This window comes from Enterocloster clostridioformis, assembly GCF_020297485.1.
GTDB lineage: Bacteria > Bacillota > Clostridia > Lachnospirales > Lachnospiraceae > Enterocloster > Enterocloster clostridioformis.
Genome location: NZ_JAIWZC010000001.1, coordinates 5,187,051 through 5,302,393, shown reverse-complemented (window position 1 = coordinate 5,302,393; position 115,343 = coordinate 5,187,051). Strand labels below are relative to the sequence as shown.

The window sequence follows — 115,343 nt, the reverse complement described above, 5'->3', positions numbered from 1 at the left end:
CGTTAAGATTTTTTGGCGCCTTCTTAACACTTTCTTAATTATATAGCCAGGGGCTTTTATTTTGTACCGTAAAAGTTTGTCATACAGGAAGAAAATTTTGTCCTCCCCCATTTTTTTCTAGCTACCTTCGCACAAATGCACAAAAACCTTTCTTTATTTTTGTGCAGTCTCACTATCCCTATACTCGGATGGTATCATTCCCGTGATGCGCTTGAACACTTTTGCAAAATAATTGGAATCATAATACCCTACCTGCATACTCACATCCTTGACGCTGATACTCCTGTCCCTCAGCAGCTTCTTGGCCTCGTTGACCCTGAAACCGGTGAGGTAGGACGTAAAATTCTGGTCAAAGCACTGTTTGAACAGCTTGCAGAAATAAGCGTCTGAATAATTCATCATCCTGGCCGCATCCTGCATGGATATTTCCTTCATATAATTATTCCTTATATATTCCCGTATGGTTTCCGCCACCTGGGCCAGACGCCCGTCCCCGTCATCTCTGGACATGTCCTGCGCAGGTTCCCCCGCGCGGACGTCCGGGCCAGTGATATATGGGCCGGGGCTATCCGGGCCGGGGCTATCCGGGCCTGAGGCGTCCTGACCGGCCAGCCGTTTATCGGTCAGCCGCATGGCCTCCTCCATGACAGCCACCAGCTCTTCCTCCTCGCACGGCTTCAGCAGATAATCCAGGGCCCGGATGACAATGGCCCTCTTGGCATAGGAAAACTCATCATAGGCTGTCAGGAAAATGATAATACAGTCCTCATCCAGGCTGCGGATGTGTTCCGCCGCCTCCACTCCGTTCATCTCCGGCATGGATATATCCATGACCACGATCTGGCTTTTTTCTCTCCTGAATGTCTCCAGGGCCTCTGCCCCGTTCACTGCCTCGCTGATATCCAGGCTGCCGCCAAAATGCCTCTTAAGGCGCTTGGCCAGCGCCATCCGTTCAATCTGCTCGTCATCCGCCAGCAATACACGATACATATGCCTCATCCTTTCGTCCTGTCATCAGGGTGTAAAGGCCATCTGCACGACCGTCCCCCGTCCCTCACTGCTGTATATGAAAATCTCGCCGTCCTGGTACATTCCATGGACCCTGCGGTAAATATTGCCTACACCCACGCCAGTGGCCTTCTCTTCACCCCTTGCCAGGGCGCGGCGTATTTCCTCCAGCCGTTCCCGGGCCATTCCCCGCCCTGTATCAGCCACCGATATCCAGATCCGCCTTCCCTCCATCCAGGAACGGACATGTATCCTTCCCCCCTGCCCTTTGGGGGAAATACCGTGGATGATGGCATTTTCCACCAGGGGCTGCAGGGCAAAGGAGGGCACCAGCACCTCCAGGGTATCCTGGTTACAGTCAGTGTCATAGCGTATTCTCTGTCCGAACCGCATCTGCTGTAAATACATGTAGTCCTGCACCACCTTAAGCTCCCGCTCCAGGGGCATCACGGAGTCCGTGGATTTCAGGTTATAGCGGAACAGCCGGCTCAGGGCATGAATCATCTTCTCTGTGGTGGCCGCGTCCTCTATCTGGGCCGTGCTGGCAATCATATTCAGGGTATTAAACAGAAAATGGGGATTTATCTGGTTTTTCAGCATCTGAAGCCGCACCTCGTCCAGCTGCTTCTCCATCTTGTGCTTTTCCGTCAGGGCTTCAATATACCCCCTGGTGCTGGCTTTCATGGTGCAAAAAGCCCTGACCAGGCTGGCAATCTCATCACCGCCCTCCGCATGGGTGTCCGGGCCTGTGAAATCATTTTCCCCTATCCGTCTGGAGTCCTCCGCCAGCTCCACCATGGGGCGGACAATGTTTCTCTGTACCGACCGGTTCAGCCATCTTACCATCAAAAGGGCTGCCGCGCCCCACAGGATGCTGACCGCCGGCACAATAATGAACAGCGGCCGCTGCATCTCATACCGCTCATTGCCCGATTCCACGGTCATCTGTTCCAGACGGCCCGCATGGGTTGCCAGATATCCCTGGACCCGGTAAATGGTATAGAGGCGGTCCAGGTAATCCGGCGCCCCTTCCTCCATCTCCAGAAACGCATCCCTGGCAGCGGCGTAATTCTCATACATATTTAAAATGGACCAGGTGACCCCATAACGGTCCGCTCCGATTTCCTCATAGTCAAAGGGCAGGGACTTAAGTGCCGATCGGGTCCTGGCACAGGACATCTCATATTTCTCCCTGTTTTCAGGCGTCCTGTCCCCTGCGTAATACTGGAAGGAACTGCTCTCGGCGTCCATGGCCGACCAGAAGGCCAGGCTCCGCGAATTGCCCATGAGCAAATCCCCGAATCCCTTCATCCCATAGCCGGCAACCAGCATCACCGCTGTTATGGACAGGATGACCACGGCAGCCGTGGAAATGGTAATCCATCTGACCTTCCGCTCCAGGGAGCAGGACATCCAAATACCATGCAGTTTTCTTCCTTGCCTTCCTTCCATCCGGTCTACCTCCATCGTTCATAGCTTATTCTATAATAGATTTTACCATTTTGGAAGAGACAAACCAAAAACATGGCGGAACTTTGTATTTTTCCACAGCAAAAAACGCCTGCGGCCAGTAAGGCAATCTGCCATTTACTGACACAGGCGTTTTTCTGCGGCCGCCGGTCATAAGCCGCGGACCATCACAGCAGCTGGTCCTTTTCGGAAGGCACATACACTGCAATATCCTCAATATCGCAGTCCAGTATCCTGCAAAGATCGTTCACAGTCTTCATGGATATGTCCATGTTGTGTTTCAGCCTGTGAAGGGTACTGTCCGACACGCGGTGCTTCTTTGTAAGTGTGTACCAATTTTCCTCAGATTGCTCCAGTGTCTTCCAGAATGGTGAATAATCTATCATCTTTATCTCCTGTATACGCTCAAGCCGCCGAAGGGCTGGTTTCTTAGATAGATTAAGCATAAGTTAGATTTCACATCTTGAATATCTTCGTAATTGCGAATATACTATACATATGTAAATGCTGTTATTTACATAACTGAAAGGCAGGGCAAAACAAATGGATTATTTCACAAAAGAAGGCATGGAAAAGCTTCTGGAGGATGAAGAGGTAGTCCGCCGTTTGACGGAATTCATGGCCATGGATGGTGCGGCCTATTTCGAGGAGGTGCGCTCCCATCTGTCCCCTGAGGAGCTGGAAGAATATCTGGATGAGAATCCGGATGAGAGAATCTATCTGAAAAAGTAGGTATCCATCCGGTATATCCATCACGTAAAAGAGCGGCCTGTCAAATGACAAACCGCCCTTCTTCATCTTCTTCCTCAAAGTAATCCTTATAGTCCACCTCAATGGAACGGCGCATGCGCTTCATACTGTAATAGAGGTGTTCCTTCAAGGCTTCCTCCAGCCCTTTTTCATTTTTATCCACAATCATGCTGAATAAATCCTCATGTTCACCGATAATGCGCATGAAATCAGTTTCCGTGATGAAGTCCAGCATCCTGAACCTGGTATAGTGGAGCTGCTGTGCCTGGAGCATCTCCCACAGCTTCTGACGCCTGACGGCCGCAAACCAGATGGAGTGCATCTGAGCGTCCATACGGTAAAACTGCTCCGGCTCAAATCCCGGTTCCCTGATAACAGCCCTCTGCTGCGCAATGCTGTGGCGGATGTCCTCAATAACCATGGGGGTCTGGACTTCCAGGAAATCCCTGAGCACCATGGTCTCCACGGCCACGCGCATATATATCATCTGTTTGATGTTATCCAGGCTCAGAAGGGTCACATAGGTGCCGCGGTAGGGAATGGTTTCAGCAAACCCCTGCTCCTGCAAAAGCCGGAGTGCGTCACGCACCGGCGTCCTGGACACCCCAAAGCGCTCGCATATATCATTCTCACTAATCATCTGGCCTGGCTTAAGCCTTAAATCCAGAATTTCCTGCTTCAGTGTCTCATATACAAGCTCTCCCCGGTTCTTGAAGTTCATCTCTCCCATGGCTGGACCCCCTTATCAATACCCGCATACAGCACAGGCGTAAAATACGTTCTTCTTATCAAACAGTCCGGCCGCATCAAAAGCTGCCGGACTGTCAACTGGTCTATATTATAAATGATTCCCCCGGAAAATTCAAGCCGGATTATTTAGGCTGCTTGCCGATGTAAGCCAGGATTCCTCCGTCCACATACAGCACCAGTCCATTGACGAAATTGGATGCGTCGGAAGCCAGGAATACGGCAGGTCCGCCCAGGTCCTCGGCCTCGCCCCAGCGCCCTGCCGGAGTCTTGCTCACAATAAACTGGTCAAATGGGTGCCTGGATCCGTCAGGCTGAATCTCACGCAGCGGAGCGGTCTGAGGGGTAGCAATGTAGCCGGGCCCGATGCCGTTGCACTGGATGTTGTACTCGCCGTACTCGGAAGCAATGTTTTTGGTCAGCATCTTAAGTCCGCCCTTGGCTGCGGCATATGCGGATACGGTCTCACGGCCAAGCTCGCTCATCATAGAGCAGATGTTAATGATCTTTCCGTGGCCCTTCTTAATCATGCTGGGAATGACTGCCTTGGACACGATGAATGGCGCGTTCAGATCCACGTCAATGACCTGTCTGAACTCGGCAGCCGTCATATCGCACATGGGAATCCTCTTGATGATGCCGGCATTGTTCACCAGAATGTCTACCACGCCTACTTCCTTCTCAATCTTTCCGACCATCTCATTGACAGCGTCCTCATTGGTCACGTCGCATACATAGCCGTGTGCTTCAATTCCCTCTTCCTTGTAAGCTGCCAGTCCTTTGTCAACCAGCTCCTGCTTGATATCATTGAACACGATGGTGGCGCCCGCGCCCGCCATGGCCTTGGCAATGGCAAAGCCGATTCCGTAGGACGCGCCTGTAATCAGGGCTACCTTGCCCTCCAGTGAAAAGTTATTTAAATAATCTGCCATTTCTTTTTCCTCCTTGTTTTGCTTATTTCATCTGGTTGGGCATCATGGTGTCCATGTCGTCAAACTCCATGTTCTCTCCGCCCATGGCCCAGATAAATGTATAATTGGACGTGCCCGCGCCGCTGTGTATGCTCCAGGAAGGACTGATGACAGCTTCCTCGTTCTTCATCACAATATGTCTGGTCTCAGTGGGCTCTCCCATCATGTGGAATACCACGTTATCACCGGGCACCTCAAAGTACATATAAACCTCCATGCGGCGCTCATGGGTGTGGGCCGGCATGGTATTCCATACGCTTCCGTCCTCCAGCACAGTCATGCCCATGGACAGCTGGCAGGTTTTAAGTACATCCGGATGGATAAACTGGTTGATAACGCGCTTATTAGCTGTCTCAGATGCTCCGCAGGGCCTCTTGGCTGCCTTTGCAATGGGAATGTAGGTGGTGGTGTAGGAAGTATGAGCCGGCGCGCTTACCATGTAGAACTTAGCCGGTGCAGATGCGTCGTCACTGGAAAAATATACTTCCTTTGTTCCCTTCGTGATGTACAGGCAATCCTTATATCCCATCTGGAACTCCTGTCCGTCAGCCACAATCCTGCCGCTGCCGCCGATATTGAAAATGCCAATCTCACGGCGCTCCAGGAAATAGTGCGTGCCGAAATTCTTCCAGCAGTCAATTCCCTTATCTATGGAAACAGTCTCTGTGGTAGGCATACATCCCAATGTCACCATGCGGTCCACATGTGAATACACAGCCACTACCTCATTGGCCGCATACAGGTTCTGAATCAGGAACTCATCCCTCAGCTCCTGGGTGGTGTAACGCTTTACATCCCTCTGATTTGCAGAATAGCGAATATCCATTATCTTGCTTCCTCCTTTAAACTTGACTTTCTTTCATTTTAGTTTGTATTTGTTCTTTACTACTTGTATACAACTTTTTAAATCTGTATACAGATTAACACAGTCGTATATCTTTTTCAATGGGCATATTCTACAAAATTGCAGTGATTTTCTATGCATGTTCACAACAGTAAGGCTTGCGTTGTGTGTCTGTTTATTATATACTTGACCGTGTTTGACCATGAAACATTACAGCGAGGAGAATGATTATGAAAAAAAACATCCTGGTGGGCCAGTCCGGCGGCCCCACAGCCGTCATTAACGCCAGCTTATATGGAGTCATTGCAGAGGGCATGGCCCGGCCGGAAGAGGTAGACCATGTATACGGCATGGTAAACGGTATCGAAGGCTTTCTTTCAGGCCACGTCACGGACCTGTCTCTTCTTACCCGTGAGGACCTCAGCCTGCTTAAGCAGACTCCGGCCGCTTATCTTGGCTCCTGCCGGTTCAAGCTGCCTGAAAACCTGGATGCGCCGGTTTACAGCCTTTTATTTGAAAAATTCACAGCCATGAACATAGGCGCCTGTTTCTATATCGGCGGAAATGATTCCATGGACACGGTTGACAAGCTCTCCCGATACGCCCGGATCCGCCGCGAAACCATCTCCTTCATAGGAGTGCCAAAGACCATAGACAACGACCTGCCTGTTACAGACCATACCCCCGGATACGGAAGCGCCGCCAAGTATGTGGCCTCTACGGTCCGTGAAATTTCCCTGGACGCCTCCGTGTACCAGCAGCCGGCTGTCACCATCGTGGAGCTGATGGGGCGCCATGCAGGCTGGGTGACGGCTGCAAGCGCCCTGGCCAGAAAATATCCCGGCGACAATCCCCTTCTCATCTATATGCCGGAAGTGCCGTTCTCCATGGAACAGTTTTTTAAGGACGTGGAGCAGGCCCTGTCCCGCCAGCCCAATGTGGTAATCTGCGTATCCGAAGGCATACGCGACAAAAAAGGCCGTTTTATCTGCGAATACACCAACGATGCCCAGATTGACACCTTCGGCCACAAGATGCTCACCGGCTGCGCCAAGATACTGGAAAGCTACGTCCGCAACCGTTTCCGCGTAAAGGTCCGCTCTGTGGAGCTGAACGTAAACCAGCGCTGCAGCAGCCTTTTGGCCTCTGCCGCCGATGTGGAGGAAGCAGAGTGCTCCGGCAGAAGGGCAGCAGAAAAGGCCCTGCAGGGAGAAACCGGCAAAATGGTTACCTGTTCCCGCCTGTCAGGGCCCGGATATGAACTTGAGTATGGACTTACAGAGGTAGGCAATGTATGCAACCGCGAAAAATCCTTTCCCGTGGAATGGATCACGGCGGAAGGCTCCGACATCGGACCGGAATTCCTGGACTATGCCCTTCCCCTGATTCAGGGGCAGCCGGACCACATCATGGAGAACGGACTGCCAAAATATCTCTACAGGAAGTAACCGCCTCAGCCGTCACACCCCGGAATATGCCGAAAACCCGCCGTCCACCGGAAGTATGATTCCTGTGATGAAACCGGCAGCCTCATTGTTGAGCAGGAACATGAGGGCCCCGCCCAGCTCCTCAGGCTTACCGAACCGCCCCATGGGAGTAGCGGCCAGCACCTTGGCTGTCCTGGCCGCCGGTTTTCCGTCCTCATCATAGAGAAGCCCCTCATTCTGTCTGGTCACAAAGAAGCCCGGAGCAATGGCGTTGACCCGGATTCCGGCTTTTGCAAAATGCACGGCCAGCCACTGGGTAAAATTGCTGAGAGCAGCCACAGCCCCGCTGTATACAGGTATTCTGGTCAGGGGCCTGGCTGCGCTGGCAGAGGAGATGTTGATGATATTGCATCCCTCCCGTCCCACCATATCCTTGGCAAAGACCTGGCAGGTCAGAAACCCTCCTAAAAAATTCAGATCCAGCACGCCCTGTACGCCCTTATACTCCATATCAAAGAACGTAGCCACATCGGCTTCGATATCCCCCATCTCAAAATATTCCTTAGACGTATTGGCCCTGGCCTGATTGCCTCCCGCGCCGTTGATCAGGATGTCGCAGGGTCCCAACCGGGCCAGCACCCTGGCATGAACGCTCTCCAGCATTTCCTTATCCATCACATCCACTCCGTAGGCAGCAGCCGTACCCCCAGCCTCCCGTATGTCCCTGGCTGTCTCCTCAGCCGCCTCCAAATTAATATCCAGAAGGGCAACCGCCGCGCCGGCCCGGGCCAGCGTCCTGGCAAACATGCCGCAGAGGATTCCCCCCGCGCCGGTCACCACCGCCATCTTTCCCGTCAAATCCGTCCCCAATACCACCTTTTTCTTCCTCCTCTCATTCTCTTCCCATTCATCCTCGCCGGTGATGGACAAAAAGGGCCTGAGAAATTTCTTCCCGGCCCTTTCCTGATTCATTTTGTGTTTTGTCTGATTTTATGCTGTACGGACCTGCGGCCGGGGCATTATCTGCTCATTTTCTCCACAGCCTCAAACAGACCATTGAGGTAGGTAGCGCCTAAAGCTCTGTCATACAGGCCGTATCCGGCTCTTCCTGTCTCTCCCCAGATCATACGCCCGTGGTCAGGTCTTACATAGCCGTCAAAGCCATTCTCCACCAGGGCCTTTACGATGCCGAACATATCCAGGGAACCGCAGCAGGACAGATGAGCTCTTTCCTCAAAGCCATTGTCCAGCACAGCCACATTTCTCAGATGGGCGAAGTGGATTCTTCCCATGGCGGCGTACTTGCCGGCCAGTCTTACCACGTCGTTCTTGGCGGAGCAGCCCAGGGAACCTGTGCACAGTGTGATTCCGTTGTGCCTGTCATCCACCAGCTTTAAGAACTTATCCAGGTTCTCCTCGCAGGTAATGATTCTTGGAAGGCCGAAGATGCTCCAGCATGGGTCGTCCTCATGAATTGCCATATTCACGTCGCACTCAGCCGCAACCGGAATAATGCGCTCCAGAAAATATTTTAAGTTATCCCACAGATTCTCCTCTGTCAGGTTGTGGTATTCCTCCACTACAGCCTTAAGGCCGTCCTTGGTATAGCTGGAATCCCATCCCGGAAGTGTCAGGTCGCTGTCGCTGTTAAGCGGATTCACCGCATCCACCTGCTCCTGATAGTATACCAGGGAAGTGGAGCCGTCAGCCAGCTCATGGTCTAACTGGGTCCTGGTCCAGTCAAATACAGGCATGAAATTGTAGCAGATACATTTTACGCCTGCCTCCGCAACACGGCGGATGTTCTCACAGTAGTTTTCGATGTACTTGTCCCTGGAAGCCTTCCCCAGCTTTATATCCTCATGGACAGGAATGCTCTCAATGACGTCAAAGCCCAGGCCCGCATCCTCTACCTGCTTCTTAAGCTTTGCAATGCTCTCCCTGCTCCACACTTCGCCTACAGGAACATCGTATACAGCCGTAACGATGGACTGCATGCCCGGAATCTGGCGGATGTTTTCCAGTGTTACCTTGTCGTCTTCCCCGTACCATCTGAATGATAATTTCATGTGTAAACTCCTCCTAATAAGTGTTGTTTTACGTTCCCTAACCTATGGTTTTATTATAACAGAAACCCATTTTCCGTCCATAGTGATACTTGCCGTCCATATTGCAAATGTTGTTGTTTCATGCTAATATGGGGATAAAAGCATGACAAACCATGTTTCCCGAGAGGAGGGACTCCCGTGAAAAAACAGCTGTCCATGGACTTTAACACACGGCAATACATGCAGTCCGGAGACTTTGAACTCTTCTATTATAATGATACCGCGCTTAAATCCGTCGATGCCCATGAACATGACTACTGCGAGTTCTATTTTTTCCTGGAAGGCGATGTGGAATACCACATCGGTGATAAAAGCTATCAGCTGGAATACGGGGACTGTCTGCTGATTCCCCCTGATACCCCCCATTATCCCCGGTTCCATTCCTATGATAAACCCTACCGCAGGTTTGTATTCTGGCTGAATCAGGATTACCATAAGAAGCTGCGGCAGACCGACGAAGAACTGACATACTGCTTTGACTATGCCCAGAGCCACCAGACCTACCGGTTCCACACAGACACCATTACCACCCAGGAGATTCAGGGAAAGCTGACCGACCTGATGGAGGAGCTTGCGGGAGGGCGCTCCTTCCACCGGCTTGTCTCAGAGCTCATGGCGGTCTCCTTCCTGGTGTACGTGAACCGCCTTCTCTATGACAGCCTGCACCAAAAATCAGCTGTCTATGAAAATGTCCTGTACCTGAACATCTGTGACTACATCAACCGGCATCTGGAGGAGGATCTGAGCCTGGACAGCCTGTCGTCCTTTTTCTATGTGAGCAAATACCATATTTCCCACATATTCAAGGACAACATGGGCATTCCGCTCCACCAGTACATCCTGAAAAAGCGGCTTCACGCCAGCAAGAACGCCATATTGTCCGACCACCCCATCAGCCATGTGTATCTCCAGTACGGCTTCAAGGACTACACCAGCTTTTTCAGGGCATTCAAAAAGGAGTACGGTGTCTCCCCCAAGGAGTACCGGGAGCAGCACCGCCTGCCTGAACAGCAGGATTACACCATATAGGGGATTTAACTGACATGAATACACCTGATATCCTTTCCTTTGACACGTACAGAAACTGCAGCCTCTGCCCCAGGATGTGCAAAGCCGACCGCGGCCTCGCCACAGGCTTTTGCGGCTGCGGCGACGTCCTTACGGCTGCCAGAGCCGCCCTCCACCACTGGGAGGAGCCCTGCATCAGCGGAGCATCGGCCTCCGGCGGAAGCGGCACTGTATTCTTCTCCGGCTGTACCCTGGGCTGCTGCTTCTGCCAGAATCACCAAATCAGCAGCGGACATTTCGGCCGGGAGATGACAGCAAAGGAGCTGGGCCAGGCATTCCTCCGTCTCCAGGACCAGGGGGCATATAACATAAACCTGGTGACGCCCACCCAGTACCTGCCTCATATTATCTCCGCCCTGGACCAGGTACGCTTTAAGCTGACCATACCCGTAGTCTATAACTGCGGCGGCTATGAGCGAGTGGAGACGGTAAAGGCATTAAAGGATTATGTGGACATATGGCTGCCTGACTTCAAGTACTATGATAACCGTCTGGCCTGGAGATATTCCCGGGCAAAGGACTATTTTGAGACTGCCGCCGCCATCCGGCAGATGATTGACCAGACCGGCGCCCCGGTTTACCAGTCCGCGTCTCCCGGGCTGCTGGCAAAGGGCGTCATCATCCGTCACATGGTCCTGCCGGGACAACGCCATGACTCCATTGCCCTGTTGGAATGGATAAGCGGCAGTCTGCCCCGCGGCCGCTATATGATTAGCCTTATGAGCCAGTACACTCCCTACATCAGAAACCGGGAATTCCCGGAACTAAACCGCCGTATCACATCATACGAATACGGCAAGGTGGTGGATGCTGCCATCCGTCTGGGACTCACACAGGGCTTCATGCAGGAAAAAAGGTAAGTAGGTAATAATCAGTATCTGCAAATTTCCATCCACATTTGATAAGATAAGTTCAAATGATGGAGGTGATACCAATAAATACGAATGACAATGTAACCTCAAAGGCTGACCTTTGGGCAGACCGGTTCCATGCTTTTCAGGAAAGCGGTTTATCCCGCAAAGAATGGTGTCAGCAGAATGGAATCCCACAGTCTACACTGGGTTACTGGATCCGAAAGCTCCAGTCAGAAGCAGCTGAGACAGAAAGTGCTTCTGATCCGGTGTTTGCAAAGCTCCCTTCGGAACATGAACTCCATTTCAGTACAGCAGATACAGGAAAACCTCCTGTGATGCTCTGTCTCCCGGAAAATATCCGGATTGAAGTTGCTGCGGACTGTCCAGCCAGACTGTTGACTGCCCTGCTTCAGGCCTTAAAGAACTATGCTTGATTTTTACGGAAGTACTACAGTCTATCTGGCATGTGGCTGCACGGACCTCCGGAAGAGCTACACTGGTTTAGCGGCCATCATCAAACTGAAATTCCATCTCGATCCGTACTCCCGCTGTATGTTCGCGTTCTGCAATCGCAGGCGCACATTGCTCAAGATCCTTCAGTGGGACGGGTCAGGGTTTTGGATCCTGATGAAACGGCTGGACCGCGATTCCTTCCATTGGCCTGACACACCGGATGAACTGCAGAAAGTTACGCTGAAAGAGATCCATTGGCTGTGCGATGGTTTATCCCTGAACCCCAGCGGCGCATTTGAAGAACGTCACCCGAAGATCGTCATATGAGCCCGGATCCTGTCAATTCGCAAAAAGCCGAAAATCACTTTGTTTTGGGCGGATTTTCCTCCGTCCCGGAATGCAGTTTCCTATAGGAACGGAATGCTTTTTCTGGTATACTTTCTGGTAGAGATTTCAGAAAGTTGAGGCTGTGTTATGGATCCGCTTTTTACAGAGGAACAACTGAACAAGATGAGCAGGGAGGATATCATCTCCCTGATGAAAACCATGCGGGAGCATTATCAGAAACAGGAAACAAAGATCCAGATCCTCGAAGAAAAAACAAAGGAACTGGAATTCCTGAACGCGATGCTTTCTGACCGTCTGACTCTTGCGCAGCGGAAACAGTTTGGCCCATCCAGCGAAAAATATGCGGATGGCTATACGCAGCTGAACCTTTTTAACGAGGCAGAGCAGGAAGCAGAGCCTGATGCGCCGGAGCCGGAAATGGAGGAGATCCATCCGTCTTCCTATAAAAGAAAGAAACGTTCCGGCAAAAAGGAGGAAGATCTTTCCGCCTTTGAGACAACGGAAGTAATTGAGTATAAGCTGACCGGCGCGGACCGAAACTGTCCGGACTGCAATACCAAATATAAAGTCGTGACAAAAGAGACGGTGAAGCGCCTGAAGTTTGTGCCTGCACGGTTTGAAGTGGTGGAGGAGGTCACCTATGTTTACAGCTGCCCGAAATGCGGGGCGATGAAACGTCCGGAAAAGGCGCCTTCCCTTCTCAAAGGCAGTGTGGCAACACCATCCCTGGTGGCAGGCATCATGAACGCAAAGTATGTGGGCGGCATGCCCCTTGCGCGTCAGGAACGGGAATTCGCCCGTTACGACCTGAACCTTTCCACAAAGACCATGGCGAATTGGATCATCCAGTGTGCGGACCGGTATCTGCAGCCGCTTTATGAACTGATGAAGGAAGAATTCCTCCGGAGCCGGTACGCTCATGGGGATGAAACCCGTGTTCAGGTAATCGATGAGCCGGAACAGAAAGGTTCCACCCAGAACTGGATGTGGGTCTATCTCACTGATGAATACAGCGGCGCACCCCGGATGGTCCTCTTCCAATACGAAAGAACCCGGGCGGGATATCATCCGGTGGAATTCCTTGGGGATCAGTACCAGGGATATTTCACCTGCGATGGATACCAGGCATACCACAGCCTTCCGGAAAGGATCACCGTGACAGGATGCATGGCCCATGCGAGGCGCAGATTTGATGAATCCCTGACCGTTTTGAAAAAGGACTTTACCAAAGAGCAGCTGAAGGAAACAACCGCATATCAGGCAATGGCACGGATCGGGATGTTCTATAAGATCGAAGAGATGATCCGTGACAAGTCACCGGAAGAAAGGTATGAAGAGCGTCAAAAGCAGGCAAAGCCGCTTTTAGAGGCTTTTTTCGAGTGGCTTCATACCCTGGAGGATGCTGTGGACAGATCTTCTAAGATCGGAGAGGCGGTCCTGTATACGCTGAACCAGGAAACCTATCTGAAAAGGTATCTGGAAGATGGCCATCTGAGTATTGACAATCTAGCTGCAGAGCGGGCACTGAAAAATTTTGCCATAGGGAGACGCAACTGGCTGTTTGCCAAAAGCATCCGCGGGGCACAGGCCAGTGCGACTGTGTACAGCATCACAGAAACTGCGCTTCTGAATGGACTGAAGCCATACAACTATCTCACATATGTGATGGAAAAGATGAAAGAACTCGGTGCGTTTCCGGCAAAGGAAGAAATGCTGGAGCTTCTCCCATGGTCCTCCAATCTGCCTGATGATTGCCGCAGCAAACTTAAAAAGTAAAAGACAGATCTTCCCCCGGTAAGTGCTGGGGGATTTCTTATTTTGTCAAGATACGGATTATTACTTACTTACGAAAAAAGCAGTGCCAGGGAAGAATACACTCCTCCCTTTGATTTGGAGGGACTTTAAGGTATGAGGGAGGGAAAGCGGGTTTCAGGACAAAAAAAGCGCCTGCCTCATCTGGCTGCGCCATTCCGTCTTGCTCTCCCCAAAACTCCCCATAGCCTTTCATGAATCCGGATAAAAACATGAAGACGGATATCGAATCTTTGACTAACCACGTTCGCAGATTACGATATCCGTCTTCTAACTATTTCGTCCATTGGACTAAACCTCTCTTTTCCAAAACAATTCTTTTAATTATTTCTGGCTTTTCTATATTAAGTTGTTACACCATTCTACGTTCTGTTACTTCGCTCCTACTTCTGCATTTCTTCACTTATGTCTGATTCATTTCTTTTATTGCTTTTTCTTTACTATCCGGTATCATCCTTCGTTCTAATAATACTTTCTCGTCATACCATTAAACCGAATTTAATTTTTCTGATACTCTTGAGATAGTGTTACAAATTCAATCATTCACTTGTTTATAAATGCTTCACTCAACAGTCTGTATCTTTAATTCATATCTTTAAATAACCGCAATTGCTCTTAAAACATTCAATCTATATAACTTGTATTTCGTTTATTAAATTATCTGTCTGTGAACTTACCCATTCACATATATCTTTAACTCATGAAAACCTGCTACTTCTTGAATTTTTTACCAACCGATTGGATTCTTGTTTCTTTAAATCAACTTCTTAAAATTACTTATCTGTTTGAGCGTTTCACTTTAGCAGATTGGTTTTTCCTGGTCTCATTTATAATTAAATTTCTTTAAGTTATAAATGAAACAAAATTTAAGTCTTTGGCGGTCCGTACCTCCTTTGCTTGGATTTTATTACTTGTGAACTGATTGTCTACAGTTCCTTGAAATCTTTTGTTCTCTGTTCTTTTGTTGTCTTCATTATAGTAAATGCCCCCGAATTTGTCAATACTTTTTTGATTATTTTAATATTTTTTTAGTTTATTAATACTTGAATCCACTTTATTACAATTGTTTCCATTTTAACGCACACCTTAACCTTTTATTTGTGTTAATTGTTTAAATATTCTGATTTTTTCTAAAAAAAGATACCTATTCCCACCGGATACAGGTATCTTTTTTCCTGTTTTTCCATTCATTTGGATTCTTTATTCTTCCGGCACCATCTTCCCCACATCCTGGGGAATCCGGGTCAGGTCCCGCTCCACAATCAGATATACCACTGCATCCGGAGGGTTCTCCTCCAGAAGCGACCGGTCAAAGGCCTGCCAGTGATAAAAGTCCACATTGGCAAAATACCTGGGAAGGAAATCCATGAGGGCTGTCCCAAAGGAATCCCGTATTACGGCAATCCGGCGCTTATCCGGCGCCCCGGGTGTACTTGTATGGACAATATTCTTATCACCGTTCACATCCTGCACCGTGGCCTCAAGGTCTTCGTGATACCCGCTTACAAGGGCAATCTGGTCATCGCAGTATTTCTCAGGCAGGTGGAACAGATTTGCCAGGTCCCCGGGGGCTCCTTTGATATAATCCACCTGCACATCCTCTATGGGCACAGGCGTCCCTCCCAATGCCTCTATGAGCATCTGCCCTGCCGCATATCCTCCCGCGCTGTTCCAGTACGTATCCGTCTTATAATACCACACATAATCCCGGTTCGTGTTAAAGTACTCCCTGGGGTCCAGAACCGCCACATCCGAGTGCTCCCGTATGTAATCCTCCAGCTGCCCGGGCCGGTTTCCATCCCAGATCCGCTTATATGCATCCGGCATATATTCCCTGTAGATTCCCTCCTTGTTGGGAGCAATCATCATGAGGAAGGGTATGCCCTGGCTCTCATAATATCCGGCCGCCTTTATGATCTGGCCGCCAATCCAGGCAGCGTCGTCCGGATAAAAGGGCTGGGTTCCCAGGGCGTCATACAGGCTCATGCCCCCTGCGAAAAAGTACCAGCCATCCTTTCCCACAATCACGTCCTGGGAATCCGCATAGCCGAACAGCTTTAAGTTAATCATGGAATTCATGCTCAGAAACAGGTTTCTGAATGCCGCATGGTCATTGATATAACTGTTGACCGCAGCCGGATACGCCTCGTATGTATCCGGTGAAAACACGGGAAACTCTGCCAGATTCCTGTTTTCCCCGGTGCCTGTCTGGCTGCTTCCCTTCACAAAGGGAAACAGCAGATTTGGTATCAGAAGCAGGGCCCAGAACCCCGCAATCATAATCTTTTTCATCATAGGTACTGCTCACTTTCCATATGGACTAAAATCTGAAATAAATAAAAGCCTGATAGGTGCTGCTGACCATGAGAAGTGTCCCCAGCAGTAAAAGCGCTGCCATCACAGCCACATCCGCTGCGGTGATGTTCTCCTCGTCGAACAGACGCGCCTTGAGACGGGGCATAAGCTGCTGGATGGGCCCGCAGAATACCACTGCCAGCACCAGCAGAAACAGTATGCGGTTATCCGCGAAAATCCGCGGATTCCACAGTCCCCTGCCGGGAATCAGCATTGCCTTTAACAGTATTTTCCCATTGTGCAGGGTATCCACCCGAAACAGCAGCCAGCCCACTGCCACTGCACCCAGGGTATACAGATGATTCAGGAATTTCAGAGGATTTTTTTCCAGAATCCTTCCAAGCCACAACCGTTCCGCCACAATAAGAATGCCGTAATACGCGCCCCAGCATATGAAGTTCATGCTGGCCCCGTGCCACAGTCCCGTTGCCAGGAATACCAGGAAAAGATTCACGCAGGTACGCGCCAGTCCCTTCCTGTTTCCTCCCAGGGGAATGTACAGATACTGTCTGAACCAGGTGGAAAGGGAGATATGCCAGCGCCTCCAGAACTCGCTGACAGAAGCCGACAGATACGGATAATTGAAGTTCTCCTTGTAGGTAAAGCCGAACATCCTGCCCAGGCCGATGGCCATGTCGGAATAACCGGAGAAATCATAGTAAATCTGAAAGCTGTACAGAATCACAGCCAGCCATACCGTAGCCGTGCCCAGCTGTTCCAAGGGCAGGTCAAACATACGGTCCACCACCTGGCCGAACATATTGGCAAATACCATTTTCTTCACCAGTCCGTACACAAAACGCTTGATGCCGTAGGCATGCATGGACAGGCTCTCCTGCCGGTCCCCTATCTGCGGTTCCAGCTCATGATACTTGACAATGGGACCGGAAAGTATCTGGGGAAACAAAGAGATATACAGCGCCAGACGAAACACATTTCTCTGGGCGGGATTCTCTCCCCGGAAGGTATCCGCCAGGTAGGAGATGGACTGGAAGGTGTAAAATGATATGCCTATGGGCAGCGCGATATCCCTTGGCGTAAAGCCCTGGCGCCCCAGAAGGGACATGGCCAGTTCCAGGAAGAAGTTGAAATATTTAAAATACCCCAAAAGCCCCAAATCAGCCAGGATGCTCAGGACAAATACCGCCTTCTTAAGACCTCTCCTTTCCCCGCAGCCATCCAGTGCCAGGCCAAACCCATAGTTGAGCAGGATGGACAGAATCACCAGGACCACATACCGCGGCTCGCCCCAGCTGTAAAACACCAGGCTGGCTATGAGCAGAACCCCATTCTTAAGCTTCCTCCCCGGCGATATATAGTATATCAGAGCCAGGGCCGGAAGGAAAAACCATACAAACGTAAGTGAACTAAACAGCATATTTAGGAAAATTCCCTTTCTATCAATGTTTATCAATCTTGTATCACAGAAGTGCAGGCTACATGGAGGCAGCGTCCTGCCTCGGGAGCTTGCGCCGTATCTTATGGAATGTCACCATATGGGCAAGGGCTGTTATGGCCCAGGAGACAGGATAGGACAGGTACAGCACGTCCAGGGAACGGTACGCCGCAAATACAGTGAATACCCAGAGCACCCTGAATCCGCATGCCCCAGTGAGGGATACAAACATGGGGATGATGGAATACCCCAGCCCTCTCAGGCTTCCCACCATGCAGTCCATGATTCCGCACAGAAAATAGGTTCCGCAGATGATCTCCAGCCTCAGCATCCCGTAGTGCAGAACCTCAGGATCTGAGGAATAGATATGCAAAAGCCCGTCTCCCGCGGCCACGGCCGTGAATCCCAGGATCACGCCCACAGCCGTCACCACTCCCAGGCATATGTACATTATTTTATTAATCCTGCTGTACTTCCTGCCGCCCAGATTCTGGCTGGTAAAGCTTAAGTTGGTCTGGTACACCGCGTTCATAGCCGTATAGACAAAACCCTCGATGTTGGAGGAGGCTGTGTTCCCGGCCATGGCAATGGAGCCGAAGGAGTTAACCGAGGATTGAATCAGTACATTGGAAATGGAAAATATGGCTCCCTGCATGCCTGCGGGAAGTCCGATTTTTACGATTCGTTTCAGCTTCCTGGTGTGAATCCGAAGCTGCTTCAAATCCAGCTTCAGGGCTCCCGGAGCCCCCATCAGGCTCTTCAGGACCAGAAAGGCGGAGATGTGCTCTGATATGACCGTGGCCCAGGCCACGCCGTCCACCCCCATTCCCAGCACCACCACAAAGAACAGATTCAGGCACACATTCACCACGCCGGATGCAAAGAGGAAATACAGGGGCCTTCTGGTATCCCCGATGGCCCTCAGGATGGCCGCGCCGAAATTGTAGACCATAAGTACCGGCATGCCCAGGAAGTATATCCTCATATAGAGGACCGACTGGCCCAGAACGTCCTCAGGGGTTCCCATAAGGCGCAGCAGCGGGTTTGCCAGAAGGATTCCCAGCACCACCAGAATAAGGCCGCTCACAATGCTGGTGGTCACCGCCGTGTGGACGGTCTCACTGACATCCCTGTCATTCTGGGCCCCGTAATACCGGGCCACCAGCACATTGACACCAACTGAGAGTCCCACGAATACATTAATTAATAGGTTGATGAGCGAAGATGTGGAGCCCACCGCCGCCAGAGCCCCGCTGCCGGCAAAACGGCCCACCACGATGATGTCCGCTGCATTAAACAGCAGCTGCAATATGCCCGACAGCATCAAAGGAATGGAAAATAAAAGGATTTTGCCCAGAAGCGGGCCGCTTGTCATGTCAATCTCATAAGACTTTTTCATCTTCTGTTAACTCCCTGTGTCATTCTTTCTCCATGCCAAATCCATGGAATACGTTCTTATCAGTTATATCACAGGGCTGTGCTTTTTACAATGGGTTAAAAGGCCATGAAAGCCCGCGAATATTCTTGACATTTCCAGTCCCGTCCTTTAAAATGGAGCAAGTGATAAGGGAGTAATTGGCATGCCCCGCCCTGCCGGGCATGTAATAAGGTCAACATACTGATAGTTTCTATCTGGCTTTATTTGAAACAATGAGACTTATCTACAGCATTCCAAGGCTGTAGGTGGGTCTTTTTTTATACCACAATCCATATATTAAAACATCACCAGGGAGGAATCATTATGTCATTAGCTGAACTGTTTGTCATCGCCGTGGGGCTGTCCATGGACGCGTTTGCGGTATCTGTCTGTAAGGGCCTGGCCATGCCTAAAATGAACTGGAAGGGCGCCCTTTTGGTAGGGCTGTACTTCGGCGGTTTCCAGGCCGCCATGCCCCTTTTCGGATATTTCCTGGGCTCCAGCTTCAGCCTGGCCATACGGGCTTACGACCACTGGGTGGCCTTCATCCTGCTGTCTGTTATCGGCGCAAACATGGTAAAAGAATCCTTCAGCAAGGAAGATGAATGTCCCGACGCGGACCTGGATATTAAAAACATGGTGCTTCTGGCCATTGCCACCAGCATTGATGCCCTGGCAGTGGGCGTGACCTTTGCCTTCCTGAATGTTGACATTCTCCCCGCTGTATTCTTTATCGGAAGCGTCACCTTCCTTCTGTCCGTGGCAGGCGTAAAGGCCGGCAACGCATTTGGATGCCGCTATAAATCCAGAGCCGAGCTGGCAGGCGGTGCCATCCTCATCCTTATGGGATTCAAGATACTGCTGGAACACCTGGGAATTTTGTTCCGGTAAGGCATAAATAAGAATACGGAAATCCCCTCTCATCCCCTCATAAAGACAGCGGGACAGCGCTCTCTGAACACGCTGCCCCACCGTCTTTTATTTTATCATTTTCCTGTCTGAAATCCTGCTTCCGGGCTCAGAAACGTAAATCTTCCCGGTCTCAGATTCTGACGCCGCTGCTGTCCAGCTGGTAACCGTCAATGATGCGGTTTGTCTGCATCACTCCGTTTTCAGGGTCCATATAATACCACTGTCCCTTGTATTCCAGCCAGCCGGTCTTCATATAACCGTTCGTTCCGAAAAAATACCACTTGTCATTAATCATGGCCCAGGATGTAAGGTATTCATCCTGATACAGGTACCTCCAGCCGCCCATGTCCTTGTTCCACTTGCCCAGCAGGATGTTCCGGTAGTTGCCCATGTCCTCCTCGGGAAGGAGCATGTAATACCTGCTTTCCTTTTTATCCTGATAGCAGAACTCTACAATATAACATTGATCCAGGTAGTTGTAATCCCCCGCAACGGACCGTTCTTTTTCAACGGTCTCCGGCCGGATTACAGGGTAATGGGTTCCTTCCTTTAAGCCGTACACCGTACATTCCAGATACTTCTGGGTCTCGCCCCTATAGGTGACAAGATAATAATTCAGTGTCACTTCATTCAGGTCCACATCACTTTTGTCCTTTGTAACTGTGAACGTATCGTATTCCGATACCCTGTACCCAAGCAGATAGGACGAATATCCATCGTAAATCGTGGTCCTTCTGCTGTTAACATCCAAATGCAGGGTAACAGGCACCTCAGCCTTAAACGAAGCCGCTGCCTCTGAGACAAACGCAGCCGACACACTGAGCACTGCCGCCAGGACCAGCGCGCCTAACCGCTTAACAGACATATACCGTCTCATCCAGTACCCTCCTCTCAAACCTTTGGACTACTCATGATGACATCCAGGGTGAATTCCCGGCGCATCCGACAACCATTATTTTAATACAATCTTCTTGAAATTCTTCTTGCCGCGCTTAACGATCATGCCATCTCCAAACTGTTCCCTGGAGTATACGGCCTTGATATCCTTTACAGGATTTCCGTCCACGGACACACCGCCCTGTTCCACGTTCCTTCTGGCCTCAGAACGGGACGCTGCCAGGCCGGACTTGTTAAGGATGCTTAAAATATCAATGGTTCCCTCTGAGAAGTCCTCTTCTGTCAGTTCAAAAGCAGGCATATTTTCGGTGCTTGCCCCTGCTGCAAACAGAGCCCTGGCGCCTTCCTGCGCCTTTGATGCCTCTTCCTCGCCGTGCACCAGCTTTGTAAGCTCGAATGCCAGTATCTCCTTTGCCTGGTTTAACTGGCTGCCTTCCCACTTATCCATCTCGTCAATCTGCTCCAGAGGAAGGAAGGTAAGCATGCGCAGGCACTTAAGCACATCCGAATCCCCTACATTTCTCCAGTACTGGTAGAAATCAAAGGGGGATGTCTTCTCAGGATCCAGCCACACGGCGCCGGACTGTGTCTTGCCCATCTTCTTGCCCTCGGAGTTAAGGAGCAGGGTAATGGTCATTGCATGGGCATCCTTGCCCAGCTTACGGCGGATCAGTTCCGTTCCGCCCAGCATGTTGCTCCACTGGTCGTCACCGCCAAACTGCATGTTGCAGCCGTACCGTTTAAACAGCTCATAGAAGTCATAGCTCTGCATAATCATGTAGTTGAATTCCAGGAAGCTTAAGCCCTTCTCCATCCTCTGCTTGTAGCACTCTGCCCGCAGCATGTTGTTAACGGAAAAATGAGGTCCCACTTCCCTGAGGAATTCAATATAGTTAAGGCCCATGAGCCACTCCGCATTGTTGACCATCATGGCCTTTCCCTCTGAGAAATCAATGAAACGGCTCATCTGCTTTTTGAAGCAGTCACAGTTATGCCGGATGATTTCAGGGGTCATCATGGTGCGCATATCAGAACGTCCGGATGGGTCGCCAATCATACCCGTGCCTCCGCCAATCAGGGCAATAGGCTTGTTGCCTGCCATCTGAAGGCGCTTCATCAGACAGAGCGCCATGAAGTGGCCTACATGGAGGCTGTCAGCTGTGGGATCGAAGCCGATATAGAATACGGCCTTTCCCTCGTTGACCATTTTCTTAATTTCTTCTTCGTTGGTCACCTGGGCAATAAGGCCCCTGGCAACCAGTTCTTCGTAAATCTGCATGGTGATTCTCTCCTCTTCTTACTTTCTTTATTTTACCATACTTCTGCTTTCATGCAAGGGCTTGATTCTTACATTTTTAATACAGAGGCAGCAGAGGCGCAGGGCGTACCGCAGCCGCGGATTCCCCTTAACGAACTAAAAAAAGCCCCGCCCTTATCCAAAAGGACGAAGCCCTTAAGCCCCGTGTTACCACCTGATGTTCACAGACAGCTCGCGCTGCCCGCCTCTTCGAGTACCGCGTCAGGCTCTAAAGCCAACGCCCATATACTCTAGCACGATAACGGATGCAGGACCCGTCGCAGCCTACTAAGGCTGTTGTCTGCAACAGCGCCGTTGGGTGCGAAGCTCAGGGATGTATTCATGGCCTGCATTCCACGCGCCTCTCATCATCCGGCTGCTTTCTGTCTGTTCCTGCAGGCTACTACTTGTTCCCGTCATAGCCAATTCATGAAATTATGACCATTATAGACAGACTCTCCCGGTTTGTCAAGAGTCAATCCCGGAAACCTATACAATCCCGGGAATCGGACTTTTAGGAATCTTTTAGGAATCCGCGGAGAAATCGGCTCCTTTTGCCGTTTCCCCTCCCGGGCGGTGTGCAAAGGTAAGCACAAACACGGCTCCCAGTATCAGGGCAAATCCCAGAAAATCAGGCAGCGTAAACCGGGTTCCCAGCCAGAACACGGATATGACCACCGCGGATACCGGCTCCACGCTTCCCATGATGCTTCCCTTTAAGGGTCCAATCATGCTGACGCCCTGAAGGTACAGGCCAAATGCAATGGCAGTGCCCACCACCACCACGCCTGCCAGGGCTCCCACTATGCCCGCGTCCCATGCCACCCCATAGTTCCACGGCCGCACCACAGCTCCCATGGCAATCCCGCCAAAAAACATGCCGAATCCCAGCACCTGGTATATATCATACTTAAGTATCAGTCCTCCCGGTATGATGGTATAAATCATGGAGCTCACAGCTGCCAATAGACCCCAGAACAGGGCCTCCCCTGTGATGTGGAAGGAGTGAATGTCCCCGTGGGTGCCAATAACAAAGGTGCCAAACAGAGACAGACCAATGGCTGCCAGCTCAAGCCCCTTTGGAAGGCGCAGCTCCCGCATGCACACCACTGCCAGAATCAGGATGGGCGACAGGTACTGGAGCACGGTTGCCGTTCCCGCGTTGGATGCCTGGATTGCCATAAAATAGGTAAACTGGCAGAAGGTTATGCCGAAAATAGCAAATGCCAGCAAATGGATGGTATCACTCTTCTTCCGGAACACCCTCAGGTTATCCCTGCCGTGAAGCTTAAACCCGGCCAGAACCAGTATAATACCCGCAAAAAACAGCCTCACAGCCACCAGCCACGGGGCCTCGATTCCCTTCTGTTCAAATAAATACTGCCCGCAGCAGCCTGAAAATCCCCAGCAGGTTCCGCCTGCCAGGGCCATTATGGTTCCTGCTGTCTGTCTCTTATCATTCTTCATCTCACACGTTAATCTCCCGCACCAGTCATGTCTCTATTTATACTTGGAAAATGCCTTATTGTCAATATTTTCGTGGGATTCACTATTTACGAATCCGGTTTTCTATACTATAATGAAGCATTGAAATGTATCTTACACCGCAGTCCGGTGTTTACATAATGGGAGGACGAAGAAATGGGATTCACATTCATCAATAAGCTGCCTACGCCGGCAGAAATCCGGGAACAATTCCCGCTGGCCCCTGATCTGGCGGAAATCAAACATGCACGGGACGAGGAAATAAAAAAGGTATTTACCGGTGAGAGCGGCAAGTTTGTTGTCATCATCGGCCCCTGCTCAGCTGACAACGAGGAATCTGTATGTGATTACGCCGGACGCCTTGTGAAAGTCCAGGAAAAGACAAAGGACAAGCTAATCATCATTCCCCGGGTCTACACCAACAAGCCCAGAACCACCGGCGAGGGATATATGGGAATGATTCATCAGCCCGATCCTGAGAAACGGCCTGATATGTCCGAGGGAATACTGGCCATCCGCCATATGCACATGAGGGTGCTGCGGGAGACAGGTTTTTCCACCGCAGATGAAATGCTCTATCCTGAAAACATGAACTATCTCTCCGACATGATGTCCTATGTGGCGGTAGGCGCCCGTTCCGTGGAAAATCAGTTCCACCGGCTGGTGGCCAGCGGCTGCGATGTGCCCGTAGGCATGAAGAACCCCACCAGCGGAGACCTGACCGTTATGCTGAATTCCGTGGTGGCTGCACAGCTTCCCCACGACTTCATCTTCCGCGGCTTTGAAGTACAGTGCCCCGGCAATCCGCTGACCCACACCATCCTGCGCGGAGCCGTGAACAAGAGGGGCCAGTGCACCCCCAACTACCACTACGAAGACTTGAAGCTTTTATTTGACCTGTATAACAAGCGGGGACTGCAGAATCCGGCCTGTATCGTGGACACAAACCACGCCAACTCTAACAAGCAGTATCAGGAACAAATTCGCATTGCCAAAGAAGTGCTCCACAGCCGCCGTCACTCCGGAGATATAAGGAATCTGGTAAAGGGCCTCATGATTGAGAGCTATATTGAGCCCGGCAGCCAGAAAATCGGGGAACACTGCTACGGCAAATCCATCACCGATCCCTGTCTGGGATGGGATGATACGGAGCGGCTGCTGTACGAGATTGCGGATAATCTGGATTAGCACAATAACATGATTCAAACAAACAAAAACGAACAGCAAAAAGGGCTCTGCCATGCACAATCCGTCAGCATGGCAGAGCCCTTTTCTATTCCGTATTTCTGTTCTGGCAATCACTCTTTTATTTATGATTAAGCTTCAGGCTTTCGTTCCTAGCTGGCCAGCGCCGTAATCCCAAAATATGCCAGCACAATCACGCCCAGGATAATTCTGTAGTATCCAAAGAACTTAAAATCATGCTTGCGCACATAGCTCATAAGAAACCGGATGGAATAAATGGAGACCACAAAGGCAATCAGCATTCCCAGTATGGTGTAGAAAATCTGCGGTCCTGTAAATGCATTCCCCGCCAGGAAATACTTTACGATTTTCAACAAACTGGCTCCAAACATAACCGGAATTCCCAGGAAAAATGAAAACTCTGCCGCGGCAGCCCTGGAACAGCCCAAGACCATGGCGCCCAGAATGGTGGAACCGGAGCGGGAGGTTCCCGGTATCAAAGCCAGAAGCTGTACCATGCCAATGAGGAACGCTGTCTTGGCTGAAATCTGTCCCGCCTTGTTAAACCTGGGATTGGTGCACACGCTGCTGTTCTCAAGTACAATAAAAAGTACGCCGTACACAATCAGAGCCGCTGCCACCACATAGGCATTGAACAGATGGGCCTCCATCCAGTCATCCAGCAAAAGCCCCAGAATGGCTGCCGGAACACAGGCAATGATAATTTTAATCCACAGAGCCCAGGTGGCATCCTTCTGCCGGCTGGTCTTGGTGGGGCTGAAGGGATTCAGCTTATGAAAATACATAACCACCACGGCCAGGATGGCCCCTAACTGGATCACCACCAGGAATACGTCCTTAAACGCATCCGGCTGGTTCAGACGTATGATTTCATCCACCAGAATCATATGGCCCGTGCTGCTGATGGGAAGCCACTCCGTGAATCCCTCCACAATTCCCAGTACAATGATCTTTAACACTTCAACTAAACTCATAAATTCTCCTTACCGCAGACAGGCTCCATTCCCTGACGCCCTCGGCATCCCGCCCGTGCAGCCATCCTGCTGCAAGGGCCCCTGCCTGCTGTACATTTTATGTATTCTTATCTATCCCTATACCTGTTTTATACATTCTCAATCTGCCAGTCAACAGGCGTAAGGCCGTGCTCTGCTAAAAATGCATTGGTCTTGCTGAAAGGCCTGCTGCCGAAAAATCCCCTGGACGCTGACAAGGGACTTGGGTGGGGCGCCTCCAGGATTAAATGCCTGGGATTATTCAGCATTGCCTTCTTAGCCTGGGCCGGACGTCCCCATAAAATAAACACCATGGGCCTGTCCTGCTGGTTAAGAATGCTTATGGCTGCATCCGTAAACTTCTCCCACCCAATGTCCCGGTGGGAATTAGCCTGGTGGGCTCTCACCGTGAGCACTGTATTTAACAGCATGACACCCTGGTCAGCCCATTTTTTCAGGTAACCGTTATTCGGTATATAACACCCCAAATCGTCGTGAAGCTCCTGGTAAATATTCACCAATGAGGGAGGAATATCCACGTCCGGCTTTACCGAAAAACACAGGCCATGGGCCTGGCCATAATTGTGGTAAGGGTCCTGCCCCAGAATCACTGCCTTCACGTCTGCCAGCGGTGTAAAGGCAAACGCGTTGAAGATATCATCGGGTTCGGGAAACACCCTTTTGGTCTCATATTCATGCTTTACTGTCTTGTACAGTTCTTTATAATAGGGCTTCTTAAACTCGCTGCTCATGGGCCCCAGCCAGTCATTGGTAATAGCGGCCATATCCTGCTTCTCCTTTTCTTTCACGATATAAATTCACATTTTCATATTTTAGCATAGGAAACCGCAGGAAACAACGGATATCGACAAAATAATTAAGAAAGAGGGCCGGGAGCGCAGCCTGGTGAGGATGGATATAGGAGGGCAACGGTATCGAGATATGGGACAGAGGGCATGAGACAGGAGGATGGAGGAATGGAGGATGGGGCTTGCTGCTGTAACCTGCGGACGGGGCTTGCGGATGGGGGCTTTCGGATGGGGGCTTTCGGATGGGGGCTTTCGGCTTCATACGTCAGCCGGATCGCCCCATATGTCTCCACCCATGAAAAACAGGCACATGTTTCACTCTATTTACCATGCTACCCGTTCTGCTTCCGCCGTCAAAGCCTCCGGCCCCCGCGTTCCAGCCCTTCCGCTATATCCTTACGGCAATCCCTCTCTCCGACAGGTACTCCTTAAGGTCCCTTATTTCCAGTTCCTTATAATGAAACAAAGATGCGGCCAGGACAGCGTCCGCGCCGCCCTTTGTCAGCGCATCATAGAAATGTTCCTTATTCCCGGCGCCTCCCGAGGCAATGACAGGCACGGATACGTGGGAGGCTATGAGAGAAGTCAGTTCGTTGTCATATCCGTTCCTGGTTCCGTCGCAGTCCATGCTGGTGAGCAGTATCTCACCCGCTCCCAGACGGTCTGCCTCCATGGCCCACTCCAGGGCATCTATACCCACATCCACGCGCCCGCCGTGCTTATAGATGTTCCAGCCTTTTCCATCAGCCCTGTGCCTGGCATCTATGGCTACCACCACACATTGGCGGCCGAACTTGTCCGCCGCGTCGCTGATAAGACGCGGATTGTCGATGGCTGAGGAATTAATGGATATCTTATCCGCGCCCTCCCGGAGAAGCATGCGGAAATCTTCCACCGTGCGTATGCCGCCGCCCACAGTAAACGGGATGAAAACAGTCTCCGCCACCTTGCGCACCATATCCACCACAGTGCGGCGGTTGTCTGAGGATGCCGTGATATCCAGAAATACCAGTTCATCTGCCCCTGCCTTGTCATAAGCCGCGGCTATCTCCACCGGGTCCCCTGCGTCCCGCAGGTTCACAAAATTTACGCCTTTTACCACGCGTCCGTTGTTCACGTCCAGACATGGCATGATTCTTTTGGTAAACATATCGCCTCTCCTATCTCTTGTTTTAAATGGCATGGCGCTGTCCTGGCAACATTTTTTCAGACAGCGCGGGACTTTTACAGTCCGATAAAATTCTTAAGAATGGCAAGGCCCACCTTCCCGCTTTTCTCCGGGTGGAACTGGCATGCAAACACATTTCCCCGTTCAACAGAAGCGTGGATTATGGTGCTGTACTCTGTGGAAGCCGCCACAACGGACTCGTCCTCTGCTTTCAAATAATAGGAATGGACAAAGTAAACATAGGCTCCGTCTTCAATCCCATGAAACAGCTTTGCCTCCGGCCTTATCTTCAGTGAATTCCAGCCCATATGCGGAATTTTAAGTCCGGGATGTTCCGGTATCTTAAGTATCTTTCCCGGAAGAATGCCCAGACCGGCAGCCCCATGGCGCTCCTCACTGCCGGCAAATAAAAGCTGCAGCCCCAGGCATATACCCAGAAATGGAGTTCCCTGGTCCACTGTCTCGCAAATCACATCCACAAGATCATACTGCTTCAGCTTTCCCATGGCATCGCCAAAGGATCCCACCCCGGGCAGAATGACCTTGTCCGCTTTGAGTATCGTTTTCCTGTCCCTGGTTATGACAGGCGTTTCTCCCAGTGAAAGCAGGGCTTTTTCCACACTGCGCAGGTTTCCTGCGTCATAATCAATAATAGCAATCATACATTCAACCTCGTTCCTATGATTTAATATTTTAGCATTGTAACGTGATAAAGGCAACTTTTTTTTATAATCGCTTGAATATCAGATGATTGCCAACGGGACCTCTTGGAATGTAATTGACCGGCTGATATTAACAAGGCATGGTAGTGATAAAGTAATTCTGATATTCTTCTCAGTCCTCTGCCAGGCCGCGGATAAAGGCAACGGAATCTGCCTGGATTCCCGCGGCCCGCTCTCCCATTTCTTTGGGCATTTGGTAAAACGTTTCATGTATCCTGTAAAACACGGATTTCTGATTGAAAAAACCAATCTTCTCAAATGGCCAGCGCATGACGGTAGGCGTCTTAAACCCCTCTCCCAGTTCCAGGATAACCAGTCTGCGGTTCAGAGTCCCTGTCTGCCATTTCTTGTATGCCTCCCACCTGGGCAGGTAGCCTTCCTCTATATAAGTCTCTGCATCAACCGTATTGCCTGTCAGGGGAGCCTTGCAGTGAGGGCAGATATCATCCGGCACCTCCCCCTCTTCCCATATATCCTTGGTACAGGCCTTGGAACACTGCCTCCAATGAATATTTCCGCAGGGAGCGACCACCCGCCCGCTGTCAAAATCCGTGTCATAGACAGCTCCATCCGTCACAGTGGTAACCACGTAATAATCCTTGTCCCTGACCAGACTCCACAGGGCCGCGTAAGCTTCCCGAAGCTCCTCCTGAGCCTGGTCTCCCAGACAGCGCTGGCGCACATCTCTACCGTCGTCCCTTAATTTCCATTCCCCTCCGATGCCTATAAGTACCTTTTCCGCGCCGGACAGCGCCTCTGACAACTCCTTCTTCTGCTGGTCCATATCCGCTCTTCACTCCTGTCTTTCGTAAGGCTGCCCATGAACCCAAGTGTCTCTGACATTCCACTTCGGGCCCGGCGCCGTCTTATGCTATCATACCATAAAACATGGCTTGCTTCAACGCTGCCTAATCCCGGATGGCCGGATGATGCCTTGACCGCCATATGTCCTCCCGGCAGACTGCTCTTCCCGGTTGCATTTTCGCCGGACCTGCTATAAAATATAGAAAGCAAATACAGAAAAAGGAGCCTGCCAAACGGCAGACCGGACCTGGACTCCGGCCTGGCAGCGCAGGCGAAGAGGTGAAGCATCATCATGAAATCAGCACAAGACCTGAGAAGATTACTGGAATCCATTGACCGGAAGGGGTATCCGGCCTATAAAGATACGCGGGGTTCCTATGACTTTACGGATTATGTACTTTCCATCGACCATGTACAGGGGGACCCCTTTGCATCCCCTTCCAAATTAAGTGTATTTATTCCGCTTCAGAGGGCCGCCTACCCCAGCGGATATTTTGACGCCCCCCACAAGCAGACTGCCCTGGAAGATTATCTGGTCAGGCAGTTCTGCCAGGAAATCGCCAAGTACAATTTTAAAGCAAAAGGTTCCGGCAAAAGCGGCCTGATTGCCACCAGCAATCCTGGGCCTGAGATTCTGAGCCGGACAGCCTGCGAATGCAGCACTAAGGGTATAACGGCACGCTTTGAGGCAGGTTTTCCTGCCAATGGCAGGACCATTAATTCCGGCGAACTGATTAAGATCCTGTTTGACTTCCTGCCGCGGTGTGTCAAAACCGTATTCTATTATAAAAACAGGCCTGCCCGGGAGGTAAAGGCCGTGTCAGACCTGGCGGAAGACCAGCATTTTATCCGATGTGAACTGGAACGCCTGGGACTGGTCTCCTTTGTGGCAGACGGCGCCATCCTTCCCAGGGAAAGCGGCATTTCCAGCCGGCCCATGAAAGGCAGCGTGCCCTTCCAGTCACCGGATTCCCTCAAAATGGAATTAAACCTTCCCCATCACGGCAGAATCACCGGCATGGGACTTCACCGGGGCATTACCCTAATTGTGGGCGGCGGATATCATGGCAAATCCACCCTGTTAAAGGCACTGGAGTCCGGCGTCTACAACCATGTGGCCGGAGATGGGCGGGAATATGTTATTACTGATTCCACTGCCATGAAGCTGCGGGCAGAGGACGGCAGAAGCGTTCAGAATGTAGACATTTCCCTGTTTATCAACGACCTGCCCAACAAAAAAGACACTCACTGCTTCTCCACTGAGGATGCCAGCGGCAGCACCTCCCAGGCAGCCGCTGTCATCGAAGGGATTGAGGCCGGAAGCCGTGTCTTTCTGATTGACGAGGATACCTCCGCCACCAACTTCATGGTCAGGGATGATCTGATGCAGAAAATCATCAGCCGGGCCCAGGAGCCCATTACCCCATTCATTGAGAGGGCCAGGGATTTGTATGAAAAATCAGGCATTTCAACTGTTATGGTGGCAGGAAGTTCAGGCGCTTATTTCTATATTGCAGATACCATCCTCCAGATGGACTGCTATGAACCGCTGGACATCACGGATAAGACCAAGACCTTCTGTTCCGCCTACGGCGTTGAGCCCATCACCTCTGCCCCCGGCTTTCTTCTTCCGTCCGGGGAACGCAGGCTGATAAGCAATAAAGTCGGTTCCCAGGCTGTATCGGGAAATTTTGCTGCCGCAAACAGGGGTAATTACAGAGGCAGGGGGACCCTCGGCGGAGGCCGTGACGAACGCATTAAGGTTAAGGTATATGGAAAAGATTCCCTGCAAATCGGCAAATCCCCTGTGGACCTGCGGTTCGTGGAGCAGCTCATTGACGCTGAACAGACCAGCACTCTGGCACAGATGCTGCGCTACTGTGTGGAACACCAGCTGCTTGAACGGTATACGGTAAGGGATACGGTCTCCATGCTGCTTAAGGAGATACAGAAGGGCGGGCTGGCCGCCGTGGGCGACAGCTCCTACACAGCCTGCGGCCTCTCTATGCCGAGGATCCAGGAGATATACGCCTGCATCAACCGCTACCGCAATTAATCCCCGGAAAAATCAATACCTTGGTTTTATTAAAAACAGCGCTTCCTCTGCCTGTAATGGCAGCGGGCGCTGTTTCCTTTCCTTCGCTACTGTTTCTATTTTCTTCGTCTGTTTCCTCTAATATTCCTTTCCATTCAGAATCTCCAGATAGTCCTTCAGGTTCTTCTCCAACAGTGAGGGCGTGTCCAGGTTATATGGACATTTTCCCTTGCACTGGTTGCAGTGGAGGCACTGTTCAATCTTCTTCATTTTCTCCTGCGCGTCCGGCGTCAGCCAGGCCGCGGAAGGAGCCCTGCGTATCATAAGGGACATCCTGGCACAGTTATTGATTTCAATGCCCACGGGACATGGCATACAGTATCCGCAGCCTCTGCAGAATTCTCCCAGGAGTTCTTTCCTGTCCTTATCAATCAGCGCCCTTATCTCATCTGTCATCTCAGGCGGATTTCCCACATAAGACAGGAATTCATCCAGCTCCCGTTCTCTCTGAACACCCCAGATTGGAAGCACATTGTCAAACTGGGCTAAATATGCGTAGGCTGCCCGTGAATTATTGATAAGACCGCCGGATAATGCCTTCATGGCAATGAACCCCATGCCTGCTTCCCTGCACTGTTCCACCAGTTCCAGGTCCTTATCCGTGGCCAGATAACAGAATGGAAACTGCAGCGTCTCATAAATGCCTGAATCAATTGCCTCCATGGCCACTGACAGCCTGTGGTTGGTGATTCCTATGTGGCGTACCTTGCCCTGCTCCTTAGCCTCCAGCACGGCTTCATACAGTCCTGTGCCGTCTCCTGGCTTTGGACAGAAGGAAGGATTATGGAATTGATAGAGGTCCACATGGTCTGTCCTCAGGTTTTTCAGGGAAATCTCCAGGTCCTCCCGGAATTTCTCTGCTGTCTTTGCTGCTGTCTTGGTTGCGATGAACACCTTATCACGTATTCCCTCAAGCGCGGCTCCCAACTTTTCCTCGCTGTCCGTATAGTTCCTGGCTGTGTCAAAAAATGTGATACCGCCTTCATACGCCTTTTTTATCAGATATACCGCATCCTCCACCGGTATCCTCTGGATAGGAAGGGCCCCAAACCCATTCTTGTTCACAGTTATACCTGTTTTCCCCAAAGTGACTTCCGCCATCTTATGTACCTCCTTCAAGCCTGCTGTTTTTTATCATTCTACCATAAAACAGCTGCCATCTACAACATGAGGACTCAAACAAGCATAAAAACTAAGAAAAAAATAAGAACGCGTATTTTACAGGCGTTCTTATCTTTGCATGGAATTACCGTGTATACAGGATTACGTGTCTCATGCACTGAGAGTCACGTCCCCTCCTGCCAGCATTTCTTTTAAATCATCCATGGTCATGTCACGTTCCTTTAACATATCGCTGACCACCTTAAATTCCTCCAGCTGGATATGTTCCATAAGTACCTTTTCCTTTTCTCTCATGGTTTCCAGACAGCTTTCATACTGTGCTATGGATGCTTGTACATCCGCCAGCTCTCCCTGCAGTTTTTCAACCGGTGACTTTCTTACTCCCCGTGCCATATCATGCGCTCCTTTTCTTTTTGATAAAATCTGGTCTGAATCTGCTTCCGGGTATCAGATCGGAGGACAGGTCCATTTATTACCAGTATATGTAACCAAATTTCAAAATATACATAAGCTGTTTAAATTCCTCAGTGGGATCAAGCCAGCCGGCCCGTGGCAGGGGCAGGTAAGACTCTGGGTAAGACTCTGCTTCCAACTACTCGTCTTTTGGAAATATTTGTGGTATAATAGCTCCATGTGCCGCTATACTGCCGGAAAGGAAGTTACTACCAGCCGATACCAGGGATATGACAGATGAGGGATTCGCATTATGGTATCAGGACCAGATGGATTTAAAATAAAACCAGTAAATAGCACCAGGAGGTCACTATGTTTAAAGACTACGAACATCACGCACAGTATTACGAGACAGACCAGATGGGCTGTGTGCACCATTCCAACTACATCCGCTGGATGGAGGAAGCAAGGGTAAACCTTATGGAACAAATGGGCTGCGGATATAAGGCCATGGAAGCATCCGGCATCATGAGCCCGGTTCTGGAGGTACACTGCCAGTACAGGTCCATGGTACGTTTTGATGACCATGTGAAAATACATGTATGGGTAAAGGAATATAACGCCATACGCATGACCCTTGCGTATGAGATGCGCGATACGGCCACCGGTGAACTCAAAACCACAGGTGAGAGCAGGCATTGTTTCCTGGATACGGAAGGCAGACCCGTATCCCTAAAACGTTCCTACCCCCAGTGGGACACCGCATTCCGCAATGCGGTCCGGGCACAGAATGCCCGGCAATGATAACAACCATAAACACTGCGGTTATGTGAACGGATGATCCCCATCTGAATATATGATTATTACAAAGACAGGAAGGCTGACTAGTTTATGACAAAACCAAATAATATCCGAATATTGGTAATATCCATTTTATGTGCAATATCTCTTTTGCTGGGAGGATGCGCGGATTCATCCCCCTCTCCTTCACCTGACAAGGATTTCTCCGTAACGATGCCATCCGGGTCCGGACTGGCTGTGCATTTTATTGATGTGGGCCAGGGCGATAGTATACTGGCCGAATCAGACGGACACTACATGCTTATTGACGCAGGTGAAAATGACCAGGCCGGCACCGTAGTCTCTTATCTAAAAGCAGAGGGAGTGACAAAACTGGATTATGTGATTGGCACCCATCCTCATTCCGACCATATCGGCGGCCTGGACAAGATTATTGATACCTTTCCCGTGGACAAGGTCCTCCTGCCCCCTGTGGAACATACCACCAGGACCTTTGAGGACGTACTGGACTCCATTGCCTCCAGAGGACTTAAAATCACCAAACCCGCTCCCGGAGATTCCTATGATTTGGGAAACGCGTCCTTCACCATACTTTCCCCGGTAAAAGACTACGGCAACGACCTGAACAACTGGTCCGTGGGAATCCGCCTTACCTATGGCGATAATAGCTTTGTCATGTGCGGTGACGCGGAGAACCAGGCTGAAGAAGATATTGTAAACAGCGGCGCCGTGCTGAAAGCAGATGTTCTGAAGGCAGGTCATCACGGCAGCAGCACCTCCACCAGTGACGCATTTCTGAAAAAAGTGTCTCCCTCCTGGGTGGTAATCCAGTGCGGGAAAGGCAACTCTTACGGCCATCCCCATAAGGAAACCATGGAAAAGCTTAAGAAGGCGGGCTGCCAGATACTGCGCACGGATGAGGAGGGGACCATTACCGCATTCAGTGACGGCAAGACAATTACATGGAGCACCGGCAGCGGAACGTTCAGCGGCAGCAATAATGCCGGCAATAGCTCCGCTCTCTCAAGCTATGTTATTAATACAAACACAGGCAGGTTCCACCGCCCCGACTGTGCCTCTGCCACCCAGATGAAGCCTGAGAACCGAAAGGATGTAACAGCATCCAGGGATGAACTGGTGCAGGAGGGATATGAACCCTGTAAACAGTGCAAACCTTAAACCAAACGCAATATGAGACATTCTGTAAATACTGTCTCTTACCCCACCCCCACAGAAAGGATTCCCTATATGAAATATATCATCGACCGGCTGGAAGAGGGTCTGGCCATATGTGAAACCGAATTAAGGAAACGCATCTCCGTTCCCGTCAGCCATCTTCCAAAGGGTATTAAGGAAGGCGACGTGTTAAGAGAAGAGGAAGGCAGGTTTTCCCTGGATTCTGAAGAAACAGATAAAAGACGGCGTGAAATGAAGAAGAAGCTTATGGATTTATTTGAGTAAAATCAAAAAATGATAAACGGCTGCGGACCCGCGTTGACTGTGCCAATGCGGATCCGCTTTTCCTGTCATTTTTCCTGTCATACTTCTGCCGGTTCATCCTGCCCTTACCTGTTATCCGGCTATATCATCTTCCCGTCCTGGTCAAACTGATATTCCTTTCCATCGATTACGCAGGTCCCGACGGCCATCTTCCCGTCTGTTCCCAGATAGTAGAGAGAACCATTTTCCCCATACCATCCGGTCCGCATGTTTCCGTCACCGTCAAAACAGTACCATACGCCGTCAATCTGCTTCCAGCATCCAATCAGCCGGGTTCCGTCCTCACAGATATAGTTCCACTGTGCCCCATTCCGGCACCAGCCCGAAGTGCCGGAAGCTTCCCCTGCCCCGGAAATTTCCCGGATTGCAGCCTGAGCCTGTGTCTGGTCCTGTGTTTGAGCCTGTGTCTGTGTTTTGGTCTGTGTCTGAGTCTTGGTCCGGGTACTTTCCCCGCCTCCTGCATAGGGACACACTCCATTGGGATGCAGGTGTGCCGGATAACCTCCGCAGTGGTAATGATAGCTTCCCAGCCCGCTGGCATTCTTATTATCCCGGTGGCCTCCGCTGGCATCTGTTCTGCCTGAATGGGCCTGGGCCTCCATTACCCACGGGGCCTGTCCCGTCATTCCGGCGCCTCCGGCCAGAAGCACTCCACTCATGACCACTGCAAGCCATACCCTCACTGTCCGTTTCATCTCATTACCTCCCGATTTCAATTTTAACTCTATTTTACCATGTTTCCGTCTGTGTGTAACATCATATTTCAGCATCTTTCCAGAGGATTTTCTCATTTTCAGTCCGTTTCCGGCATAAAAAAGTGATGGAAGCACTTGCACGTTTTTCCCAATGATGATACCATAAGAAACATATGTAATGAATTCAAATAGTTTGGAGGTTTTTAAGATGGAACTAATCATACCTAAGGATTACGATCCCCATCTCTCCATACGGGAGACGCAGGACGCAATCAAATACATACGCGACACCTTCCAGAAGGAAATGGGCAGGGAGATGCACCTTGAACGTATCTCCGCTCCCCTGTTCGTGGAAAAGAGCAGCGGACTTAATGATAACTTGAACGGCACCGAACGCCCTGTTTCCTTTGACATGCCGGGGCTTCCCGGTGAAACCCTGGAGGTGGTGCACTCACTGGCAAAATGGAAACGTATGGCCTTAAAGGAATACGGCTTTAAACCCGGCGAGGGCCTCTACACCAACATGAACGCCATCCGCAGGGATGAGCAACTGGATAACCTTCACTCCTGTTATGTGGACCAGTGGGACTGGGAGCGTGTCATTACTAAGGAACAGCGCAGCCTGGACACCTTAAAGGATACGGTGCGGGAGATCTTCAAGATCATCAAGCACATGCAGCATGAGGTGTGGTATAAATACCCGGAGGCTGTTAAACACCTGCCAAAGGATATCTACTTTATCACCAGCCAGGAGCTGGAGGACCTGTATCCTGATAATACTCCTAAGGAAAGGGAAAACCTGATTACCAGGGAGCACGGCTGCGTGTTCCTGATGCAGATAGGCGACAAACTGGCCAGCGGCAGGCCTCATGACGGACGTGCGCCCGACTATGACGACTGGAAGCTGAACGGCGATATCCTGTTCTGGTTTGAGCATTTGCAGTGCGCCCTGGAAATCTCCAGCATGGGTATCCGTGTGGATGAGGCTGCCCTGGAAGACCAGCTGAAGAAGGCAGGATGTGAAGACCGCCGCAGCCTGCCCTATCATAAAATGCTTTTAAACGGTGAACTTCCCTACACCATTGGCGGCGGTATCGGACAGTCACGTCTGTGCATGCTGCTTTTGGACCGCGCCCATATCGGTGAAGTACAGGCCAGTATCTGGCCCGGAAAAATGCGCGATATCTGCGCAGAAAACAAGATTTATCTGCTGTAGCCATTGGCTGGGAGCGTATTATGGAATCGAATATCTCAATCTTTTTTATCATCGAAATAATCGGTACCGTGGCCTTTGCGTCATCCGGTGCCCTGGTAGCCATCAAACAGCGGCTGGATTTGTTGGGAGTGGTGGTCCTTGGCGTCACCACTGCCGTTGGCGGCGGAATGCTTCGTGACATCATACTGGGGATCGTACCGCCCAGCCTGTTCATGAACCCGGTTTACGTGTACACGGCCTTTCTCACGGCCATGGTGCTCTTTATCCTGGTCTGGCTGAACCAGCAGATACTGGAAAGCCGGTATATCTCGGCCTATGAGAAGATGATGAACCTGTTTGATGCGGTCGGACTGGGAGCATTCACAGTGACAGGCATCAACACCGCGGGGACAGCAGGTTACGGGGAATATCATTTCCTTTCCATCTTTCTGGGCGTCCTTACAGGCGTGGGCGGCGGTATCCTGCGGGATATACTGGCAGGCCAGTCCCCTTATATCCTGCGCAAGCATGTATACGCTTCTGCCTCCATTGCCGGGGCCGTGTGCTATGTCTGCCTTAACGGCTGGCTCTCCAGGGACGCCTCCATGATATTAAGCGCAATTCTGGTGGTGCTCATCCGCCTTCTGGCGACGAAGTACAACTGGAACCTTCCCACAGCATACCATACCAGAAACAAATAAATGAAAAAGGCCCAGGCCCAATCATTGTACGAACCAATGTACGGATGATTACGGCCTGGACTCTTTTGTCACGCGCTTGTGCGGCTCACCTCTGCTGCTGTAAATACTTCGTAATGCTTCTTTGGAATATCTTCATGCTGCTGTCCACATTCCTGTTTTCCATGAGTATCTTTGATACTTCCCCGTCCGCCAGGCTCATGACCTGCTCATACTGCTGGAATTTGGGCTCTATGACTCCATTTTCAATTACATTGTAAAGCAGGCTGCTGTTGATGACCTGCTCTCCCTCATCCATGTCCTCCTGTATGATGGCAGCCGCCCGGGCGGAGCCGGTAACGCTTTTGAGCACAGACACCCCCTGGGAATACCGGAATATATCCATCTGCATCTCCTCATTTCCGGTCAGCTGTTTCAGAAACTCCCATGCCAGCTTTTCATGCTTTGTATTGCTGTTGATTCCCATGAGAAGGGAATCGACCCTGGAACGGTTCTCCCCTTCCTTGCCCGCGGGAAATGTGATGCAGTCCCACTGGAACTTGGTGTATTTCTTAATTCTGTAAGGATATGTCTTATAGGTCCTGTACTCCGCAAAGGTCAGCGGCATGAAAGCCACGTTCCCCTTGTTGAAATCCTCCTGAGTCACACTCTGTCCCTGATTAAGGTCGTTGAGGCGCTTCATGTATTTGATGGCATCCAGGACATGGGAGTCTGTAAAGGGCAGTTGCTGCTGGTCCCCGTCATAAAATCTTCCCCCGCTGGTGTAAACCGCGTTTCTCCAGCTGTAATTATAGGTCCCGAACTGGTCCAGCAGTCCATCTCCGTTTACATCCTTTGTTATCTTCCGGCAGATTTCATACATGTCGTCCCAGGTCCAGTCCTCCCCCGGCACCTCAATCTGCTCTTTGGCCAGAAGAGACTTATTGACAAACAAAAGAACGGGAACTGTTTCATACGGAAGGGCGCACTGGTGTCCTTCGTACTTTCCCGCATCCAGGGCAGTGGTGAAAAAATCATTCCGGTCAACCCCGGCGTCATGCTCAATGAGCTCGTCCAGGTTTTTCAGGACTCCCAGGGACGAATACAGGTTGAAATCCGAATCAGGCACCATAAACACGTCCGGCATCTTTCCCTCTAAAAGCTTTCTGGCGCACCACTCCGAGTAATCCTCCTTGCTGATTCCGCTGTAGTAATGTATCTTCACCCCGGGATGCTCCTCCTCGAACCTTGCGATAGCCTTGTCCATGATGACAAAGCTGCTGGCGCTGGCCACATCCCAGTTGCTTCCCGTAAACATGCCGAATTCCAGGACAATCTCCTTCTCATGGTACTTATATACACATCCAAGTAAGCCCACAAGAAGGAGCACGAAAGCTCCCGCCCCCAGTGTCCATTTCCATCCTTTCATCCCAATTTCATCCTTCCTTCTGCCAACATCTTGTCATCCCCCTGCCCGCGTACTTCGGCACGGTCAAATCTCAGGTGCCCAGCCGCTTTCTTACGTTGGTCTGGACAGCCCAGATTGCCAGCTGGGTGCGGTCCCTCAAATCCAGCTTGTTCAGTATGGTGCTGAGATAATTGCGCACCGTTCCCTCTGACAGCTTAAGGGCTTCCGCTATCTCCCTGTTGCTGGCCCCCTTTTCCACCTGGGCTATGATTTTCCATTCTGTCTTTGTGAGCTCGTCCACATTCTTATCACCCACAAGTATGGTGTAATCCGCCTGGGCCATCTGCGAAAACAGCCTCAGCACCTTGGTGGCAATATCCGGGTTGATCATAGCCCATCCATTGTACACCGTGGTGATGGCATTGGCCAGTTCATCCATGGACACACCCTTTAACAGATATCCGCTGGCGCCATATTTCAGGGCATTGTAGACGTACTCGTCATCGTCAAACGTGGTAAGTATAATAATTTTAATCTGAGGATAATTTTCCTTGATAATTTTCGTGCACTGCACGCCGTCCAGCTTTGGCATCCGTATGTCCATCAGTATGACATCGGGTTTGTTCTTCCTCACACTGCGGATGACCTCCTGCCCGTTGGAGGCCACATCCGTAACCATTATATCCGGCCTGCTGTTGAGCACAATCTGCAGGCTCTGGCGAATCAATTCCTGATCGTCGGCAATCAATACTTTAATCATAAGTCTCCCCCCACCGGATTGGTATTCTTGCATTTACAGTAAATCCGTCGCTTCCGTCAAATGTAACAACGCCGCTCAGCATCTTAATCCTCTCCTTCATATGCTTTGTTCCGAATCCGCTCTTTATCTCCTTACATCCGATTCCGTTGTCCCTTATCTGCAGAAGGATGTCCGTATCCTCCTTCTTTATGGTAATCCAGATCTGACTGGCATGGCCATGGCGCAGGGCGTTTGTGATTCCCTCCTGAATCACCCGGTAAATGGCGTTTTCCTCGTCCTCGTCAAATTTCAGGTTCTTTACCTGGCAGTCAAAATACACCCTTGCGCCGGACACAGCGTTCATGTCCGATACCATCTTGCTGATGGCGTATTCCAGGCTGAATCGCTCCAGGGCGTCCGGGCGCAGCTGGCTGACCGATCGCCGTATCTCCTTAATGCCGTCCCTTGTGACCTTGGAAATAAGCTCCAGCTGGTCCTTTGTCTGCTGGGGCGATGTGCCTATGGTGGCCAGACAGGCGTCTATACCCGCGGCGATTCCGGTCAGGGTATGGCCCAGGGTATCATGAATTTCCCTGGCCAGACGGTTCCTCTCCCGTGTCTCTGCCATCTTCTCCGCCATCACGGAATACTCCTGAAGCTGCTCATTCACGTCCTGAAGCTGCTCGTTGAGGGCGTGTATCTCGTCCAGATTTCCCTGCTGCTGGTTGATGATGTTCACACAGTACACCACGAACATGATTACATTCAGGGATACCAGGATATTATAGCAGCTGAGCAGATACTGCTGGGTGGATGCATTGTAAAATGAGATATAATCCTGTATGGAATACAGGCGGTAGGAAATGGAAAGCAGTTCGTAATCAGCCAGGATGAAGCTGCCGATTGCCACTGCCGCCAGAAAATACCTGGATTTCCCGTTCTTGGCATAGAGAATTACATTGGAAAACACCAGCAGCAGAATTCCGTTGTAATTAAAATTCAAAAGTATGATGATGGCAAAACAAATGGCAAAATCAGCCACAAGGCTAAAAAGAATCACCTTGCTGTTGTCCGGAAACAGCCGGTCCCGCACAAACATGCTGCCTGCCAAAAGAGCCAGAAGAAGGGCGCAGATCCAGATGTTCCGGTAAGGGTACCAGACAATGGCCTGGATGCCGCTTAAAAACTCCCTGGCAACATAGCTGCGCCGTATATTTTCAATTGTGGCATATATAAATATGCTGAGTCCCATTACGGATACCACATTAAGCGCCAGAATTCCCAGCTGCAGGATGCGTACCCGCCTGTTATCCATATTCGTATCCATCTACTCACTGCCACCCGTCTATCTCAAACTCATGGAGATTGTCCCTCGTAATCATGGTGCTGGGCAGGCTTATGTATTTCTCCACCGGATCCCCGTCCAGGTATCGGTACGCGGTCTCAGCCGCCTTCCTGCCTATGGACCTTGGGCTCTGGGCGCTGGTTCCTGTCACATAGCCCACATCCAGAATTGCCTTGAAATCCGGAGAGCCGTCAATTCCGTAAATCAGGACGCCCTCCTCCCTCCTGGCCTGCTGCAGGGCTGCCAGAGCGCCCAGGGCCGTGGGGTCATTGCCTCCCAAAATCACGTCAAAGCTGATGTCCCGGCGCAGGAGGTCGGCCATCACATGGGAGGACACCTCAATCTCGCCTGCCGCAGCTTCCCTGTATACCACCTGGTAATTGTCATTGTCCGCTATGGTGTCCAGAAAGCCCTGTTCCCTATTGGTAATGGAGGTCTGTATGGGATTGTTGAGGATGACGATTTTAGCCTTGTCCTTTCGTTTCATCATATCCAGGGCGCAGAGCTGGCCTGCCTGGTAGTTATCCGTCTCAATAATGGAAATCACGGAATCCCTGTCCTTCACCACCGTATCCACATTGATGATGCCGACTCCTGCCTCTCTGCATGCATCCAGGGCCGGCTGTACCTTTTCCCAGTCCACGGGATTTAAAAACAGCATCTGGATGCCCTCGTCTATCATCTCCTGAATCTGCTCGTTCTGCTTTTCCTGGTCCTGAAGGGGGTCCCGGGTGAGAAGGATATCGCCGTTGGCTTCCACCACCTCTTCAATCCCCTCATTGAGTACATCAAAATACGGATTATTCCTGGTCATATAGGTGGCCCCGAACAGCCTGGCCTCATGCTGGCGCCCGCTCCCGTCCGCATGGCCGCAGCCCTCCAGCAGGAGCATAATGCCCGCTGTCAGGATTAACAAACCTGTCCCTATCTTCATCTGGTTCCCGCCTCTCTATCCTTGCCTTCATTTCCTTGCCTTCATTTCCTTGCCTTCATTTCCTTGCCTTCATTTCCCGGCTGCCTGGTCATATCCCCGGCCCGGTCCTTTCCCATTATACCGCAAACAGGCGCATCTGTAATATTTCATAGGAACTTTTTGCAAAACTTTGACTTCGACAAAAAGCGCCCCACTGCCGTGAAACGCTTTTGCCGTAAACCAGGCTTTATTCCGCCTTTTTGTTTCTTAGGTAATCCACAAAAACAGCCAGGAGAATAACGGTTCCCTTTACAACGTACTGCCAGAAGGAATTGACATTCAGCAGATTCAGGCCGTTGTTCAGCACGCCGATAATCAGGCCGCCTATGATGGTGCCGCCGATTTTGCCGGAGCCGCCTGCCATGGAGGTACCGCCCACCACAACGGCCGCAATGGCGTCCATTTCGGCTCCGTCTCCTGCCGTGGGCTGGCCGGAATACATACGGGATGCCAGCACCACGCCCGCAAGTCCTGCCATGATTCCCGAATAGGTATGTACCAGGAATTTTACCTTTGCCGTACTGATGCCTGAGAATCTGGCTGCCTGGGAATTGCCGCCCACCGCGTAGATATGGCGCCCCAGCTTTGTCTTATTCATGATAATGGCCGTGATAATCAGCACCACTGCCAGAAGTATGACTGGAGTGGGGACTCCGCCCACGTACCCGGCTCCTAAAAACTGCCATTCCTTTGTTACCACCCGCACGGGTGAGCCGCCTGTATATACATAGGCCAGTCCCTTTGCGACATTCATGGTGGCCAGGGTCACGATAAACGGCGGTATGGTTGTCTTTGATATGACCACGCCGTTAATCATGCCCACCACGGTGCCCACCAGTACGCCGCCCAGAACGCCCACTGCTATGGGAAGGCCGTAACGCGACACGCAGCCGGCTGCAAAGCAGCCTGAAAGGGCGATGATGGATCCCACGGACAAATCAATTCCCCCCAGGATGATGACCATGGTCATGCCGCAGGCCAGGAACAGGTTGGACGATATCTGTCTCAGTACGTTGAATATATTTTTCTGGGTCAGAAAGGAGCCGCTGGTTTTTGGGAACACGGATAAGAAAATACACAAAATAAGCAGGGCCCCGATGATGCCGATATTATCCTTGAAATATTGTTTTACATTTTTCTGCAATCTGGTTGTCATTTGACTTTCCCCCTTTTCTTACTTTGCTGCCAGCTTCATGATTTGTTCCTGGGTGACGCATTCCTCATGGCTGAAGCACCCGGTTATCCGGCCGTCGCACATGACATAAACCCGGTCGCTCATGTTGAGAATTTCAGGCAGTTCTGACGATATCATGATGATGGACACGCCTTTCTTCACCAGCTCATTCATAATTGCGTATATCTCAGATTTGGCGCCCACGTCCACGCCTCTGGTGGGCTCGTCCAGAATCAGTATCTTAGGGGCCGTGGCCAGCCATCTTCCAATCATTACCTTCTGCTGGTTGCCGCCGGACAGATTCCCGATAAGCTGTTCCTGGGAGGGAGTCTTGGTATCCATCATCTCGATATACTGCCTGGTAATCTCCTCCTCCTTGTCTGCATCCACCCATATGCCCTTTATAAAGCTTTTCAGCACCTCGATGGTGGAGTTGAACCGGACGCTCTGAACCTTATACAGTCCCTCCTGCTTCCGGTCCTCAGGCACCAGGGCAATACCGAACTTCATGGCATCAATGGGCGATTTAATAGCCGCCTTCTTTCCTTCCACACTGATGTCGCCCGTGCAGCCGGACGTCAGTCCGAAGATACACTTCATGGTCTCGCTTCTTCCGGCGCCTACCAGCCCCGCAAAACCAATGATTTCCCCTTCACGCAGTTCAAAGCTGGCACCTTTGACCATCTTTCCGTCTGCAATGTTTTCACATTTTAAAACAACCCTGCCGGGCTCCATGTAATCCCTGGTGTAATACTTGGTCAGCTCCCGGCCCACCATCATGGCAATGAGATGGTCCCTTGTGGTATCCTTTACCCTCTCGGTTCCCACATAGGTTCCGTCTCTCAGCACGGTTACCCGGTCGCAGATCTGCTCCAGCTCGTCCATCTTATGGGATATATATATGATTCCCACGCCCTTTTTTGTGAGCTCCCGCATGGTGCTGAACAGAAATTCCACTTCCTTGTCGGATATGGATGAAGTGGGCTCGTCCATCACGAGAATCCTGGAATGATAGGAAATAGCCTTGACGATTTCCACCATCTGCTGCTGGGCAATGGTAAGGTCCTTGACCAGCGCCCCCGCGTCAATGCTCATGTGATATGTGTCCAGAAGCTGCTGGGCTTCCTTTTCCATGGTCTCATGGCTGACCCAAAGCCCCTTTGACGGCTCCCTGCCAAGAAAGATATTTTCCGCCACAGTCATGTGAGGCACCAGTACCAATTCCTGATGGATAATGGAAATTCCGTTGCTGTGAGATGCATTTACCCCGTCAATGGTTACCTTTTTTCCGTCAATAAAAATCTCGCCCTCTTCTGCGGTGTAGATGCCGCCCAGAACCTTAATCAGCGTGGATTTACCTGCCCCGTTTTCACCGAGCAATGCGTGGACCTCGCCGGCCCTCAGTTCCAGGTCCACCCCCTGAAGCGCCTTGACTCCCGGAAATGATTTGTGGATGTTCTTCATTTGAAGCAGAACTGTTTCACTCATAATCTCACCTGCCTGTTCTTCTATTCATATGGTTCCTGACAGAGTTTCCTGCCGTACTTTTCTGTTTTTGTCCTGCCAGATAAAAAGTGCCTGGCCCCCGCAGGGGCCCAGCACTTTTTCAGACTAATCTCTTACTGCCATCCATCTGTGCCATACTTATCTACATTTTCTGATGTAATAAGGAAGGTTTCTACCGGATATCTTGATTCGACCTTATCGCCGTTTAAGTATGTATACATAATATTCACCGCGGACTGTGCAATCTTAACGGGAGACTGTGCGCCGCTTCCTTCAATCAGGGATTCCCCGGAAGCCATCTCTGCCTTGATGTCAGGAGAGCCGTCCACACCGTAAATCATACAGTCTGTAAGACCGGCCGCGTTGGCTGCTGCCAGTGCTCCCAGTGCGGTGGGGTCATTGCCGCCGAAAATAGCGACCACATCGCCGTGAGCCTGCAGCAGATCCTCCGCAATACCCATGGATACTTCCAGATTGCCTTTGGCATCCTGCTGTGCAACGATATTAAAGCCTTTTCCTTCAATTGCGTCTAAAAATCCGTTGGTTCTGTCCGTAACGGAATTCATGGTAGGAGAATCCAGTACAATGATGTCCCCGCCGTCCGGGCATTTCTTTACAAGGTCCTCGCCGCAAACCTTGCCTGCGTTATAGTTATCGGATCCGGTATAGGAAATCAGGTAGGACATATCCGCCACCTCCGTGTCAAATCCAACGATGGGGATTCCTGCTTCCTTAAGCTGGTCCAGGGCCGGAAGGATTCCTTCCGCCTCCGCCGGATTCATGAACATGGCATCAATGTTCTGGGAAATCAGGTCCTCTACCTGGGTAATCTGAAGCGTAACATCATTGGCAGGATCCACCGCAATCAGCTCATCGCCGTTGGCCTCAGCCATTTCCCTCATTCTTTTCTCAATGGTGACAAAGAACGGGTTGGTTCCGTCCATACAGGTATAGCCGAATTTGTAATGCTTGTCCGGGTCCTTCTTCTTCACATCAGCAGACGCCATATCGGCCGCTGCCGGCGCTGCCGCCTCTGTGCCTTCCTTGCTCTCCTCTGCCTTCTCAGGTTCAGCGGCCGCCTCCTTGGCTTCCTCTGTGGTCTGGGCCTGGGTTGGCGCCTCTGCGGCGGCGGCCGTTGTCTGGGAGTCCCCGCTGCTGCACCCTGCCAGGGCAGAACCTGCCATTGCCGCGCACATCATGACTGCCAACAGCTTCTTAGTACTTTTTTTCATAAGTTACCTCCTTTTACAAAATGTTTTGTTGTTTTTGCCGTAATCAAATCTTACCATTCTTTTCTTTTTAACACATGTGCACAATGTAATCATTTTTATATGACATTTGTCATATCTTTCATCATCACTTTTGCTGTTTTCCATTCTGACGCCGTAAATTTTCATCGTTTTGCACAACTGTCCGCGGGGGGATACTCATTGCACAGCAAACGGATAGGCGGCTCATCCTCCTCTATGACCGGAAAACGGCCTGCCGGCAGATAGAACCGGTTGTCCCGGTTATCGTCATTGCACATGGATACCTCTCCCAACAGCACGGGCCCCGTGCCCGGCTCCAAATGGAAATCGTGATACAAGTAGGGCTGGATGGTAATGCTCTCCCCGGGGCGCAGACGTATCTGCGTTCCCGCGGGAACCGTATACTCCCGTCCGTCACTGTGTATCAGCACATCCGTATCGGCCAGACCTTCCTCTTTGCCGGCATTATATACGCCTATGAGCACATTTCCCCCTCCCCTGTTGATGATGTCCTCCATCTTATTCCAGTGGAAATGCATGGCGGCAGACTGCCCTTCCTTCATGTACAGCAGCTTTTCCGCATAGGGTTTTGTGTACTTATCCATGGACACATTGCCGTTTCTCAGGGTGATAAGGGAGAAGCCCACCCTGTCAAAATCCCCCATTCCAAAATCCGTGATATCCCACCCCAGCATGTTATCCCGGACCTCATCGTATTCGCGTCCCTTCTCCTTCCACTCTTCCGGTGTAAAATAGCAGAATGGGGGCAGTTTAAAGGAGCATCTGTCAATCATTTTTTCCATGTCCCTCAGTGCCCTGTTGATTTCCGAACGTTTCATGGCCTTTCCTCCTTTGCCGCCTTACTCCAGATGCGAGAACACCTTGATTGTGTGGAGCACATCCTCCTTCATGGCCTGGACCGCCCACTGGGTCACATCGTGGAAAAATACATATTCCCCCGCATCCGCGCATTTTTCTTTTACATACATGCCGCCCGCCTTGGCCAGGTAGGTGTAGTAATTGATTTTCCTGACCCCGTTGGCAATGCATTTCTTAAAATCTTCGTCGCTGACCCCGGAGCCGCCGTGCATCACAATGGGAATACCAATGCTTTCCCGAATCCTGTGTATCCTGTCAAAATCCAGCTTGGGAGTGGTCAGATACAGCCCGTGCACGGTGCCGAATGAGCAGGCCAGGGCATCTATCCCGGTAAGCGCGGTAAAAGCCCGGGCCTGTTCCGGGTCCGTATAGCAGCTCTCCACAGCCTCCCCCTCTTCGCCTTCTCCCACGCTTGAGAATTCCTGCCTTCCCATGGCTCCAATCTCAGCCTCCACGGAAGCGCCCCAGTTTCCGGCCATTTCCACCGCAATCTTTGTGTTTGCCGCATTTTCCTCAAATGGCAGAACGGAACCGTCGTACATCACTGAGGTAAATCCCATTTCCAGAGCTTCCTGTAGGATTTCCAGCTTATCGCCGTGGTCCAGATGGACGCATACGGGCACAGAGGATTTCTCTGCCATCATCACCATCACGGGCCCGATGACCTTAAGAGGGATAACGGACTCGTGGACCGGCGCAAACTGCAGGATGACCGGCTGGCCCAGCTCCTCGGCCGCCCCTAATACGGCCTGAATTCCCTCCAGGGATGTGATGTTGAAGGCGCCCACTGCTATCTTTTTTGCATCTGCCAGGTCTAAGACCGCTTTCATTGAAACTAACATATTATATATTCTCCTTTCCTCCGGCCTGCGCCGGGACATACGTGGTTTTACTGTCTCTTACGGAAGCATCCTTGGCTTTGCCCTGGTGAACATTCCCTTTTTCGTCACAGAGGCGTTATTTTCTATGTCACGGACGGATGATGCTCTGCTTCTCCCATCCCGCCTCCATCTTCTGCCTCAGCTCCTCAAAGGGCAGCAGGCCGCTCAGGGCGTCGTAGGCCGTGACGCAGGAGGCTCCCGTGGCAGCTGCCAGCCGCGCGCATTCAAGTGGCTCACAGCCGTCCAGCATGGCCTTTATGAAGGCGGCTATACTGGTATCCCCTGCTCCAGTCCCCGACAGGATGCAGTCCGGCACATAGCTGTCCTCAAAATGGCTGATGTCATTCCATCCTGTAAATCCCGGCAGGACCTCCTTCCACACCGGCTCAGGTGCTGTCTTCAGGTACATGCCCGCTGCCCCGCATTTCAGAAGAACGCACCGGGTCCCCATGGACAGCGCTCTGGCAGCCAACGGCTTCACATCCTCCTTAAAGGACAATATGCCCGTGACATCCCCGTCTCCTGCCGTCTCCTGCCATTTACAGTACAAAGGGCGGTCCAGCATGTATCCCAGCTCCTCAATACTCGGCGCAAAGAAATCCACATAGGGCAGCACCCGTTCCAGTATCTTTGCCCAGTCCATGTCCGCTGCTTCGGAATCCGGGTCCACCGCCACCAGGTCCAGGGATGTGGTAAGCCCCATGGATTTTACCTTCTTAAAAAGCCTTACCAGTTCCTCCCCGTCATCCAGATAGAACCTGCGCATGATTGGAGGATAACCAAAATGAAAATGCGCCGCTTCCCCCACTTTCCCAAAGTCCACGTCTGCGTAGCCAAAGGTATCATTGCAGCCCGGATCGTGAAGAAAAAACCGGTCCAGTCCCTTAGGCGCCAGAACAATGGTATAGGACGTATTCTCTCCCGGAACCTGGCTGATGCAGGACTCACAGCCGTGTGCGCTTATCATGTCCTTCAGAGCATTTCCGAAATAATCATCGCCTATTTTGGCCATCAGGACCACGTCCGCTCCCAGACGTTTGAGCCCCAGACCAGTGTTGGAAACAGCGCCTCCTGTACACATCATGGCCTTTCCCACTTTAAGCAGCTTTCCCGGCTGAAACAGTTCAGAGAGCTTCTGCCTCCCGCTGTTTTGGAAAACCGGCGTAATGTCCAGGGAAATATGCCCGGCCACTGCTATCTTTTTATTTCCTTCTCCCATCTTACTTCCCCCTTCCGCACCCAATCATAGCAGTTTTTAAAAATAAATCCAATGGTTTGTGTGCAATTATTACATAGGTAATATTTAATGTGACATTTGTCATGTACATATTGCACAACACAAAAAAGGCCCTGAGGGCCGTGATATTCACAGCGCCCCCAGGGCCTGGTAAACCATTTATTTAACCGGTACATACATATTCAAATGGTACATGCGGATTCCATGCTTCAATCACACAGCTCACGCGATTGCCGCCGCTGTCTGTCCCCTGTCCCCGGACCACTCTATGGCATCATATGCCTGGGCGATGTTCAGCATATGGTCGCCGATTCGCTCGTAGTCAGTCAGCATTTCCGAATACAGGATGGAGGACTCCACGTTGCAGTTTCCCTCCCGCATGCGGTCAATCTGGTTCTGACGGAACTTACGGGTTATATCGTCAATCCGCTGTTCAATCTCAGCCACCTTAAGTAAGGGAGACTGGGTGTCCCCGGCAGCTGCCGCCATCAGAAGCTCCATGCCTTCCCGGCAGGTTTCCTCCATAACAGCGAATTCCTTCTTTGCGTAATTGGAAAACTTAAGTCCTTTTTCCTCTATGGTTTCGGCATACTCCGCCAGGTTCATGGCATGGTCACCGATTCGCTCAATATTCCCCAGAATGGTATACATCCTGTTCAGAGTGTCAATATCCTTGGGCGTCTGGTCCAGCACAAGGATCTTGGAAATCTTCCGGGACAGCCTCATATTGCTTAAATCAATCTCCTCTTCCCGGTCTGCTATGGCCTGGATTCCCTCCGAAGCACCATCCTCCACTGCCTTGAAGCTCTGGGATACGTTCTCTGCCGCTGTTGCCAGCATCCCCTTAATCTCATCATGAATCTGGTTAATAGCGATGGTGGAGATACCAAGGTGGTGCTTGGAGGCCATAAGTCCCTCAAACCACTGGTCCGCATCCATTACAGGCACTGCCTTATCCGGAAGAATTGCAATGGCAATCTTCTCCAGAAGCGCTCCAAAGGGCAGGAGAATGATGGTCGTGCTGATATTGAAAATGGTATGGACATTTGCAATCTGCGCCACCGGATTATCCGGAGTCAGGCTTACCACGAAGTCCGTAAACGGAGTCAGGATGCACAGGGTCACAAACAGCGCCGTACCAATCACGTTGAACATCAGGTGAATCAGCGTGGTGCGCTTTGCATTGCGGCTGGTTCCCACGGAAGCCAGAAGCGCCGTGATACAGGTGCCGATATTCTGGCCGAACAGCACGAACACCGCACTGTGAAGGTTGATGACGCCGCCCATGGCCAGGGCCTGAAGAATACCCACAGACGCGGACGAGGACTGGATGATGGCTGTGAATACCGCTCCCACCAGGATTCCCAGAAGAGGATTGGAAAATTTGGTCACCATATGGATGAAGGTCTCAGAATCCCTCAGTGGAACCATGGCATCGCTCATCATGCCCATGCCGATGAACAGGACACCGATACCGGCGATAATACCTCCCACATGCTGTACCTTTTTATTTTTCGAGAAAATCAGGGACATGACGCCCACAAAGGCGATGAGCGGGGCCAGGACTCCTATGTCCAGGGCAATAAGCTGTCCCGTAATGGTGGTGCCCACATTGGCACCCATGATAATCCATACAGCCTGCTTAAGTGTCATTAGACCTGAGTTGACAAATCCAACGGTCATGACGGTTGTTGCTGAAGACGACTGAATCAGGGCCGTTATTCCGGCGCCAACCAGCACTCCCAGAAAACGGTTTGCCGTAAGGCGCTCCAGTATCTGCTTCATACGGTTTCCAGCCACAGCCTCCAGATTGGTGCTCATCATCTGCATGCCGTACATGAACAGGGCCAGGCCCCCCAGCAGGCTTAAAACCAATTCTACTCCCATGTGTTTTCTCCTTTTGTCCGAGGAAATAAGCTCTTACCATATTATCACTTTATGGATAATCCCGTGTGTCCCGTAATGATTCCGGGTAAAAATGGGCAAAAATATGGCATAGCCCGCCATCCCAAACAAACGATCGCAGGTTATGCCTCCTTTATCATATTCTTGCGGCATCCGTCACACAGGGCGTTTCCCATGATATCTATAGCCTCTTTTCCTGATTATTTACGATTTTTTTACAACTTCTTTACACATACTCATTATACGGGATATTTCATATGTCGTCAATATTCTTTCCCGCCAGTAATGTAAAGTCTATGTAAATTATGTGTAAAATCTCTCCCGGAAATACATATATTTACAAATATCTCCGGGACGGAACCGCAATATTATCCAATTATTGAGCATATATTTTTCCTGTTATTATACAATGCCCGCACATCCCATGACCCGGCCGCACTTTAAAGCGCGGACTCATGCTCGCGGCCGTAGACCTCGATCTGTGTCAGAGCGGGGAAAGGAGAAGGGTCGTCTGCCTTGATAAGCTGCCCGAAGGTAAGCCATGTGATACCCCTGCGCTCCAGACGGATGATATGGGGTTCAACGCTCTTTTCAAGCTCCACTGTCTCAGAGGTTCCGTCGGAAAAAGTAAATGTCACCTTTTTCCACCAGTTGTCGTGAGGGAAGTCAGCCCTAAAGACTTGGGATTATAGGATGTCTTGCCCTCCCCAAAGGGGACCTCATAGACCAGCACATCCCCGGCCCCATAGATGAACGCCTCATCCATGGTATCATCCACCCGTATGATATAGAAGCGGTTCTTTTCCGGAAAGGAAAATATAATCTTATCCCCCTCCTCATATTCGCCCTTCCATGCCAGTACGGCCTGTTCCCTGCCCGCGGCCTCTGCCTTTACCGCATCGTTTTTATCCTTCACTGTAATCTGCATTTCCATATATATTACACACTCCTCCTTTTTACATCAATACTTTTGGGTTCTTTCATTCTACCATGGAGTCCCTGGGAATACCATATACAAAAAAGATTAAATTTTATACTATTTTAAGTATTTTAAAGCATTACCGAATATTCTAATATTTACAAAACTTTTACTTTTTATTCATCAGCGGCTGCTGTTCCTGATGTTATAATAGAAAAAAATGAATGAAGGGGATGATTAGATGAATTGGAATGAAACACTGAGAAACAACATAACACGCGCCGAGGAACTGAGAACGTATATGAGACTTACCAGCCAGGAGGAGGAACACATGACCCGGATCCTGGAACGGTTTCCCATGACAGTCACCAAATACTATCTGTCCCTCATTGACTGGGACAATCCGGAACAGGACCCTGTGTTCAGGATGTCCATACCCTCTGTTCGTGAAACCGACCTGTCAGGCGACTTTGATACCAGCGGAGAAGCGGACAACACCGTGCTTCCCGGCCTGCAGCACAAATACGCCCAGACAGCACTCATCCTGTCCACCCACCGGTGCGCCATGTATTGCAGGCACTGTTTCAGAAAACGGCTGGTGGGAATCTCCGATGACGAGACAGCCGGAAATGTGGACGAGATGACTGCCTACATCGGTTCCCACCCTGAAATCACCAATGTGCTCATATCCGGCGGGGATTCCTTTCTGAACAGCAACCAAACCATACGCCGGTATCTGGAAGCATTCAGCTCCATCAGCCATCTGGATTTAATCCGTTTCGGCACCCGCACCCCTGTGGTGCTCCCCATGCGGATTTATGATGACCCGGAACTTCTGGATATATTGGCCTCCTATACAAAAATCAAACAAATCTACGTGGTGACCCAGTTCAACCATTCCAAAGAACTGACTCCGGAAGCAGTAAGAGCTATCCGGTGCCTGATTGACGCAGGTGTCATTGTAAAGAACCAGACTGTGCTGTTAAAGGGAATCAACGATGACATCCCTATACTCGGAACCCTGTTAAAGGATCTGACCAGATACGGCGTCATTCCCTATTACATTTTTCAGTGCCGCCCCGTATCCGGGGTAAAGGGCCAGTTCCAGATTCCTCTGACAGAGGGCTGCCGCATCGTGGAAGGGGCTAAGAACATGCAGAACGGCCAGGGCAAATGCATCCGCTACGCCATGTCCCATGTCACCGGCAAAATAGAAATACTGGGCCCTGTGTCCGGCGGAAAAATGCTTTTTAAATATCATCAGGCAAAATACGAAAAGGATCTGGGACGCATATTCAGTGAGGCATTGGCACCGGGACAGGCGTGGCTGTAGAGCGGGATTGACCATACCTCAGACAAATTTCAAGCCGCGGGACACTCCCCTGATAAGGGCATGTCCTGCGGCTTTTCTTCTGCCATGGGCAGCTGTCTATGTAATTACATCAGTGACAGATACAGGTTCTTGATATCCTCAAAGGATGGGTCCTTTGGATTGCCCGGGCGGCAGGCATCATCCATAGCGGACTGTGACAGGAAATCCACGTCCTCAGGCTTTACGATTTCCTTTAAGTCGGCCGGGATACCTACGTCAGCGGACAGCTTCTTTACCGCGTCCACTGCTGCCTTACGGTACTCCTCCTGTGTCATGTTCTCAACACCCTCCACGCCCATGGCAGCAGCAATGTCCTTGAACTTGGTTCCTGTGCAGGGTGCATTGTATTCCATGACGGTTGGAAGGATAATGGCATTGGCAACGCCGTGTGGGGTATCATATAATGCGCCCAGGCCGTGAGCCATGGAGTGTACAATGCCCAGACCGCAGTTGGAGAATCCCATTCCTGTCAGATACTGGCCCAGAGCCATGCCTTCCCTGCCCTCAGGCTTGTTCTCCACCGCATCCCTCAGGCTGCGGGCAATGACTTCAATGGCTTTTAAGTTAAACATGTCGGTCATCTCCCAGGCGCCCTTTGTGGTATATCCCTCGATTGCATGGGTCAGGGCATCCATGCCGGTGGCTGCTGTCAGTCCCTTAGGCATGGAGGACATCATCTCCGGATCAACCACTGCCACTGCCGGGATATCATGGGTATCCACGCATACGAATTTACGCTTTTTCTCCACATCCGTGATAACATAGTTGATGGTAACTTCCGCAGCGGTGCCTGCCGTGGTGGGAACTGCAATAATCGGCACACACGGATTTTTGGTAGGAGCAACGCCTTCCAGACTTCTCACATCCTCGAATTCAGGGTTGGTAATGATAACGCCGATTGCCTTGGAGGTATCCATGGAGGAACCGCCGCCAATGGCGATGATATAGTCAGCTCCGGATGCCTTGAAAGCCGCAACTCCGGTCTGCACGTTCTCGATGGTTGGGTTAGGCTTGATATCGGAATAAATCTCGTAGGCCAGTCCCGCATCCTCCAGTACCTTTATCACCCTGCAGGTTACATTGAACTTAATCAGGTCAGGGTCGGAACATACAAAAGCCTTCTTAAACCCCCTTGCCTTTGCCTCATTTGCAATCTCCTGGATTGCGCCTGCGCCGTGATAGGATGTCTCGTTTAATACGATTCTGTTTGCCATGATTCTCTTCTCCTTTACTTTGACTGTACGCCGCCGGACCCATCTTAACTGTCCGTGGATTTGCTTGGTTGCTTTTACTTGGTTGCTTTTGCTCAGTTGCTTTTGTTAATATTATAACAACTCCTGTTTTAAAATAAAAGTGACAAACATCCCTGTCTGTCACTTTCTTTTAAGGTTTGTGCAGTTTCACCATTTATAATTATGCATAATCACCATTTTCAGTCTCTGCTGCGGCTGCAGGTATCCGGAACTTTTAGAGAAGCTTCAGTTTACCGAACACCTCTGCCAGCTTTGGCGGCATGGCTTCCACCAGCTTATCAGACATTTCACGGGGCGAGTCCTTCATGCCTCCCAGAACCCACTTCACAGTCATGTATACGGATCCCTGGCAGTACATCTCCAAAAGGAACTGGAGCTCCTGGCCCAAAGGCTGGCTGGTCTTTCTTGCAATCAGGTCCGTATAAAACTGGAGAATCAGTTCAAAGTCATGTTCCTTCAATGAATTCCTGTCATCGGACCGGAACGCCTCTGTAAAAAACACCTTTTCATTGAGGATGAACTCAAACTTCCGGGTCAGGCTCTCCCCCACCGTGTGCCCCATGCCAATCTGTTCAAAGGACTGAAGCACCAGCTTGTCAAAATACCAGTTTATCAGGTCGTATTTGTCCAGAAAATTCCTGTAAAAGGTCTGCCGGGTCACGCCGCACCCCTCCACAATATTTTTGACCGTAATCTTATCCACCGGCGCTGCCTTCATGCACTCCTTGACGGATTCCGCCAGCCTGTATTTTGTTTTCTCCTGCTTTCCTGTAACGGCCATGGTATTCCTCCTGCGGCAGGTACTGGATAAAAACGCCCCGGTACCTGTGTCATTTTGTAACTTATCCCCACACGGCGGCAGGCAGTGCAGCCATGGTCGCGCCGCACTGCCCGCTGCTTCTATGGACAGTATATCAAATTTTCAGTCCCGCTTCTACCTGTTTTTGAAAATGCTTACCATTGCCTTCCACATCTGCACCAGAACATTCCACATCCGCTTTAAGGGGCTTTCCTTGGCCTTGGCCACTTCCGCATCCGCGGTCTTGGCCGTGTCGTCATCCACGCTGATCTCATCGGTACGCATGACAATCTGCAATGTCTTAGGCGGCTTGTTCCGGTCCGAGGTAAAGGATACCTTGTCTGCGGACGGATCCATAAACAGGAAGCGGTTATCCGTATCAAACTTATCCAGCTCATTGTCAATGGTATCCTTCATTGTACGTCCGGCCTGGCGCATGGCAGTAGTGCTGTCCAGGATATTCAGGCTTTTATCCAGAAGCTCCATGCTGCCGCGCAGGCTGTCTCTGGCTGCTGCGTCAAAATCGTCACTGCTGTCTTTCAGGGTGTTCTGGATAATGGTCAGTGTACTGATTCCATTGTTGAGGGCATCTGTGGTGCGCCGCACCAGCTCCCGGGAGTCATCCAGGGCAGTCTGGAGGTCCGGATAATATACATCCAGAGAATCATTGAGAGCCTTTAAATCCTCAATCAGATAATCCATATTGTCAACTATCTCGGCGCTGTATTTCGCGGAATCAGACGTATCATCCATCAGGTTCGACATCCTGTCTGTCAGGGATTTGCTCTGTGCAGACAGATCCTGAAGGACTGCCACCTTTTCATACAGAGCCTGTTCAATGGCTTTTGCGGCTCCCTGCGGATCGGGACTGCTTACCAGAGGAATATTTTTCCTTTCTATGGATGCGGTTACCGAGATTCCTGCCAGGCCGGTGTTTCCAGTATTTCCTGCATTTTTCGCAGAACTAATGACAGTGCCGGTATCCGGGGTGCTGCTGCCGGTATCTCCGCTGGCAGTGCTGTTTTCAGCAGGGCTTCCGCCGGTATTTCCTTCTCCGGCTGTGCTTCCGCTTTCACTTCCGTTCCCGGTCCCGCTTCCGCTGACGCCTCCGCCTCCGGCTATGCTTCCGCTTCCGTTCCCGGTTTCGCTTCCGCTGGCGCCTCCGGTCCCGCTTCCACTTTCACTTCCGTTCCCGGTCCCGCTTCCGCTGGCGCCTCCGCCTCCGGCTGTGCTTCCGCTTCCGTTTCCGCTCCCGGTTTCGCTTCCGCTGACGCCACCGCTTCCGTCCGTACTTCCGCTCCCGGTCCCGCTTCCGGTCCCGCTGGTGCCTCCGCTTCCGTCTGTACTTCCGCCTCCGCTGCCTTCTTCGGTTCCGCTTCCGCCGGCACCCCCATCCGGATTATCTTTTCCATCCGTACTGCTGCCGGAATTTCCGCTTTCCTGGTCATTTCCCTGATTATTATTCTGGGTATTTTCCTGGCTGCCGCTTCCGCCGGAAGATGAGTGGCTTCCGCCATTTGATACCCCGTAATCCACATCCTCCATGTCCTCCAGCTCTTCCTCATCCAGTTCCTCGTCGTAGAGCCTTCTGGCCTTGGCGCTGGAACTCTTATACAAGCTGAGATACGTAAGCAGTGTGTCCTGGGATGCCTGAAGCTGGGTGTCCAGCGCAATAATGGATTCCATGGTCTTCTTAAGCTCCGGCAAATCGCTGCTGATACCGCCTGCGCTGTTTTCAATGTTCTTAAGTCTGGTCTGCAGTTTTCTTAATGGGTCCTGCATGTCTCCCAGTGTGCTGACAATGTCATTCATGCTGCTGTGAACCACCTCAGCACAGTCCTTGGCTGTCTGAAGATGAGGAATCATAGTATCCATCTGCTGAGACACCGATGTAAGTGCTGCCAGCGTCTGGTCATTTCCCGCCAGTATGCTGTCCTTGGAATTACTCCACTTCTGTCTGGCGCTCTCCGCTGAATCCATGCCCTGGCGGACCTGATTCACGCCCTGCCTCATGTTCTCCACAGACTTTGCCATCTGTTCCAGGCTGTCGTAAAGCTCATCTCCCGCGTCCTGCCATGTATCCTTGGCTTCCTTCAGGTCCTTGATATGTTCCAGATCCTCGACCGTTCCCGGCACCATGGCCATAATCACGCCTATGGTCTCAAAGCTGTCCGTGCCGATGCGCACTGTATAATCTCCATCCTCCCCCGGAAGGGCGGTAAATACCACTGCCGTGGTATCCCCCAGGTTCTGGGTCTGGGAACCCTCCGCCTCCACACTGTAGCACTTGCTCATATCCACAGGCACAGCCACCATAAGCATCATGTTGTTGCGGTAATACGCTCCGGCATTGTCATTGGGCTCTGCCTTCACATTGATTTCAATCAGGCCCGAAGCCCCTGCCAGCTTATCGGCGTCCGTGGGTACACCGTTCAGCTTATAAGATACGTCAAAGTCCCAGGGCAGTACCATTATGTCTTTATCCACAGCGCATTTATAATAAAATCTTCCCCTCTGGGCCTGTGGAAGCTGCCATGTAACCGTCCCGTCCCCCAGCACAGGTTCAATGCTGTTAGACATGTTAATCACATTTTCATAGGTCCCGTAATCCGTAAACTCGGTCCGGCCATTGAGCCCCACTCCCTTTACCACATTAATCTTATCTACCCTGCCATAATAATCCAGGTTCACATACATGGTTTCATCCACGTCCACGGAGGCCTCCGCTCCGTACGCGGGTAAGCTGCCAGTGCCGGTGCAAAGCATGACAAAGACCATTCCCGCTGCCATGATTCTATTATATTTCATTTTCATCACTTTCCACCTCCGCTGGTTCTAAATCAGTCCGCTTTAATGCGGACGCCTTGTTGACAATGGCGCCTAAACCTGCCTTTATCAGGGCTTTGCGCTTTTCATGGCGCTGTTTCAGATATTTCTGCAGGCGGTCCCACTCATTGCTGGTAATGATGCGGTCAAACAGCACCAGAAGGGCCGGCAGCACGGTCAGCACCAGAATCACGCTGAACAGCGCCCCCCGTCCAATCAGGTGGCCCAGGTCCCCTATGGCTGCTGTCGTTGATATGAAATGTATGATATATCCCGCCAATATGATAATGGTTCCCGAAGTAAAAATAGAAGGACAGGAGAGCATTAAAGCCTGGATACATGCTTCCTTCTTCTCCAGGGACTTTCTGCATGACACATAATTATTGGTCAGCAGGATGGAATAATCCACTGTGGCTCCCAACTGTATGCTGCTCACTATGATATATCCCATAAACACCATGGTATCCCCTGCCAGGTACGGCATGGCCATATTGAGAAAAATTGCAGCCTCAATGGGCACCATTACAATCATGGGTATGGCAAAGGACCGGAAACTGAACATTACCACCAGGAACACGCCCAGCATGGACAATAAATTTACCCTGGAATTATCCGCCGTGATAGTGGTCTTGATATCCTGTGTTGAGGGTGTTTCCCCCACCAGATAGGAATTCTCCGGATAATACCGCTCCAGAATATCCCGGATTTCATCCGCGCCCTTAAATGCCTGTTCGCTCTCTGTCTTGGTCCGTATGTAAATGAGCATCCTGCAGTAATCCTTTGTGTGGAGCTCGCTGGTAATGGAATACGGCAGGAATTCCTCAGGTATTCCCTCCGGAAGGGTATTGGACATGGACGTCACACTTTTTACATAGGGAAGATCCTCTATCTCATCTGACATCGCTTTCTCCGTTACGGCTGAAGTATTGGGATACATGGCCAGCATCATATTGCTTCTTCCAAATTCCTGGGAGATTACCTGGTCGTCCCTATAGACCTGAGTTCCCTCGCTGGCTCCCACCGCGCTGTTGCCGTACAGGAAATCATTCATTCCCTGGGCCACATAAGCGGGCGGCGCCAGAAACAGCATAATGATAAGGGAGGCATAACGCACCCTGTAGACCCATTCGCTGAATTTCCGAAAGGAGGGCAGGAAGGGGCGGTGCCTGGTCTTATCATTCCACTTGGAAAATTTGAGAATCATGGCCGGCATAAAAAACAGCACGGTTATAAGGCTGAACACAATTCCCTTTGCCAGCACCAGTCCCATATCAAACCCGATGGTGAACTTCATGGATACCAGGGCCAGAAAGCCTACCACCGTAGTCAGGCTGCTGGCAAATATGGAATTGATGGCAGCTTCAATGGCATTGATCATGGCCTGTTCTTCTGAAAGACCCTTCTGCTTTTCCCTGGAAAATGCATCCAGCAGGAAAATGGAGTAGTCCATGGAGGTTGCCAGCTGCAGCACCATAGCCACATTATTGGTCAGGAACGAGACTGTCCCGATAAAAATATTCGTGCCCCTGTTCAGCAAAATAGCCACTCCCATAACCAGCAGGAAAAGGAACGGTTCGGACCAGGCGGCGGTACTGATGCAAAGCACCGCAAATATCATGATGACGGCAACCGTGAGGATGAGGTTCATCTCGCTCTCCACATTTTCCGTCAGGGATTTATTCTGTACCGCCATTCCCACATAGTATCCCTTATCCCCTGTAATGGCCTTCATCTCGTCAATGGCCTGGGATGTCTTCTTTGCCGTATCCCCCTGGTCAAAGGTGATATCCATTACAGCGCAGCCGTCCTTGTAGTAATCCTTAATATCCTCCTGGCGTATAAAATCCTCGCCCGAATAGATATTCACCGTACTGTCGCACCATAGAATCTGATCCACCCCATCCACGGCTTCCAGCTTATCCTTATACTGCTTTGCCTCATACAGGCTCACATCCTTGATCATAAGCCTGGCAGTGCCCGGGTAGCCGAATTCATCCTCCATCAGGTCCAGTCCGATACAGGACCTGGCCGATGCAGGCAGGTACTCCGTCAGGTCATAATTCACATTTACAAAGAGCATCGCTATCAGGGAGAAAACACACCCTGCCGCAAAGACACTCTCAATCCATCCTTTTTTATGTATGATAAACCTGGCCATGCGGAAGGAAAACTTATCCCCCTCCTGCATCTCCTGTCCTTTTACCCTGTGCATTCTGTCCTTTATCCTGCCAAACAGCTTCTGTCCCATACTCCATGCTCCTTATGTTTCCGCCCCACGGCGGCCATGCCCTGCGGGCCTTATGCCCCGTGCCGCGCATTTCCGCTCCGGCATTCTGCTTCCGCATTCCGCTTCCGCATTCCGCTGCAAAGTCCTTACGCTTACCGCATCAGAATCACCATAAAATACTGTTTTCCGTCCTTTTCCCTGTGAGCCATCCCCAGGCGGCGGTAATATTCCAGGGAATACTTCCGGTCTGTCTTTGACTGGAAACGCTTATCCAGCTTTTCCTTTATTTTGTCAAATGCCTCTGACGCGTCATCACAGTCCCTCACGTACAGCTCCAGACAGGAAGCACTCCTTCTGTAGTTGATAACGGACAGGTAATCATTAACAGTACCTTCGCCGGGAATCCTGTCATCCGCATATCCCCCTGCCATGGCTCCGTCCAGTCTGTGGCCCGCCGCCTTGTTGAGTGTCATATCCATTTGGAAGCCCGCATACCGGTCATAGACACGGTGCATATCGCCGTCATACTCATCCTCACGGTCCGGGTATTCCTCAAAGTATAAATCCTTCTTTTCCTCATTCAGCTGATCAAATAAATCCTGGGCCATATCGTCGTAGCATCCCGCATCATAGGCACCTCCGCCCGTATTCTCCACCCAGCCGGCAGAAACCAGGGCTCCCTGCGATGAAAACTCATATTTCCCGTTATCCAGTATCAGCTCTCCCAGGTTCATGCCTCCATCCCCGTGGAAGTAGTACCATTCGCCGTCCACTTCCCTCCAGCCCGTAACCATGGCCCCGTTTTCATCCATATAATAGGACCTTCCCTCTGTCCGGAGCCATCCCCTATGTAAATTTCCGTCCTGTTCCAGCCAATACCATCTTCCCTCTGCCTGGTTCCAGCCAGGAATAAATGAGGCGGTCATCACCTGTGCCTGCTCATCCGCCAGAGCCGTCACAGGTCCGGCCCCCTCAAGGGCCCATAGAGCTCCCGCCATAGCCAGAATGACCGCACATCTTCTATATCTCATACCCTTTGCCCCCGTTCCTTATATATATCTATTATACATCTTTTATATCGTTAAACAACTTCCGTTTTGTTAATTGACTTTTGTTTATTTATTGACTATAATGGATTATAATAAATTATGGCAAAAATACAATGATTAATTTTCTTAGTTTTGACGGTTAATCAACACTTTTTCCATTTTTGTGCAGAATGCAATTGTTAAATATTTGTAAATACACGCAAACCTATATAACCAAAAGGAGGAACAGATGATGGGCATTGAACCTGTGGACCGCCGGGTACGTAAAACCCGCAGACAGCTTCGTGAATGTCTTATAACATTGCTCAAGGAGAAAAAGGTCCAGGATATCACGGTCCGGGAGCTGACCGACATGGCGGACTTAAACCGGGGCACCTTTTATCTCCACTATAAGGATGTGTTTGATCTTCTGGAAAAGACAGAAGCAGAGCTCCAGGAAGATTTCAACCAATTGGTCCGTAAGCATGACGCTGTGGATCTGAAACAGCGCCCTTCTGTCATATTCAATGAAATATATTACTTAGTATATGATAACGCGGACCTGATTGAGATTCTTCTGGGTGAAAACGGGGATTTGAGTTTTGTGAACCGTCTGAAGCAGCTCATACGTGAGAAATGCCTGAAGGACTGGATGGAGGTGTTCCGATCCGGCAATGCGGCTGCTTTTGACGCTTTCTTTTCCTTCATTGTGTCAGGATGCATCGGCCTGGTACAGTACTGGCTCCAGACAGGCCTCAAGGAAACGCCGGAACAAATGGCAAAGCTGACAGAACACATCATCACCAAGGGAATCGGTGTCCTGGAAATCGACCCCTACGTATAATATCGTCTGAACGGTTTCCATTTCCTATATTAATGTCATGTATGCGTAGTGTCATGTATATCCATAAACCGGATGAATTTTTCTCCATGTTATGATATGATGGGAAATAAACCACAACAGAAAACAGGAGAATACGATGGAAACACGAAATGAATACAGCCCAAAGGCAATTGTCCGCATCCGAAAAGGACAGGGACGTTCCCTAAAGGCCGGAGGCGCATGGATTTACGATAATGAGATAGAGAGTATCAATGGAGCCTTTGAAAACGGCGACATGGTGACCGTGGAGGACTTTGACGGATATCCCCTTGGTACCGGCTACATCAATACCCGGTCCAGGCTGACGGTCCGCATGATGTCCCGCAGGAAGGATACGGTCATTGACAGCGATTTTCTGGAAATGCGGGTACGCAATGCCTGGGATTACAGGAAAGCGGTGACAGACACCTCCAGCTGCCGCGTCATATTCGGGGAAGCCGACTTTCTGCCCGGTATTGTCATAGACAAATTTTCAGATGTGCTGGTGGTGGAATCCCTGGCTCTGGGAATCGACCGTCTGAAGCCGGTCATTGTGGACAAGCTCAGAAAGGTCATGGCGGAGGACGGAATTGCCATCCGGGGCGTATATGAGCGCAGCGATGCCAAGGTCCGTCTGCAGGAGGGAATGGAGCGCCATAAGGGATTCATAGGAGATGCCTTTGACACCAAGGTGGAAATCCTGGAAAATGGGGTCCGTTATATGGTGGATGTGGAGGACGGTCAGAAAACAGGCTTCTTCCTGGACCAGAAGTACAACAGGCTGGCTGTTCAGAATCTCTGCCGCCGCATCAAACCGGAACAGGTGCTGGACTGCTTTACCCACACCGGTTCCTTTGCCCTCAACGCCGGTCTGGCAGGGTCCGCACATGTGCTGGGCGTGGATGCCTCGGAGCTGGCGGTAAACCAGGCCAGGGAAAACGCTGCCCTCAACGGCCTGACGGAACAGGTACAGTTTGAGTGTGCCGATGTTTTCGACCTTCTTCCCAGGCTGGAGCAGGAAGGCCGTAAATACGATGTGGTCATCCTGGACCCGCCGGCGTTTACGAAGTCCAGAAATTCCATTAAAAACGCGGTCAAGGGCTACCGCGAAATCAACCTGAGAGGCATGAAGCTGGTAAAGGACGGGGGCTATCTGGCCACCTGCTCCTGCTCCCATTTCATGGACCCGGAACTGTTTACCAAAACCATACGTGAAGCCGCCGGCAATGTACACAAACGGCTCAGACAGGTGGAGTACAGGACCCAGGCGGCGGACCATCCCATTTTGTGGGCAGCGGATGAGTCTTATTATTTGAAATTTTATATTTTCCAGGTGTGTGACGAGAAATAGGTCTAAAAATAAAAAAAGCCCTGAATACCGGTATGAGATGCAATGTACGCCATTGTCGGTATCTCGGGGATTTTTTTCTTTTATTTTCCATGAACAAACGGCAGGATAAACGGATAAGCTATAAGTGAGATGATATGATAAAAGGATGCGTCACTGTATGTATGCGGCTGAAGATTTACGGCTGTAGGTTTATGGCTGTAGGTTTATAACGGCAAATTTATGGCTGCACACTTATAGCTGTGCATTTCACAGAAAGGAGCGGACATGATTATACTCATTATATTTCTGATACTGACTGTTCTATCCATCCTGGTCTGCTGTTTTGTGGCAGGCTCAACGCCCTATGACAGGGAGGCCGACGATGAAGCGCAGCTGGAATTTCTGCGCAAATACAGGGAATCAAAAAACAGGTGAACAGAATCCCTTCTATCTTCAAACCACTTTCCCTTTTCCCAGCCAGCCGCATACTTTCCCGCGGATTCTCTCGTGGAACATGTCGATTACCGGACCCAGTCCAAAGGTGCACACGATGGTTCCAATGCCAATCTCCCCGCCTAAAAAAAACGCCAGAACCACGCACACCGCATCCAGGGACACCTTGGCGGTTCCCAGCCTCATCCCCCTTTCATGGAGAGCCACCACCAGGTCATCGGTGGGATTGGTGGGGAATACGCTGATGATATAGCAGGCCACTGCAAATGCAACCGCCGCCGCGCCTGCCGCCATAATGAGCAGGGAAGCTGCCAGCCCTGTACCCTGTACAGGCGCCAGAATTGTCTTCCACATATCCGTAAATATTCCCAGAAAAAAGGACGAAATAAATGTCTCCAGTCTCGGATATCCCTTTCTGATAAAAGCAGCCAGAAGCACCACCAGAAAGGCGGTGGCATAAATGGCAAGGGATGTATTGATATGGAGCCGTTCTGCCAGGGCAAAGTTCAGGGCGTCGTAGCCGCCGGCGCCCAGGTGGGCGTTGATGGTCAACACCACGCCCATGGGCATGATTCCCACGCCGATGGCATAAAGCGCCAGATTGCAGGCCCATTCTCCGGGTGTCATGAATTTCCACTTTCTCAGATTCATGATTCGTCCTGCCTTATCACAACATTCTCCAGACTGCTGCGGGCCGCCTGTCCCCTGAAATTCTTAAGCGTCATATCCCGGCATTCTTCCGCATACAAAGCATGGCTGAAATCATTTTTCTCCTCCCCCTCGAATTTCACCTGGCAGTTCCGCAGGATAACATGGTCGGCTCTGCGCATATAAAATCCGGAGGTCTTGATCTCCTCGATCCTCTGTCCGTATCCCGGACGCAAATCGTACATTCCTTTTGGCCATTTGCTCTTGGCTCTGACAACCACACGCACATTCTCAAAAAGAATATCCTCAATATGGTTTCCCCGGCTTCCTGACAGGAATACGCCGTTTTCAGAGTCGCAGGTTATGTTGGAAAACCGCACATTGGATATGTGTCCGGATTTGGTGTGTTCATCCCTGTCATGGGTGGATATGGTAATTGGTTCCGCGCATCCCCACCAGCATTCCGCAAACCGCCTTGTCTCTATGATAATATTTGAAAATGAAACATTCCTCACATTTCCCCCGTCCCGGATCTGGATGGATATACCGCGGTTGCTGTCACTGATGATGCAGTTATCCACAACCACATTCTCGAAATCCCCTGCTCCCTCTGTGCCGATTTTCAATGCAGCGGAGGTGGACGTGAGGGTACAGCCTGAGATAATTACATTTTTAAGAGGCCCGTATTCCATATTTCCGGAAGAGCTCTTCAGACATATACAGTCATCCGCGCATGTGACGTGGCAGCCAATGATGCGCACATTGGTAGAATGGTCCGGGTCAATGCCGTCAGAATTAGCCACATTCAAATCATTTAAAATCCGAAGGCCCGATATGAGCACATCGTCACAGCCAGCCGGATGCAGGGTCCAGAAGGGGGCATTTCTCATAATTACATCCTTAAATGAGATGTGATTGCAATGCTCCACATAGACCAGAGTAGGGCGCGGATAAAAGTCGCCCGTCACATAATATGGGCTCACCTGCCGCACAAAAGCATAGGCATTTCCGTCGATGGCTCCTTCTCCGGAAATGGCTATGTTGTCCGCATCCTTTGCGTAAATAAACACATAGGTAGGTTTCAGGGTCACCGGAGTTCCCACCCGTTCCACGCCGTCGTCTCTTTGTCCGGCGTTGGGATGGAAGTAATGCTCCAGATCCTTATGGGCCTGTAATACTGCCCCCCGTTCCAGGTGCAGATCCACGTTTTCCTTTAAGATAATGGAGCCGGAATAAAAATGCTTTCCGCCCTCCAGAACCACCCTTCCGCCTCCGGCCTTACTGCAGGCGTCAATCGCTGCCTGGATAGCAGGCGCGTCATCTGTGACGCGGTCCGCCTTTGCGCCAAAATCAAGCACATTAAAAGTCATAGTCAAACACTCCTTTCCTCTGTCCTACACAGCGCCGACCAGGGTCGGAATCACCATGGAGAACCAGGGCACATAGGCCACCAGCATCAGTGCGGCAAAGATAGCCCCATAAAATGGTAAAATAGGCTTTATCATATCCTCCATGTCAATGCCAGCCACGGAACAGCCGGAAAAGAGGGCAGAACCCACCGGCGGGGTAATATTGCCGATACCCAGGTTCATGATCATCATGATACCAAAATGAATGGGATGCATGCCAAAACTCTTTACCACCGGCAGGAAAATAGGCGCGAAAATCAGCACGGCCGGAGTAATATCCATAAAGGTGCCCACAACCAGGAAGATAATATTAATCATCAGAAGCACCACGTACGGATTGGATGAAATGCTTAGCATGGCTTTGCCGATGGCTGCCGGCAGTCCTGTAAAGGACATGACAAAGGACATGATGGAGGAAGCTGCAATAAGGAACATGATAACAGCAGTCGTCTCACATGCATCGCACAAAATGGCCGGCAGGTCCTTTATCTTAATGGTGCGGTAGCACACGATGGACAGGAACAGGGTGTAGGCCACTGCCACCGCGGCAGATTCCGTGGCCGTAAATATACCGGAACATACGCCGCCTACTATAATTACAATCAGCAGAAGGCTGGGCACCGCATCAATAAACGTATGTATGAATACCCTGGCCGGAACAGCCTTGGTAGTCGGATACTTATTCTTCTTTGCAATAACAAAGGCCACCATCATACAGGCAATACACCACATAAATCCGGGAATATATCCGCTCATAATCATTCCCACCACGGAACAGCCCGAAAGCACCGCGTAGATAATAAGGATTCCTGAGGGTGGGATAATGAGTCCGGTAGGAGCAGAAGCAATATTGGCCGCCGCCGCGAACTTGCGGTCATATCCCTCCTTTTCCTCCAGGGGAATCATTACGCCTCCCACTGCAATGGAGGCTGCCACAGAGGAGCCTGATATGGATCCGAACAGTGTGCTGCCCAGGATATTGGTGTGGGCAAGGCCGCCTGGAATAAAGCCCACGAACAGCTTGGCAAAATTAATCAGCTTTTGGGCAATACCGCCTGAGTTCATAAGGACGCCGCATAAAATAAAGAAAGGAACGGCAATTAAAGAAAAACTGTCCACGCCCGTAATCATTTTCTGGCTCGCCACAAAAGTAGCCAAATCCAGGTCCATGACACAGGCCGTTGTCAGGACAGACGAAACAATAAGACTTATGGATACGGGAACACTGAGGGCCAGCAGCAGAAAAAATGTCCCGATTAAAATTAAACCAACTTGTACCACAGACATTGTCATGATATATCGTTCCTCCCATTCTCATTTTTTGGGGTATCCGCCAGGTGTGATGAGTTTTTTTGTTCCGCAATAGGATGTTCTGCTGTGAATTGCCCCCGGTTATCCCTCAGTTCCTTCACATCCTCCCCGATAAAAATAAGGGCATAGAAGATAAAGAGTACCGCACCCACCAGCAGGCAGCTGTAGATATAAGGCATGGGAATCCCCAGAGCCGCGGAAGACTGATCCGCGGCAGTGGCGCAAAGTCTGAGACCTCCCATTACCATTACCACGATGCAGAAGACAATGACGAGGCACTGCACGCCTATATCCACGATTTTCTGCATGGACGGACTGACTTTTTTCAAAAGTATATTAATGGAAAGGTGCTTCCTCTTTCCGTAGGCATAGGCTGCTCCCACCATGGTGGTCCACACCAGAAGATAGCGGAGAGCCTCCTCTGTCACTGTACTTGGATTATTTAAAATATACCGGGTGATGACCTGCCAGCATACAGCCGCTGCCATGATGCCCATGATGGCTGTGCACAGAACCCGGATGATACTGTCAACTACATTTCTCATTTCCTTACCCCCTATTCAGCATAGCTCAGAAAATCCGCCAGATATCTGGCATTGTCCCCACTCTCAGCGCAGAATGCATCATGCTGGGACTTTACCGCCTGGATAAACGGCGTCTTATGGATTTCATAAAATTGGACCCCGAGTTCCTTTGCCCCCTGGATATTGCGCTCCACAATTTCCTGCCATTTCTCCTCATGTTTCCAGAAACTCTCATCCATGGCCCTGAGCAGCGCCTCCTGGTCCTGCTCTGACATAGATTCCCAGGTCTTAGTGGAAATGATGACGATATCCGGCGTGTACTGATGCTGGGTGTAGGTATAGGACTTTGCCACCTCCCCATGCCCGTCGTCCACCAGCACTGTCTCATTATTCTCAGCGCCATCGATAATCCCCTGCTGGAGGGAGGTATAAACTTCTCCGGATGACATGGGCGTGGCCGCCCCTCCCATATTGCGTATCATTTCAATGGAAGTAGGGCTGTCCTGGGTTCTGATTTTAAGTCCCTTCAGATCCGCCGGACTCTCCACCGGCCCCTCCTTGGTTGTATAGACGGAACGGGCTCCTGAATCATACCATCCAACGGCAAAAAATCCCTGGTCATATGTGGATTTGAAAATTTCCTGTACTGCCCGGCTCTCCTCCATCACCTTAAAATAGTGTTCCGTGGACTGAAATACATAAGGCAGTGAAAATATGGAATAGGCCGGGTTAAACTGTTCCAATGAGCTGGCGCTGACCTTGGCAACATCCAGTACGCCGGCTTTCACCATCTGAATCATATCACTGTTGCCGCCCAGCTGGCCGTTGGGATATATGGAAAATGTATACCCCGTATTCTTTTCCATCTCATCCTTCATATAAGTCAGCCCCACATGGACGGGGTGGTTTTCGTTGTGGGAATGGGCCACCAGCAGATGGGTTCCGCTGCCCCCTTTACTGCAGCCGGTCAACGAGACCAGCATGGATGCCGCCAAAAGGCAGTATAGAATTCCTCTCCTCTTTTTCATGTTCCTGTCTCCTGTTATTTACTGGAATTAACATAGAGCCTGCTCTGGTGCGCGTCTGGGACGCACTCTGGTACGGTACCGTATGAAGTGTTTACATTTTTCACTTCCCATGTTATAGTTCTATTATAATTGCAAACTCTTTCAAAGAAAATTGAGTTATTTGGTAAAAACATTGCAAATCTTGGAAGATTGAAATTGAAAATCGAAAGGCTTTGTGCGGATGTGCTAAATTAGCCAGATGCATTTTATGCAATGCGCCGAAGAATAGTTGAGATAAGATATTGAATTGAGAGGCAGGAGACTTATGGTTACATCATCCAACCGCGAAAAAATGCTGAAGCATTATATGCGCAGCAGTGATTTTGAGCTGGACCACCACCGGGACGTCACCTATCCCGCGGTAGAACCCCATTATCATGAATTTTATGAACTGCTGTACTTTATAAGCGGCCACGTGGATTACATTATAGGAGATGAGATTTACCATCTGCAAAACGATGACCTGCTAATCATACCGCCCAATATCATGCATAATCCCATCTTTGCAGATTTCCGCGTACCATACGAGCGGTACGTCCTGTGGATATCGCTGCCGGCCCTGCGGCAGCTGGCTTCCATCGATGAGGACCTGAACTACTTTCTTATCGCAAAGGGGATGAAAAACTATCTTCTCAGACGCCACACCACTGCCTGGGGCAACTTCCGCACCATCTTCACCTCATTAGAAGAGGCCCTTGGAGAACAGAAGCCTCTGAGACATGCACAGGTCAAGGCATTCATCCTGCACCTGCTGGTAGAATATAACCTGGCCCTCATGGAAGATTCCGGCACGGCCCAAAGCGGGGTAAAAGATAACCCGCTGACAGATATCCTGCACTATATACAGAACCATCTCACGGAGGATTTGTCCATGGACACCATTTCAGATGCCTTCATCATGGATAAATACAACCTGTCCCATATGTTTAAGGATAAAATGGGAATCTCTTACTACCAATATGTGATTCAGCAGCGGCTTTTGACTGGCAAGAATCTGATTCTGGAGGGCATGCCTGCCAATAAGGCTTGTTTCGCCTGCGGGTTTAATGACTACTCCAGCTTTTTCAGGGCGTTTAAGAAGGAGTATGAGGTGTCGCCGGCGGCGTTTAGGAGGATTCATGAGGGGATGATTGGGTGAAGTGGGGGCCCTGTTGTTCGTATATTTACCGCCGGAAACGCGTACAGATACAAGTGTTCATCCTGTGTACCAGGCAAAAGGTATCAATGCTGCCCGGGCAGAAGCAATAGCAGCTATACGCCACAGTGCACTTGATGTTTTTGTATATTCTGGTAAAATAATAAGGGAGGGGAGCAGTCGGCCGATATATAAAAACAAAATGTGAGGTATGTCAATGTCAGAAACCAATGATGAAATAGAGATCTGCATCCCGGACCTGCTGCATTCCATCTGGGAGCTTCGCTGGATTGTATTATTCCTTATTATGCTGGGAGGTATAGCCGGCGCTATTCTGTCCTGGGACAGCAGCCCCTCTTACGAAGCAAGAGCTTCGATGATAGTAAATGCCAGAAATATTAATGACCTTTATCAAAATGGGTCGGATATTCCCAGAAATGAAGATATCCAAACAGCGAAAAATCTTGTAAAAACAGTGCAGCTTTTAGCAACAAGCAATCGTGTTCTGGAGTTGGTATTGGATACGGATGAATACAGCAGTATTCCTCTGGAGGAAATAAAACAGGACATTTCTGTAACAGCTGAAGATGACACTGCATTTAGATGGAGAAAAACGCAATGAGCCCCGCATAGGTGAAAATCTAAGACAGCAAGTGGAACAGATGTATAATGGTATTTACACCATACAGGGGTTCTCTCAAAAAAAATATCTTTCAGGTTGATAATCAGATTTTTCCAGCCATTCAATCCATGAAAGATACATATAACTATATTCTGATTGATACGCCTCCAATAGGTACTCTGTCTGATGTGCAGCTGATGCGCGGGCTAATGGACAGTGTTGTTTTAGTTGTTCGTCCTGGTTGGGTATTACGCAGCGCCGTGGAGGAATCTCTGGCATTCCTGAAGAAATCCGGAATCCCGTTAACTGGCGGTATTGTAAATGGCAAAATACCGTTGATTGGAAATACCTTAAAACGCAATATTCAAGCGAGAAAGTCTTAAATCCCTGACGGTCAGCCCCTGGCCTGAACCTCGGAGATTTTATTTCCCCGTAGGCAAAGGAGCGGAAAATATCCTATCAATACCCACCCGCTTGCAGCAGCCCAGCCTGCCACAACAAACGCACATATTCAGGCATAAAACTGTCTGCATTTTAACATTATAAATGAATACATACGAAAAATAAGAGCCCCTATTAGCGTTCCTAACGTATTAGTTACAATATCATCAATCTGGAAATGACCTCATTCTGTAATCAACTGTATCATTTCAATGATACAGCTCAGACAGAATCCCAGAAAGGAGCATACAAACGGATTCCTCAACTGTTTCCATTTTAGTGGAATAAAGATTCCAAAAGGGATAAAAAGAAGTACATTCTCAATCACATATGCATTTGCTCTGGGTCCTCCTAATGCCTCAAAGAATTTAAGACTTATTCCCGTACGCGACCCTGGTTCACGCTCAAATATGGTTATGATAAAAAGCATTATAAAGTAGCTAGTATAACTCGATTTAAATAAGTTTACAATTTAAGCATTGGTAGTAATCTGATTTCTTGGCTTACGTGTCCGTGCTTTGGGCGCACGTTTCCCTTGGTTTTCAGGATAATAATGTAAACTTATTAAAATCGAGTTATACTAGTGAATAGGGTGATGCATATAGGCTTTTTGTGACGGCGTAAACATATGATGGTTATCAGATATAACAGAATACCCAATAAAAAAGCTAAGGGAAGGTATTGTATTTCTTTAAGTATATCCTGCAAGATGTATTGAATGGTTTTGGAAAATGGCGAATTCAAGTGGTCGGCTCCTTTTAGGCATGGTCTGGGGAATTTTGGAAGATATGTTCCTTTGCCTTTATATAAATATATTTTATCACATTATTACAGAAGTGTATTCTTTATATCGGTGAAATTTTGGACTTGTAACTGTCAAGTAATCGTCGGCAATTTTTTTCATATCAGATTTGCCCATGCTTTTTTAGCTCCTTACGTCAACCGGGAGCGGTCATTCCAAACGCAAACTCGCTCCCGCTCCGGGGACGCGTCTGGTATACCGCTTCCCTACGGTCAAGATTTTTATGTGCGTGAAGAATCCTTATCTCAACTAAAAGAAGGAAAGTATAAAATACAGTTTTGGATTAATAACGAAAAGGTGCAAAAAGACTTTTTTACGATTACATACAAATAGCTGAAAAACCTTTCAAGAGACAGGGGCAGGAAAACGCAAATTGTTTTTCTTTCCCTGTCTCTTGATATGCGATTGTTTATAATGTTTTATTTTTTAATTTCGTTTTTCAGCATACGCTTGATTTTATCACTCATGGTTTCGGTGCTGGCCTTGCTGAAATGGACACGCACCTTATAAGTGGTCTTGCCGATTTTCTTCACCAGCGTGGGGGCGTCCTCCGGCGCTCTGGCCGATGTGGTGGCTGCGGTCTGCATGGCACGGGTGTCTTCGCTCATGGCGCTCCTTTCTCCGGGCGGGGCGGGGCCGCCCGCTCAATCATTCTTACGGTTCACAAGGTCTTTGGCCGCAGCTTTGGCGGCATCGGCGTTTTCCTCCCGGAAGTTCTTCCCGGCAAAGAGGATGGGGCGCACCGTTCCAATATGCGGTCATAGATACGGGCATGGGCCAGAGCGGGCGGTTTTTTCAACTCGGACAGTTTCAGGTTGGTGGTGATTATCATGGGCCTGCGGCTGTGGTAGCGGCTGTCAATGACGAAAAACATCTGCTCCATCGCGTAGTCGGTGCTGCGCTCCACGCCTAAATCGTCAATGATAAGCAGGTCATATTCGTCCAGACTGGCGATAAAAGCGGCCCTGTCCTCGGAGAACATCCCCGTCAGTCGGTTCAGGATAGTGGGAAAGTTCGTCATCAGCACCGGCACATCTCGGTCAAGCAGGGCATTGGCAATACATCCGGCGAAAAAAGACTTGCCGGTTCCCACATCCCCGAACAGCAGCGGGCCGGTGTTGTTCCCGTATGCCTCCTTCCAGTTCTCCACATAGGCGCGGGCCTTATCCATCAGCGGGTTTTGTCCGTTATCATTGGCAAATGTGTAGTCACACAAATAGCGGTCTTGTAGGCCCTGCGCCTTCCGCCGCTTGATACGCTCCATGCGGCGCTGCCGTTCCTCGGCCTCCCTCTGGCACTGGCAGATACAGCGTGGCATGAAATAGCCGGGTTTCCCGAAATTTGGCACAATGGTCTGGCGCTGGCCCTTGCACTTCTTACAGTGGATAAGGCCGTCTGCCGGGTCTATGTATTCATTCCCGGCCAGCTCCGCGCCGGCGGCGGCCTTATCAATCAGCGCCCGGATTTCTGCGGTAATCTCAATCATACGGTTTCGTCCTCCTTTACGCTGTAATCCCGCTCGCGTGTGGGCGTGGCCGTTTTTTCGCATCCTCGCTGGCCCATCGCCGGATGGGAGAAGTTTCTGGCGCTGTAAACGCATACGCTCTTTCTTTTTCCGTTCCCCCCTCGGTAGAGGACTGACCGATCAGCAGTTGAATATCGGCCATGTAGTAGTACTACAGCGAACTTTTTAAAAGTTTGGTTTTTCTGTGTGATAGATAGGCATTATGGTTCCTGCGTATATGGTAACTTACTATTTTTTTCATATCAGTTACTGTATATACAATTATCCCATGCATGAGTTTGATTACCATCTGCATTGTCAACGGGATTGCTTTTTTTTAAAGATTTCCCGTATCTGGGTGGCAAACAGATGGGTTATCATTACAAACAGCATATGGCGGTTCCAGCCTTGGTAGCTGCGGCACTCATAATCCCCCATCCCCAGATTGCTCTTGCATTCCTCAAAGCATTGTTCAATCGGCCACCTTAACGTTGCTGCCCTGTCCAGTTCCCCTACCGGGAGGTCCGCGGGGGCGTTACTGACGAAATATTTTATTTCATCACCTGCATATTTCCTCAGATAAAGCCATATTTCATCCCCTGGCTTCACATAATTCCGGCTTCCGTCTGCACGGCAGGAAAAACAACGCAGGAATTTCCGTTCTGCAATGATTGGGCCTTTTGTCCCTTCTGCCAGCACCACCGTTTCCCATGGCAGGGATGGATCCTCTGCAATATCACGCACGGATGTCGGGCCATTAGATAGTACCGGGTGCTTACGGGGACGGCCCCTTTTCGTTTCGGGGAAGGACTGCTGCGGATACTCCAGGAATACCTGCTCTTTTGCATTGGTTGCCGCAAAATACCATACACCTTCCGGCAGCTTCAATCCGTCCAGGAAACCGTGGTCATTTCCATAGGCTGCATCACACCCCACCCACTGGACCTGGAACCGGCCGCTCTTAATTACCTGGTTGAGCATGCGCTGGGCTATCTGGTTTTTGGTGGCAAATGTCTTTTCTTCCGGGATATGGCATTCCTCACGCAGCTTGGAATAATCCCCGCTGAACCATTCCTTTGGGATGTACAGTTCATAATCCACAAGCCCATATCCTTTGTCCCCGGCGTAGGCAAGGAACACCCCGGACTGGCAGCTTTCCGTTTTCCCCAGGCAGCCACAGTACTGCCGTTTTACCCCGGCGGAATGCTTCCCTTTTTTTACAAAGCTTGTGTCATCCACGGACAACATGCCGCAGCCTGCCCCAATCTGCCTGGACAGGAGCTCCTGGTAGGTATCCAGAAGGGGCTGCTCATCAAAAGGGGAACGGGTAAAGAACTGCTGCAAGGGTCTGACATACTTTTCACCGGAAAAGTGAAGGGCAATTGGCTCAATCGATTTGCGTTCCAACGGGCTCAAAAGCCCTTGTATAAAAGTTTGGAACAACCTTCGTTGTGGCTGCTGGGAAAAACAGGAAAAATAATTTTGAAGATAGTGTTCCAGTTCCGTTTGGAGTAAGGAATCATTATTTTCATCGGAATACCAAGCATCTAATGCAATCGGATCGAACATCGCAGGATTCATCATAGTATCAGCCCCTTTTTCTTTATTATACCAAAGAAAGGGGAAACACGCCACTCAGGGAGTTCGCTGTAGTACTAAGGAATACTCACTTTATTGTCTAGACGAAGGGCTAGTTGAGTATTCAATTGGAGATGACTCGATAAGCGGAAACCCAGAAAAATTATATGAGACATGCATTTTAATCATGAACAAGCATCCTGAATTGGTGAGACAATATCCTGAGATGGGACGGTTAATGGCTCATAGTTTGTTAGTTTCCGGGAACAAGGTAAAAATGAATCGATCTGGTGATTACGAAAAGTATATACAATTGTCTAGAAAATGCCATAGGGACATTAAATTGATCATTAAATCAGACCCTAAAATCCCGTCCAAATTATACACATATTTAGGGGGTCAACCCATATAGCTCATAAATGTCTTTTTGAAATGGGGTAAGCTCAGTGGTGTATTTTTTTCGTGTTCCATTTATACTAACACTGCGGACAGTTTTCATTTCGCTTATTACTTTTTGAAGGTCATGATTTTTAAACCATCCAGCCGCATTCATCACCTGCTTTAACCGGGTTGTGATCAGGAGTGCTATAAACTGTATGAAAATCCTGCCTTCCATGGCTGCCGCCGAATGGATACGTAAACGCTTCATGTCAAGATCATTTTTGAGGTCATAGAAACATTTTTCAACAGCATCCTTGTCGCGATACACCTCAAGAGCTTTCGTCTTATCCTTGATGTGATTGCTTACAAGCACGAACCAGCCGATATGGTTCCTTTTATGCCTGCTGATGGCTTCCTCGTTGTAATCCACCCTGATGCCCCTTACAGGTGTTTTGTGAACCTGAAAAAACTTATCGTAATACGAGGCATGCTCCTTTACGTGTCTGCCAGCCATAAGTTCTTCATAACAGCAGTGCAGGATATGGTCAAAATTCCGTTCGTCTGTCGCCGCCTTAAAACTATCATGGTAGACGTGGATATAGAATCGTTGCCCTTTCCACGTGGAAGATTCCGTGACCGCATACAGTTCGTCCCCAAAAACTGCACAGTAATTGTGATGTGAACGGATGCTATCCCTGTAGCGTTCTACTGCCTTGCAAGCGAAACCGACCGTAAAAGGCACTCCGACCAGGAACTTCTTATGACTGGCATACATTGCGTCAAGGTTCGGTTCACTATAAAAGCCTTTATCCATGACAAAATGACAGGCCGGACTGTCCAAAACGGATATATTCGCTATGCTGTCCTCCAGGGTGTTCACATCCTTTATGCTGCCGGGAATAATCCTGTAATACAGCGGCATATGGGAAGTGACGCCGGTGAGCATAAGGAGGTTGATCTGGGGCAGTTTTTCCCCATCACGGTTGTATCCCCAACGGACAAAGTCAATCAATTCGCTGTAGGAGGATACACTGGTGATGTCCATTGCATAGACATCTTTCTGGCGGTTTACATCAATCCACCTGCTGAAAAAGTTCTGCTGCAGCGCAGGCGTGATCCTTACAAGGAGTTCACTCACCCGCCGGCTTGCAAGCAGAGAACGGCATGGTGGCGGATACATCCGCTGCCACTGTTCAATATGACATAATGCCCCGCCTTCGCTGACAAGGTAATACGCGCACGTCAATATGCGTTTCCAGTCGTCTGGAAAACCTGCGGTGAGCGGTACTGTCAGTCCTATGTCTGAAACAGCTTTATCCAAAAGGGACTGTATGCCGGTGTTTTCAACAACACAGCGGCCAGCAGGTTCTTTCGTTTCAGCCTTTTTGCGGGCAATATCGCCTTTCCTGCGGTTGGGAACCACTTCGCCTGTTGCCGGATCCAGATGCCCGATGCTCTTGCGAATATGTTTGACCTTTTTGGTTTCCTTATCATAAACAGAAACGTTGCTATATACATAGATTTTACCATTTGGATTTTTGACATAAACCAATGACGACATGGCGCGGCTCCTTCAAATATGTGTATAATATTTCTTCTTATATTATATAATTTATACACATATTTGTAAAGAGAGAATGCTTAAAAACCTAGTATTTTCAATGGATTCACAACATCAGGGAGCTGGTTGTGTATAATTTTTTCGGGAGATTAGGATAAAACAAAGCCCTCTGTGAGAAACATAGGTCAAACCTATCTTTACACAGAGGGCTAAAATTCTCTTATTTTGCCAAGCTCACAGTGCCAGCCACCCACTGCTGTACAATGTTCACACCTACTTCTAACAATTCAGCAATAGTATTATCCGAGTAACCTTTTTTCTTCATGTTGATGGCAGTCTCCTTAGCCTTCTTCATCTCGCCCTGTGCAATGCCATCTCTCTGCGCTTCACTTAGCTCATCATGCATTAATATTTTCATCGCTTCACACATCTCAGGATACCTCCTTTTCAATTCTTCATACAGCTTATAGTTTGCCGATAAACTCACCTGCAAAACCGCATCCATATTTGCGCGTTCTCCCTCCTCTGTGAGCTTTTGCGCGTCCTCGACAAAACCAAGGACATCTTCTTCCAATGGATTTCTGGAAAGTACCTTTAACCACAGATGCTTTCCGCTTTCAAGTTCCCTCGTCACCACAACCTGCGCCGGGATCAGAAGCCCTTCTACATAATATACGCCGTCAAATTCCTTTTTAACCGCAAGCCCATATCTCTCCAAGCTGCTAAACAGTTCTTCCGGATAGCCTTCCCGGAACAACGAAACCGTCAACTGGTCAATAGGAATCTGGTCAACCGTCTCTCCAAGACCCTTGTAGATACAGGCGTATCCGACCGTCTTAAAGAAATCATCTATCGTCATCCCATCACCGGGCGACTTATACTCAATCACGTTATACCGCCTGAAAATGCGCCCGATTTCATTCTGGATGCTCACTTCATCCAGCTTCTCAACCACAAGCAGGTCAATCTGCAAAGGCTTCTTGCTTAAATTATACTCACGCTGGAAATCCAGTTCCGCACGGTTTGCCGAAAGTTCAAGCTCTGCCGCAGCGCAAAACGCCGGATGCCACTGTATATTAATATCCGAAAGAGTTACATTTACACTCGCCACCGGCAACCGCCTCCCTTCCGCCGTCTTAGCTAAGTTAAATCTTTTTCCGCAACTGTGGAAATCTCCCACAGCAGATATTCTTATCCGGGAAAGTGCTGCCTCACAGCTATCCTTCTCTCCCATCTTCATCTTACCATCAAAACAAGCAGATTGCAAGGCTACCGGAGGGGAGTTCACAAAAAATTTTGAAATGAGACTGGGTCCTCTGTAAAGCAAGATATACACATATTTAGGGGGTCAACCCATATAGCTCATAAATGTCTTTTTGAAATGGGGTAAGCTCAGTGGTGTATTTTTTTCGTGTTCCATTTATACTAACACTGCGGACAGTTTTCATTTCGCTTATTACTTTTTGAAGGTCATGATTTTTAAACCATCCAGCCGCATTCATCACCTGCTTTAACCGGGTTGTGATCAGGAGTGCTATAAACTGTATGAAAATCCTGCCTTCCATGGCTGCCGCCGAATGGATACGTAAACGCTTCATGTCAAGATCATTTTTGAGGTCATAGAAACATTTTTCAACAGCATCCTTGTCGCGATACACCTCAAGAGCTTTCGTCTTATCCTTGATGTGATTGCTTACAAGCACGAACCAGCCGATATGGTTCCTTTTATGCCTGCTGATGGCTTCCTCGTTGTAATCCACCCTGATGCCCCTTACAGGTGTTTTGTGAACCTGAAAAAACTTATCGTAATACGAGGCATGCTCCTTTACGTGTCTGCCAGCCATAAGTTCTTCATAACAGCAGTGCAGGATATGGTCAAAATTCCGTTCGTCTGTCGCCGCCTTGAAACTATCATGGTAGACGTGGATATAGAATCGTTGCCCTTTCCACGTGGAAGATTCCGTGACCGCATACAGTTCGTCCCCAAAGACTGCACAGTAATTGTGATGTGAACGGATGCTATCCCTGTAGCGTTCTACTGCCTTGCAAGCGAAACCGACCGTAAAAGGCACTCCGACCAGGAACTTCTTATGACTGGCATACATTGCGTCAAGGTTCGGTTCACTATAAAAGCCTTTATCCATGATAAAATGACAGGCCGGACTGTCCAAAACGGATATATTCGCTATGCTGTCCTCCAGGGTGTTCACATCCTTTATGCTGCCGGGAATAATCCTGTAATACAGCGGCATATGGGAAGTGACGCCGGTGAGCATAAGGAGGTTGATCTGGGGCAGTTTTTCCCCATCACGGTTGTATCCCCAACGGACAAAGTCAATCAATTCGCTGTAGGAGGATACACTGGTGATGTCCATTGCATAGACATCTTTCTGGCGGTTTACATCAATCCACCTGCTGAAAAAGTTCTGCTGCAGCGCAGGCGTGATCCTTACAAGGAGTTCACTCACCCGCCGGCTTGCAAGCAGAGAACGGCATGGTGGCGGATACATCCGCTGCCACTGTTCAATATGACATAATGCCCCGCCTTCGCTGACAAGGTAATACGCGCACGTCAATATGCGTTTCCAGTCGTCTGGAAAACCTGCGGTGAGCGGTACTGTCAGTCCTATGTCTGAAACAGCTTTATCCAAAAGGGACTGTATGCCGGTGTTTTCAACAACACAGCGGCCAGCAGGTTCTTTCGTTTCAGCCTTTTTGCGGGCAATATCGCCTTTCCTGCGGTTGGGAACCACTTCGCCTGTTGCCGGATCCAGATGCCCAATGCTCTTGCGAATATGTTTGACCTTTTTGGTTTCCTTATCATAAACAGAAACGTTGCTATATACATAGATTTTACTATTTGGATTTTTGACATAAACCAATGACGACATGGCGCGGCTCCTTCAAATATGTGTATAATATTTCTTCTTATATTATATAATTTATACACATATTTGTAAAGAGAGATTGCCTAAAAACCTAGTATTTTCAATGGATTCACAACATCAGGGAGCTGGTAGTGTATAATTTTTTCGGGAGATTAGGTTTTAATAATCTATAGTCTTTGGGTTTCAGCTTTCCAATCTTTTCCTTGTACATAACGCATGGAGAATGCGATGTTAATATGTAAGTAGGTAATAATCAGTATCTGCAAATTTCCATCCACATTTGATAAGATAAGTTCAAATGATGGAGGTGATACCAATAAATACGAATGACAATGTAACCTCAAAGGCTGACCTTTGGGCAGACCGGTTCCATGCTTTCCAGGAAAGCGGTTTATCCCGCAAAGAATGGTGTCAGCAGAATGGAATCCCACAGTCTACACTGGGTTACTGGATCCGAAAGCTCCAGTCAGAAGCAGCTGAGACAGAAAGTGCTTCTGATCCGGTGTTTGCAAAGCTCCCTTCGGAACATGAACTCCATTTCAGTACAGCAGGTACAGGAAAACCTCCTGTGATGCTCTGTCTCCCGGAAAATATCCGGATTGAAGTTGCTGCGGACTGTCCAGCCAGACTGTTGACTGCCCTGCTTCAGGCCTTAAAGAACTATGCTTGATTTTTACGGAAGTACTACAGTCTATCTGGCATGTGGCTGCACGGACCTCCGGAAGAGCTACACTGGTTTAGCGGCCATCATCAAACTGAAATTCCATCTCGATCCGTACTCCCGCTGTATGTTCGCGTTCTGCAATCGCAGGCGCACATTGCTCAAGATCCTTCAGTGGGACGGGTCAGGGTTTTGGATCCTGATGAAACGGCTGGACCGCGATTCCTTCCATTGGCCTGACACACCGGATGAACTGCAGAAAGTTACGCTGAAAGAGATCCATTGGCTGTGCGATGGTTTATCCCTGAACCCCAGCGGCGCATTTGAAGAACGTCACCCGAAGATCGTCATATGAGCCCGGATCCTGTCAATTCGCAAAAAGCCGAAAATCACTTTGTTTTGGGCGGATTTTCCTCCGTCCCGGAATGCAGTTTCCTATAGGAACGGAATGCTTTTTCTGGTATACTTTCTGGTAGAGATTTCAGAAAGTTGAGGCTGTGTTATGGATCCGCTTTTTACAGAGGAACAACTGAACAAGATGAGCAGGGAGGATATCATCTCCCTGATGAAAACCATGCGGGAGCATTATCAGAAACAGGAAACAAAGATCCAGATCCTCGAAGAAAAAACAAAGGAACTGGAATTCCTGAATGCGATGCTTTCTGACCGTCTGACTCTTGCGCAGCGGAAACAGTTTGGCCCATCCAGCGAAAAATATGCGGATGGCTATACGCAGCTGAACCTTTTTAACGAGGCAGAGCAGGAAGCAGAGCCTGATGCGCCGGAGCCGGAAATGGAGGAGATCCATCCGTCTTCCTATAAAAGAAAGAAACGTTCCGGCAAAAAGGAGGAAGATCTTTCCGCCTTTGAGACAACGGAAGTAATTGAGTATAAGCTGACCGGCGCGGACCGAAACTGTCCGGACTGCAATACCAAATATAAAGTCGTGACAAAAGAGACGGTGAAGCGCCTGAAGTTTGTCCCTGCACGGTTTGAAGTGGTGGAGGAGGTCACCTATGTTTACAGCTGCCCAAAATGCGGGGCGATGAAACGTCCGGAAAAGGCGCCTTCCCTTCTCAAAGGCAGTGTGGCAACACCATCCCTGGTGGCAGGCATCATGAACGCAAAGTATGTGGGCGGCATGCCCCTTGCGCGTCAGGAACGGGAATTCGCCCGTTACGGCCTGAACCTTTCCACAAAGACCATGGCGAATTGGATCATCCAGTGTGCGGACCGGTATCTGCAGCCGCTTTATGAACTGATGAAGGAAGAATTCCTCCGGAGCCGATACGCTCATGGGGATGAAACCCGTGTTCAGGTGATCGATGAGCCGGAACAGAAAGGTTCCACCCAGAACTGGATGTGGGTCTATCTCACTGATGAATACAGCGGCTCACCCCGGATGGTCCTCTTCCAATACGAAAGAACCCGGGCGGGATATCATCCGGTGGAATTCCTTGGGGATCAGTACCAGGGATATTTCACCTGCGATGGATACCAGGCATATCACAGCCTTCCGGAAAGGATCACCGTGACAGGATGCATGGCCCATGCGAGGCGCAGATTTGATGAATCCCTGACCGTTTTGAAAAAGGACTTTACCAAAGAGCAGCTGAAGGAAACAACCGCATATCAGGCAATGGAACGGATCGGGATGTTCTATAAGATCGAAGAGATGATCCGTGACAAGTCACCGGAAGAAAGGTATGAAGAGCGTCAAAAGCAGGCAAAGCCGCTTTTAGAGGCTTTCTTCGAGTGGCTTCATACCCTGGAGGATGCTGTGGACAGATCTTCTAAGATCGGAGAGGCGGTCCTGTATACGCTGAACCAGGAAACCTATCTGAAAAGGTATCTGGAAGATGGCCATCTGAGTATTGACAATCTAGCTGCAGAGCGGGCACTGAAAAATTTTGCCATAGGGAGACGCAACTGGCTGTTTGCCAAAAGCATCCGCGGGGCACAGGCCAGTGCGAATGTGTACAGCATCACAGAAACTGCGCTTCTGAATGGACTGAAGCCATACAACTATCTCACATATGTGATGGAAAAGATGAAAGAACTCGGTGCGTTTCCGGCAAAGGAAGAAATGCTGGAGCTTCTCCCATGGTCCTCCAATCTGCCTGATGATTGCCGCAGCAAACTTAAAAAGTAAAAAACAGATCTTCCCCCGGTAAGTGCTGGGGGATTTCTTATTTTGTCAGTAACCGTCAAATAATAATACGGTCAGATATAGAATTACCCCAGCCCTTTGCGAGTTGGAGTAATTTACTATAATTCACATGCGATTTTTGATAGATTGGAGTTTTTCACTCCAAGGCGCCAGCTCTGCGAGCTGATCGTCGGTCATCTCTTTCGTTGGCCGATGCTCCAGTAGAAATTTTAGGTAACTGTAAATATTCAGGTCGTGTGCTTTTGCCATCTCAACCATTGTGTAGACCACTGCGCTGGCATTGGCACCGTCTACAGAATTACTGAACAGCCAGTTCTTCCGGCCAACCGCAAACGGTCGGATCGCATTCTCGCTGAGATTGTTGGTAAAGCTGCAGCGTCCATCTTCCAGATAGGTCTCCGCCGTATCCCGGCGGTTCTGGACATAATTCACCGCCTTGTCCATGCGGGTATTCCGCACTGGTTTCTGCTGATCCAGCCACGACCAGAAAGCCTCCAGAATGGGTTTTTCCTTCTCGAGACGCAGCTGTTTCCGCTTTTCATAATCGCCGGGATATTTTTTGTTAATGGAGTCTTCGATCGCGAACAGACGGTTGCAATACTGGACTCCCTGTACCGTCGGCTGGCTGTAATCATACTGCTTCCCTTTGGGGACGGCATCGATAAAATATCGACGTATGTGTGCCCAGCAAGCGCAGCGTTTGATATCTGGCAGACCGTTATACCCCTGATAGCCATCCGTTTCCAGATATCCATGGTATCCTTTCAGGAACTCCCTCGCATGGCTTCCGCTTCTGGTAGGAGAATATCCATACAGGATGATCGCCGGAAGACCGTCCTCCCCGCTTCGGAACAGCCACATGAAGGACTGTGTCTGAGCTCTGCGGTCTTCTTCCTTCAGTACCTGGATCCTGGTTTCGTCTGCCATTGCAAAGCTTCGCTTCAGTAGTTCCCGATGGAAGTAATCATACATCGGCTGAAAGTAATGTTGCGAGCAGTAGATGATCCAGTTGGCAAGTGTCGTCCGGCTGATCTGAGCCCCATACTGTTTCCAGTCTTTCTCCTGACGGTAGAGAGGCAACCCATTCGCGTACTTCTGATACATCGTCCATGCGACAGTGGAGGCGGATGCCGGACCTTTTCCTACCAATGCTTCCGGAACCTGAGACTTTACGATCACAGGCTTTTCCGTAGCGCCAAGCCCATCTTTACAGGACGGGCAGCCGTAACTCTGGCTGTAGTATTCGATCACCTTGCATGTAGCAGGAATGAATTCCAGTTCGCGGCGGATATACTCCTCGCCGATGAGAACCATCCGTGTGCTGCAGACCGGGCAGATCTGGTCTTCCTCCGGAAGAGGAATGACTACCTTTTCAACCGGCAGCCCTTTGAAAAGTTCCTCATGTGTTGCTTTTTTCTTACGGGTATGCTCCCGGATCACGGTTTCTTCTTCCAGCTGGGAAGGATCCTGTTCCATTTCCGCTTCATCGAACAGGTTCTGCTGTCCGGGGATGTCATCAGACCGCCTCTCACTGGAGGAACCGAAGAGCTTTTTTGTCAGATAGTCTACCTGTTCCTGAAGAGCTTTTTCATGGTTGGATTTTTCGTCAATGATAAGACGGAGAGATTTGATCAGCTCTGTCTGCTCAGAGACCATTGTTTTCAATTGTAATATGGTATCTTTCAGCTCTCGCAGCTGGATATCTTTTGCACTGGAAGCCATCGTTCTCTCCTTGGAATTGATATCCTTATTATACCAGAAATGTCGCTTCCACTAAAGGAAAACGCGGACTGAAAAGTGCCGAATTTATAAGGAAATCTGCCATTTTTCTGTGCAGGATTTTCCATGAAAATCAGCAGCGTTTTACTCTGCTTTGAGAGCTTTGGGCTGGTCGATATCGATCCCTGACATCAGCCAGTCAAACTCCCGCCAGGAAAGGTTCCTGACTTCTGACTGCTTCCGCGGCCATTGATAGCCGCCGGGAACAGACAGCCTTTTATAAATCAATACGAAGCCATCCGGCTCACGGAACAGCGCTTTGATTCTGTCCCGTCTTCTCCCGCAGAAAAGGAAGAGTGCACTGGACGACGGATCCATCTTAAGCTGGTCTTCGATAATGGCACACAAGCCATCAATCGATTTGCGCATATCCGTATACCCCGTTTTCCCTAACAATAGGATAAACGGGGTTATTCTTATGATATTTTTATCCTCATCATTTCTGAGAATAGCTGTATTTGAGCGTTTTTACATCATAAATGATGAGGATAACATTTTTCATCTTAACCCACAGATACGTGCCATTTCTTCTTCATCATCTGGCCACAATGGTTTCTCATCCGTTGATAAACTTCCTGTCTCCATTGCTTTTCGCATCATTTCTATAGAAGGGACAGCATAGATTCGTGTTGTTTCTGTCGAAGAATGTCCCAGTATCCTGGAAACAAGCTCTAGTTCTGTTCCATCCTGATATAGATTTGTTGCACGCGTCCTACGCAGCATGTGTGGATAGCAGTGTTCTGGAAAATCTGGGTACTGTGACCGTATCTGAGACGCATACTTTTTTATGATGCGTTCTACATTTCCTACAGACATCCTGTCTTTTCGGCCTTTGATCATTGTATAGATCAAGGGCAGGTCAGGAATGATTGTTGGATGATAGAGGTTCAGATAATTCTTTAAATGACGGACTGTTTTTTCTGTGATAGCAACGATTCTTTCTTTATCACCCTTTCCATATATCCTCAGATATGGTATTTCCGCATTGAGATTTACAGAAGATACATCCAGGGATAATAATTCGGAGACTCTAATGGCAGAATCATAAAGCAGTATCAGAATCAGCTGATCCCGTTGACCAATCTTTGTGTGGGGTGGTGCTGTAAGTAATGCTTTAAGAGCTTCTTCCGATATCACCTCCCGTGTCAGCTTAGGTACTTTGAGAAAAGGAACTCTCGATGCTGTCAAAGCTACTGTCTGCAGGGAAATATCACTGTCTGCAGCATACCATAGGTATGCTCTGATTGCAGCTAACCTGTTGTTGCATGTTGTTTCAGCATTACCACTTTGTTTTAGGAACTCTATGTATGACAATAAAAAATCATGTGTACAGTCTTCAAACCCGAATGACCGTATCGACAGGTGCCTGATATCTGTTACATATCGCCTGAAAACTGTCAATGCATCCCGATATGTTTCAACCGTGTTTCTACTTTTTAATACTTGATCCGGGAGATAATGCTCAAGAAATTCGAGGGTCTTCGAAAAAAACAGTTTTTTCTGAGATTTTTTTCTATTCATAAGCATTTACCTCTGGGATCACATATCTTCCAGTTTCATCTTTATCCCTGATGATACGGAATGCTTCAGCAACCTGATGATAATAATAGAATGTTTCATCCGGGCTCTGATGACCCAGGTACCGGCTGAGGAAGGGGAGCATTTCTTTTAAAGGAACCCCTTCTTCCATCCACAGATTCATTCTTTTAACTACAAAAGCATGGCGAAGACAATGGACTGTCGGAGCCTTGTCACATGATTCTGCAAAAGGTGTTAATGCCCAGAAATCACGAAACTTTTTATCGATTGTACCAACACTGAGGCACTTATCTGTCTCCCGCGCTGGGAAAACCCAGTCTGACAGACAATGGTATTTATCGCGCAGCACTTTAGCGTATGCCTGTAACAGTTCAGTCAGATCTGTGGCCATGTAGATCAATCGGTCTTTGTGACCTTTCGACTGATATATATGGATTGTTCCGTATTGAAGATCCACATCCTTCCAATACAGCTTCCTGGCTTCTGAAATACGCAGACCACAGCAATAGATAAGCCGAAAGATCACTTTATACTCGGTAACTAATCTATGAAATCCTGTCGCTTTTATAGCAGGAACACAATCGTCAACTGCTTCAAAGAACGCTTTTATTTCAGCTTCTGACAGGATGTGAACTACGTTTTTCTCTGCCTTGTAGAAATTTGATGGAATATATGCTTCCATACCCAGTGAAGTCAGAAACAGCGCAAACTGCCGTAGTACAGATGTCCTGGAAGAGCATGTGGCAAGAGCTTCGCCATCACGCAATGTCCCCCATTCCTTTACAAGATCCCTGCTTAAGCAAGGTTCTGTAACTGCGCTTTCTATGCAAAAGGCATCAAAGCGTTTCAGTTTCCATTCTTCGCTTTCATATATAAAACCTACAGCCCGTTTTTCGCTTATAAACTTTTCAAGATATGGTGCGAAACAGCTTTTGAACTGGTATTCACCCATCTTCATGCCAGCCCTCCTCTCAAAAGGAGCCCTGTACTCTCCAGGGATAATCCACATTTCCTGCTTCTTTCATCATCCAGAAGCAGATACTTCATGACACTTGTGGAATCACGGTGTCCAAGTGCATCCATTACATCATCAATCCCTGCATGGTTCCGCAAGAGATTCGTGGCAGATGTCCTACGGGTCACATGAAAACCGCCGCCTTTTACATCTTTTCGTTCAGGAAGGATACGCCAAAGCGCTTTGGTACATATCTTACCTGTAAGTTTTCCATAAGGAGCTTTTGACCTTATGAAAATGTATCCGCTATTATTCCGGGGTCTTCCTTTGGTTATATACAGATATAACGCATTGCCCACTTCAACAGGCATGGGAAGGGTGATCTGAGTCCTGGTTTTTTTCATGATTATTGAAATCTGTCGTTTTTTCCAGTCTATGTCCTGAAAACGGAGAGAAAGAACATCATACGCCCTCATTCCCATCCGCAGACCAAGTAATACTATCGCAATATCACGAAGTTCTACAGGGGTATTATGTTCTGTACGGAATGTATGAATTCTTTGAATCTGCTCATCAGATAATACATCAATGATCTTATCGCACGGAGCGGTACCGGTCATCAAACATAGATCCAGCTTGTGTACATCTGTATATCCGTTTTCATCAAGAAAACGAAGAAATGCCCTTACAATGACAAAGCGTCCTGCTCTTCCCGCAAAAGTGGCATGCTCATCATGTAATGAAAAATCTTTTACAACAGCGAATGAAAGATTCTTGAAACTTTCATAGCCATGATCAAGCAAAAACATACAAAAACGGGTACAGGAATACATGTAACTATCGATTGTACCTGGCTCTCGAAACTCACGTCTTTTCTGTTCCAAAAGACCTTCTATTGGCTCTCTGCACCATAATGGCAGTTTATCGAAACTGATAGGCTGGTATCTGTACTTACCATTCGGATGGATATCACCAGTAAGGGTATAATCTTCATAAAATTTCAGAACACGCCTCCAGTGGAGCCATGAAGTCCCCATTGTTTTTCTGATTTCTGCGAACCAGATCCACATGATATCTTGATGAAATCCTAATTGATTCATATCAAGAAAAAGATACAATGCAGTCAATGCATGTTTAGCAAGTTTCAAAGTTGTCCCAACATATCCATGAGTTTCTAAAAGTTCAATAAAAGGTACGATTGAATTATAGAAACTGTCCACCGACATGGCTACACTCGTTATATTCCGGAGCACTGTAAGACTTTCATCAGAGAAATCCGACAGTAATCCGATATGAGGAAATATCTGGCAGTCAAAAACAAGAACATAGCTCATAGGGCAAAGTCCCTTTTCACCATAAAACCTGATCATTCGCGCAGTATTATTCAGTATCACGGCTCTTGTATCATCAGAACAATACATTTTTGTCTTTGTCAGTTTTATAATCGAGTCATAGGTGACCTCCGTAATAGCATGAACCCCGATATCATCCAGAAAGAATAAGCCTGAAGAACAGTAAATACGGGTTAATTCTAATGTACGAGTTGTATAGCGTTTACTACAATCATCCAGATATATGTCAAGATCTTTTCTCCATAATAAAGGCAGCTTGTCATAGTTTGACTGATTAAGATAAAGTCTGCGGTCGGAAACAGTCCCTGTGGAGTCCATCTCCTCCAACTGGTAAACATACTGTATCCATATGGCACATCTTTGCCGTGGTAATTCAGTTTTGATCTCAGATATCCAACCTTCACGAATACAATCTGAATACTCCTCATTTCTCTGCTTTATAAAAAGCCTGAGGGACTCATAGCAATCTCTGTGTGACTTTCGGCTACTTGAACATATCTCCTTTTCTTTCAGCAGTATCATTACTTTGTTTACGGTTTCGTCGTAATTCATGAAATCACATCCTTCCGATTTTATTGTGATTTCATTATCGCATATGACTTTTTATCCTCATATTTTTCTGAAAAAATGCCTTAAAATCAATGCCTTCTCAAAAAGATGAGGATAAAAATATCGAGAGGATAAGCCACAGACGATGTAGATCTTTTCAAGTCCGGAGATATCGCCTAACATGAAGTCTCCCGGATCAGACGGAGTGTCCTTGTAAGAAGGACAGGGTCGGCATCATTGCTGATCCGAATGATCACATCTTTCATGGTCACTTCAATCGTATGTGAATTGTCAAGGTACATTTGCTGCATCTGTGATGCCGCATGCTGCTCCGGAAGATGATCCGGAACAATATCAATGGGAACCACATCCTGTTTTGGAAGTGGATCTGCATGATGACCGTAATTCGGTGCAGGGATCTGTTCCGCTGCCGCTTTCCGGCATCGGCTGACCCAGTTATAAAAGGTGCTTACTGCGATGTCATTTTCACGGCACCATTCAGCATCTGTCATGCCGCTCTGGCGGCATTCATTGATAAGCCTGATCTGTTCTGCCATAGGAACACGGGCTTTGCGAGTAGCTGCCATAACCTATCCTCCATAATTGTAGTGAAATAGTCTAAGTATCTAACAGCTACAATTATAGCGGAAGAAGGCGGATTAGAAAATCCGCAGGTATATTTGGCGCTTACTTTTGTCAAGATACGGATTATTACTTACTTACGTTAATATTACTTTCCCTTTATAATCTGAAAGGAAATCACGATTCAGATACATTTCCTCTGTCCAGTGAAAATGTATCATATCGTAATTATACAGTTCTCTATCTACAGGAAGCTTCTTGCGTAGAAAATAGGCATCGTTAATAGCCCTTCTTATCTCCAAAATACGCTCAGGCATCATATTCCGGAGTTTTGAATTATCCTCAAAACGTGATGGTCCATTATTATAAAAAGAAATATCAATAGGAAGATACTCAGATTCACCTATTGCGTCCAATCCTTTTTTTAAATTAAACAAATACCCCGCCTGCCCCCCTTTAGGAAACAGTTTCTCTTCAGGGAAATATATCAACAATTTTTTCATACTACATTCTCCTCATTTTACAGTTCGACATAAATCAGCTTCACTTGCCAAAATTATGTTCCTTCCTTATCCAGAAATCCAAATTTCTCATAACCTCAACAGGCTTAAATTGTTCACTAATCATTAAACACTTTGTTTTCATCTTGTTGATATCTTCTCGATGATTAATGGCGTAATCAATGCATCTCGCAATCCCGTCGACATCATGAACAGGAATCAGAAAGCTTGTTTCTTTATTCTCTACAAGTTCATTATTGAAACGCCAGTCTGATGCTATAACAGGCAAACCTGCCATAAAGCTCTCGCAAATTGCTGTAGGGAACCCTTCGCCCGGATAATAAGTCGGAAATAGCATCATGTAGTATTCTGAAAGTTTTTCGAGGCCTTCATCACTGGTTATTAAACCCTTATATGTAGCAAACTCCTTATTCTTTTCAAAAATCTTTTTGTAATGATCAGAGTACTTTTCTTCTATAGGTCCCCAAACATCTAATTTGCATAGAAGACCGTCTACGCTTTGATTGACATTTGCAATTGCCTCTATTGCATCGTCAATACCTTTTGTTGGAGTCACTCTGGAGAATGTACAGAACTTGAACGGTATCTGCGCATCAAAATCTAGACTTTCTAATTTCAACGGTTTCCTTGTTGAGAAAATAGACATAACATCTATGGGCGCATCTGTAAACTTCTTAAGTTCTTCCATCAACTGCTTAGTTTCCGGCAAGAGATAATTAACTTTTTTAAAGGCCCAAGCCAGATATCTATGCTTTTTCAGCAATCCCGTCAGCCAACCTCCAACAATTGGATACGCCATTTTATATCGTTTGATACCCTTTAAAAGTGCAAAGAAAGGCAAAACAAACTTAATACCATTCTTATTCGGCATAACAATTACAACATCACACTGGTTGGCGACTTCAAAACACTGCAAAATCAGTGAAAACACCTCCTTTTTCCAATTAGAAGTGTCTACACTCATGATCTGGCCTGGATACTCCTGCTCAAGTTGCTTGATGATGCCTCTCGTTTTGCTCATCTGACCCCCGATAATTGGAGTTGACGTTGCATAACCCAGATATCCGATCAGGCCAATTTTTTTCTTCTTGTTTCTCATTAATTCACCTTAGCAATCTCTGAAAACACATCTAATGAACGCCGAATAACATCATCCATGTCATAGTACTTGTACTCTGCCAATCTCCTACTAGGAAAATCACATTCTCTTCCTGCGTTGCTAAATCCCTATACTGCTGCGCAAGAGCTTTCCATTCTGCTGTAGGAAAGGTATAGAACGGTTCTTCCCCATCGCAAGGGATTTCCTTGAGGATAGTAGTCTTATCGTTCTTTTGGTCAGTGAGCTTTTTGAACTCCGTAATCCGGGTATAATCATAGTCCATCGGCCAACGGGTGCTGGCGACAGGCTGATAGGACTCACAATCATGTGTTTCAAAAATGAACTTGATACTTTCTAATTCAGCAGGAGATACACCCCATTGTTTGATTGTGAAGTACTTAAAGAACTTCTCATAAATATCCTGCCCTCCCTGACTCAACACCACATCTTCGCTGGTTTTAATCTCATCAATCTTAATCTTCCGACTTTCAATGAATGCGTCCATCCCATCTTCAGAAAGGTTCATATTGTAGAGCTGATTGATGGTTTCCAAAGAAATCGGCATCGGTACGAAATTACCATTAACATATGACATAACGCGGTGCTGATATTCATGCCAGTCACAATATTGGCACACATAGTCAAACACTTCTTTGTCGTTTGTGTGAAATGTGTGTGGCCCATATTTTTGAATGAGGATACCTGCGTCGTTATATTCATCATAAACATTGCCACCTATCTGCGGTCTTTTTTCAATAATTAACACTTTTTCATGGAGCTGCGTGGCAATCCTCTCAGCTATCGTAATTCCCGCAAGACCAGCTCCTACTACAACGTATTTAAACTTCATAATTCTGCTCTCCTTATGTAATCAATTATGAACTTACTCCATATTTCTTGTGGAGAAATTTTGCCGAAAGAAAAACCTTTACTTTAAAAGCCCAATTAACATCTTCCATATATGGAAGTTCCTTCACCTCTGATTTGCTGATTTCTCCAGTCTGTAATTTGTATTCCAGCCAAACATCAAACAAAATTTCGCTTATCCTTCCACAGAAACGGCTATCAAAAGCTGACAAATTGGACTTATCTATACGTTCAACTACCTGAAAAAGAATATTGAAAAGCCATGAACAATAATCATCCATCATATTTCTCTCCAGGATCATCATATTGAACATATATCCCCATTTTCTTTTCATCACCTTTTTAAAGGCATCTAGTACAGCATTGCTTAAATATCAGTGATTAAATTACTAATGGTATCCCGGCATATGTCCACTTAAATGGGTGTGCTGTAAGATTGTATTGTTCAATAAAGCGCAGGATGCTTGCTTCCAGTTCTTCTATTGATAGGTAGCTTTTCCGCTTCAGCAGCTTCCGGTTAATGATGCCAAACCATATCTCAATCTGGTTCATCCAGGAACTGTGTTTCGGAGTATAGACAAAGCGGATCCGGTGGGAAGGGTCATGCAGGAAATCCGCTCGGCTTTCCATACTTTTAAGGATCCCTGTTTTCCCTTTTTTGCCCAGCTCCACGCCAAGGGCACAGGCTTCTGCCACAAAGCGGACAAGGGCTTCCGATTTATGGGTGTTTAGGCCATCGCATATAAATGTCCATGGGGCTTGCGGGTCTGTCCCTACCAATGCTTTCACGGCTTCCACAAAATCCTCTTCTGTGCGTGTGGAGTTTAAATACGGCATTTCCATACGGCCCGTTGCAACATCAAAGAACCCGATGAGGCTGGTCGTGCCATGGCGGATATACTCAAACTCCATTTTGGCGCACTGGCCGGGTAATGGGAGCTTGTCAGGATATTTATGTTCCAGCGCTTGTACCCCGGTCATTTCATCCGTGGAAACAATGTGTGCACCTTCCCGGCTTTGTTCCTGGGCACTCTGGTACAGGCCGCAGATTTCGTTTACTTTCCGCGCAAAAGATTCCGGGGCTTCCGTCTTTTCCGAAGAATGAAGCCAGTAACGGATTTTGTGGGGATGTAAATCTACCTCATTTTTAAAAAACGGCTGACAGATTTCTCAGAAATCTGTTCAGCGATCCCCTGCTTTTTAATTTCTGCCACTAACAGCGGGAGACTCCACTGGCTTACTTCGTACCCAAAATCATTTGGGTTGCTGCAGGCAAGGTCGATGATCCGCATGATCTGGTCCGGCGTAAAAACAGACGGGGCACCGGGGCGTTTTTTATCGGACAGGACTGCCCGTATCTCATCTTCAAGCTTTTTCGGGTCGTCCATTTCAATCCTCCGCAAGGCTGGGAGCGCCGCGAGGAACCGACTGCGCCAGGTGGCAACATTATTATAATGAAGCCCGACCTGTGGTGCAATATTCTGGTTGAGTTCCCCCTGTGACGCAAGCAGGACAATGCTGGCTCTTTTGACCAGTCCTGACGGAAGGGAGCGGCTTTTTGAAAAAGCAGATAATATGTTTTTCATGGCATCAGATAAAACCGGGATAGTATCAATTGTTTTCCTTCGCATAATAACACATCCATTCTTTAGTGATAGAATTATTATGCACCGACTACAATAAAAAAGCAACGTCTATTCATTATTATTTTGGCAATGCTGTACTAGTATAACTCGATTTTAATAAGTTTACATTATTATCCTGAAAACCAAGGGAAACGTGCGCCCAAAGCACGGACACGTAAGCCAAGAAATCAGATTACTACCAATGCTTAAATTGTAAGCTTATTTAAATCGAGTTATACTAGGTATTCAGGACAATCACTGCTAATAATTTTCTCAACTATTTGAAAATGTGTTTCATCATGGGTATGTGCATAGTGGGAATACAGGGATTCTATATAGTATCGCCTCTTCTTAGGGACGAAAACTTTATATTTATCAAGCATCGGCTCGATTTCATCCCTTGTAATCAGCATCAAGGTTTTTCCATGCCCAATATAATCCGGTCTGTGTCCCAAAGTTACAATTCCGATCAGAAATATTATCTCCTATATCGTCTCTTACATAACCAAAATCTAATGGACTCCCATCCTTATTCTTCTTTCCAGCAGCACCTACATGGAGCGGTAGATACATTGGATCTTTCGGCATATTACATTTCTTATGGGCACAAACAATAATTTTTATTCTCTCATACATATTACTTCCTCCATCCGCCAATTAATTTAAGATAGGGATTCCTAATCACGCCGGAAAATGTCGCGCGTATACACTTTCTCTTTCACGTCATCCAAGCACTTATCATACCGATTAGCGATAATCGCCTGACTCATTCCCTTGAACTTCTCCAGATCATTAACTACGACTGACCCAAAGAACCTCTCTCCATCCTTCAGTGTCGGCTCGTAAATCACTACAGTAGCGCCCTTTGCCTTTATTCGCTTCATAACGCCCTGGATGCTGCTCTGCCGGAAATTATCTGAATTACTCTTCATAGTCAGGCGATATACGCCAACTACAATCTCATTTTCCTTATTTTCATCCCAGCCATCGTTTGTGCTGTATCCACCAGCGATCTCCAGTACCCGGTCAGCGATGAAATCTTTTCTCGTCCGATTGCTTTCCACAATTGCTTCTATGAGATTTTCCGGCACGTCAGCATAGTTTGCCAGCAGCTGCTTGGTATCTTTCGGCAGACAGTATCCGCCGTAACCAAAGGATGGGTTATTGTAATGAGTACCAATACGAGGATCAAGGCAAACGCCGTTGATAATCTGCTGTGTGTTCAGACCTTTCATCTCTGCGTAGGTGTCCAGCTCATTGAAATAACTTACTCTTAATGCCAGATATGTATTGGCAAACAGCTTCACAGCCTCTGCCTCAGTAAATCCCATAAACAGTGTATCAATATTCTCTTTAATTGCACCTTCCTGCAGGAGCTCAGCGAAAGTGTGTGCCGCTTTCGCCAGACGAGCATTCTCCACATCCGTACCTACGATTATCCGTGATGGCCACAAATTTGCCTTCCCTCAATTTCGTGTAATAATAGGCTAATCAACACATAAAAAGCTCATAACCTACTTGGATATAGCGGTATGTAGCTACATTCTGGTAGGTCATGAGCTGACTATGAGCATATTGCGGTCTGGATATGATTTTCTGAGCGCAAAAAGAAAAGACCGCCGATGTAAAAATCAGCGGTCGTAATGGGAACATATCCTAAAATGTTCATTCGGGGGAATTTCGTTATAAAAATGCGGATGATGTTCTCATTATTTTCGTTGTAAAAATGTGAATGATAATATCATCCGTATTTAAAAAGACTGTGGTAGAAACAGGCAAAAAAGAAGCCCCGATGGTCACTCTCCTGCTTCACAAGTCGTAGTGAAATTGGAAAATAACCACCGGGGCCAACTTTACCGTTTATTCTATTTTTCCATACAAATCATCCATAGCAGTAATGAAATTGCCCCAGTCAGGGTTCTGCTTTTTCTCTCGGCTGGTTAAATAATACTGATACTTATACAACATTCTAAGCCCTTTGTTATCATACCTTCCTGTCTTGTAAAGATAATATAGTATCTCATAAGACTGAAGCAGACTCATGTTATCCAAACCAGTTTCCAGCTCTTCGGCTTTACAAATCAATTGCATTGGCAGGTTATCGTTAGCTGCAAAATATAAGTACCTTTTGACAGCCATATACGCAAGGGAATGAATTTCTCCTCTATCTTTTGCATTATCCCGCTCTGGAATATATCCAGAAAAAGGTGCCATTTTGTGAATCTGCATTTCAAAAAGATTTTTCTCACAACCAGTTAGCTCCGAGTCTTTAAAAACTCTTAACTTTGTAGGAACTTCTTCTTTCTTTTCATCAGCAAAAGCTTTTACTGCTCCTTCGACTAATTCCGCATAAACTGATTCATGTACTGCCAGATTCGGAAAAGCATCAAAAAGTGGTTCAAGCCAATACTCCTGATATTTTTGAAATGCAATCGGCCTCGCACCAATTTTACTCCTATCCGGAACTATAAATAAATTTGCATCAAGGAACACCACCTGCTCACAATCCTTAAAAAGACTGGCTAATGCAGGATTGATATCTTTTGTATTAACATTCATCCTGCTCACCGCCTTCAAACAGATCATTTAAATCGTCCAGATCATCCGGCGATACTGTCAATTCATATCCTAAATCTTCAGGTGACTTTCCAAACAACATAAGAAGTTCAACTAATTCTTCATCTGGAACTTCCCCATCCTCATAGTTCAACAGAATTGTTTCAAGCGCAGCATTTGACACTCCTTTTCGAAGAGTCCTGCTATTTAACAAAGCATATTTCTCCGGATCAAGTGTTTTAAATATCCGACAATAGACACTTTTGTCATCCCGATCATTCATCGCGTATAAATGCTCATAAAAAGACTTATTGATGTATTTCTCTTCGTATAGACGATTGACTATCGCATGATATGGCAACCACCATTCACACTGTAATTTTGCAATAAATCTTAATGTCCGCAAATAAAGCGCCTCATTAATCATTTCCGATTTAAACTCAGAAACTACACGTGAATGTAAAGTCCCACTTGGCAACAATAACTCTGCTGCAAATCTGTCAGCCTGTTTTTCCAGCAATGGATCTTCATTTTCTTCTTCTGTATATGATTTGCCTGTTTTCGTCTTAAAATGATATAGCTCATGTGCAAGGGCAAATATCTGTTGGTCATAATACAGGGATGTGTTTAATCCAATAAACACAATGGGTTCATCTCTTGTTTCAAAGCGGGTAAGGGTAGCGTCGGTATGCGAACCTTCAGATGCCTCAAAGGGATATTCACAAAGAATAATATTATTCTTTTCCAAAAGCATAAAAATATCATTAGCGATGGGAACATCGCCAAAAATACCAAAAAGCTTTCTGGTTTCATCCGCTTTTTTTCGAACATTCTCAATCTGCAGCGCAGTAAGCTCAATCTCTTTACTCATGATGCAACGCCCTTCTTAACACGATCTGCTTCTTAACTGCCAGCATCATTTCAAATAAATGATTCACCCCATCTTGTTCTTGTTCTGTCAGGTGAGAACCGCGAAATGCTGTATAAACAGTCGGCTTCATTTCATCAACGAATAAACCGTCGATATCAAAATCCAATGTCGTAGCCAGACTTTCCAACTGAGGGATAGATGGAATGTATTCCTTTCTCTCAATTCGGCCAATCATAGCTCTATTAATTCCCGTTTTTTCGCTCACCTGTTCCTGTGTCAAACTTTTGCTATTGCGTTGTCTTTTTACAACTTCAGCAAGCAATTCTTGAGATAAATGTTTCATTGATAAGCCTCCTCTCGAAACATAGTATGCCTCTCTGTCCGTTAATGATACCTAAAATATCAGAAAAAGTCAACAGAAAAGTCGTTTTCCCAAAATAAGATACTGAAATTAACTTTTTATTCACATTATCTCATTGGTTCCTCAGTGCCCTATAGCAGTCCGTCAAGAATATCAGCAGCTCCGGCGATATATTTTCCACAGTCAGCTTCCCTCTGATACTACCAACCGCCCGAATGGCCATAGCCCGCGCTTCCTTCGCTTCTTCCGTATTTGCAGAGAACATATGCTCCTCCAAGCATCTGTGTATGCTTGCCACCGCTGTATCGATCAGTGCCGCCAGCTGTTTGCCTTCAACGAGCCGGGATTCTTCTGTATCCTGCTGTCCCTCATCCTCTGCCTCTTCTGCCGCCAGATGAATCACAGACCCCTTCATCACACCTCGCATGATCTCCAAAGCATTTTCTTCGGGCAAGCCACTCAGATAAGTTTTCACCAGCTGGGCTGTAATCATCTCATCTGTTTCCAGCTCATAACTCAAAACATCGATATTCCTTAATCTCTCCTGTGCGCTCATGTGCATCTCCTCCTGCTATTTTTTTCAGAACCATCAAACTCTTTAAATTCAACTTGTCAGGTTCTTTAGCACCACAAGATATACGAAAAAACCGCACATAGCAACCGGAATCAATGCCACTCCAGATTATTCTACGGAACCACTAAAAACAGGCAGCGCCCCTTTGTGGAAATCCCATAAAGACAGCAAAAAGCTATCAGAAGACACAAAAAGCGCCCCACCATGCAGGCTCATCAGATTGTCATTTCTACATTCCAATGCACCGGCCCAGTGGGGCACACTGTTCTTCTATTTTACGCTTCCCTCCCTGACCTGCCGAATAAGCTCCTGCGCCTTCTTCCGTTTCTCGTCAGGTTCCATGCTCACCTTACTCACACTCTTCTCCTTCACCCCAGTCTTGATTTCCTTCCTCGTATAGCACACGCCCCTGCCGCTGACCTTCCAGTTCTCGTCCAGGAATTCCACAGTGCCGTCCGGGTTCGCCCTTCGGAAGCCCAGGAAACTTCCCAGCGTCCGGCCGTTGCCGCTGCTTATCAGCTTCACACCAAAGTTTGTTGTGTATTCCACCTCGTCGCCTTTGACCACAGCATTTTTGATAAAAGCGATGTAGATGCCCGAATCTGGCAATAATAGCCGGCTGCCCATGCCTGATACCCTCTGGTGCTGGGATGGATGCTGTTGGTCAGCGTCCGGCTGGTTTCCTCATACCGGTCTGTCACAGCTTTATCTGTATAAGGGAATGCCAGCCTGCGGTCCGTCCGCAGCCCATGCGCAAAGCAGGTCGCATTCTCTTTGTATGCGCCTTCGTCAAACGCCTTAATGAGCGCAAGGTTCAGTGTGCTCATGCTCTTGCGGAAGATGCCCATGCTGCTGTTCACAAGATACGAATAATCCGCACCGGGGCCGCATAAACCGATGCCGTCATACCCATTGGTGGCGCAGTATTTCTGGAAATCCAACCGCCCCTTCTCCACATCCCAGAAGGCGTTGTTCTTCCCCGCATAATCCTCGCCCTGCAGGTAATCCTTCCATCTCCAGCTGCCGCGCCCCTCATGCCTGCCGTCTGCCGAACCCCTGGTACCGAGCTGGTTGACCTCACAGTCTCCGTCCTCTGCCAGCAGCCGGTAAACCTCCGTCGCCACCTTGTTGCAGTCCACCAGGGAATCGCCGCAGATGCAGATATTTTTCACCAGCTTCTTCGGCAGCGGATGATGCACACGTACTGTGACAGGTTTGCTCTCTGCGGCTGCCATCGTTTCCCCATCCAGCCGGATCACATTGACTTTGAAATCCGTATCGTCAGCAGCCGGTGTGTAATTCAGGCAGTATTCATTCCTCGTCAGGCCCTTGCTGTTCGTCACACGGTACAAGTTCTCCCTACCTTCATATCTGGATAGGCAATCGAAAAACATGGAGAACTGACGTCCCTCCATACAGTCCCAATGGGACGGCGAAACGATATCGCCCAAGGCATCTCCATCTGGGCTGGCGGTAAGCTGGAGGAATCCCTCCTGTCCATGGCGAGGATACGCATGGGGTAATTGGAGCCGCCGGGAGCCAACGGCGTATTGTCTGCCATCGCCACAGGCGCTTTCTGTGCTTCTAGCCAGAAATAATGAAAATTCTCCGGTGCGCCCAGCGTCCTTTTTGTGATCTGCAACTTACCAGCTTCCTGGTCAATCGTGAAAGCGCCGCTGGCAAGGTACACAGTATTAGTGACTAAACGGCTGAATTTATTGTCCAGCTCCGTAAACTTCGCCTGGTAGCGTTTTTCGATATAATTGTTTTTCTGCTCCGACGCGAACAGCTGGCCCGCCTTATACTCAGTGCCGTCCACAACAAATGACAGGCTGGGGTTCATATGCGGATACCACAGCTGGTTCTGGTACCATGCGGCGATATAGGAGCCGTTCACCCCCAGCGCCTGGAACGCCTTTGTATTATAGAGATTGAGCGTATCTGCACCACGGTCATAGCCCAGGATCAGCATATGGCCGGCTTCCAGTTCCGGCGACTCCAGGAGTGGCGCTGGCTCCTCATTGGCCTCCAGCCAGAAGTACTGGTGCGTGTTGGAGGTTGCCAGGATCTTCTGCGTGACCTGGATGGTCTTTGCTGCCGTGTCCAGGGTGATCTGTCCGTATTCCAGGAACAGGTTCTGGCCTAGTATAACTCGATTTAAATAAGCTTACAATTTAAGCATTGGTAGTAATCTGATTTCTTGGCTTACGTGTCCGTGCTTTGGGCGCACGTTTCCCTTGGTTTTCAGGATAATAATGTAAACTTATTAAAATCGAGTTATACTAGGTATCTGCCATAGCCCTCCGCACGGTTTGCCACCACCGCCACGTTCCCGTAATCCACGCCGTTGATCTTCATGCCGCCATTGGCCGGTGCCGCATAGACAGCCAGTGCATCGTAGAATACCGCCAGCGCAAAACGGTCTTTTGTAAAGAGCCGCTGCCACTCCGTACACTTTTCCACATGGATGCGGCTATTTTCCTCCGTATCTCCCGTGGCCTCTGCCGCTTCTTCAAAATAAAACCGTCCTCTCAGACGGTCAGTTCATACAAAACCTCGTACATCTTCTCTTCCTCGATCCATACTTCGGATTTATGGTAGAAAAGTTCATAATCGGATAACACCGCCTCCACTTTCTGTTCCAGTTCCGGGGCTTTGAGGTCGGTATACACCTCAATATCCAGATGGTTGAAAGCATGGTAGACGGTATTGTCCGCGCCGAACTCCGCCTCATCCGGGTACAAAAAGCAGAGGAACGGCGGGTCCGGGGATTCCCCCTCGGCAAAATGGTGGTAGGCGTAGGGGCAGCCAGTAGCGGCCTTAATTGCCTCCATCAGTGCCAGCACATCATCGTGCGTCATCTCCTCACCTCAATTCCTTTTCGATCAGGCTGGTCAGCAGCTCGATACCGGCTGCCTCCGCCGGGGCGATATGGGGCTTACCAGCCACACGGCCGCCGCTCCGCTTGGCGCGGCCTTTTTCCAGCAGGTGCGCCAGCATATATCTTGTCGGGGAACACACCGTCTGCACTAACTTCTGGCTGTTCTCCTCCGTGGTCTTCGCCACCCAGCTTTTGGCATACCGTCCGGACTTCACCGGCGCATTGGCGGAAATCTGTTCCTTCACCGTTTTTGCGGATTTACGGACCGCTTTCTTTACGCCGGTTGCCGTCAGTGTGGCGTACTCCTGTAAGCCCTCGTTGATCACATCGGCAAGCTCGTCAATACTGCAGCTTTTTGCCATCATCACCCCTCCTCCAGTTTGCAGATAATGCGGATGGTGCGTTTCTGGTAGTTCATCATGTCTACGGACTGGATATCGTAAACGCTCCCATGGAAAACCACACGGTAGTGTGTCGAATCCAGATTCTTCAGTTCACTGCAATAGCGCACTTCAAACTTGATGCTCTGCTCCTGCGTGGTTACGGCGCTCTCCCGTTCAGCGTCATACTGGTAAGTCCCAGCATAACAGTAGCAGGAATAATAATCCTCCCAGCGGTTCACATGGTTCCCCACCTTATCGACAGACACGCTGTTTTTCTGAATAGCCAGCCGTTCGTTGAAGCGGGCAATCTCCCTCTCCATATCAGAAGTTCACCCCTTCCCGCACGGCAAAAAGGAGGCTGCGAAGCGTCAGAAGAAGCGCGTGGTGGTCCGCTTCCTCCCGGTGCTCATACAGATAACCAAATGCGTACAGGATTGCCACACGCATGATGCTCCTGACCTGCGACAGTTCCTCCTCCGTATACAGGTCTGTGTCCGTGGGGAGGATGCTGCCCTCCCCATCACAGGCCAGAGCGTCGATAACTTTCCACTGTTCGTTACTCAGCCTCGCCACATCCACGCACAGCTGCTCCGCAGACAATAAAAGGACGCCGACCAGGGCGTCCTCATCACTGGAATCCACACGGAGATAATTCTTTGCTTCATACAATGGGATCGTTGTAGCTGACTGGTCTGTGGGAGCCGATTTTAATTGATTATCAGCAGTTAGTGCAGCCGCTTCCTTCTGGCCGGTATCTTCCTCCCACGGCAGTCCATCCTCTGTATCTGCCTGAAGATTACTGTCTGTACTGTCAGGAGGAGTTTCCTCTGCTGCGGTTTTTGTGTACTTCACGGTATCCTCTGCCGTATCAGCATCTGCGGGAGCTGCATCATCAGCCACCGGAGCCGTATCACCTTTACGGTTCTTCTTTTCCGGGTTCTTCCGGGGGCGGGTAACTGCCGCGCCTTTCTTCCCGGATACTTTTGCGGGAAGCAGTTCCTTTGCCGGGAATGCAGGCTTGTCCTCCAATGTCTCCACTGCATCCTCCGCCAGCAGTTCCAACTGCTCCGATACTCCTTCAAACATCCGGGCGAAGCCTTAAAAACCTCAACCAGCCCATCTACAATCTTCTTTGGCGCGCCCAGCACGTTCATCTGCTCATCCATCATGCCTTGCCCTCCTCTTCCCCAAACACCGTATCCAGGTAGTGCATCTGTGCCAGAAGCACTGTCAGGATAACTGTCTCGCACAGCCCGGTTTCCTTACGGATAGCTTCCGACATAGCCTCGAAATCAATATCATCGGAATCGTCCTCGGGAAGCTCTAAGCCATGCTCTCCGCCGTCAGGTACAGCGGCATGGGAGGTTTCCTGACCGAAACCGTAATTGTACGATGTCATGCGCTCGTCCATGTGGATGTGCAGGTTCTTGATGTTCAGCGTAACCGCCGGAACGCTGTGCTTGTCCAGAACTTCCTGCTTCTGTTTGTCCGCCTGATTCTCCATCTGGGACTTATCCGCCTCATGGCCGGCTTCCGGCGCTTTCTCTGCCTCCTGTGCCGCCGCACAGTTCCCGCCTGTGCCACAGGCAACTGCCCGGATAATCCCAGCCTCCTGCATCTCCTTGAGCAGTTCCTCCAGAATACCGTTCTTCTCATTCTTCATTTCCATCGTTGTCCTCACTTTCCGCAGCTTTATGCTGCCCTTCCGTTTTCTTGTTTTTCGGCACATGATAGTTCTCTGTAATCATCTTCAGCAGCAGTTCCACCATACGCCCAGGTTCCGGCAAGCTGCGTACCGTCTTACCCAGTTCCTTCGCCTTTGCAATCTCCGCCGCCATCCCCTCTGAAATCGTGCCGCCGAACACCCAGACCTCATCGGCCTCCTCCAGCCACCGCATCCCGAACCGGATGCCGTCTGCACGTTCTTTCTTGTCTCCATCATTCAGGAATGTGGTGAAATACAGATGCGGCGCTAACGGCATGAAACCAAGGGTGGAGAGGATACGGCAGGCTGTTCTGGCCCGATGCAGATTTGCCTCCAGCTCTGTTTTCCGGCTTTCCTCCGTCTCAGACATTGGCCGGTATGGGGAACAGACAAAGATTTTCTTTGCTGTCCCGGTTGATGTAGACTCCTCTGATCTGTTGCCGGGTGGGCGTGCCTCCTGTGTGACCTGTGCTTCAGCTTCGGTCTCTGTTGCAACCATGGGAGCCTTGTTTACTGCATTCATGGCTCTTGCCCTCCTTCCTGTTGTTGAGAAGTAACCCTCTCATAAAGCACACCATTTTGAGCTGTTTGGGAGGTATTTTTTCAGAAATTCTTTTTAATTTTTTTCAAAGCACCATCGATACAGTTACCTACCGATCTACGCGCAATCCCCAACTCCTCCGCAATCTCCTGCTGAGTCAGCCCCTTATAGAAGTACAGCTGCACAATCTCCAACTGGCGCTCTGTCAGCTTCCCCATCGCAGCATATAGGCGATGCAGTTCCTTATCCGCCAGCATCTCCGCGTTATCCTCCAGCAGGAAATCCACCATAACAGCGTCCGACCAGTCCGAGCCATCACATTCCAGAGACACGCACTCATTATTTGATGCACGCTTGCTCCGGTTGTGCTCCATCCGCCGTTCTCCTTCCATGACCAGGCGAAGACTCCATTCCGCCTCTTCAAATACCTCTGCGGGAACCACATGGTATGTACCGTCGCTGAAGTCGTACCGGTAATCGCCACACCGATCCACAGCCATGACCGTATGCGCGCCGTCCATCTCATACACGGCATATCCGTTCTCATAGGCAGTCAGCGTCGCACCGTTCACGATACTCTTTGCTACCGCCACAGGGTTCTGTTCCATAAGCTGCTTGAATGACGGCAGCTTCTTCTCTGTAACCGCAGCCACCTTCCTTTTCAGTTCCCGAAGAGTGATGTGCGCATTTTCTGCAATCTCTCCCGCCAAATCTGCGGCAGCCTGTGCCACCATTTTTACCACGTCATCTGCGCTGGGCAGTTCCACTGTCGGCTGACGGATCTCCATCACGCCAATCCCGCCATTGATTGCCATTGCTCCAATTTCCATACCCATCATGTTCTTCATCATTGTTCTGTCCTTTCCCTCGGACTCTGGGAGGGAAGGATACCGGAGCAGGTCTGTCACAATAGGAGCAAACATCTGTGGGGAATTCCACACATCGCTGTGGACAGGGCAATAAAACAGAGAAAGCCCGGTTCCAGAGATAGTCAGAGTAATCCCATATAAGCGCCTCCACAGCCAGCAAATAATTCGCTGTTCTGTGAACTCCGCTATGGTATCCTTCGCCTTCTCTAGAATCGGGCTTACGATATTTTATTTGTTCAGGGCAACGCTGCCAGATACATTCTGTAGGGCCTGTCCCTTGAACTGTCTATATGATAACAAAACAGGATGATTTTGCAGATTTCAAGCTTGACACATAAATGGGTCAAATTTGATACATTTTCACTCAAAGCAGCCCTAAATCAAAAAAGACCATACAGCTTGTTTAAAAACTGTACGGTCCCTCAGATTGAAACTCTATTTTCTTTAACCAGATATGCATCTATTGTTTCCTCTACCATTGCCTTGTGTAAAGGATTGAGCATCTTATATTTTTCTTGAATTGAGATTATTTCATCAAAAGATATCTCGTTTTCTTCCATTAAGGCATCCATTGTCACGCCTAACGCTTGAGCAAATTTCCTTAGCGTTACACAACTCATCACACCTCTTTCGCCGTTTTCTATTCCAGAAATGTTGGCACGGTCCATATCCACAGCGTCACTGAGATCCTTTTGCGACCAGCCTTTCTGTTTTCGATATTTTCTTATATTTTGCCCCAATATGTATTCATCACTGTGGATATCGACCATACCAACACCCCCCTTTCTCCTTCGAATCTGCACCCCGAAAATCAAAAAAAGCCGGAGCAGTCAATGACCTACGTTACAGATTTCCACTTTCATGGAAAAGTCTCTGTGCGTTATCATTTACTGCTCCGGCATACATTTATTTTTACTTCAGTATGTTAATATCCGGAAGATTTTTTCAATTTTTTATGGCTCAATTCCATAAACAAGCGCACTTCGACCACGTATTTTGAATGTAACAATATAGAATTCGACACAAACTATGTAGTATTTTCCTGTCTTCTAGTAATTCTAAATTAAAATGTACAATCCAAATAACTATGTCTACGTGCTATCGCCTATTTATTTCAGCCCTTAGCAATCGCCTATAATGCGATCTTTATTGTCACTCCTTTCCTGACATGTTTTACTTATCTTTTGGAAATAAATATTTTAAATAAATATTTTAAATAAATATTCACAACAAAATATAATCGTCCCTCATCAGTGTCGAATGATGAGTTATTTTAGATTATACCCCTATCGTCCCTTCGTGTAAAGTAACATATGGAAGTTTTTTCCTTACTTGTCCACATTTTTTCTCGCTATTTGGATTGTAAATCACAGCCACCAGTTCGTATTGGCTTTTCTATGAATAATATTTGTAAGATCCACCTTCTCCTTTACCATCGACAGAATATGATTGACCTCCCTATATTTCTACTATATTCACAGTCAAACTATACCCGTCACTTTTTCCTAAATTTTTTTTGCGATTTCACATAGGTTTCCACGCTACCTATTTCTCCATTTAATTTCTTCATTCACTTATTTCCTCACACTTATATTCTTCTTTTCGTCTCTCCTTTTCCTGTATTTTTTCAATATCTGACCTCTAATGCTGTCGATTCCCGTGTGGACTTCGATAAATTACAAATCGCTCATGCTTAAGAGTCGCGTAAAACCCAATCACATCTATCCACGTTTTACTCTTTCGTATATAATATGTCAGATTTGAAGCTATTCCAAAATCTTCCCGCTTTTCTTTTCTCCAAACTCGACTATTTTTGCTCCCAACAAATCCTCTTTCCGATCTGCCACCATATTTCCGAAATAAAAAAGCAGGATCAGAAAGTAATAGAGTAATCACTCCATACTTACTGACCCCGCTTGGTCCTTCGTTAATGCCACTTCATTAACGGCACGATATTTTATTGATTAGAACATCATTTCTGTCTCTGTTTGCCTGGTAACCCGGCTGACTTTTATATGGTCTTTTGTTTTCTTTACTTCCACATCACAACCTTGATCCAATATCTTCATAGTCGCCGTGTATAATTTCCATGCGTCCTGTTCCTTATTTTTACCCGAAAGCCTGATGTCCTTGCCTAGCACTCCACTTCTCATCCCTTTTCCTCCTCTGCCGGATAACTTTTATAAGCAATCAAGTATTGCACATCTTCTATTTCTAACCAGTTCATCAATCTTAAAAGAGATTGACAATCCGGCTTTGTATCACCATTTTCCCACTTCTGATAGGTCCTAACAGATGTCCCTATAGCATCTGCAAGCTCTTTTTGTGTCATCTTAAAAGCCTTCCGTGCCTCCTTTAGTGCTTCATTATCAAACACCATATTCAAAGGTCCCGCATATTGCTGTTCCCAAGATATAACTGTCCCTGCTTCACCCGGTTCCGCCAATTCGCCATTCCCATCTACATAATTCAAAACATAAATCATACTTTCCGGATTAATTTGAATTATCAACTCTCCATAGCGTGAATTTACACAGGTACAGGACACTCCTTCTACTTTTTCAGTTCTTATACCAATCCATTTCATTATCGGCCTTCCAAGCCCGTCACATGGGAAATTCCCCATGCACGAAATTTTATTTCTTTCTCTGTCCAGATGGAGAAGCCACGATTTTGAATGGAAACCATATATAATCGGGGATAATCCTGCCATTTCCAAGGCCTCATTATATTTTGTAATGAACCTTTCCGGGAAATAATCGTTCCAGCCTATTTTTTTACATATCTTGATATACTCTGCCCAATCATACAAAAGTTTTTCTTCTGTAATCCATGAAGAAGCGTACAGTAAACTTTTTGAAATAGCGGTTTCAATATCATGCTGCTTCTCACTTTCCTCTTCTTTTCCATATAATTGTATTTTGATATATGACATTATTTCATCAATAGAAACCCCACCTTCATAATACAGGTACTCCAATACTTGATATATCTTTTCCAGCTCCTCCTCATATTCTTCCGTGTCACGAATAAGATCGGCTATCCAACTTCTAAACGAATATCCCCTATCCGCACGGTAATAGTAAAAAGGGATTCTCCTTATAAATACCTCTGTTTTTACTGGAAGATATCCTCTCACATTCTTTCTCAATCCAAATGTAAATGATGAGACAAAAACCCTATGGTCGTCTTTTGCCTTACACTCTTCAAAGATTTCTTCACCCACTGAATCATTTTTTTATCCCAAACTTTACCGCTCCATCTTGCCCACAGGTGGGATTCTGACAGAATCTTAGGAAAGATATGCCTCACCAGGAGAAGGGAGACTCAATTTGAGCCAGTTTGCACTACGGATGGCGGCCTACGCCGCAAGAATATATGGAACCCGCAATCCCTTCGATATCATCGAACAGCGGGCGATCAACTTTAAGACAACCCCCCGGCTGGTTGACACACTCGGCTTTTACGCAGTTGTAAATAACCGCCGCTTCATACGGCTGAGTGAATACGCAACTGAGGTCGAACAGCTTATGGCGGCTGGGCATGAGCTGGGGCATGATTTTTTTGACCGCGAGGAAGCCAGGACGAACGGCCCTTTGCAGGACACATGGTTCTACAGCCTTTCCTCAGCCAGACAGGAACGGCGCGCTAACCTTTTTTCAGCCGAACTGATGATAACCGTTCAAGCTGTCCTGGAGTCCATCGGGTATTATGATTTTAAGGAATTATTGGAGAAAGAACGGAAACAGCATCCAGACTGCCCGGAAGATGATATCCGGCAACATACGGTGTGGGAATTTCAGACTTTGCACGATGATTTCTGCACCACCGACGACATTGCCCATGAACAGGGCGTTGATCCCGTGCTGATTGAATTCAAATATAAGGCCCTGCTTGAAAAAGGCTTTGAGCTTCCAGTCAGCCCGGAACTAAGAAATGATTATCTTAAGAAATAGAAGTTCATGCCAGTCTATGGCAGAGATGAGGAGATGAATGTTATAGAAACTTTATACTACTGCCGTGCCTGCCACTATATATTTCCTGCTGCCACACTGCCCGACCGCTACCCGGACTGCGGAAAAACTGTATGCGGAGCCGATCCAGCCGTCCGGCCGGCAAATGAAACGGAGATGGCAGAATATCGACAGATACAGAGAGAGCTTGCTGAAGAAAATAAAATTTCGGAAACTCCTTGATATAGCTCTCCACAGCGGTTACAATACGAGTGTGGGAATCGCCCACATATTCAGAAGGAAGGTGAACTACCCATGCAACTGCCAAAAGAACTTTTAATCCTGATTCAAAATGGTGAAAATACAGAAGTGGAGTTCAAAAAATCCACTACAGATATAACCAAAGATGTGTACGATACAGTTTGCTCCTTTTCAAACAGAGATGGCGGTCATATATTTCTCGGAGTCAAGGATAACGGGACAATTCTTGGTATCCAGCCTGACTGTATCGACCAGATCAAGAAAAATTTTGTCACTTGCATCAATAACGAAAACAAAATGTACCCGCCCCTCTATCTTACCCCGATAGATTATGAGCATGACGGGAAGCTTATTCTATATATTCGCGTTCCTGTCAATCCCAATGTATGCCGATGCAACGGGCGAATCTATGACCGCAACCATGAATCGGATATTGATATTACGGACAATCAGGAATCCGTTTACAGGCTTTATTCCCGAAAGCAAAGTTCCTACTTTGTAAATCGGGTCTACCCTGTTTTTACAGTCAACGACCTGCGGCATGACCTTATGGACAGGGCCAGAGAAATGACCAAAAGCCGCAGACAGGATCATCCCTGGCGAGCCATGACAGATGAAGAGATGCTCCGCAATGCCGGACTAATCCTCCGGGACAGCAGCACTGGCAAAGAAGGGATTACCCTCGCATCTATCCTCTTATTCGGTCCTGACGATTTGATTTTCTCTGTCCTAGCTCACCATAAGACGGATGCCATCTATCGGATGTTCAACATGGACCGCTACGATGACAGAGATGTTATTACCACCAATCTGCTGGAAAGCTATGACAGACTGTTGGAATTTGGCCGACTGCATCTAAACGACAATTTTGTTTTGGACGGCATCATCAGCGTCAGCGCCAGGGATAAAATCCTTCGTGAAATAATCTCGAATCTGTTGGCCCACAGAGATTTTTCGAATGCCTATGTTGCCAAAATTGTCATCGAAAAAGAACAGATTTACACCGAAAACGCAAACCTCTCACATGGATTTGGCAACTTAGAATTAGCCACTTTTGCGCCGTTTCCCAAGAATCCAGCTATTTCAAAGGTTTTCCGTGAAATTGGCCTGGCTGATGAACTCGGCTCCGGCATGAGGAACACATACAAATATACCCAGCTCTACTCTGGCGGAAAACCGCAATTTGTAGAAGGTGATATATTCCGTACTGTGATTCCTCTAAGCGAAGCGAACTCGACTGTTACTGTCGGACCGCCACCACAGAACTTAGTCACAAGTGACCAAGTCGACTTAGTCACTGACCAAGTCGCTGACCAAGATATCGAAACAAAGATTCTTAATTATTGCCAAGTAGCCCGCAGTAAAAAAGAAATTTGTTCTTATTTAGGCTATAAGAACCTCACATATTTTACCAAAAAATATCTTATTCCGCTCTTGGAGTCTGGAAAGCTCAAAATGACAATTCCAGACAAGCCAAACAGCAGGCTTCAAAAATATATTAAAGCGTGAGTGATCACACAAGCATAAAAATCCCCCTCTGCAGGAGAGCCATCAATCCTGGCTTTTCCACAGAGGGGTTTCCGCATTTTCTCACAGTCCCAGCAATTCTATCTCAGCACCCTTCAATATCATTCCCACAGCTCCATCATCAATCTCGCCCCGACCTTTATGCCTTCAATATAGCTCTGGCGCTCGTACTCACAGCACAAGTGAAATACGATGTTCATATAGGCATCCGCTTCCTCGTCCACTTCCGCCTCAGTTTTCCCATCCGTATCCACTATCGACCGAAGCTTCTCATCCAGCGGATTCACGATTGCTTTAAACTCCGGCGTCTCCACAGAATTAAACTCTGTGTATGACTAGTACAGCATTGCTTAAATATCAGTGATTAAATTACTAATGGTATCCCGGCATATGTCCACTTAAATGGGTGTGCTGTAAGATTGTATTGTTCAATAAAGCGCAGGATGCTTGCTTCCAGTTCTTCTATTGATAGGTAGCTTTTCCGCTTCAGCAGCTTCCGGTTAATGATGCCAAACCATATCTCAATCTGGTTCATCCAGGAACTGTGTTTCGGAGTATAGACAAAGCGGATCCGGTGGGAAGGGTCATGCAGGAAATCCGCTCGGCTTTCCATACTTTTAAGGATCCCTGTTTTCCCTTTTTTGCCCAGTTCCACGCCAAGGGCACAGGCTTCTGCCACAAAGCGGACAAGGGCTTCCGATTTATGGGTGTTTAGGCCATCGCATATAAATGTCCATGGGGCTTGCGGGTCTGTCCCTACCAATGCTTTCACGGCTTCCACAAAATCCTCTTCTGTGCGTGTGGAGTTTAAATACGGCATTTCCATACGGCCCGTTGCAACATCAAAGAACCCGATGAGGCTGGTCGTGCCATGGCGGATATACTCAAACTCCATTTTGGCGCACTGGCCGGGTAATGGGAGCTTGTCAGGATATTTATGTTCCAGCGCTTGTACCCCGGTCATTTCATCCGTGGAAACAATGTGTGCACCTTCCCGGCTTTGTTCCTGGGCACTCTGGTACAGGCCGCAGATTTCGTTTACTTTCCGCGCAAAAGATTCCGGGGCTTCCGTCTTTTCCGAAGAATGAAGCCAGTAACGGATTTTGTGGGGATGTAAATCTACCTCATTTTTAAAAAACGGCTGACAGATTTCTCAGAAATCTGTTCAGCGATCCCCTGCTTTTTAATTTCTGCCACTAACAGCGGGAGACTCCACTGGCTTACTTCGTACCCAAAATCATTTGGGCTGCTGCAGGCAAGGTCGATGATCCGCATGATCTGGTCCGGCGTAAAAACAGACGGGGCACCGGGGCGTTTTTTATCGGACAGGACTGCCCGTATCTCATCTTCAAGCTTTTTCGGGTCGTCCATTTCAATCCTCCGCAAGGCTGGGAGCGCCGCGAGGAACCGACTGCGCCAGGTGGCAACATTATTATAATGAAGCCCGACCTGTGGTGCAATATTCTGGTTGAGTTCCCCCTGTGACGCAAGCAGGACAATGCTGGCTCTTTTGACCAGTCCTGACGGAAGGGAGCGGCTTTTTGAAAAAGCAGATAATATGTTTTTCATGGCATCAGATAAAACCGGGATAGTATCAATTGTTTTCCTTCGCATAATAACCCATCCATTCTTTAGTGATAGAATTATTATGCACCGACTACAATAAAAAAGCAACGTCTATTCATTATTATTTTGGCAATGCTGTACTAGTAGAGCATCTCCAGCAAGGAATTCATCTGATCATAGTAGTTCTCCTGACCGTAATGGTCTACCTGACCATGGTACTCCACTGGATGTTCCCGCAGATACGATTTTATCTGATTTACGATTTCGGCTGTGTGGCCGGGTCTGGAACCGAACGTGCGGGGTGTCTTTGTTTTCTCCATAGTTGTCACCACTTCTCCTTCTTCATTGAACTTGTAGTGGTGATATTAGCTCTGAAAAAGATACATAGCAAGGTAATGAGAGGGAAGGCATTGTTCTTTGTGCGATACAATAATTCCAAAACTTACACAATCACCGCTACCACAAGGCCGCCAATTACTGTTCCAAGCAGGTTTAATCCCTCATCAAACCAAGAGAAGTGTCTACCTTGAATCAATGGTTTTATTGCCTCATCCGCATAACTCCAAGCCATCGGAAATATCATGAACCACATCGGAAGGTCTCCTGTCTGCAGCGTGATTCCAAGCAGAATTGTCAGAACCGCAAATACGATAACATGAGCTATCCGGCGCAATTTACTATTCACAAAATAAAGTACTTAATTAAATCATATGTATTTTGCACAGCCAAAGTATGCGTCCTTTCGTACCCATGTGTGGCAAATGTGCCCGGTCCCACCGCTCCATGTCGAACATCATATCCTGCTATCATAGTATCCTCACAGTCCGTTCCATATGTAGGTGCAAACGTATCAATAACATAGTTTATGTCATGCTTTTTTGCAGTTTCCACCAATTCTTTTATCATTTCTCTATGATAAGAAAAACGCGGCTCTTTGACAAATATTGATACTTTCATCTCATCAGAATTATTTTCCGGTCCAACACACGCTACATCTAACGCCAAAATATCCTGTATTCTATCTGGAATGCAAGAACCTCCATGACCCGTTTCTTCATACATAGTAAGTAAGCGCCAAATATTAATGCGGTCAGATGCAAAATTACCCCAGCCCTTTGCGAGTTGGAGTAATTCACTATAATTCACATGCGATTTTTGATAGATTGGAGTTTTTCACTCCAGGGTGCAAGTTCAGCCAGCTGTTCATCGGACATCTCTTTATTCGGCCGATGTTCCAGAAGGAATTTCAAGTATCCGTAAATTTTCAAGCCGTGCGCTTTTGCCATCTCAACCATTGTGTAGACCACTGCGCTGGCATTCGCTCCGTCCACGGAACTGCTGAACAGCCAACTCTTGCGGCCCACTGCGAATGGACGGATCGCATTCTCGCTGAGATTATTGGTAAAGCTGCAGCGGCCGTCTTCCAGATAGGTCTGTGCTGTATCCCGACGGTTCAAAACATAATTCACCGCTTTATCCATCCGGGTATTCCGGACAGGCTTCTGCTGATCAAGCCACAACCAAAAAGCCTCCAGAACAGGTTTTTCCTTCTCGAGACGCAGCTGCTTCCGCTTTTCATAATCACCGGGATATTTTTTATTAATGGAGTCTTCAATAGCGAATAACCGGTTACAGTACCGGACTCCCTGCACTGCCGGCTGACTGTAGTCATACTGCTTGCCTTTGGGGACAGCGTCGATAAAGTATCGGCGGATATGTGCCCAGCAGGAGCAGCGTTTGATCCCCGGCAGATTGTTATACCCCTGATAGCCGTCAGTCTCCAGATATCCGCTGTAGCCTTCCAGGAATTCCTTCGCATGGCTGCCGCCCCTGGTCGGGGAATAGCCATACAGGATGATCTCCGGAAGCCCATCCTCTCCGCTTCGGAACAGCCACATGAAGGACTGGGTCTGAGGTCTTCGCCCTTCCTCATTCAGCACCTGGATCCGGGTCTCATCCGCCATCGCAAACTTACGTTTCAGCAGCTCCCGATGAAAGTAATCATATATTGGCTGGAAATAGTTCTGCGAACAATAGATGATCCAGTTAGCAAGGGTGGTGCGGCTGATTTGGGCCCCATACTGTTTCCAGTCCTTCTCCTGCCGGTAAAGGGAAAGTCCATTGGCATACTTCTGATACATGGTCCACGCAACGGTGGATGCCGAGGCAGGGCCTTTCCCTACCAGGGACGCCGGAGCCTGAGACTTTATGATCACAGGTTTCTCTGTATCGCCGAGTCCTTCCTTACAGGATGGACATCCGTAACTCTGGCTGTAGTATTCGATCACCTTACAGGTGGCAGGAATGAATTCCAGTTCCCGGCGGACATACTCCTCGCCGATCAGGACCATCTGCGTACCGCATACCGGACAGATCTGCTCTTCTTCCGGAAGAGGAATTACTACTTTTTCAATTTTCAGGCCTTTGAAGAGATCCTCATGCGCTGCCTTCTTTTTACGGGTATGCTCCCGGATTATCGTTTCTTCTTCCAGCAGGGATGGATCCTGTTCCATTTCCGCTTCATCAAAGAGATTGTGTTGTCCCGGAATGTCATCGGATCTTCTTTCGCTGGAAGAACCGAAAAGCTTTTTGGTAAGATAGTCCACCTGTTCCTGGAGCGCTTTCTCATGACTGGATTTTTCGTCAATAATAAGCCTCAGCTCTCGCAGCTGGATATATTTCGCACTGGAAGCCATTGTTTTCTCCTCGGATTTGATACCCTTATTATACCAGAAACAGGACTTTTACTAAAGGAAAATGGCTCCTGAAAAATGCCGAATCTACAGGAGATTTTCGGATTTTTCTGTGCAGGATTTCTGCTGAAATCCAGATGATTTTTTACTCTGCTTTGAGGGCTTTTGGCTGGTCAATATCAATCCCCGACATCAGCCAGTCAAACTCCCGCCAGGAAAGATTCCGGACTTCCGACTGCTTCCTGGGCCATTGATAGCCGCCGCGGACAGACAACCGCTTATAGATCAGGACGAAGCCGTCCGCCTCGCGGAACAGGGCTTTGATCCTGTCCCGTCTTCTTCCACAGAAAAGGAAGAGAGCACTGGACGACGGATCCATCTTAAGCTGTTCTTCGATAATGGCGCAGAGTCCGTCAATGGAAAACTTAACAATCTGAACATCTACGCGTATCTGGAGACCGTACTGCTCTATATGCCGGACTACAAAGATGAGCCCGAAGGTATAGAAGATCTGATGCCCTGGTCAGAAATGATACAGCAGAGATGCCGGATCAAATCAAAAAGTTGAAGTTGGAACAGTTTGCTTTAACTATAGCTGGATGCTTTACAAAAAGATAGCCATTATTTTATTGCGCGCTTGCAGTGCATATAGCAACTTAAACTGCTATACTGTAACTGTTACCATTTGAGGCACCTTTTTATCTGCTTTTTTAGTCGACACCGTTCTGGCAGTTCGGATGACCAGGGCAGATATCGGTCTATGATCTCTGGATGTTCCAGATGGCGGTTGTTCGGCATCTCTTCCAGCAGATATTTCAAATACTCATATACATCCAGTTCATTTGCCTTGGCGCTTTGTACCAACGTA

General features: G+C 48.6%; 118 protein-coding genes and 4 pseudogenes (1 of these 122 only partly in view). 29 read left to right on the top strand and 93 right to left on the bottom strand.

All coding sequences use genetic code 11. The features are described from left to right. Positions 1–153: 153 nt before the first annotated feature. From LA360_RS26595 to LA360_RS26585, 3 genes are all read right to left on the bottom strand, one after another. A complete protein-coding gene (locus tag LA360_RS26595) occupies positions 154–990 on the bottom strand; it encodes a response regulator transcription factor (RefSeq protein WP_057571922.1) in 837 nt (278 codons plus the stop codon). Positions 991–1,014: 24 nt separating this feature from the next. Continuing rightward, complete coding sequence (locus LA360_RS26590) at positions 1,015–2,460, bottom strand: sensor histidine kinase (protein ID WP_002595271.1); 1,446 nt, start codon at positions 2,458–2,460, stop codon at positions 1,015–1,017. A gap of 185 nt (positions 2,461–2,645) precedes the next feature. Beyond that, on the bottom strand, positions 2,646–2,864 hold the full coding sequence (locus LA360_RS26585) for a helix-turn-helix domain-containing protein (protein WP_002569725.1): 219 nt from the start codon (positions 2,862–2,864) through the stop codon (positions 2,646–2,648). A gap of 157 nt (positions 2,865–3,021) precedes the next feature. Here LA360_RS26585 and LA360_RS26580 point away from each other — a divergent pair, with 157 nt between their 5' ends. Beyond that, positions 3,022–3,210 carry a hypothetical protein gene (locus LA360_RS26580; protein WP_022201384.1) on the top strand — a complete coding sequence of 63 codons (189 nt, stop codon included), beginning with the start codon at positions 3,022–3,024 and terminating at the stop codon, positions 3,208–3,210. Positions 3,211–3,250: 40 nt separating this feature from the next. On the opposite strand, the gene LA360_RS26575 is transcribed toward LA360_RS26580, so the two are convergent. The 3 genes from LA360_RS26575 to kduI all read right to left on the bottom strand — a co-directional run bounded on the left by LA360_RS26575 (position 3,251) and on the right by kduI (position 5,772). After that, a complete protein-coding gene (locus LA360_RS26575) occupies positions 3,251–3,958 on the bottom strand; it encodes a GntR family transcriptional regulator (RefSeq protein WP_022201383.1) in 708 nt (235 codons plus the stop codon). A 142-nt stretch (positions 3,959–4,100) separates the two neighbouring features. Then, positions 4,101–4,907 (bottom strand): gluconate 5-dehydrogenase, encoded by an 807-nt coding sequence (locus LA360_RS26570; protein ID WP_022201382.1) that lies wholly within the window; start codon positions 4,905–4,907, stop codon positions 4,101–4,103. Between the two features lie 22 nt (positions 4,908–4,929). After that, complete coding sequence (gene kduI, locus LA360_RS26565; RefSeq protein WP_057571921.1) at positions 4,930–5,772, bottom strand: 5-dehydro-4-deoxy-D-glucuronate isomerase; 843 nt, start codon at positions 5,770–5,772, stop codon at positions 4,930–4,932. A 248-nt stretch (positions 5,773–6,020) separates the two neighbouring features. Here kduI and LA360_RS26560 point away from each other — a divergent pair, with 248 nt between their 5' ends. Further along, a complete protein-coding gene (locus LA360_RS26560) occupies positions 6,021–7,238 on the top strand; it encodes a 6-phosphofructokinase (RefSeq protein ID WP_002588427.1) in 1,218 nt (405 codons plus the stop codon). A gap of 12 nt (positions 7,239–7,250) precedes the next feature. Here the strand turns inward: LA360_RS26560 and LA360_RS26555 are convergent, their stop codons facing one another. Both LA360_RS26555 and uxuA read right to left on the bottom strand, forming a co-directional pair. Then, positions 7,251–8,093, bottom strand: a complete 843-nt coding sequence (locus tag LA360_RS26555) for an SDR family oxidoreductase (protein WP_038260218.1) — start codon at positions 8,091–8,093, stop codon at positions 7,251–7,253. Positions 8,094–8,236: 143 nt separating this feature from the next. After that, positions 8,237–9,286: a mannonate dehydratase gene (uxuA, locus tag LA360_RS26550; protein ID WP_002588425.1), complete on the bottom strand. Its 1,050-nt coding sequence runs from the start codon at positions 9,284–9,286 to the stop codon at positions 8,237–8,239. 177 nt (positions 9,287–9,463) lie between these two features. Between uxuA and LA360_RS26545 the strand changes: the two genes are divergently transcribed. The 5 genes from LA360_RS26545 to tnpC (LA360_RS26525) all read left to right on the top strand — a co-directional run bounded on the left by LA360_RS26545 (position 9,464) and on the right by tnpC (LA360_RS26525) (position 13,824). Then, on the top strand, positions 9,464–10,354 hold the full coding sequence (locus LA360_RS26545) for a helix-turn-helix domain-containing protein (protein ID WP_002588424.1): 891 nt from the start codon (positions 9,464–9,466) through the stop codon (positions 10,352–10,354). 14 nt (positions 10,355–10,368) lie between these two features. Beyond that, positions 10,369–11,253, top strand: coding sequence for a radical SAM protein (locus tag LA360_RS26540; RefSeq protein WP_112482451.1), 885 nt, complete (start codon positions 10,369–10,371; stop codon positions 11,251–11,253). A 56-nt stretch (positions 11,254–11,309) separates the two neighbouring features. Continuing rightward, positions 11,310–11,681: an IS66 family insertion sequence element accessory protein TnpA gene (gene tnpA / locus LA360_RS26535; RefSeq protein ID WP_112482449.1), complete on the top strand. Its 372-nt coding sequence runs from the start codon at positions 11,310–11,312 to the stop codon at positions 11,679–11,681. Further along, positions 11,674–12,027: an IS66 family insertion sequence element accessory protein TnpB gene (gene tnpB, locus LA360_RS26530; protein ID WP_089776306.1), complete on the top strand. Its 354-nt coding sequence runs from the start codon at positions 11,674–11,676 to the stop codon at positions 12,025–12,027. The genes tnpA (LA360_RS26535) and tnpB (LA360_RS26530) overlap by 8 nt, the downstream gene beginning before the upstream one ends. Positions 12,028–12,174: 147 nt before the next feature. Then, a complete protein-coding gene (gene tnpC, locus LA360_RS26525; protein WP_112482447.1) occupies positions 12,175–13,824 on the top strand; it encodes an IS66 family transposase in 1,650 nt (549 codons plus the stop codon). 1,236 nt (positions 13,825–15,060) lie between these two features. Here tnpC (LA360_RS26525) and LA360_RS26520 read toward each other — a convergent pair. The 3 genes from LA360_RS26520 to LA360_RS26510 are packed head-to-tail and all read right to left on the bottom strand — an operon-like array spanning position 15,061 to position 19,010. Then, positions 15,061–16,155 (bottom strand): alginate O-acetyltransferase AlgX-related protein, encoded by a 1,095-nt coding sequence (locus LA360_RS26520; RefSeq protein WP_112482445.1) that lies wholly within the window; start codon positions 16,153–16,155, stop codon positions 15,061–15,063. A gap of 25 nt (positions 16,156–16,180) precedes the next feature. Then, on the bottom strand, positions 16,181–17,593 hold the full coding sequence (locus LA360_RS26515; RefSeq protein ID WP_112482443.1) for an MBOAT family O-acyltransferase: 1,413 nt from the start codon (positions 17,591–17,593) through the stop codon (positions 16,181–16,183). A 58-nt stretch (positions 17,594–17,651) separates the two neighbouring features. Further along, entirely contained in the window at positions 17,652–19,010 is a 1,359-nt protein-coding gene (locus tag LA360_RS26510; RefSeq protein WP_002588420.1) for an MATE family efflux transporter, read from the bottom strand. 342 nt (positions 19,011–19,352) lie between these two features. On the opposite strand from LA360_RS26510, the gene LA360_RS26505 reads away from it, so the two are divergent. Then, positions 19,353–19,919 (top strand): manganese efflux pump MntP, encoded by a 567-nt coding sequence (locus LA360_RS26505; protein WP_002588419.1) that lies wholly within the window; start codon positions 19,353–19,355, stop codon positions 19,917–19,919. A 151-nt stretch (positions 19,920–20,070) separates the two neighbouring features. Here the strand turns inward: LA360_RS26505 and LA360_RS26500 are convergent, their stop codons facing one another. From LA360_RS26500 to LA360_RS26490, 3 genes are all read right to left on the bottom strand, one after another. Continuing rightward, positions 20,071–20,817 (bottom strand): PspC-like choline-binding domain-containing protein, encoded by a 747-nt coding sequence (locus LA360_RS26500; protein ID WP_002588418.1) that lies wholly within the window; start codon positions 20,815–20,817, stop codon positions 20,071–20,073. Between the two features lie 75 nt (positions 20,818–20,892). Beyond that, positions 20,893–22,116, bottom strand: coding sequence for a tyrosine--tRNA ligase (gene tyrS, locus LA360_RS26495; protein ID WP_002588417.1), 1,224 nt, complete (start codon positions 22,114–22,116; stop codon positions 20,893–20,895). Between the two features lie 543 nt (positions 22,117–22,659). After that, on the bottom strand, positions 22,660–23,601 hold the full coding sequence (locus LA360_RS26490; RefSeq protein ID WP_174713927.1) for an EamA family transporter: 942 nt from the start codon (positions 23,599–23,601) through the stop codon (positions 22,660–22,662). Positions 23,602–23,775: 174 nt separating this feature from the next. Here LA360_RS26490 and LA360_RS26485 point away from each other — a divergent pair, with 174 nt between their 5' ends. Beyond that, positions 23,776–24,807 (top strand): 3-deoxy-7-phosphoheptulonate synthase, encoded by a 1,032-nt coding sequence (locus LA360_RS26485; protein WP_112482441.1) that lies wholly within the window; start codon positions 23,776–23,778, stop codon positions 24,805–24,807. A 149-nt stretch (positions 24,808–24,956) separates the two neighbouring features. Here the strand turns inward: LA360_RS26485 and LA360_RS26480 are convergent, their stop codons facing one another. From LA360_RS26480 to LA360_RS26460, 5 genes are all read right to left on the bottom strand, one after another. Beyond that, a complete protein-coding gene (locus LA360_RS26480; RefSeq protein ID WP_089774801.1) occupies positions 24,957–25,799 on the bottom strand; it encodes an undecaprenyl-diphosphate phosphatase in 843 nt (280 codons plus the stop codon). Positions 25,800–25,927: 128 nt separating this feature from the next. After that, the gene (locus LA360_RS26475) at positions 25,928–26,602 is read right to left on the bottom strand and encodes a uracil-DNA glycosylase (RefSeq protein ID WP_002588413.1); all 675 of its coding nucleotides are present in this window, start codon (positions 26,600–26,602) and stop codon (positions 25,928–25,930) included. Positions 26,603–27,014: 412 nt separating this feature from the next. Further along, positions 27,015–27,776, bottom strand: coding sequence for an imidazole glycerol phosphate synthase subunit HisF (gene hisF / locus LA360_RS26470; protein ID WP_112482439.1), 762 nt, complete (start codon positions 27,774–27,776; stop codon positions 27,015–27,017). Positions 27,777–27,850: 74 nt separating this feature from the next. Continuing rightward, entirely contained in the window at positions 27,851–28,456 is a 606-nt protein-coding gene (gene hisH / locus LA360_RS26465) for an imidazole glycerol phosphate synthase subunit HisH (RefSeq protein WP_065548166.1), read from the bottom strand. 172 nt (positions 28,457–28,628) lie between these two features. Then, positions 28,629–29,300, bottom strand: a complete 672-nt coding sequence (locus LA360_RS26460; protein ID WP_065548167.1) for a hypothetical protein — start codon at positions 29,298–29,300, stop codon at positions 28,629–28,631. Between the two features lie 312 nt (positions 29,301–29,612). Between LA360_RS26460 and LA360_RS26455 the strand changes: the two genes are divergently transcribed. After that, a complete protein-coding gene (locus LA360_RS26455; RefSeq protein ID WP_112482437.1) occupies positions 29,613–31,376 on the top strand; it encodes an ABC-ATPase domain-containing protein in 1,764 nt (587 codons plus the stop codon). A 117-nt stretch (positions 31,377–31,493) separates the two neighbouring features. Here the strand turns inward: LA360_RS26455 and LA360_RS26450 are convergent, their stop codons facing one another. Together LA360_RS26450 and LA360_RS26445 are read right to left on the bottom strand one after the other, a co-directional pair. Beyond that, the gene (locus LA360_RS26450; protein WP_002588408.1) at positions 31,494–32,516 is read right to left on the bottom strand and encodes an aldo/keto reductase; all 1,023 of its coding nucleotides are present in this window, start codon (positions 32,514–32,516) and stop codon (positions 31,494–31,496) included. A gap of 171 nt (positions 32,517–32,687) precedes the next feature. Then, positions 32,688–32,930 carry a hypothetical protein gene (locus LA360_RS26445; protein WP_002588407.1) on the bottom strand — a complete coding sequence of 81 codons (243 nt, stop codon included), beginning with the start codon at positions 32,928–32,930 and terminating at the stop codon, positions 32,688–32,690. A gap of 372 nt (positions 32,931–33,302) precedes the next feature. Here LA360_RS26445 and LA360_RS26440 point away from each other — a divergent pair, with 372 nt between their 5' ends. The 3 genes from LA360_RS26440 (at position 33,303) to LA360_RS26430 (ending at position 35,192) form a co-directional block, all read left to right on the top strand. Beyond that, the gene (locus tag LA360_RS26440; protein WP_002588406.1) at positions 33,303–33,734 is read left to right on the top strand and encodes an acyl-CoA thioesterase; all 432 of its coding nucleotides are present in this window, start codon (positions 33,303–33,305) and stop codon (positions 33,732–33,734) included. 87 nt (positions 33,735–33,821) lie between these two features. Next, a complete protein-coding gene (locus LA360_RS26435; RefSeq protein ID WP_002588405.1) occupies positions 33,822–34,910 on the top strand; it encodes a ComEC/Rec2 family competence protein in 1,089 nt (362 codons plus the stop codon). 69 nt (positions 34,911–34,979) lie between these two features. After that, entirely contained in the window at positions 34,980–35,192 is a 213-nt protein-coding gene (locus LA360_RS26430) for a DUF3006 domain-containing protein (protein ID WP_002588404.1), read from the top strand. Between the two features lie 119 nt (positions 35,193–35,311). On the opposite strand, the gene LA360_RS26425 is transcribed toward LA360_RS26430, so the two are convergent. Continuing rightward, complete coding sequence (locus LA360_RS26425; RefSeq protein WP_112482603.1) at positions 35,312–35,926, bottom strand: YHYH domain-containing protein; 615 nt, start codon at positions 35,924–35,926, stop codon at positions 35,312–35,314. 208 nt (positions 35,927–36,134) lie between these two features. Between LA360_RS26425 and asnA the strand changes: the two genes are divergently transcribed. Continuing rightward, positions 36,135–37,142: an aspartate--ammonia ligase gene (gene asnA, locus LA360_RS26420; protein ID WP_112482435.1), complete on the top strand. Its 1,008-nt coding sequence runs from the start codon at positions 36,135–36,137 to the stop codon at positions 37,140–37,142. A 20-nt stretch (positions 37,143–37,162) separates the two neighbouring features. Then, on the top strand, positions 37,163–37,822 hold the full coding sequence (locus LA360_RS26415) for a trimeric intracellular cation channel family protein (RefSeq protein WP_002588401.1): 660 nt from the start codon (positions 37,163–37,165) through the stop codon (positions 37,820–37,822). A gap of 85 nt (positions 37,823–37,907) precedes the next feature. On the opposite strand, the gene LA360_RS26410 is transcribed toward LA360_RS26415, so the two are convergent. From LA360_RS26410 to LA360_RS31655, 12 genes and pseudogenes are all read right to left on the bottom strand, one after another. After that, positions 37,908–39,227, bottom strand: a complete 1,320-nt coding sequence (locus LA360_RS26410) for an ABC transporter substrate-binding protein (RefSeq protein ID WP_112482432.1) — start codon at positions 39,225–39,227, stop codon at positions 37,908–37,910. Positions 39,228–39,297: 70 nt separating this feature from the next. Continuing rightward, positions 39,298–39,966 (bottom strand): response regulator transcription factor, encoded by a 669-nt coding sequence (locus tag LA360_RS26405; protein WP_002588399.1) that lies wholly within the window; start codon positions 39,964–39,966, stop codon positions 39,298–39,300. Further along, positions 39,959–41,272, bottom strand: a complete 1,314-nt coding sequence (locus LA360_RS26400; protein WP_112482430.1) for a sensor histidine kinase — start codon at positions 41,270–41,272, stop codon at positions 39,959–39,961. Before LA360_RS26400 ends, LA360_RS26405 begins: the two co-directional genes overlap by 8 nt. 4 nt (positions 41,273–41,276) lie before the next feature. Beyond that, the gene (locus tag LA360_RS26395) at positions 41,277–42,224 is read right to left on the bottom strand and encodes a sugar ABC transporter substrate-binding protein (protein ID WP_002588397.1); all 948 of its coding nucleotides are present in this window, start codon (positions 42,222–42,224) and stop codon (positions 41,277–41,279) included. A gap of 226 nt (positions 42,225–42,450) precedes the next feature. Next, positions 42,451–43,419, bottom strand: a complete 969-nt coding sequence (locus LA360_RS26390; protein ID WP_002588396.1) for an ABC transporter permease — start codon at positions 43,417–43,419, stop codon at positions 42,451–42,453. Between the two features lie 18 nt (positions 43,420–43,437). Further along, on the bottom strand, positions 43,438–44,925 hold the full coding sequence (locus LA360_RS26385; protein ID WP_112482428.1) for a sugar ABC transporter ATP-binding protein: 1,488 nt from the start codon (positions 44,923–44,925) through the stop codon (positions 43,438–43,440). A 131-nt stretch (positions 44,926–45,056) separates the two neighbouring features. Continuing rightward, positions 45,057–46,175 (bottom strand): sugar ABC transporter substrate-binding protein, encoded by a 1,119-nt coding sequence (locus LA360_RS26380; protein ID WP_112482425.1) that lies wholly within the window; start codon positions 46,173–46,175, stop codon positions 45,057–45,059. A gap of 161 nt (positions 46,176–46,336) precedes the next feature. Further along, a complete protein-coding gene (locus tag LA360_RS26375; protein WP_112482423.1) occupies positions 46,337–47,032 on the bottom strand; it encodes a D-lyxose/D-mannose family sugar isomerase in 696 nt (231 codons plus the stop codon). Between the two features lie 21 nt (positions 47,033–47,053). Then, positions 47,054–47,914 (bottom strand): class II fructose-bisphosphate aldolase, encoded by an 861-nt coding sequence (locus tag LA360_RS26370; protein WP_112482420.1) that lies wholly within the window; start codon positions 47,912–47,914, stop codon positions 47,054–47,056. Positions 47,915–48,041: 127 nt separating this feature from the next. Beyond that, on the bottom strand, positions 48,042–49,172 hold the full coding sequence (locus LA360_RS26365; RefSeq protein WP_112482418.1) for a carbohydrate kinase family protein: 1,131 nt from the start codon (positions 49,170–49,172) through the stop codon (positions 48,042–48,044). 240 nt (positions 49,173–49,412) lie between these two features. Continuing rightward, on the bottom strand, positions 49,413–51,077 hold the full coding sequence (locus LA360_RS26360) for a Na/Pi cotransporter family protein (protein ID WP_112482416.1): 1,665 nt from the start codon (positions 51,075–51,077) through the stop codon (positions 49,413–49,415). Between the two features lie 458 nt (positions 51,078–51,535). Continuing rightward, positions 51,536–52,029: pseudogene (locus LA360_RS31655) on the bottom strand (hypothetical protein). 226 nt (positions 52,030–52,255) lie between these two features. On the opposite strand from LA360_RS31655, the gene LA360_RS26350 reads away from it, so the two are divergent. Further along, positions 52,256–53,347, top strand: coding sequence for a KamA family radical SAM protein (locus LA360_RS26350; RefSeq protein ID WP_022201370.1), 1,092 nt, complete (start codon positions 52,256–52,258; stop codon positions 53,345–53,347). A 104-nt stretch (positions 53,348–53,451) separates the two neighbouring features. Here LA360_RS26350 and fucO read toward each other — a convergent pair whose 3' ends face one another. The 5 genes from fucO to LA360_RS26325 form a co-directional block, all read right to left on the bottom strand. Then, positions 53,452–54,600 (bottom strand): lactaldehyde reductase, encoded by a 1,149-nt coding sequence (gene fucO / locus LA360_RS26345; protein ID WP_022201369.1) that lies wholly within the window; start codon positions 54,598–54,600, stop codon positions 53,452–53,454. 253 nt (positions 54,601–54,853) lie between these two features. Next, entirely contained in the window at positions 54,854–55,420 is a 567-nt protein-coding gene (locus LA360_RS26340; protein WP_002588385.1) for a TetR/AcrR family transcriptional regulator C-terminal domain-containing protein, read from the bottom strand. 153 nt (positions 55,421–55,573) lie between these two features. Continuing rightward, positions 55,574–58,252, bottom strand: a complete 2,679-nt coding sequence (locus tag LA360_RS26335) for a methyl-accepting chemotaxis protein (protein WP_112482414.1) — start codon at positions 58,250–58,252, stop codon at positions 55,574–55,576. Continuing rightward, positions 58,236–60,512, bottom strand: coding sequence for an efflux RND transporter permease subunit (locus LA360_RS26330; protein WP_022201367.1), 2,277 nt, complete (start codon positions 60,510–60,512; stop codon positions 58,236–58,238). The genes LA360_RS26335 and LA360_RS26330 overlap by 17 nt, the downstream gene beginning before the upstream one ends. Before the next feature lie 131 nt (positions 60,513–60,643). Beyond that, positions 60,644–61,522 (bottom strand): hypothetical protein, encoded by an 879-nt coding sequence (locus LA360_RS26325; RefSeq protein ID WP_022201366.1) that lies wholly within the window; start codon positions 61,520–61,522, stop codon positions 60,644–60,646. Positions 61,523–61,772: 250 nt separating this feature from the next. Here LA360_RS26325 and LA360_RS26320 point away from each other — a divergent pair, with 250 nt between their 5' ends. From LA360_RS26320 to LA360_RS26310, 3 genes are all read left to right on the top strand, one after another. Continuing rightward, positions 61,773–62,363, top strand: a complete 591-nt coding sequence (locus LA360_RS26320; RefSeq protein ID WP_002588381.1) for a TetR/AcrR family transcriptional regulator — start codon at positions 61,773–61,775, stop codon at positions 62,361–62,363. A 136-nt stretch (positions 62,364–62,499) separates the two neighbouring features. Then, a complete protein-coding gene (locus LA360_RS26315; RefSeq protein WP_112482413.1) occupies positions 62,500–63,732 on the top strand; it encodes a class I SAM-dependent rRNA methyltransferase in 1,233 nt (410 codons plus the stop codon). Positions 63,733–63,996: 264 nt separating this feature from the next. Beyond that, positions 63,997–64,146, top strand: coding sequence for a hypothetical protein (locus LA360_RS26310; RefSeq protein WP_002569792.1), 150 nt, complete (start codon positions 63,997–63,999; stop codon positions 64,144–64,146). A gap of 18 nt (positions 64,147–64,164) precedes the next feature. Here LA360_RS26310 and LA360_RS26305 read toward each other — a convergent pair whose 3' ends face one another. From LA360_RS26305 to LA360_RS26285, 5 genes are read right to left on the bottom strand one after another with little or no spacing between them, the layout of a single operon-like run. Next, the gene (locus tag LA360_RS26305; protein WP_112482411.1) at positions 64,165–64,815 is read right to left on the bottom strand and encodes a YczE/YyaS/YitT family protein; all 651 of its coding nucleotides are present in this window, start codon (positions 64,813–64,815) and stop codon (positions 64,165–64,167) included. Continuing rightward, the gene (locus LA360_RS26300) at positions 64,812–66,182 is read right to left on the bottom strand and encodes a glycoside hydrolase family 28 protein (protein WP_065548186.1); all 1,371 of its coding nucleotides are present in this window, start codon (positions 66,180–66,182) and stop codon (positions 64,812–64,814) included. The genes LA360_RS26305 and LA360_RS26300 overlap by 4 nt, the downstream gene beginning before the upstream one ends. Positions 66,183–66,206: 24 nt before the next feature. Then, the gene (locus tag LA360_RS26295; protein WP_166433709.1) at positions 66,207–67,514 is read right to left on the bottom strand and encodes a TRAP transporter large permease; all 1,308 of its coding nucleotides are present in this window, start codon (positions 67,512–67,514) and stop codon (positions 66,207–66,209) included. Continuing rightward, the gene (locus tag LA360_RS26290; RefSeq protein ID WP_112482409.1) at positions 67,511–68,077 is read right to left on the bottom strand and encodes a TRAP transporter small permease; all 567 of its coding nucleotides are present in this window, start codon (positions 68,075–68,077) and stop codon (positions 67,511–67,513) included. The genes LA360_RS26295 and LA360_RS26290 overlap by 4 nt, the downstream gene beginning before the upstream one ends. Positions 68,078–68,088: 11 nt before the next feature. After that, positions 68,089–69,084 carry a TRAP transporter substrate-binding protein gene (locus LA360_RS26285; RefSeq protein ID WP_112482407.1) on the bottom strand — a complete coding sequence of 332 codons (996 nt, stop codon included), beginning with the start codon at positions 69,082–69,084 and terminating at the stop codon, positions 68,089–68,091. A 304-nt stretch (positions 69,085–69,388) separates the two neighbouring features. On the opposite strand from LA360_RS26285, the gene LA360_RS26280 reads away from it, so the two are divergent. Genes LA360_RS26280 through LA360_RS26265 form a run of 4 tightly spaced genes read left to right on the top strand, consistent with a single transcriptional unit; the run spans position 69,389 to position 71,263 of the window. Continuing rightward, the gene (locus tag LA360_RS26280) at positions 69,389–70,261 is read left to right on the top strand and encodes an AraC family transcriptional regulator (RefSeq protein WP_112482405.1); all 873 of its coding nucleotides are present in this window, start codon (positions 69,389–69,391) and stop codon (positions 70,259–70,261) included. Further along, positions 70,254–70,466: a hypothetical protein gene (locus LA360_RS26275; protein ID WP_138262568.1), complete on the top strand. Its 213-nt coding sequence runs from the start codon at positions 70,254–70,256 to the stop codon at positions 70,464–70,466. The genes LA360_RS26280 and LA360_RS26275 overlap by 8 nt, the downstream gene beginning before the upstream one ends. A 9-nt stretch (positions 70,467–70,475) precedes the next feature. Beyond that, positions 70,476–70,880: a Wzz/FepE/Etk N-terminal domain-containing protein gene (locus LA360_RS26270; protein WP_225537714.1), complete on the top strand. Its 405-nt coding sequence runs from the start codon at positions 70,476–70,478 to the stop codon at positions 70,878–70,880. 47 nt (positions 70,881–70,927) lie between these two features. Continuing rightward, on the top strand, positions 70,928–71,263 hold the full coding sequence (locus LA360_RS26265) for a tyrosine-protein kinase family protein (protein ID WP_225537713.1): 336 nt from the start codon (positions 70,928–70,930) through the stop codon (positions 71,261–71,263). Positions 71,264–71,505: 242 nt separating this feature from the next. Here LA360_RS26265 and LA360_RS31650 read toward each other — a convergent pair whose 3' ends face one another. Then, positions 71,506–71,751, bottom strand: coding sequence for a VanZ family protein (locus LA360_RS31650; protein WP_225537712.1), 246 nt, complete (start codon positions 71,749–71,751; stop codon positions 71,506–71,508). Positions 71,752–72,045: 294 nt separating this feature from the next. Between LA360_RS31650 and LA360_RS26255 the strand changes: the two genes are divergently transcribed. Then, the gene (locus LA360_RS26255; protein WP_146774956.1) at positions 72,046–72,456 is read left to right on the top strand and encodes a hypothetical protein; all 411 of its coding nucleotides are present in this window, start codon (positions 72,046–72,048) and stop codon (positions 72,454–72,456) included. An 86-nt stretch (positions 72,457–72,542) separates the two neighbouring features. Here the strand turns inward: LA360_RS26255 and LA360_RS26250 are convergent, their stop codons facing one another. From LA360_RS26250 to LA360_RS26225, 6 genes and pseudogenes are all read right to left on the bottom strand, one after another. Then, on the bottom strand, positions 72,543–72,731 hold the full coding sequence (locus LA360_RS26250) for a transposon-encoded TnpW family protein (RefSeq protein WP_112482403.1): 189 nt from the start codon (positions 72,729–72,731) through the stop codon (positions 72,543–72,545). Positions 72,732–72,767: 36 nt separating this feature from the next. Then, a pseudogene (locus LA360_RS26245) lies at positions 72,768–73,609 on the bottom strand (ATP-binding protein). 336 nt (positions 73,610–73,945) lie between these two features. Next, positions 73,946–75,196, bottom strand: coding sequence for an IS701 family transposase (locus LA360_RS26240; protein WP_225537803.1), 1,251 nt, complete (start codon positions 75,194–75,196; stop codon positions 73,946–73,948). A gap of 400 nt (positions 75,197–75,596) precedes the next feature. Then, positions 75,597–77,147, bottom strand: coding sequence for an IS1634 family transposase (locus LA360_RS26235; RefSeq protein ID WP_112482399.1), 1,551 nt, complete (start codon positions 77,145–77,147; stop codon positions 75,597–75,599). 220 nt (positions 77,148–77,367) lie between these two features. Beyond that, the gene (locus tag LA360_RS26230) at positions 77,368–78,258 is read right to left on the bottom strand and encodes a hypothetical protein (protein WP_225537711.1); all 891 of its coding nucleotides are present in this window, start codon (positions 78,256–78,258) and stop codon (positions 77,368–77,370) included. A gap of 229 nt (positions 78,259–78,487) precedes the next feature. Then, complete coding sequence (locus LA360_RS26225) at positions 78,488–80,038, bottom strand: IS1634 family transposase (protein ID WP_112482397.1); 1,551 nt, start codon at positions 80,036–80,038, stop codon at positions 78,488–78,490. 295 nt (positions 80,039–80,333) lie between these two features. Between LA360_RS26225 and tnpA (LA360_RS26220) the strand changes: the two genes are divergently transcribed. The 3 genes from tnpA (LA360_RS26220) (at position 80,334) to tnpC (LA360_RS26210) (ending at position 82,848) form a co-directional block, all read left to right on the top strand. After that, positions 80,334–80,705 (top strand): IS66 family insertion sequence element accessory protein TnpA, encoded by a 372-nt coding sequence (tnpA, locus tag LA360_RS26220; protein ID WP_057573074.1) that lies wholly within the window; start codon positions 80,334–80,336, stop codon positions 80,703–80,705. After that, on the top strand, positions 80,698–81,051 hold the full coding sequence (gene tnpB, locus LA360_RS26215; RefSeq protein WP_089776306.1) for an IS66 family insertion sequence element accessory protein TnpB: 354 nt from the start codon (positions 80,698–80,700) through the stop codon (positions 81,049–81,051). Before tnpA (LA360_RS26220) ends, tnpB (LA360_RS26215) begins: the two co-directional genes overlap by 8 nt. A gap of 147 nt (positions 81,052–81,198) precedes the next feature. Beyond that, a complete protein-coding gene (gene tnpC / locus LA360_RS26210; protein ID WP_112482395.1) occupies positions 81,199–82,848 on the top strand; it encodes an IS66 family transposase in 1,650 nt (549 codons plus the stop codon). A gap of 123 nt (positions 82,849–82,971) precedes the next feature. Here the strand turns inward: tnpC (LA360_RS26210) and tnpC (LA360_RS26205) are convergent, their stop codons facing one another. From tnpC (LA360_RS26205) to LA360_RS30130, 33 genes and pseudogenes are all read right to left on the bottom strand, one after another. Then, entirely contained in the window at positions 82,972–84,588 is a 1,617-nt protein-coding gene (gene tnpC / locus LA360_RS26205) for an IS66 family transposase (RefSeq protein ID WP_112482393.1), read from the bottom strand. Between the two features lie 141 nt (positions 84,589–84,729). Continuing rightward, positions 84,730–85,041, bottom strand: coding sequence for an IS66 family insertion sequence element accessory protein TnpB (gene tnpB / locus LA360_RS26200; protein ID WP_263870245.1), 312 nt, complete (start codon positions 85,039–85,041; stop codon positions 84,730–84,732). Positions 85,042–85,143: 102 nt separating this feature from the next. Beyond that, entirely contained in the window at positions 85,144–86,166 is a 1,023-nt protein-coding gene (locus LA360_RS26195; RefSeq protein ID WP_022201328.1) for a tyrosine-type recombinase/integrase, read from the bottom strand. Continuing rightward, positions 86,159–87,142: a tyrosine-type recombinase/integrase gene (locus LA360_RS26190; RefSeq protein ID WP_089774846.1), complete on the bottom strand. Its 984-nt coding sequence runs from the start codon at positions 87,140–87,142 to the stop codon at positions 86,159–86,161. The genes LA360_RS26195 and LA360_RS26190 overlap by 8 nt, the downstream gene beginning before the upstream one ends. Further along, positions 87,139–89,043 carry a tyrosine-type recombinase/integrase gene (locus LA360_RS26185; RefSeq protein WP_057571580.1) on the bottom strand — a complete coding sequence of 635 codons (1,905 nt, stop codon included), beginning with the start codon at positions 89,041–89,043 and terminating at the stop codon, positions 87,139–87,141. The genes LA360_RS26190 and LA360_RS26185 overlap by 4 nt, the downstream gene beginning before the upstream one ends. A 173-nt stretch (positions 89,044–89,216) precedes the next feature. Then, positions 89,217–89,627, bottom strand: coding sequence for an IS66 family insertion sequence element accessory protein TnpA (gene tnpA, locus LA360_RS26180; RefSeq protein WP_174713916.1), 411 nt, complete (start codon positions 89,625–89,627; stop codon positions 89,217–89,219). 132 nt (positions 89,628–89,759) lie between these two features. Beyond that, a complete protein-coding gene (locus LA360_RS26175; protein ID WP_112482389.1) occupies positions 89,760–90,125 on the bottom strand; it encodes a glycosyltransferase family protein in 366 nt (121 codons plus the stop codon). Between the two features lie 40 nt (positions 90,126–90,165). Further along, the gene (locus LA360_RS26170) at positions 90,166–91,242 is read right to left on the bottom strand and encodes a glycosyltransferase (protein WP_225537710.1); all 1,077 of its coding nucleotides are present in this window, start codon (positions 91,240–91,242) and stop codon (positions 90,166–90,168) included. A 31-nt stretch (positions 91,243–91,273) separates the two neighbouring features. Continuing rightward, on the bottom strand, positions 91,274–92,092 hold the full coding sequence (locus tag LA360_RS26165; RefSeq protein ID WP_225537709.1) for a UDP-galactopyranose mutase: 819 nt from the start codon (positions 92,090–92,092) through the stop codon (positions 91,274–91,276). 25 nt (positions 92,093–92,117) lie between these two features. Next, a pseudogene (locus LA360_RS26160) lies at positions 92,118–92,456 on the bottom strand (DUF4422 domain-containing protein); the annotation flags it as partial. 34 nt (positions 92,457–92,490) lie between these two features. After that, positions 92,491–93,108, bottom strand: coding sequence for a transposase (locus LA360_RS26155; RefSeq protein WP_225537719.1), 618 nt, complete (start codon positions 93,106–93,108; stop codon positions 92,491–92,493). A 137-nt stretch (positions 93,109–93,245) separates the two neighbouring features. Continuing rightward, on the bottom strand, positions 93,246–93,740 hold the full coding sequence (locus LA360_RS26150; protein WP_112481404.1) for a helix-turn-helix domain-containing protein: 495 nt from the start codon (positions 93,738–93,740) through the stop codon (positions 93,246–93,248). Between the two features lie 227 nt (positions 93,741–93,967). Further along, positions 93,968–94,117 (bottom strand): DUF4422 domain-containing protein, encoded by a 150-nt coding sequence (locus LA360_RS31645; protein ID WP_242997717.1) that lies wholly within the window; start codon positions 94,115–94,117, stop codon positions 93,968–93,970. Positions 94,118–94,127: 10 nt separating this feature from the next. Continuing rightward, positions 94,128–94,370 carry a DUF4422 domain-containing protein gene (locus LA360_RS29855; protein ID WP_242997708.1) on the bottom strand — a complete coding sequence of 81 codons (243 nt, stop codon included), beginning with the start codon at positions 94,368–94,370 and terminating at the stop codon, positions 94,128–94,130. Positions 94,371–94,411: 41 nt separating this feature from the next. Next, a pseudogene (locus LA360_RS26140) lies at positions 94,412–95,191 on the bottom strand (UDP binding domain-containing protein); the annotation flags it as partial. Positions 95,192–95,594: 403 nt separating this feature from the next. After that, positions 95,595–96,293, bottom strand: a complete 699-nt coding sequence (locus LA360_RS26135) for a hypothetical protein (RefSeq protein WP_112482384.1) — start codon at positions 96,291–96,293, stop codon at positions 95,595–95,597. After that, positions 96,283–97,161, bottom strand: a complete 879-nt coding sequence (locus tag LA360_RS26130; RefSeq protein WP_112482382.1) for an ImmA/IrrE family metallo-endopeptidase — start codon at positions 97,159–97,161, stop codon at positions 96,283–96,285. Before LA360_RS26130 ends, LA360_RS26135 begins: the two co-directional genes overlap by 11 nt. Then, a complete protein-coding gene (locus LA360_RS26125; RefSeq protein WP_057573091.1) occupies positions 97,154–97,504 on the bottom strand; it encodes a helix-turn-helix domain-containing protein in 351 nt (116 codons plus the stop codon). The genes LA360_RS26130 and LA360_RS26125 overlap by 8 nt, the downstream gene beginning before the upstream one ends. 130 nt (positions 97,505–97,634) lie before the next feature. After that, positions 97,635–98,078: a hypothetical protein gene (locus LA360_RS26120; RefSeq protein WP_112482380.1), complete on the bottom strand. Its 444-nt coding sequence runs from the start codon at positions 98,076–98,078 to the stop codon at positions 97,635–97,637. 288 nt (positions 98,079–98,366) lie between these two features. Beyond that, positions 98,367–98,645: a hypothetical protein gene (locus LA360_RS26115; RefSeq protein WP_225537708.1), complete on the bottom strand. Its 279-nt coding sequence runs from the start codon at positions 98,643–98,645 to the stop codon at positions 98,367–98,369. Continuing rightward, positions 98,618–99,439 (bottom strand): hypothetical protein, encoded by an 822-nt coding sequence (locus LA360_RS26110; protein WP_112482376.1) that lies wholly within the window; start codon positions 99,437–99,439, stop codon positions 98,618–98,620. Before LA360_RS26110 ends, LA360_RS26115 begins: the two co-directional genes overlap by 28 nt. After that, on the bottom strand, positions 99,436–100,068 hold the full coding sequence (locus tag LA360_RS26105) for a hypothetical protein (RefSeq protein WP_112482374.1): 633 nt from the start codon (positions 100,066–100,068) through the stop codon (positions 99,436–99,438). The genes LA360_RS26110 and LA360_RS26105 overlap by 4 nt, the downstream gene beginning before the upstream one ends. Before the next feature lie 305 nt (positions 100,069–100,373). Continuing rightward, positions 100,374–100,559, bottom strand: coding sequence for a hypothetical protein (locus tag LA360_RS26100; RefSeq protein ID WP_112482372.1), 186 nt, complete (start codon positions 100,557–100,559; stop codon positions 100,374–100,376). 68 nt (positions 100,560–100,627) lie between these two features. Continuing rightward, the gene (locus tag LA360_RS26095; protein ID WP_057573037.1) at positions 100,628–100,957 is read right to left on the bottom strand and encodes a hypothetical protein; all 330 of its coding nucleotides are present in this window, start codon (positions 100,955–100,957) and stop codon (positions 100,628–100,630) included. A 4-nt stretch (positions 100,958–100,961) separates the two neighbouring features. After that, a complete protein-coding gene (locus tag LA360_RS26090; protein WP_330411301.1) occupies positions 100,962–101,342 on the bottom strand; it encodes an HK97 gp10 family phage protein in 381 nt (126 codons plus the stop codon). Continuing rightward, positions 101,342–101,680: a phage head closure protein gene (locus LA360_RS26085; protein ID WP_057573039.1), complete on the bottom strand. Its 339-nt coding sequence runs from the start codon at positions 101,678–101,680 to the stop codon at positions 101,342–101,344. The genes LA360_RS26090 and LA360_RS26085 overlap by 1 nt, the downstream gene beginning before the upstream one ends. Before the next feature lies 1 nt (position 101,681). Then, on the bottom strand, positions 101,682–102,446 hold the full coding sequence (locus LA360_RS30135) for a head-tail connector protein (protein ID WP_318653996.1): 765 nt from the start codon (positions 102,444–102,446) through the stop codon (positions 101,682–101,684). Between the two features lie 79 nt (positions 102,447–102,525). Further along, entirely contained in the window at positions 102,526–103,029 is a 504-nt protein-coding gene (locus LA360_RS26075) for a hypothetical protein (protein WP_112482368.1), read from the bottom strand. After that, entirely contained in the window at positions 103,013–103,588 is a 576-nt protein-coding gene (locus LA360_RS26070) for a DUF7768 domain-containing protein (RefSeq protein ID WP_057572895.1), read from the bottom strand. Before LA360_RS26070 ends, LA360_RS26075 begins: the two co-directional genes overlap by 17 nt. A gap of 80 nt (positions 103,589–103,668) precedes the next feature. After that, complete coding sequence (locus tag LA360_RS26065) at positions 103,669–104,457, bottom strand: sigma-70 family RNA polymerase sigma factor (protein WP_160116351.1); 789 nt, start codon at positions 104,455–104,457, stop codon at positions 103,669–103,671. 440 nt (positions 104,458–104,897) lie between these two features. After that, a complete protein-coding gene (locus LA360_RS26060) occupies positions 104,898–105,245 on the bottom strand; it encodes a helix-turn-helix domain-containing protein (RefSeq protein WP_057572893.1) in 348 nt (115 codons plus the stop codon). 1,194 nt (positions 105,246–106,439) lie between these two features. After that, positions 106,440–106,628 carry a hypothetical protein gene (locus LA360_RS26055; RefSeq protein ID WP_057572892.1) on the bottom strand — a complete coding sequence of 63 codons (189 nt, stop codon included), beginning with the start codon at positions 106,626–106,628 and terminating at the stop codon, positions 106,440–106,442. Beyond that, a complete protein-coding gene (locus LA360_RS30130) occupies positions 106,625–107,701 on the bottom strand; it encodes a helix-turn-helix domain-containing protein (RefSeq protein WP_112482364.1) in 1,077 nt (358 codons plus the stop codon). Before LA360_RS30130 ends, LA360_RS26055 begins: the two co-directional genes overlap by 4 nt. A gap of 106 nt (positions 107,702–107,807) precedes the next feature. Between LA360_RS30130 and LA360_RS26045 the strand changes: the two genes are divergently transcribed. Continuing rightward, complete coding sequence (locus tag LA360_RS26045; RefSeq protein WP_146774953.1) at positions 107,808–108,431, top strand: ImmA/IrrE family metallo-endopeptidase; 624 nt, start codon at positions 107,808–107,810, stop codon at positions 108,429–108,431. A gap of 312 nt (positions 108,432–108,743) precedes the next feature. Beyond that, positions 108,744–110,198, top strand: a complete 1,455-nt coding sequence (locus tag LA360_RS26040) for an RNA-binding domain-containing protein (RefSeq protein WP_057572888.1) — start codon at positions 108,744–108,746, stop codon at positions 110,196–110,198. 119 nt (positions 110,199–110,317) lie between these two features. Here the strand turns inward: LA360_RS26040 and LA360_RS26035 are convergent, their stop codons facing one another. The 9 genes from LA360_RS26035 to tnpC (LA360_RS25990) all read right to left on the bottom strand — a co-directional run. Further along, the gene (locus LA360_RS26035) at positions 110,318–110,530 is read right to left on the bottom strand and encodes a hypothetical protein (RefSeq protein WP_112482360.1); all 213 of its coding nucleotides are present in this window, start codon (positions 110,528–110,530) and stop codon (positions 110,318–110,320) included. Between the two features lie 50 nt (positions 110,531–110,580). Continuing rightward, entirely contained in the window at positions 110,581–111,198 is a 618-nt protein-coding gene (locus LA360_RS26030; protein ID WP_225537719.1) for a transposase, read from the bottom strand. Between the two features lie 137 nt (positions 111,199–111,335). After that, on the bottom strand, positions 111,336–111,830 hold the full coding sequence (locus LA360_RS26025; protein ID WP_089776580.1) for a helix-turn-helix domain-containing protein: 495 nt from the start codon (positions 111,828–111,830) through the stop codon (positions 111,336–111,338). A gap of 92 nt (positions 111,831–111,922) precedes the next feature. Continuing rightward, positions 111,923–112,102: a hypothetical protein gene (locus LA360_RS26020; RefSeq protein WP_112482358.1), complete on the bottom strand. Its 180-nt coding sequence runs from the start codon at positions 112,100–112,102 to the stop codon at positions 111,923–111,925. A gap of 122 nt (positions 112,103–112,224) precedes the next feature. Then, entirely contained in the window at positions 112,225–112,467 is a 243-nt protein-coding gene (locus LA360_RS26015; RefSeq protein WP_112482356.1) for a VanZ family protein, read from the bottom strand. Then, positions 112,464–112,928, bottom strand: a complete 465-nt coding sequence (locus tag LA360_RS26010) for a zinc-binding metallopeptidase family protein (protein ID WP_112482354.1) — start codon at positions 112,926–112,928, stop codon at positions 112,464–112,466. Before LA360_RS26010 ends, LA360_RS26015 begins: the two co-directional genes overlap by 4 nt. Beyond that, complete coding sequence (gene tnpC / locus LA360_RS26005; RefSeq protein WP_112482352.1) at positions 112,925–114,478, bottom strand: IS66 family transposase; 1,554 nt, start codon at positions 114,476–114,478, stop codon at positions 112,925–112,927. The genes LA360_RS26010 and tnpC (LA360_RS26005) overlap by 4 nt, the downstream gene beginning before the upstream one ends. A 142-nt stretch (positions 114,479–114,620) precedes the next feature. Then, a complete protein-coding gene (gene tnpB / locus LA360_RS26000) occupies positions 114,621–114,893 on the bottom strand; it encodes an IS66 family insertion sequence element accessory protein TnpB (protein ID WP_225537802.1) in 273 nt (90 codons plus the stop codon). Between the two features lie 260 nt (positions 114,894–115,153). Next, positions 115,154–115,343: the end of an IS66 family transposase gene (tnpC, locus tag LA360_RS25990; protein WP_112482348.1), read on the bottom strand. Its footprint extends 1,436 nt past the window's final position; the window shows 190 of its 1,626 coding nt (coding positions 1,437–1,626); the start codon falls outside the window, past its right edge — the gene reads right to left on this strand; the stop codon is at positions 115,154–115,156.

Excerpts from the sequence above, each read along its gene's own strand:
- LA360_RS26365 (WP_112482418.1), bottom strand. The coding sequence starts at position 49,172 with ATGGGAGAAGGAAATAAAAAGATAGCAGTGGCCGGGCATATTTCCCTG.
- LA360_RS26490 (WP_174713927.1), bottom strand. The coding sequence starts at position 23,601 with ATGAAGAATGATAAGAGACAGACAGCAGGAACCATAATGGCCCTGGCA.
- tnpA (WP_174713916.1), bottom strand. The coding sequence starts at position 89,627 with ATGGCAGCTACTCGCAAAGCCCGTGTTCCTATGGCAGAACAGATCAGG.
- LA360_RS26595 (WP_057571922.1), bottom strand. The coding sequence starts at position 990 with ATGTATCGTGTATTGCTGGCGGATGACGAGCAGATTGAACGGATGGCG.
- LA360_RS26485 (WP_112482441.1), top strand. The coding sequence starts at position 23,776 with ATGGGATTCACATTCATCAATAAGCTGCCTACGCCGGCAGAAATCCGG.
- LA360_RS26445 (WP_002588407.1), bottom strand. The coding sequence starts at position 32,930 with ATGGCACGGGGAGTAAGAAAGTCACCGGTTGAAAAACTGCAGGGAGAG.
- LA360_RS26510 (WP_002588420.1), bottom strand. The coding sequence starts at position 19,010 with ATGAAAAAGTCTTATGAGATTGACATGACAAGCGGCCCGCTTCTGGGC.
- LA360_RS26225 (WP_112482397.1), bottom strand. The coding sequence starts at position 80,038 with ATGTCGTCATTGGTTTATGTCAAAAATCCAAATAGTAAAATCTATGTA.
- LA360_RS26580 (WP_022201384.1), top strand. The coding sequence starts at position 3,022 with ATGGATTATTTCACAAAAGAAGGCATGGAAAAGCTTCTGGAGGATGAA.
- LA360_RS26585 (WP_002569725.1), bottom strand. The coding sequence starts at position 2,864 with ATGATAGATTATTCACCATTCTGGAAGACACTGGAGCAATCTGAGGAA.
- LA360_RS26185 (WP_057571580.1), bottom strand. The coding sequence starts at position 89,043 with ATGAATTACGACGAAACCGTAAACAAAGTAATGATACTGCTGAAAGAA.
- LA360_RS26085 (WP_057573039.1), bottom strand. The coding sequence starts at position 101,680 with ATGGAGAGGGAGATTGCCCGCTTCAACGAACGGCTGGCTATTCAGAAA.
- hisH (WP_065548166.1), bottom strand. The coding sequence starts at position 28,456 with ATGATTGCTATTATTGATTATGACGCAGGAAACCTGCGCAGTGTGGAA.
- tnpC (WP_112482393.1), bottom strand. The coding sequence starts at position 84,588 with ATGGCTTCCAGTGCAAAAGATATCCAGCTGCGAGAGCTGAAAGATACC.
- LA360_RS26075 (WP_112482368.1), bottom strand. The coding sequence starts at position 103,029 with ATGGAAATGAAGAATGAGAAGAACGGTATTCTGGAGGAACTGCTCAAG.
- LA360_RS26270 (WP_225537714.1), top strand. The coding sequence starts at position 70,476 with ATGTCAGAAACCAATGATGAAATAGAGATCTGCATCCCGGACCTGCTG.
- kduI (WP_057571921.1), bottom strand. The coding sequence starts at position 5,772 with ATGGATATTCGCTATTCTGCAAATCAGAGGGATGTAAAGCGTTACACC.
- tnpA (WP_057573074.1), top strand. The coding sequence starts at position 80,334 with ATGATGGAGGTGATACCAATAAATACGAATGACAATGTAACCTCAAAG.
- LA360_RS26070 (WP_057572895.1), bottom strand. The coding sequence starts at position 103,588 with ATGAATGCAGTAAACAAGGCTCCCATGGTTGCAACAGAGACCGAAGCT.
- LA360_RS26195 (WP_022201328.1), bottom strand. The coding sequence starts at position 86,166 with ATGAATAGAAAAAAATCTCAGAAAAAACTGTTTTTTTCGAAGACCCTC.
- hisF (WP_112482439.1), bottom strand. The coding sequence starts at position 27,776 with ATGTTTACCAAAAGAATCATGCCATGTCTGGACGTGAACAACGGACGC.
- LA360_RS26475 (WP_002588413.1), bottom strand. The coding sequence starts at position 26,602 with ATGGCCGCTATTACCAATGACTGGCTGGGGCCCATGAGCAGCGAGTTT.
- LA360_RS26460 (WP_065548167.1), bottom strand. The coding sequence starts at position 29,300 with ATGGACCAGCAGAAGAAGGAGTTGTCAGAGGCGCTGTCCGGCGCGGAA.
- LA360_RS26380 (WP_112482425.1), bottom strand. The coding sequence starts at position 46,175 with ATGAAAAAAAGTACTAAGAAGCTGTTGGCAGTCATGATGTGCGCGGCA.
- LA360_RS26360 (WP_112482416.1), bottom strand. The coding sequence starts at position 51,077 with ATGGGAGTAGAATTGGTTTTAAGCCTGCTGGGGGGCCTGGCCCTGTTC.
- LA360_RS26375 (WP_112482423.1), bottom strand. The coding sequence starts at position 47,032 with ATGAAACGTTCGGAAATCAACAGGGCACTGAGGGACATGGAAAAAATG.
- LA360_RS26350 (WP_022201370.1), top strand. The coding sequence starts at position 52,256 with ATGAATTGGAATGAAACACTGAGAAACAACATAACACGCGCCGAGGAA.
- LA360_RS26285 (WP_112482407.1), bottom strand. The coding sequence starts at position 69,084 with ATGAAAAAGAGGAGAGGAATTCTATACTGCCTTTTGGCGGCATCCATG.
- LA360_RS26170 (WP_225537710.1), bottom strand. The coding sequence starts at position 91,242 with ATGAGAAACAAGAAGAAAAAAATTGGCCTGATCGGATATCTGGGTTAT.
- tnpC (WP_112482447.1), top strand. The coding sequence starts at position 12,175 with ATGGATCCGCTTTTTACAGAGGAACAACTGAACAAGATGAGCAGGGAG.
- LA360_RS26105 (WP_112482374.1), bottom strand. The coding sequence starts at position 100,068 with ATGCTGATCCTGGGCTATGACCGTGGTGCAGATACGCTCAATCTCTAT.
- asnA (WP_112482435.1), top strand. The coding sequence starts at position 36,135 with ATGGAACTAATCATACCTAAGGATTACGATCCCCATCTCTCCATACGG.
- LA360_RS26370 (WP_112482420.1), bottom strand. The coding sequence starts at position 47,914 with ATGTTAGTTTCAATGAAAGCGGTCTTAGACCTGGCAGATGCAAAAAAG.
- LA360_RS26280 (WP_112482405.1), top strand. The coding sequence starts at position 69,389 with ATGGTTACATCATCCAACCGCGAAAAAATGCTGAAGCATTATATGCGC.
- LA360_RS26400 (WP_112482430.1), bottom strand. The coding sequence starts at position 41,272 with ATGGATACGAATATGGATAACAGGCGGGTACGCATCCTGCAGCTGGGA.
- LA360_RS26590 (WP_002595271.1), bottom strand. The coding sequence starts at position 2,460 with ATGGAAGGAAGGCAAGGAAGAAAACTGCATGGTATTTGGATGTCCTGC.
- LA360_RS26575 (WP_022201383.1), bottom strand. The coding sequence starts at position 3,958 with ATGGGAGAGATGAACTTCAAGAACCGGGGAGAGCTTGTATATGAGACA.
- LA360_RS26065 (WP_160116351.1), bottom strand. The coding sequence starts at position 104,457 with ATGATGAAGAACATGATGGGTATGGAAATTGGAGCAATGGCAATCAAT.
- LA360_RS26505 (WP_002588419.1), top strand. The coding sequence starts at position 19,353 with ATGTCATTAGCTGAACTGTTTGTCATCGCCGTGGGGCTGTCCATGGAC.
- LA360_RS26310 (WP_002569792.1), top strand. The coding sequence starts at position 63,997 with ATGATTATACTCATTATATTTCTGATACTGACTGTTCTATCCATCCTG.
- tnpC (WP_112482395.1), top strand. The coding sequence starts at position 81,199 with ATGGATCCGCTTTTTACAGAGGAACAACTGAACAAGATGAGCAGGGAG.
- LA360_RS26515 (WP_112482443.1), bottom strand. The coding sequence starts at position 17,593 with ATGCTGTTTAGTTCACTTACGTTTGTATGGTTTTTCCTTCCGGCCCTG.
- LA360_RS30135 (WP_318653996.1), bottom strand. The coding sequence starts at position 102,446 with ATGTTTGAAGGAGTATCGGAGCAGTTGGAACTGCTGGCGGAGGATGCA.
- LA360_RS26385 (WP_112482428.1), bottom strand. The coding sequence starts at position 44,925 with ATGAGTGAAACAGTTCTGCTTCAAATGAAGAACATCCACAAATCATTT.
- LA360_RS26120 (WP_112482380.1), bottom strand. The coding sequence starts at position 98,078 with ATGAGCGCACAGGAGAGATTAAGGAATATCGATGTTTTGAGTTATGAG.
- LA360_RS26290 (WP_112482409.1), bottom strand. The coding sequence starts at position 68,077 with ATGAGAAATGTAGTTGACAGTATCATCCGGGTTCTGTGCACAGCCATC.
- LA360_RS26340 (WP_002588385.1), bottom strand. The coding sequence starts at position 55,420 with ATGGCCGTTACAGGAAAGCAGGAGAAAACAAAATACAGGCTGGCGGAA.
- LA360_RS26435 (WP_002588405.1), top strand. The coding sequence starts at position 33,822 with ATGACAAAACCAAATAATATCCGAATATTGGTAATATCCATTTTATGT.
- LA360_RS26130 (WP_112482382.1), bottom strand. The coding sequence starts at position 97,161 with ATGAGTAAAGAGATTGAGCTTACTGCGCTGCAGATTGAGAATGTTCGA.
- LA360_RS26305 (WP_112482411.1), bottom strand. The coding sequence starts at position 64,815 with ATGAATCTGAGAAAGTGGAAATTCATGACACCCGGAGAATGGGCCTGC.
- LA360_RS26315 (WP_112482413.1), top strand. The coding sequence starts at position 62,500 with ATGGAAACACGAAATGAATACAGCCCAAAGGCAATTGTCCGCATCCGA.
- LA360_RS26390 (WP_002588396.1), bottom strand. The coding sequence starts at position 43,419 with ATGACAACCAGATTGCAGAAAAATGTAAAACAATATTTCAAGGATAAT.
- LA360_RS26415 (WP_002588401.1), top strand. The coding sequence starts at position 37,163 with ATGGAATCGAATATCTCAATCTTTTTTATCATCGAAATAATCGGTACC.
- LA360_RS26540 (WP_112482451.1), top strand. The coding sequence starts at position 10,369 with ATGAATACACCTGATATCCTTTCCTTTGACACGTACAGAAACTGCAGC.
- LA360_RS29855 (WP_242997708.1), bottom strand. The coding sequence starts at position 94,370 with ATGTATGAGAGAATAAAAATTATTGTTTGTGCCCATAAGAAATGTAAT.
- LA360_RS26240 (WP_225537803.1), bottom strand. The coding sequence starts at position 75,196 with ATGTTCGATCCGATTGCATTAGATGCTTGGTATTCCGATGAAAATAAT.
- LA360_RS26480 (WP_089774801.1), bottom strand. The coding sequence starts at position 25,799 with ATGAGTTTAGTTGAAGTGTTAAAGATCATTGTACTGGGAATTGTGGAG.
- LA360_RS26095 (WP_057573037.1), bottom strand. The coding sequence starts at position 100,957 with ATGACGCACGATGATGTGCTGGCACTGATGGAGGCAATTAAGGCCGCT.
- tnpB (WP_089776306.1), top strand. The coding sequence starts at position 11,674 with ATGCTTGATTTTTACGGAAGTACTACAGTCTATCTGGCATGTGGCTGC.
- LA360_RS26335 (WP_112482414.1), bottom strand. The coding sequence starts at position 58,252 with ATGAAAATGAAATATAATAGAATCATGGCAGCGGGAATGGTCTTTGTC.
- LA360_RS26570 (WP_022201382.1), bottom strand. The coding sequence starts at position 4,907 with ATGGCAGATTATTTAAATAACTTTTCACTGGAGGGCAAGGTAGCCCTG.
- LA360_RS26520 (WP_112482445.1), bottom strand. The coding sequence starts at position 16,155 with ATGATGAAAAAGATTATGATTGCGGGGTTCTGGGCCCTGCTTCTGATA.
- LA360_RS26055 (WP_057572892.1), bottom strand. The coding sequence starts at position 106,628 with ATGAGAAGTGGAGTGCTAGGCAAGGACATCAGGCTTTCGGGTAAAAAT.
- LA360_RS26320 (WP_002588381.1), top strand. The coding sequence starts at position 61,773 with ATGGGCATTGAACCTGTGGACCGCCGGGTACGTAAAACCCGCAGACAG.
- LA360_RS26450 (WP_002588408.1), bottom strand. The coding sequence starts at position 32,516 with ATGGCGGAAGTCACTTTGGGGAAAACAGGTATAACTGTGAACAAGAAT.
- LA360_RS26500 (WP_002588418.1), bottom strand. The coding sequence starts at position 20,817 with ATGAGACGGTATATGTCTGTTAAGCGGTTAGGCGCGCTGGTCCTGGCG.
- LA360_RS26125 (WP_057573091.1), bottom strand. The coding sequence starts at position 97,504 with ATGAAACATTTATCTCAAGAATTGCTTGCTGAAGTTGTAAAAAGACAA.
- LA360_RS26300 (WP_065548186.1), bottom strand. The coding sequence starts at position 66,182 with ATGACTTTTAATGTGCTTGATTTTGGCGCAAAGGCGGACCGCGTCACA.
- LA360_RS31650 (WP_225537712.1), bottom strand. The coding sequence starts at position 71,751 with ATGCTTTTTATCATAACCATATTTGAGCGTGAACCAGGGTCGCGTACG.
- LA360_RS26395 (WP_002588397.1), bottom strand. The coding sequence starts at position 42,224 with ATGAAGATAGGGACAGGTTTGTTAATCCTGACAGCGGGCATTATGCTC.
- tyrS (WP_002588417.1), bottom strand. The coding sequence starts at position 22,116 with ATGCAGATTTACGAAGAACTGGTTGCCAGGGGCCTTATTGCCCAGGTG.
- LA360_RS26060 (WP_057572893.1), bottom strand. The coding sequence starts at position 105,245 with ATGGTCGATATCCACAGTGATGAATACATATTGGGGCAAAATATAAGA.
- tnpB (WP_089776306.1), top strand. The coding sequence starts at position 80,698 with ATGCTTGATTTTTACGGAAGTACTACAGTCTATCTGGCATGTGGCTGC.
- LA360_RS26440 (WP_002588406.1), top strand. The coding sequence starts at position 33,303 with ATGTTTAAAGACTACGAACATCACGCACAGTATTACGAGACAGACCAG.
- tnpC (WP_112482352.1), bottom strand. The coding sequence starts at position 114,478 with ATGGCTTCCAGTGCGAAATATATCCAGCTGCGAGAGCTGAGGCTTATT.
- LA360_RS26235 (WP_112482399.1), bottom strand. The coding sequence starts at position 77,147 with ATGTCGTCATTGGTTTATGTCAAAAATCCAAATGGTAAAATCTATGTA.
- LA360_RS26090 (WP_330411301.1), bottom strand. The coding sequence starts at position 101,342 with ATGATGGCAAAAAGCTGCAGTATTGACGAGCTTGCCGATGTGATCAAC.
- LA360_RS26250 (WP_112482403.1), bottom strand. The coding sequence starts at position 72,731 with ATGAGCGAAGACACCCGTGCCATGCAGACCGCAGCCACCACATCGGCC.
- LA360_RS31645 (WP_242997717.1), bottom strand. The coding sequence starts at position 94,117 with ATGCTTGATAAATATAAAGTTTTCGTCCCTAAGAAGAGGCGATACTAT.
- LA360_RS26455 (WP_112482437.1), top strand. The coding sequence starts at position 29,613 with ATGAAATCAGCACAAGACCTGAGAAGATTACTGGAATCCATTGACCGG.
- LA360_RS26025 (WP_089776580.1), bottom strand. The coding sequence starts at position 111,830 with ATGCGAAGGAAAACAATTGATACTATCCCGGTTTTATCTGATGCCATG.
- LA360_RS26135 (WP_112482384.1), bottom strand. The coding sequence starts at position 96,293 with ATGAATGTTAATACAAAAGATATCAATCCTGCATTAGCCAGTCTTTTT.
- LA360_RS26405 (WP_002588399.1), bottom strand. The coding sequence starts at position 39,966 with ATGATTAAAGTATTGATTGCCGACGATCAGGAATTGATTCGCCAGAGC.
- LA360_RS26430 (WP_002588404.1), top strand. The coding sequence starts at position 34,980 with ATGAAATATATCATCGACCGGCTGGAAGAGGGTCTGGCCATATGTGAA.
- LA360_RS26410 (WP_112482432.1), bottom strand. The coding sequence starts at position 39,227 with ATGAAAGGATGGAAATGGACACTGGGGGCGGGAGCTTTCGTGCTCCTT.
- LA360_RS26175 (WP_112482389.1), bottom strand. The coding sequence starts at position 90,125 with ATGAAAAAATTGTTGATATATTTCCCTGAAGAGAAACTGTTTCCTAAA.
- LA360_RS26040 (WP_057572888.1), top strand. The coding sequence starts at position 108,744 with ATGCAACTGCCAAAAGAACTTTTAATCCTGATTCAAAATGGTGAAAAT.
- LA360_RS26020 (WP_112482358.1), bottom strand. The coding sequence starts at position 112,102 with ATGGAGAAAACAAAGACACCCCGCACGTTCGGTTCCAGACCCGGCCAC.
- LA360_RS26425 (WP_112482603.1), bottom strand. The coding sequence starts at position 35,926 with ATGAAACGGACAGTGAGGGTATGGCTTGCAGTGGTCATGAGTGGAGTG.
- LA360_RS26265 (WP_225537713.1), top strand. The coding sequence starts at position 70,928 with ATGGTATTTACACCATACAGGGGTTCTCTCAAAAAAAATATCTTTCAG.
- uxuA (WP_002588425.1), bottom strand. The coding sequence starts at position 9,286 with ATGAAATTATCATTCAGATGGTACGGGGAAGACGACAAGGTAACACTG.
- LA360_RS26165 (WP_225537709.1), bottom strand. The coding sequence starts at position 92,092 with ATGAAGTTTAAATACGTTGTAGTAGGAGCTGGTCTTGCGGGAATTACG.
- LA360_RS26295 (WP_166433709.1), bottom strand. The coding sequence starts at position 67,514 with ATGACAATGTCTGTGGTACAAGTTGGTTTAATTTTAATCGGGACATTT.
- LA360_RS26325 (WP_022201366.1), bottom strand. The coding sequence starts at position 61,522 with ATGAGATATAGAAGATGTGCGGTCATTCTGGCTATGGCGGGAGCTCTA.
- LA360_RS26150 (WP_112481404.1), bottom strand. The coding sequence starts at position 93,740 with ATGCGAAGGAAAACAATTGATACTATCCCGGTTTTATCTGATGCCATG.
- fucO (WP_022201369.1), bottom strand. The coding sequence starts at position 54,600 with ATGGCAAACAGAATCGTATTAAACGAGACATCCTATCACGGCGCAGGC.
- LA360_RS26190 (WP_089774846.1), bottom strand. The coding sequence starts at position 87,142 with ATGAAGATGGGTGAATACCAGTTCAAAAGCTGTTTCGCACCATATCTT.
- LA360_RS26560 (WP_002588427.1), top strand. The coding sequence starts at position 6,021 with ATGAAAAAAAACATCCTGGTGGGCCAGTCCGGCGGCCCCACAGCCGTC.
- tnpA (WP_112482449.1), top strand. The coding sequence starts at position 11,310 with ATGATGGAGGTGATACCAATAAATACGAATGACAATGTAACCTCAAAG.
- LA360_RS26330 (WP_022201367.1), bottom strand. The coding sequence starts at position 60,512 with ATGGGACAGAAGCTGTTTGGCAGGATAAAGGACAGAATGCACAGGGTA.